An 86287-nucleotide genomic window follows, 5' to 3' on the forward strand; every position below is an offset into this window, starting at 1 on the left:
GTGGGAGGCGTTCGAGCGGGCCGGCATCGACCCGGCGAGCATGCGCGGCAGCCGCACCGGCGTCTTCGCCGGCGTCATGTACAACGACTACGGCAGCCTTCTCCACCGCGCCCCCGAGGGTCTCGAGGGCTACATGGGCACGTCGAGCTCGGGCAGCGTCGTCTCGGGCCGCGTCTCGTACACCTTCGGCCTCGAAGGCCCCGCGGTCACCGTCGACACCGCCTGTTCGTCCTCCCTCGTGACCCTGCACCTGGCCGCTCAGGCCCTGCGCAACGGGGAATGCGACATGGCGCTGGCCGGTGGTGTGACGGTGATGGCCACGCCCGGCACGTTCATCGCGTTCAGCCGGCAGCGCGGCCTGGCCACGGACGGCCGCTGCAAGCCGTTCGCGGCGGCGGCGGACGGCACCGCGTGGGGCGAGGGCGTCGGCATGTTGCTGGTGGAGCGGCTCTCGGATGCCCGCCGCCACGGGCACCCGGTCCTGGCGGTGGTCCGTGGTTCGGCGATCAACCAGGACGGCGCGAGCAACGGCCTGACCGCCCCGAACGGTCCCTCGCAGCAGCGCGTCATCCGCCAGGCCCTCGCCAACGCCGGCCTGTCCGCCGCCGAGGTGGACGTGGTCGAGGCCCACGGCACCGGCACCACCCTCGGTGACCCGATCGAGGCCCAGGCCCTGCTCGCCACCTACGGCCGCGAGCACACCGACGCCAACCCGCTGTGGCTGGGATCGGTGAAGTCCAACTTCGGGCACACGCAGGCCGCGGCCGGTGTCGCGGGCATCATCAAGATGGTCCAGGCCATGCGGCACGGCATCCTGCCGAGGACCCTGCACGTCGACGAGCCCACCCCGCACGTCGACTGGTCGGCCGGAGCGGTCTCCCTCCTCGCATCGGCCACCCCGTGGCCGGAGACCGGCCGCCCGCGCCGCGCCGCCGTCTCCTCCTTCGGCATCAGCGGCACCAACGCCCACACCATCATCGAGCAGGCCCCGACCGCTGCCGAGGACCCGTCCGCGCCGCCGGTGGACACCGAGCCGGTTGTCTCTCCGATGACCGCGCGCGCCCTGCCGTACGTGCTCTCGGCGAAGTCGCAGGACGCGCTGCGCGCCCAGGCCGGCCGCCTGCGGGCCCACCTCCAGGACACTCCCGACCTCGCCCCCACCGACGTGGCCTGGTCGCTGGCCGCCACGCGGGCCGCCTTCGACCAGCGTGCCGTGGTCGTGGCCGGGGATCGGGGCGGGCTGCTGCGCGGCCTGGCCGCACTGGAGACCGGAACGGCTGCGGCCGGACTGGCGCACGGCGCCACGGGCAGCGGCAAGACGGTGTTCGTGTTCCCGGGGCAGGGCTCGCAGTGGGCGGGCATGGCCGCGGAGCTGCTGGAGGCGTCTCCGCTGTTCGCAGCCCGTATCGACGAGTGCGCCCGGGCGTTGGCGCCCTTCACCGACTGGTCGCTCGTCGACGTCCTCCGCGGAGCCGAGGGCGCGCCGCCCCTGGACCGGGTGGACGTCGTCCAGCCCGTCCTGTTCGCGGTGATGGTGTCGCTGGCCGAGGTGTGGCGTGCGTCCGGCGTGCGTCCGGCTGCCGTCATCGGCCACTCCCAGGGCGAGATCGCCGCCGCGTGCGCGGCCGGGATCCTGACCCTGGAGGACGCGGCCCGGGTGGTGGCCCTGCGGAGCCGGGCCATCGGCCGTAGGCTCGCCGGGCAGGGCGGCATGGTGTCCGTCCCGCTGCCGGCCGCCGAGGTCCGGGAGCGGATCGCCGCCTGGGGTGAGGAGCGGATCTCCGTCGCCGCCGTCAACGGACCGGCGTCGGTCGTGGTCTCGGGTGAGACCGGGGCCCTGGACGAGCTGCTGGCCGCCTGCGAGGGCGACGGGGTCCGGGCCAAGCGGATCGCGGTCGACTACGCCTCCCACTCCGCACAGGTCGACCTGCTCCGCGAGGAGCTGGCCGAGCTCCTCGCTCCCGTCCGCCCCCGCCCCGCCGAGGTTCCGTTCCTGTCCACCGTGACCGGGGAGTGGGTCGAGGGCCCGGAGCTGGACTCCGGTTACTGGTTCCGCAACCTGCGGCGGACCGTCGAGCTGGAGGACGCCACCCGCACCCTCCTCGACCAGGGCTTCGGCGTGTTCGTCGAGTCCAGCCCCCACCCGGTCCTGACCGTCGGCATCCAGGAGACCGTGGAGGCCGCCGGCCGCGAGGCCGCCGTCCTCGGATCCCTGCGCCGCAACGAGGGCGGCCCGGAGCGGTTCGGGCTGTCGCTCGGCGAGGCCTGGGTCCGCGGGGTCGACGTGGACTGGGAGGCCGTGTTCGCCGGCACCGGCGCCCGCCGCGTGGACCTGCCCACCTACGCCTTCCAGCGCGACCGCTACTGGATCGAGGTGCCGGACGCCGCGTACGGCGGCGACGTGACCTCCGCCGGTCTGGGACCGGCCGCACACCCCCTGCTGGGTGCGGCCGTCGAACTGCCCGACTCGGAAGGCTTCCTGTTCACGGGCCGCCTCTCGCTCCAGACGCACCCCTGGCTGGCCGATCACCGGGCCGCGGGCGCCGTCCTGCTGCCGGGCACCGCTTTCGTGGAGCTCGCACTGCACGCCGGCCGGCGCGCCGGAACGGTCGTCCTGGAGGAGCTCACCCTGGAGGCCCCGCTGGTGCTCCCCGAGACCGGCGCCCTCCAGCTCCGGGTCTCGGTGGCCGCGCCCGACGACACGGGCCGGCGCACGCTCCAGGTCCACTCGCGCGCCGAGACCGCGGCCGACGACACCGTCCACGGCCAGGACGAGCCGTGGACGCGGCACGCCACCGGCGTGCTCGGCGCGACGGACACACCGGCCGTGACCCCCGCAGCCGGCCCGGAGGCCTGGCCTCCCGCCGGGGCCGAACAGCTCGACGTGGCCGACCTGTACGAGCTGTTCGCCGCCGCCGGCTACGCGTACGGCCCGGCCTTCCGCAACCTGCGGTCCGCCTGGCGGCACGGCGACGAACTGTTCGCCGAACTCGCGCTCGCCGACGGCCCCCAGGCCGACGCCGCGCACTTCGGCGTGCACCCGGCACTGCTGGACGCGGGGCTGCACGGCCTGGCGCTCGGCTCCTTCTTCGCCACGCAGGACGAGGAACCGGGAACGGACGTCCGGATGCGGCTGCCCTTCTCCTTCACCGGCGTCGGCCTGCACGCCGTCGGCGCCGGCGCCCTGCGGGTACGGCTCGCCCCCGCGGGGCCGGGTGCCGTCTCCCTCACGGCCTTCGACGAGCAGGGCGAACCGGTCGTGTCCGTCGAGTCGCTGCTGCTGAGGGAGCTCGACCCGGCCCGGCTGCAGTCGGCCCGGCCCGCCTTCCACGAGTCGCTGTTCCGGCTCGAATGGCCCGCACTCCCCGCCGACTCCGCTGCCCCGGGCGGGCGCTGGGCCCTGGTCGGAACCGACACCCTCGGTCTCGAAGCCCTGCTGCACCAGGCGGGCATCACCGCCGACGTCTACGCCGACCTGGACGCCCTCTCGGGCGTGGTGGTCGCCGGCAAGCCGCTGCCCGGCACCGTGCTCGTCCCGTGCGCCGCCCCGGCCGCGGACGCCGCCGAAGCCGTCGCGGCGGACACCCGGCAGGCCACCCGCGAGGCCCTGGCGGTCGTCCAGGGCTGGCTGGCCGAGGAGACCTTCGCCGAGGCCCGCCTCGCCGTGGTCACCCGCGGCGCGGTCGAGGTGCGGCCGGGCGAGGGCGTCACGGACCTGGCGCACGCCGCGGTGTGGGGTCTGCTGCGGTCCGCCCAGTCGGAGAACCCCGGCCGGTTCCAGATCCTCGACCTCGACGCGGACCAGGAGGGCGAGGGCACCGGGGACGCTCCGGCGGGCCTCGGCACGCTGGTCGCGGCCGCCGCGGCGAGCGGAGAACCGCAGCTCGCCGTCCGCGGCGCAACCCTGCACGCCGCCCGGCTGGCGAAGGTACCCGCGGCCCGCCCCGCGCCGGACGGGACCGCAGGGTCCGACGGCGAGACGGCGGCGGACCGTGCACCGGCCGCGCCCGCGTGGGACCCGGACGGCACCGTCCTCATCACCGGCGGCACCGGCGTGCTCGGCAGCCTGCTCGCCCGCCACCTGGTGACCGAGCACGGCGTCCGGCACCTGCTGCTGACCAGCCGGCGCGGAGCCCGCGCCGCCGGCGCCGCGGAACTCGTCGCGGAACTGGCCGGGCTCGGCGCCGAGGCGGCCGTCGCCGCCTGCGACGCCTCCGACCGGGACGCGCTCGCCGCACTGCTGGCCGGCATCCCGGCCGAACACCCGCTGACCGCCGTCGTCCACACCGCGGGCCACCTCGACGACGGGCTCGTACCGTCCCTGACCCCGGAACGGATCGACACGGTCCTGCGGCCCAAGGCCGACGCGGCCCTGCACCTGCACGACCTGACCCGCGACCTGGACCTCGGCGCGTTCGTGCTGTTCTCCTCGGCCGCCGGCACCCTCGGCAGCCCCGGCCAGGCCAACTACGCGGCGGCCAACGCCTTCCTCGACGCGCTCGCCCAGAGCCGACGGGCGGCCGGCCTGCCCGCCGTGTCGCTGGCCTGGGGACTGTGGGAGCAGCGCAGCGAGATGACCGGCGACCTCACGGACGCCGACGTCCAGCGGATGGCACGGGCCGGACTGGCCCCGCTGTCGTCCGCGGAGGGCCTCGCCCTCTTCGACACGGCGTCCACCCTGACCGCCGACGGCGGCGTGTTCGTCGCCCTGCACCTCGACACCGCGCCGCTGCGGGCCCAGGCGGAAGCCGGCGCCCTGCCGCCGCTCTTCCGCGGACTGGTGCGCGGCGGACTGCGCAAGGCCGCCTCCGGTCCCGCCGACGCGGCGGTGTCCGCCGCCGCACGGCAGCTCCAGGGCCTGTCCGGCCTGCCGGAGGAGGAGCAGGAGCGGGTGCTGCTGGACCTCGTACGGGCCCAGGCCGCCGCAGTGCTCGCCTACCCCTCGCCCGACGCGGTGGGGGAGTCCCAGGAGTTCCTGGAGCTCGGCCTGGACTCGCTGACCGCGGTCGAGCTGCGCAACCAGCTGAACGCCGTCACCGGCCTGCGACTGCCCGCCACCCTGCTCTTCGACCACCCGACCCCGCTGCTGGTCGCCCAGCGACTGCGCATCGAGCTCGCCGGGTCCGCCGGCGGCCCCGCCGGGCCGGACAGCACCGCAGAGCAGGGCGAGGAGGAGACCTCCGGCGTCCTCGGGGCGATGCTCCGGGAAGCCGGAACGCAGGGTGCGTCCGGACAGTTCATGGAACTGCTCATGCAGGCGTCGCGGTTTCGGCCGTCGTTCGCCTCGCCGGCCGAACTGCGCAAGGCCCCCGGCCTGGTACGGCTCTCCCGCGGCGATACGGGTCCCGGCCTGATCTGCTTCTCCTCGATCCTGTCCATCTCCGGCCCGCACCAGTACGCCCGGTTCGCGTCCGCGTTCCGCGGCCGGCGGGACGTCCACGCGATGGCCGCACCCGGCTTCGTCCGCGGCGAGCAACTGCCCTCGACCACCGAGGCGGTCATCGAGGCGAAGGCCGAGGCTGTGCTGCGGCACGCGGACGGGGCGCCGTTCGTGCTCCTCGGACACTCCTCGGGCGGCATCTTCGCCCACGCGGTGGCCGGCAAGCTGGAAGAGGCGGGGGTCTTCCCGGAGGCCGTGGTCCTGATCGACATCTACTCGCACGACGACGACGCCATCCTCGGCATCCAGCCGGGGCTGTCGGCAGGGGTGGACAAGCGGCAGGACACCTACGTCCCGGTCGACGACAACCGGTTGCTGGCGATGGGGGCCTACTTCCGACTGTTCGCCGGCTGGAAGCCGGAAACGGTGAAGACGCCCACCCTGCTGGTCCGGGCCGGGGAGCAGTTCTTCGACTGGACCCGCGCCACGGACGGCGACTGGCGTTCCTACTGGGACCTGGACCACACCGCCGTCGACGTGCCCGGCAACCACTTCACCATGATGGAGCAGCACGCGCAGACGACCGCGCGAGCCGTCGAGGAGTGGCTCGACGCCCGCCGCTGAGGCGGCGGCCGGACCGTGGGAACGGGGCCGGGCCCCCACCCCCCAGGGGGTGGGGGCCCGGCCCCGTTCGTGCGTCTCCTGCCGGCGGGTTCAGACACCCGACGCGGCCGCCCGCCCGGCCCGCGCGGCCCGGGACCGCTCCAGGGCCTGCTTCCGGTCGCGCTCGCGGTCCCGCTTCTTGGGCAGGCCCACCGGGACGACCTCGAAGTTCTCCTTGGTGACGTCCAGCCGGTGGAACAGGTTGTCGGGGCCGGTCACGTACAGCGTGCCCACGCCGAGCCCCTTCAACGACTCCACCATGCTCGGCCAGTGGATCGGCCGGTCGAAGGTGTCCAGCATCATCGCGCGCATGCCGGCGGCGTCGCGGACGACCGAGCCGTCGTGGTCGACGACCACGGGCAGGGCCGGGTCGGTGAGCTCGTACGCGGCGAAGACCTCCTCCTCCGCCTTGCGGCGCAGCGCCGAGAAGGCCGCCGCGTGCACGGGCGGCCGCATCGAGTACATGGAGTAGCCGCCGGCCGCGCTGATCCCGGCCGTGAGCACGTCGAGGTCCCCCTCCCGCACCGACAGCATGTGGAAGCCGGCGTCGAGCCGGCCGGACAGGTCGTACCAGGCGCCGCGGTCGTCGAACCCGGCGAGCATCTCGTCCAGGCGGTCCTGCGGGGTCCGCACGAAGCAGTGCGTGACCACGTCCTCGTACACGCCGGAGAAGTAGTCCTCCTCGCACCGGGCCAGGTCCGCGGTCAGCCGGACGACGTCCGGGAAGGACAGCGACCCGACGAACGCGGCGGTCGCCTTCTGGCCGAAGCTGGGACCCGCGCAGACGGTGGGGGAGACGCCGAGGGTGTCGACGGCCCGGTCCGCCATCGCCATCGACGCCACCAGGAAGACGAGCTGGGAATACACCGAATAGTCGTCCTCGGCGTCACGGAACCGGTCGAACACCGAATATCCGAGGGCCTCGTCCGCCTCTGCGAGGCGCACCCGCCCGTACGGGTCGAGCAGCAGGAACCGGCCGATCTCGGCGAAGGACGCGGGGCCCATGCCGGGAAACACGATCGCGGTTCCGGTCCGGGAACCGGAGGAGTCGGCCGCATTCTCGGCGGGAATCGCAGTGGAAAGAGTCATGGTGCGTGAATGCCTTTGCTTACGGGACGGTGCGGCGCCGGACGGTTGATTCCGGGGCCGTCGACGACCAAAAGACCCCGCACCCGGACGGCGCGGGTGCGCCGGTCCGGGTACGAGGCCGGAAAGGGGGAGCGGGAAGGGGAGGGCGGGGTCGGTCCCGGGCCCTGCGGTGGAAGCCCCGGATGCCGATCGCGCCGAAAAGAACCCACCCCTCAGCAGGACGCCCACCGCCGTCCTCCGCACCGTCCCCGGAGCCGTCCCGGGCGGTAAGGGCGGGAAGGGCGGGTCGTTCCGCCCGGGTGACCGCGTCGATCCCCTCCAGCAGGCGTACGGGGTCCACCGCAGCGGAACCGACCGGCGCCGGCCGGACCGACGACAGCGGAATCCACGGGTGGTTCAGGTTTCATTTGTTCCTGCGAATGGAGTGGGGCGCGAAAACGCCGGTCCGGTGGGTCCGCGCTGGCGGATGGGGACGGGGCATGTCTAGCATGCGGATCCACGCCGCGGCCCGGCCCGGCCCGCTCCTAGGGGGAAGAAGAAAAGGGATAGGGGGGAATAGGGGTGATCATCTATTGCGGCCCCGGCGAACAACCTCATAACATCCCCGGGTGGCCGCGCCGGGGATCATCCCAGCTCGTTCACCATTTCCGCGAGGAGACCACGTGAAAGCACTCGTCCCGTCGGCGGAATCCGGCACCCGACTGCGCCCCCTGCACACCGCCGCCGAGCACCCGCACCCGGCGGCCGACACCGCCGGCGGCCACAGCACGGCACGGACTTGTTTATGAAGGCCCTCCGCTGCGGAGGCGCCGGCCGCATGCCCGACCACGCATCAGAGGGCACCATCCGAGGCGGAGTTCCAGGGGCATGACCCATGCACACAGCCGGCCCGACGGTGGGGAGACCACCCCGGACGAGGTCGGCCTGATCCAGATCCGGCAGCCGTCCCTCCCCAGCAGCTACCGCATGATCTGCTTCCCGAGTTCACGGAACTCCCCGCTGTGCTACCTCGCCATGGCCGAACTGCTGCTGCCCACGGTGGAGCTGCTCATCGTCCAGTACCCGTCGGCCCTGCCGTTCGAGGACGATCCCGACCCGGCGCCCGGAAAGGAACTCATCGACAAGGTGTTCGAGTCGGTGCGGGGCTGGGCCGACCGCCCGTTCGCGCTCTTCGGCCACCGCATGGGCGCCGAACTGGCCTACGAGGTGGGCTGCCGCCTGGAGCGGGAGACCTACGGGGCCGCACCGCTGACCCTGTTCGCCTCCGGGCGGACGGCACCCGGCCACCGAGGCAGCCTCGGCCCGCCCGCCCTCAACTGCCGGGTCGTCGCCCTGACGGCCCGCCACGACCCGCGCGCGACGCTGACCGGCGTCCGCGCCTGGCGGCGCTGCACCTCCGGCCGGTTCGACCTGGAGGTCTTCCCCGGGGCCAGCGGATACCTGAAGTCGTACCGCCGGGAGGTGGTCAACATCGTCCACGACCAGCTGATCTCGCTCGGCGGGCCGGACCCCGACTGAGGGGTGCCCAGGGGGCCGCCAGGGGTACCCGTGCCCCGGCGCGCTGCCTAGCGTGCGGGGGTGGGGGCCCGTGTCCACGGCACGACCGGGCGACGACCGGACGGGCCGCGACCACCGCGACCCACCGGCGGCGCCCGTCCCGCGACACGCCCGACCGCACGGACCACGGGGACGGCAACGGCCGCACCCCCATCCCCTGTGAAGCCCGCGAACCCCGCGATCCACCCCTGAACGGGCCCGACCCACCCGCCGGCCCGGCGCACCTCACGCCGCCCGGCTGCGTCACGGCCCAGAGGAAGGACTTAGTGCGACCGATGACCGCGAAGATATTTGCAGCCGACTCGGTACGGCCCGTCGAAGCATTCGAACAGGACGCCCTCCGGGTCGCCGAGGCGATCCGCGAACGCGGCGTCGGCCTCGGCGACCGGGTCATGCTCAAGGCCGGCAACTCGGCGAGCTACGTGTGCGTGCTGTACGCGCTCATGCACGTCGGCGCCTCGATCGTCCTCGTCGACCAGCAGGAGACCGCGGAGGAGACCCGCCGCATCGCCATCCGCACCGGTGTCAAGGTCACCTTCGTCGACGACGACACCCCCATCTACCCGGACGCCGACCCCGTCCACCTGTACGAACTCATGGTCGCCGTGGCCGACCACGAGCCCACCGCCCCCGCCCTGTCCTTCGACGCCTGGGGCGAACTCCCCGACGGCCTCATCATGTGGACCTCCGGCTCCACCGGCTCGCCCAAGGGCGTGGTCAAGACCGGCCGTTCGTTCCTGCGCAACCTCCAGCGCAACGCCGACCAGGTCGGACACCGCGCCGACGACGTCCTGCTGCCGCTGCTGCCCTTCGCCCACCAGTACGGCCTGTCGATGGTGCTCATCGCCTGGCTCACCCGCTGCTCCCTGGTGATCGCCCCCTACCGCCGTCTCGACCGCGCCCTGCGCATGGCCCGCGACGCCGGGGCCACCGTCATCGATGCGACGCCCTCCAGCTACCGCAGCATCCTCAGCCTGGTCACCCGCAAGCCGGCGCTGCGCGACCACCTCGCCGACACCCGCATGTTCTGCGTCGGCGCGGCCCCCCTCGACGCACCCCTGGTGGCGCAGTACGTGACGGAGTTCGGGCTGCCGCTGCTGGACAGCTACGGCTCCACGGAGCTCGGCAACATCTCCTTCGCCACCCTCGACAACCCGGTCGCCTGCGGCCGCGCCATGGAGGGGATCCGGCTGCGGATCGTCGACGAGGACGGCCACGAACTCCCCGCCGGGGAGACGGGCGAGATCGAGGTCGACACCCCCGACGCCCTCGAAGGGCAGGTGGCCGACGACGGCACCATCGTCCCGGCCCGCGCCACCGGCTGGCAGGCCACCGGCGACCTCGGCCACCTCGACGCGGGGGGCAACCTCCACGTCCTCGGCCGCAAGTTCGCCGTGCACCGCATGGGCTACACCCTGTACCCCGAGCTCATCGAACGGAAGGTGGCCGCGCAGGGCTGCCCCACCCGGATCGTGCCCCTCCCGGACGAACTGCGCGGCTCGCAGCTGGTGTTCTTCGTCGAGGACGAGGAACTGCGCGAGTCCGGCCACTGGCGGGAGCGGCTGTGCGCCCTGCTGCCCGCCTTCGAACAGCCCAACAAGGTCGTGGTCCTGGAGCGGTTCCCGCTCAACCGCAACGGCAAGCCCGACAAGAAGAAGCTGGCGGAGATGGCCGCCGGCCTGGCGTGACCCTGCGGCAACCCGAAGGCGCCCCCGCCGCGGCGGGGGCGCCTTCCTCCCGTGCCCCTTCCGTCAGCCGTCGTAGGGCAGTTCGACGGGAGCCAGCGCCTCGAAGAGGTCGCCGGGGCCGGGGTTGTCCGGGTGGGTGGCACCGCCCAGGTGCTCCACCACGCCCCACACCGCGTTCAACGCCGTCGTCACGGCCCCTTCGGCGAAGCCCGCCGTCCACGACACGTCGTCGCCGCACAGGAAGAAGCCGCGCCGGCCGGCGGGCAGCCCGCGCTGCATGAACTGCGTGAACAGCCGCCGCTGGTAGCGGTACTGGCCCGGCAGGTTCGACTTGAACGCCCCCATGAAATGCGGCTCGGTCTCCCAGGTGACGGTCAGCGGACTGCCGATCACGTGCGACCGGATGTCCAGCCCCGGGTAGATCGCCGCGAGCTTGCCCAGCAACACGTCCAGCCGCTCCCGCGCGCTCAGCGTCGCCATCTTCAGTGAGTCGTCGTTCCACGTGTACGACAGGCACATCACCCCCGGGCGGTCCGGTCCGTCGTCGAACAGGTAGACCCCGCGCGGCATCCGGTCGGTGAGGGTCATGCCCATCACCGGCAGCCCGGTGTCCGGGTCCACGTCGTGCCAGAACGGCCGGTCGGTCAGCACGAACAGCTTGGACGCGCCCATGTAGTGGGTCCGCTCGACGGCCGTCCATTCCGCAGCGCTCAGCAGCCCGGGATCGGCCTCCACGCGGTTGAGCAGCGTCCACACGTGCGGGGTGTACACCACGGCGGGGAACCGGTCCCGGCGCCCGGTCGCGTCGGTGACGGTGAACTCCGAGCCGTCGCGCGTGACGGCACGGACCCCGGGCCGGGCGGTACCGCCGTGCAGCGAGGCCAGTGACGTCCCCGCCGGCCAGTGCGCGCAGCCCTGGGGCCGGTGCTCCCACAGCCCGCGCGGCACCTGCTGGGAGCCGCCGGCGATGGCGACCTGGTCCTCGTCCGCCCCCGTGTAGACCACGCGCAGGATCTCCAGCAGCGAGTTGGGGAAGTCGGTGTCCCAGCCGCCGGTGCCGAACCCCACTTGCCCGAATATCTCCCGGTGGCGGAAGGACCGGAAGGCCGTGCTGGTGGCGAGGAAGCCGTAGAAGGACTGGTCGTCGAACTCCCGCACCAGCCGGTCCCAGACGTGCTTGAGCGTCTCGACGTCACGCCGCTGCACGGCGTCGCGCATCGTGGCCAGCTCGGCCCGCTCCTGCAGGGCCTTCTCCCAGGCGGCGGCCACCTCCTGGTAGACGTCGGGCAGTTGCCCGGTGTGCCGCGCGGTGTGGCGCACCCCGCCCAGGTCGATGAGGGTGCTCGGGGTGTGCTCCGAGAGCGGGTTGGGGAAGGGACGGGTCCGCAGCCCCAGCAGGTCGATGTAGTGGAACAGCGCGCGGGCCGACCGCGGGAAGCGCATCGCGCCCATCTCCGCCACGCAGCCGGAGTCCCCCGGGAAGGGCACCGAGCGCATCCGGCCGCCCAGCCCTTCGGCCTCGTACACGACCGGGCGCAGGCCCAGCCGCATCAGCTCGTAGGCGGCGGTCAGTCCCGCCATCCCGCCGCCCACCACGGCCACGGGTGTCCCGGCGCACCCCGGCGGCAGCGAGCCCAGGCCCGCCGGGTGGCGCAGCCAGCCGTCGTAGGAGAACGGGAAGTCCGGCACGAGCATGGTGGTGGCCGGGCTTGGTGATGTCATCTCGAGTACCTCTCGGGCCGGTGCGGCGTCGCTACCAGGGAGAACCGCCGGACGAGCCGGCCGCAGCCGGGAACGCGGCATCGGAGCGGGCCCGGACGGCGGGAGATCCACGCGCCGTACGCCGTGCACAGCCGGTCCGGTCCCCGCACGCTACGCAGCGGCGCCGGAGCCGGACAACCCCTACCGACCCGGGTGACCGACCCCGCCACCGACCCCGCCTCCCGTGCCGGCCGGCACGGGAGGCCGGCGGGCGGGCACGGTGATCGCGGTGACGACGAGGCCGCGGTGCGCCGTCCAGCGGCCGGCGAACGCCGTCACCGGGTGCCCGTCGGGAGCGGTCCCCGGGCGCAGCACGCGGGCCCGGAAGGTGCCGGTCCGCGCGCCGGCGGCCGGAGCACCACTACCCGGGGTCTCGGCCGCTGCCCCGCCGGTGCCGTCCTCGCGGAAGGAGATGACCGCCTCCTCGAAGTCCAGCTCGGTCCCCACGAGGGGGAACCAGGTTTTGTATACGGCTTCCTTCGCGCTGAACAGCAGTCGGTCCCGGTGGAACGGTGCCCCGCCGACGCTCGGCGTGCGCGCCCAGGCGAGTTCCTCGGGGAGGGCCGTCGCCTCCAGCACGCCGCGGGGCAGCGGCCGGTGCGGTTCGGCGTCGATGCCGACCGCCATCAGGTCGGTGTCCCGGGCGAGGACGGCGGCCCGGTAGCCCGAACAGTGGGTCATGCTCCCCACCACGCCGGCCGGCCACCGGGGCACGTTGCGCTTCCCGGGCAGCACGGGCGCCGGTGGCAGCCCGAGGGCCGCCAGAGCGCGCCGGGCGCAGCCCCGTACGGTGGTGAACTCCTCGCGCCGCTCGTTCAGCGCGCCGGCGACCAGGGCCGCCTCCTCGGGGTACAGCACGGCGGAGCCGTCCGGGCCGAAGGACTCGCTCGCGCTCGCCTCCGCCGGTACCAGCGTCTCGATCACGTCCGGGCCTCCTCGCCGTCGGGACGGCCCGCGTACGGCAGGATCTGCCGCAACAGGCCCTTGGGGTGGCCGCGCCGGCGCCACTCGCGCGGGTAGCCGATCGACACCTCCTCGAAGCGCACCCCGTCGTACCAGGTGGTCCGGGGGATGTGGAGGTGCCCGTAGACCACGGCGGCCGTACGGAACCTGCGGTGCCAGTCCGTGGTGAGCACGGTGCCGCACCACTGGGCGAACTCCGGGTGCCACAGCACGTCCGTGGGCTCGCGGACCAGCGGGAAGTGGTTGACCAGGACGAGCGGAACCGTCGGGTCGTGGGCCTCCAGGCGGCGCCGGGTCAGCTCGACCCGGGCCCGGCACCAGGCGTCCCGGCTCGGGTGGGGGTCGGGGTGCAGGAGGTACTCGTCGGTGCAGACGACACCGGCCTCGTGCGCCCGGGCCAGCGACTCCTCCTTGGTCGCGGTCCCCGCCACCCGGAAGGTGTAGTCGTACAGCAGGAACAGCGGGGCGACGGCCACCGGGCCGCCGGGCCCCCGCCACACGGGCCAGGGATCCTCCGGCGTGACCACGCCGAGCCTGCGGCACAGCTCGACCAGCCACCGGTAGCGTTCCTCGCCGCGCGCCTGGACCGGGTCCTCGCGGGGGGTCCACAGCTCGTGGTTGCCCGGGGCCCACACCACCGTGGCGAAGCGTCCGGCGAGCAGGCGCAGCGCCCACTCGATGTCCTCGGTGAGCTCGCCGACGTCGCCGGCGACGATCAGCCAGTCGTCCGGGTGGGTGGGCCGCAGGGACTCGGTGATGGGCCGGTTGTCGGCCATCCCGATGTGCAGGTCGCTGACCGCGAGCAGCCGGGGTCCTGGCCCGGCCGCGGTTCCGACCGGGGGTCCGCCGGTGGCGGTGCCGGGCGGTGTGGCGGGGTCAGGCCGTGTGTGCGACATCGATGTCCCAACTGACCGGCAGGTCCTGCCGACGCGTGATGTTGATCTTCCGGTAGACCCGGGTCAGGTGCTGTTCGACGGTGCTGACGGTGATGAACAGCTTCGCCCCGATCTCCCGGTTGGTGTACCCGTGCGCGGCCAGCGCCGCCACCCGGCGCTCGGCGTCCGTCAGGCCGGACGCCGCGGCCGACCGCGGCCGTACGGGGCTCGTGGCCGCGCTCGGATCGGGCTCCGCCGGCGCGCCCTGCGGCGGCGGGTCGGACTGGAGGCGGTTCGACAGGCCCCGGGCGCCGCAGGCCTCGGCGATCCGCCAGGCCCTGCGCGTGCAGGTCTTCCCCTGGGCCGCGTCGCCGAGCCGCTCGTGCGCCGTCCCGAGGTCGGTCAGTGCCCGGGCCAGCTCGTGGGAGTCGCCCTCGTCCTGGAGCAGGGCCACGGCCCGGTCCAGCAGGGCCGGCCGCTCGGCCAGCGGGCGGGCGCCCGCCAGGACGCGCAGGGCCATGCCGCGCACCCGCGGTCCGGCGTGCTCGGCCAGCTGCTCCCGGGCGTAGCGCTCCGCCTGCTCGCGACTGCCGAGCGCCAGGGAGGCCTCCGCGACCCCGACCCGCCAGGGCGCCAGCCCCGGCCGGTCCATGTCCCAGTCGCGCATGAGCTTCCCGCAGAGCATGAAGTCCGTCAGCGCCGCGTGGTGCCGGCCGGTGGCGAGCTGGTGCCTGCCACGCGCGTAGACGTAGTGGATGCCGTAGCGCGTCATCAGCATGTGCTCGGGCACCGGATGGTCCACCAGGGCGGCCGCTGCGTCGTGGTCGCCCATGGCGGTCCGCGCCTCGATGAGCGCGGACAGTGGCATGCCGATCCCCACGCCCCAGCCGTGCGGGGGGAGTTGCTCCAACGCCTGCTCGGCGAGGTGCCGGGCCCGGGCCAGTTCGCCGCGGCGCAGCGCCATGTGCGCCCGCATCGCCTGCATGACGGCCGTCCACCCGGGCGCGCTGCGCTCGGCGGCCTCCTCCAGCAGCCGGTCGGTCCACACGGTCGCCGCGCCCAGCCGGTCCGCGTACAGCAGGGCCAGCAGGCAGGCCCGTACGGTGACGTGGCTCTCCTCCGTGAGCCGGGTGCCGGCCAGGATCCGCTCGGCATGCTCGGTGCACTCCGCGTCGGTGCCGGAGCCCGCGCTCAGCACGCCGTGGAGGATCCCCGTCGCGGCGATGACACCGTCTTCGGCAGCGGCCGACGGGCGCTCCGCGCTGTCCCAGGCAGAGCCGAGCACGCCGTCCATCCGGTCCAGCAGGGTGGGGTACGTGGACGCCAGCACGGCCCGTACGCCGCGCAGTTCACCGGCGAGCGTCGGGTCGGGCGTGTCCCGCAGGCCCTCGACGGCGTGCTGGATCGCCGTCGCCGCGTCGTCGATCCAGCCGTTCCACAGCAGGTCGCCGACGAGCCGCAGGGACTCGCTGACCGGCAGCGTGCCGTTGTGCGACGCGGCGTTCAGCGGGTGCAGTTCGTGCGCCCAGGCGGACGGGTTCACCCGCCAGATGAACTTGGCCGTGCTGGCCCGCAGTTGCAGTCTCTCCCGCTCGTCCCGGGAGCACTGCTCGGCCAGCCGCAGGCAGCGCACCGCGAACCCGACCTGCTGGGAGGCGAGCGCCGTGTGCGCGGCGTCGCTCAGCACCGCCGGCACCCACTCCTCGTCGGGAACGCCCGGCCCGTGACCCAGCAGGTGGGTGGCGACCGCCACCGGTGCCGCCCCGGCCTCGTACAGCAGGCGCGCCGCGCGGCGGCGCAGCAGGGCCACGTCCTCGTCGGTGAGGCTCTCCAGCACGGCCGTGCGTATGGCGTCGTGGCGGAAGCGCGCGCCGTGCAGGATGCCCGCGTCGTCGAGGGCGGCCACCACCTGTTCCACGGTGCTCTCCTCGGCTTGCACCAGCCGGGCGAGCAGGGGGACGCGGCCCGCGTCGCCCAGGAGGGCGAGGCCCTGCGCGACCCGCAGGCCGTCGGTGCCGCTGCGGTGGACGCAGATCAGCGCGTTCTGCAGGAACTGCTCGCCGGGGTGGAGCGGGCCGTCGGGCACCTCGCCGGCCCGAAGCCGGGGCAGGTGGTCGTCGAGGATGCTGTGGACCAGCAGGGGGTTGCCGCCGGTGGCCGTGTGCAGGGAGGCGGCCAGCCGGCCGGTGCGCCGGCGGGCGGTGGGGGTTCCGGCCGCGGGGGCGGTGTCATCGGCCCGGTGGGCCAGCAGCTCTGCCACGCCCCGCGGGCTGAGCGGGCCCAACCGGAGGCGGGGTCCCTCGGCTTGGCGGAGGAGTTCTTCCAGGACGCGGGGCGGGGAGGTGCCCGCGTCGGGGCCGTGCGTGACCAGCAGGGCGAGGCCCGCTCCCGCGGTGCGTGCTCGCCCCAGTGCGTACAGGAGGCAGTGCAGGGACTGCGGATCGGCGTACTGGACGTCGTCGATGGCGATCAGGACGGGTCCGCGCGCCGCGAGACCGGCGAGCCGGGCGTGGAAGGCCACGAGGGTTTCGGCGGGGATGAGGCCGTCGCTGCCGGGCCGCGGCCCGTGGAGGGTGAGGGGTCCCGCACCGTCCCGGGTGTCGCGGAGCAGTTCCTCCACCACGCCGAAGGGGATGTCCTGTTCCGAGGCGGAGGTGACGGCGCTGAGGAGCCGGATGTCCGGGTCCGCCGTCCGCTCCAGCACGCGGTGCAGCAGGGCCGTCTTGCCGGACGCGACCGGGCCGCTGATCACGGCCATCCGGCCGGGTCTGGAGGGATCGTCAGAGGCCGTGGCGGGCCCGGCCCCGTTCCTGCTTCCGTGCGTGCCGCCGTGGGGCCGGGCGGCGCCGGACACCCAGGAGGTCAGCTTGCCGAACTGTTCGTCCCGCTCCACCAACATGTCTGCGGAAGCCTCCCCGATGAGATGCGAAATATCGCATGTCGGTTCCATGGCATGACATGGCTATTCATGCGAGTTCCGGCGCGTACAGGAAGGCGGGCCCGTGGAGCGCATGGAATTTCAGCGCTCGCCGCAGGTCAAGCGACGGCCCGGTTCTTCCCGTTCGCAGGTTCGATCGAACTGTACCAACTCTCGACAGGCCGACTAACGAAGCTGCTTTGGAATGACACGTCCTCAAGTCGCGGCCGGTTCAACCAAATCAGCCGGCGCGGGATGTTGAGAAACCTCAAGGAAACCTCAAACGGGGGTGCATTGAACTGTTTCCGCTCTAGGGGTGGCCGGATGGAGATTAGGGGTCGAAGACGGTGGAGGAGCCGTGCCGGGCGCTCGTTTAATGGTGCGGCGCGGGCCTTTGGAGCCCGGCGGGAACCGATGGGCCCCGCCCGTGTCGCGGGGCGGGGGCCGGGGCCGAGAGGGCGGCACATGACGACGAACCTCACCGGGAAGGTGGCCGAGCTGCACTCCCTGCGCGAGCAGGCGCGGCGTGGACCCAGTGACCGGGCGACCGAGGCCCAGCACGCGAAGGGCAAGCTGACGGCGCGCGAGCGCATCGCGCTGCTCCTCGACGAGGGTTCCTTCAAGGAGGTCGAGCAGCTGCGCCGGCACCGGGCGACCGGCTTCGGCCTGGAGGGCAAGAAGCCCTACACCGATGGTGTCATCACCGGTTGGGGCACGGTCGAGGGCCGCACGGTCTTCGTCTACGCGCACGACTTCCGGATCTTCGGCGGTGCGCTGGGCGAGGCCCACGCCACGAAGATCCACAAGATCATGGACATGGCCATCTCGGCCGGTGCCCCGCTGGTCTCCCTCAACGACGGCGCCGGCGCCCGTATCCAGGAGGGCGTCTCCGCGCTCGCCGGTTACGGCGGCATCTTCCAGCGCAACACCAAGGCCTCGGGTGTCATCCCGCAGATCTCGGTGATGCTGGGCCCGTGCGCGGGCGGTGCGGCGTACTCGCCGGCCCTGACGGACTTCGTGTTCATGGTCCGTGACACCTCGCAGATGTTCATCACCGGCCCGGACGTCGTGCGCGCCGTCACCGGTGAGGAGATCAGCCAGAACGGCCTGGGCGGCGCCGACGTGCACGCCGAGACCTCGGGCGTGGCGCACTTCGCGTACGACGACGAGGAGACCTGCATCTCCGAGGTCCGCTACCTCATCTCGATGCTGCCCTCCAACAACCGCGAGAACCCGCCGGTCCACGAGACCTCCGACCCGGCCGACCGCCGCTCGGACGTCCTGCTGGACCTGGTCCCCGCGGACGGCAACCGCCCGTACGACATGCACAAGGTGATCGAGGAGCTCGTCGACGACGGGGACGTCCTGGAGATCCACGAGCGTTGGGCCCGCAACATCATCTGCGCCCTGGCGCGGCTGGACGGGCAGGTCGTCGGCATCGTCGCCAACCAGCCGCAGACGCTGGCCGGCGTCCTGGACATCGAGGCCTCCGAGAAGGCCGCGCGCTTCGTCCAGATGTGCGACGCCTTCAACATCCCGATCATCACCCTGCTGGACGTGCCGGGCTTCCTCCCGGGCGTCGACCAGGAGCACGGCGGCATCATCCGCCACGGCGCCAAGCTGCTGTACGCGTACTGCAACGCCACCGTCCCGCGGATCTCGCTGATCCTGCGCAAGGCCTACGGCGGCGCGTACATCGTCATGGACTCCCAGTCCATCGGCGCGGACCTCACCTACGCCTGGCCGACCAACGAGATCGCGGTCATGGGCGCCGAGGGCGCCGCCAACGTCATCTTCCGCAAGCAGATCGCGGAGGCCGAGGACCCCGAGGCCATGCGGGCGCGCATGGTCAAGGAGTACAAGGCCGAGCTGATGCACCCGTACTACGCGGCCGAACGCGGCCTCGTCGACGACGTCATCGACCCCGCCGAGACCCGCGAGACGCTGATCGGCGCCCTCGCGATGCTCCGCAGCAAGCACGCCGACCTGCCGTCCCGCAAGCACGGCAACCCGCCGCAGTGACCCCTGGAAAGGCACAGATCGCACCATGACCGCCCAGCCCAACGGCGTGACGCCGCCGCTGCCGCCGACCGAGACCGACAGGACGCTGCACTTCGCCGGTCAGGCCACGTTCGGCCGCGTACCCCGCCTCGACCAGGTGGAGAAGGCGGACATCGCCGTGGTCGGCGTCCCGTTCGACGGCGGTGTCACCTACCGCCCCGGGGCCCGGTTCGGCGGCAACGCCATCCGCGAGGCCTCCCGCACCCTGCGTCCCTACAACCCGGCCCAGGACGTCTACCCCTTCCACTACAGCCAGGTCGCGGACGCCGGGGACATCAGCGCCAACCCGTTCAACACGAGTGAGGCGGTGGAGACGATCGAGGCCGCCGCCGACGAACTGCTCGACACCGGGGCGCGCCTGATGACGCTGGGCGGCGACCACACGATCGCGCTGCCGCTGCTGCGCTCCGTGGCCAAGAAGCACGGGCCGGTGGCCGTCCTGCACTTCGACGCCCATCTGGACACCTGGGACGACTACTTCGGCCAGCAGTACACCCACGGGATGCCCTTCCGCCGGGCCGTGGAGGAGGGCGTCATCGACACCTCCGCCCTCTGCCACGTCGGCACCCGCGGCCCGATCTACGGCAAGAAGGACCTCGACGAGGACGCCAAGCTGGGCTTCGGCATCGTCACCTCGGCGGACGTGATGCGGCGCGGGGTCGACGAGATAGCCCAGCAGCTGCGCGAACGGGTCGGCGACCGCCCCCTCTACGTCTCCATCGACATCGACGTCCTGGACCCGGCCCACGCCCCCGGCACGGGCACGCCCGAGGCGGGCGGGATGACCTCCCGCGAACTGCTGGAGATCCTGCGCGGGCTGTCCGACTGCCGGCTGGTCTCCGCCGACATCGTGGAGGTCGCGCCCGCGTACGACCATGCGGGCATCACCTCGATCGCGGCCTCGCACGCCGCCTACGAGCTGATCACGATCATGTCCAAGCAGATCGCCCCGATCCGCTGGGGGATGGGCGGATAGGCCCTGAGCCACCCGTCGAGGGCGCGGCCGGCGCAAGGGTGCCGGCCGCGTCCACGTTTCGTCGAATTCACCGTGCCGAAACCATCAAGGCGCCGTGCACCTGCCCTTCTCGGACATGCTCTTCCTTCGGGAACGGAGGGCGCGTTCGCCACCCCGCCCGTTAAGCAATTTCCGTGCGCGGGGCTTCCGCTCGGCATTCCTCCGCCATGCGTACCTCTCGCGTAAATAAAATGCAGTTAAACAGGCGAGGACTTGTCGTGCCCACAGCGAAAAAGGGCACCCGTGGTACCACTTCGCAGCCGAATTCCAGCCTCACGCCCGGCCCGGAACCGGGCACCGTGGGGGAGAGCCCGGACCACCCGACCCGGACGCGGCCGGCTCCGCACCGCGCGGCCTTTCCGGCGGTGACGTTCCCTCAGACCATGGCCCGGCCGAGGCCCCTGGTCATCCTTTCGTTCATAGAGTTCACGACCCGCCGGCCCCGCAGCGGGTCCGTCAGGCCGCCGCCGTCCGTGAGTCGGGGCGACCGCCGGCCCCGGCCCCGGTTCCGGGTCCGGGTGCAGGGACGTTCGCGGGCGCGATCCGGTAGCGCCGGCACGTCCTGGCGAGCGGGCGCCGGCGCCGGTCGGTGAAGACCCCGTGCACCTCGTAGGTACCGAACGCGGCGTGTCCCATGGGGAGGCGCTCGGGCTGGAGGTGGATCTCGTAGGGACCGCCGGCCCGGAAGCCGCCGAGCGGGGTTTCGTGCGCCTCCTCGACGGTGCCGTCCCGGACCCGGGTCTCGGTGTAGGTGAGCCCGTCCACGTCGCGGCCCAACCGGAAGACGAGGCACAGCGTGACCCATGCCCCTTCGGGCAGTTCGACGGGATCGGGCCGCTCAGGGCCGGGGGTACCGCCCGTGCACCCCGCACCCTCGGTGAGCAGGGCCATCTCCACGAGCTGGAAGTCGGTGGTTGCCCGTGAGTCATCCATGGCCCGCCCCTGCCCCGGACGCCCGCCGGGAAACAGCCCACCCGCCGCGCCCCGATCGTCGCGCGAATGTTCGATATGAGGGGCGGGGGCATCCTCGACCATGACAGGGCGGAGTCCTGCGTACGCGGTGGCCGTCATCCAGGCCTCCCCTTCGGCCGCCCCATGGGCGCCCACGGTCACGTGTCGTGCCGGCGCGTCGCCGGTGTCCGTCCGGGCGCTTGTTCGTTCCGGTTCCGGGCAGGAGCGCCTCTGGATGGCCGGACCGGCCCGACCGGCGTAACGTCGAACACCGCGCTCTCGCGCAGGCCTCGATCCGCCACCGGGGCTCCGGACACGTGAACCGCTGCTGATCGATCGAAGGGCCGCAATGCGATGTCCACCACCACGTCCCCTTGCCGCACGCCGGCAGCCGCCGCTCGGCCGGTCGGCCCGTTGACCCTCGGGGTCGAGGAGGAGTTCCTCCTCGTGGACCGCCGGACCAGAGCCCCCGCAGGCCGCGCGCCGGACGTGCTCGCCGAAGCACGGCACGCCCTCGGGGAACGCGCGCAGGCCGAGTTCTTCACCGTGCAGGTGGAGGCCTGCACCCTGCCCACGACACGCCTGGCCGACCTGCGCGCCGACCTCGCCCGATCGCGTCGGGTGATGGCCGAGGCCGCAGCCGCCCACGGCTGTCTGCTGATAGCCGCCGGCACCTCACCCCTCGCACCGCACACCCCCTTGGTCGTGACGGAGGGTGACCGCTACCGGCGGATCTCCGAGCGCCACGCGCAGATGCTCGCGGACGGACCGACGGCGCTGTGCGGCTGCCACGTGCACGTGGGCGTCGACAGTCGGCGAGAGGCGCTGGCCCTCGCCGGCCACATGGGCCCGTGGCTGCCCGTGATCGCCGCCCTCGCGGCGAACTCGCCCTACCTCGAAGGCCGCGACAGCGGCTACGCCAGCCGGCGTGCCGTGGAGAACACACGATGGCCGACGACCGGTCCCGCACCCGTCCTGGACGAGGCCGGCTACGAACGCACCGTCTCCGACCTGGTACGACGCGGCGTGCTCCTCGACCGCCGGATGCTCTACTGGTACGCCCGCCCGAGCGAGCACGTCCCCACGCTGGAGATCCGCGTCGCGGACTCCAACGCCGAACTGGACACCGTCGTCCTGCTGGCGGCCCTCGTCCGCGGGCTCGCGGCGACCTTCCTGCCCCGGATCGGCGCCGGCTTCCCCGCCCCCCACCCCGACGGCGCGCAGCTGCGGCACGCCTATGACACGGCGGCCCGGTGCGGCCTGACGGAGCCGGTCCCGGCCGCCGCTCAGCCGGAGTGGGCCGGACGCTCCCGACTCGGCCGGCTGCTGGCCCTCACCGCCCCGGCCCTGGCCGCCAACGGCGACCTGGCCTGGTGCACGGCCGCCGTAGCCCGCCTGCTGGCCGAAGGCACCGGTGCCGACGGACAACGGCGCGCGTACCTCACCTGCGGCCGGGACCTGGCCGGCGTCGTGGACCACCTCGCCTCGGCCACGGCCGCCGCCTGACCCCCTTCGGCCCCGGCCGCGCGTGTGGGCCCCGCCGGGGCGGGGCAGACGCGGAAGCCCACGAAGGAGGCCGGCCATGTCAGGCAGCATGCGGGACAAGCGGCAGCGCCCCGGAATCGGCCGCGAGGAGCAGACCCGCGAGGTCCCCGCCGAACGAACCGAACGAACCGAACGAACCGAAGAAACCCGGGCGGGCGGGCCGCAGCCGGAAGGCCCGCCGGACCGGGCGGCGCAGCCCCGGGCGGGCCGGTCGGGCAGCCGCCGGGGCGACGCGGCCGAGCAGCGGCCGCGGAGGTCGTGACGGGTCAGGGGCCGGAGGTCAGGGCGGTGAGCACCCGGTCCGGGGTGAGGGGCAGCGTCCGGATGCGGCGGCCGGTCGCCCGGGCCACGGCATTGCCGATCGCCGCGGCCGTGCCCACGATCCCGATCTCGCCGATGCCCTTGCTGCCCATGGGGTTGAGGTGCTTGTCGTGCTCGTCGAGCCAGGCGACCTCGACGTCCGGTACGTCGGCGTGCACGGGGACGTGGTAGGAGGCCAGGTCGACGGCCGTGAAGTCGCCGAACCCGGGGTCGAGGGCGCTGCCCTCCGTCAACGCCATGCCCAGCCCCATCACCATCCCCCCGACGAGCTGGGAGCGCGCGGTGACCGGGCTGAGGATCCGCCCCGCGGCGAACACGCCGAGCATCCGGGCCACCCGCACCTCGCCGGTCACCGTGTCCACCCGGACCTCGGCGAACTGCGCCCCGAAGGCGTGCCGGGCGTACGGTGACCGCTGCTTCGCCGACGCCGTGGTGTCCGCGGAGGCCGTCAGCCCGCCGTCCGGGACGGCCCCGCCGTGCCGTGCCACCGAGGAGGCCAGGGCGGTGCACGCGTCGTGCACCGCCCACCCCCAGGAGCCCGTGCCCGAGGAGCCCCCGGCCAGCGAGGCGGCCGGCAGCCCCGTGTGCCCGATCGCCACGGCGACCTGCTCCGGGGCCACGCCGAGCGCCTCGGCGGCGATCAGCCCCAGCACCGTTCGGGCGCCCGTGCCGATGTCGGTGGCGTTGACCTCGACCAGATAGGTGCCGTCCGCCCGGGCGTGGGCCCTCGCCGCCGACGCGGCGGCCCACACCGGGTACGTGGACGCGGCGACCCCCGCGCCGATGAGCAGGCTGCCGTCCCGCCGGGGCGCCCGGCACGCGGGCCACCCGAACCGGGCGGCCCCCTCCCGCAGGCACTCCACGAGGCCGCGGCTGCTGAAGGGGCGGCCGCTGTCGGGTTCGACCCGCGGTTCGTTGCGGACGCGCAGTTCTACGGGGTCCATGCCCAGGGCGTCCGCGAGTTCGTCCACGGCCGACTCCAGTGCGTACATGCCCGGTGCCTCTCCGGGTGCCCGCATCCAGGACGGCGTGGGCACGTCCAGCGGGACGACCTGGTGCGCCGTGAGGAGCGCCGGCGCGGCGTACATGACCCGGGTGGGGACGGCAGCCTGCTCGACGAACTCGCGCACCCGGGAGGTGTACGTGGTCACCTCGTGGACCACTGCCGTGAGGGTGCCGTCCTCGCGGGCCCCCAACCGCAGCCGGTGCAGCGTGGCGGCCCGGTGGCCGACGACCGCGGCCAGGTGACGGCGGGGGAGCGCCAGTTTGACGGGGCGCCCGGTGCGCAGGGAGGCCATCACGGCGAGCACGACGTGCGGCCGGGGGGTGCCCTTGGCGCCGAAGCCGCCGCCGACGTGACCGGAGTCGACGGTGATGCGCTCTTCCGGCAGGCCGAACAGGGAGGCCAGGACGGAGCGGACCATCGTCGACCCCTGGCTGGAGTCGTACACGGTCAGGTGCTCGGCGTCCGGGTCCCAATGGGCGGTCGCCGCATGCGGCTCCATGGGATGGTTGTGCAGCGGCGGAACCTCGTACCGGCAGTCCACGCGGACGGGGGCCGTGTCGAACGCGGCGGCCGCGTCGCCGGTCGAGCGGACGGCCGGATAGCCGCCGTTGACCTGGTCGGGCGTGTACGCATCCGGGTGCTGCTCACGCAAGGTGACGTCGAAGCCGGCCGCGGCCCCGTAGTCGACGCGTACGGCATCGGCGCAGGCCTGTGCGGCCTCGGGCTGCTCGGCGACGGCCAGGGCCACGTACCAGCCGCGGTGCGGTACCTGCGGGTCTTGGAGCACCCGCAGCGTCGGGTCGTCGGCGGCTCCCAGACGCGGCGCGTCGAACGGGGTGAGGACGGCGACGGCGCCCGGTACCGCGAGGGCGGGGGAGACGTCGACGGCCCGCACCCGGCACGGGCCGACGGCGGCGGGGACCGGGCAGGCGTAGAGGCATCCCGGCAGCGTGTGGTCGACCGCGTAGCGGGCGCGGCCGGTGACCTTCTCGGGCCCCTCCCGCCGGGCGGCGGGCCGCCCCGTCACGGTGCCCTTCCCGGTGGCGGGGGATTCCGCTTCCATGATCGCTCCCGTCGCTCTGTCCGGCCGGCAGCGCACCACTGCCGGTCATGCGGGCCGGTCGCCGGCGAGGCCCCCGAGGACCTCGCAGGCCAGGTTGAGGGCCAGCTCCACCTTGAACGCGTTGTCGCGCAGCGGACGCGCCCGGCCGAGTTCGGCGTCCACGGCGGTGCGCAGGACCGCCGGCGCGGGTTCCGTGCCCAGCAGCAGCTCCTCCGCCGTCCGGGCCCGCCAGGGCCGGTGGGCGAGCCCCCCGAAGGCCAACGCCACGCGCCGCACCCGCCCGTCCGACAGCTCCAGGACCGCGGCGACCGAGACCAGGGCGAAGGCGTACGAGGCCCGGTCCCGCACCTTGCGGTACCGCGACGGCACGCCGAACGCGCCGGGCGGCAGCAGGACGGCGGTGAGCAGCTCGCCCGGCTCCAGCAGGGTGTCCCGGTCGGGCCGGTCGCCGGGCAGCCGGATGAAGTCCCCGACGGGAACGGTCCGGGTTCCCCGGTCCGCCGGACCGAGGAGCTCCACCTCGGCGTCGAGGGCGGCCAGCGCCACGGCGAGGTCGGAGGGGTGGGTGGCGACGCAGGACGCGGAGTGGCCGAGGACGGCGTGGTCCCGGGTGATGCCGTCGAGGGCCCCGCAGCCGCTTCCGGGGCGGCGTTTGTTGCAGGGCTTGGCGGTGTCCTGGAAGTAGGGGCAGCGCGTGCGCTGGAGCAGGTTGCCGCCCGTGGTCGCCACGTTGCGGATCTGGGCCGAGGCCCCGGACAACAGGGCCTGGGCCACGACGGGGCAGCGGCCGCCGACGAGCGGGTGGGCGGCCAGGTCACTGTTGCGGACCCCGGCGCCGATCCGCACACCCCCGTCGGGCGTCCGCGCCACGCTGCCGTCGAGGAGCCGGCTCACGTCCACGACGGTGTCCGGCTCGGCCACGCCCAGTTTCATCAGGTCCACGAGGTTCGTACCGCCCGCCAGGTAGGCGGAGCCCGGCCGGCCACCGTGCGCCTCGACCGCACCGGCGAGATCGGCGGGGCGTACGTACGCGAACTCCTTCATGCGATCACGTCCCGCACGGCGTCGACGATGCGGGGGTAGGCGCCACAGCGGCACAGGTTGCCGCTCATGCGCTCGGCGATCTCGGCGCGGTCCCACCGCGCGGCCTCCCCGGCGCTCCCGGCATCCCCGGCGCTCCCGGCGTCCTCGGCGTCGCCGGCCTCCCGGGCGGCTTCGGCGAGCAGGCCGACGGCCGAGCACAGCTGTCCCGGCGTGCAGTACCCGCACTGGAGGGCGTCGCGGGCCAGGAACGCCTCCTGCAAGGGGTGAAGGCGTCCGTCGGCGGCCAGCCCCTCCACGGTCGTCACCTCGGCCCCGTCCACGGCGACGGCCAGCAGCAGGCAGCTGTCGACGCGCCTGCCGTCCACCAGGACCGTGCACGCCCCGCACTGCCCGTGGTCGCAGCCCTTCTTCGCCCCGGTGAGCCCGACGTGCTCGCGGAGCGCGTCGAGCAGGGTCACCCGGTGGTCCAGGTGCAAGGCGTGCGTCTCCCCGTTGACGTGGAGGACCACGTCCGAGGCGGAGCCGTCGCGGCCGTCCATACCCGCCCTACCACCGGTACCGCGGGCCGCCGCCGGCCCCGGGCCGGGCCATGAAGAGGAACACAACCATCCGTATCGACCTCCGAGGCCCCGCCTGCCCAGCCCGCCGCCGTGCATGCACACCGGAAGCACATCTTGCACCTGCCCGCCTCCGCTGCGGAAAGCACCGCGCCGGAAAGCACCGCGCCGGAAAGCACCGCGCCGCGGATCACGCAGGGTCGGCCACGCGGGCGTGGATGGTCTTCCCGCCGCCGGGCGCGGGCCGGACCGCCAGCTCCTGCGCCAGCTGGTTGACCAGGATCCAGCCCCACCCGCCCACCCCCTCGACATGGGGCGGGCGCTGGACCGGCGGATCGGGGCTGGTGTCGGCGACATCGATGTCGACGCCGTCCTCGGACCGGGCCAGGCGCAGGGAACAGGGGCCCGCGGTGTGCCGGACTGCGTTGGTGACGAGCTCACTGACCACGAGCAGCGCGATGTCCGCCGTGGTGCGGGCGACCGGCCGGCCCGCCCGGGCGGCGTCCTGGAGGAAGTGGAGCGTGGCGGACCGCGCAGTGGCTGCGGCTTCCGCATCGGCATTCAAGTACAGGCGCTGTTCAAGCTGGAGAGCCATCCCTTCCCTTCCCTCCCGGCATCCGGGTCTCCCACCGGATCACGGCACTGGAGTGCCGCCGGTGGTGTTGGTGATCTCGCCCGTGACGAGGAAGTAGTCCGTGACGACCGCGCCCTTCGTCACGGCGCGGTCGAGCAGGGCAGGCCTCGGCACGGGGTCCATGGCGGTGCTCCTCGGCGGGGACTGCTCCTGCCGGGGGAGGTCCGGCTTTGGACGGGCGGTGGTGGGGCCGGTTGCCGGGTCGTTCACCGTGCTGTCCCTCCTCCGCATGCGGTGCCCTCTTCGCGCCCCTTCCCCTGTCCGGCCCCGGCTACACCCGGGAGGGACGCCGACGCCGCCCGGCCTCGCACGGGCCGCGGGGCGAAATGCGTGGAACGTACCGCTTCCGCAACGCCAGAGCGGGCAGGTGGTCGAGTGCACCGGCCGGTGTGGCACTTCCGGCCCCGCACGATGCCGAAGGGGGCGTCATGGACGAGCCCGGGACGGCCAGGCCGCCCGGCGGCTTCGCGCCCAGGCGGCGGGACTTCACGACGGCGGACGTCGACCGCATGTGCGAGTTCCTCGAGGCGGTGTACGGCACGTGCATCGAGATCCGCGTTCCGGCCCCGGCCCCCGCGCAGTACCGGATGTCCTGCGTCGACACCGCCTCCGTCGGCGTCGGCGAGCTGGAACTCCCGGGCACCCTGGACTTCACCAGCGGTCCGCCGAGACTGTTCGTCGTCGTCACGGTGCGCTCGGGCCACATCGCTCTGGAGGACGGTCGCGAGGACCACTGCTTCGGACCGGGCAGGACCTTCCTCGGTGGTCGTCCGGGCCGGCCCCGGACCGCGCGGACGGAGGACGCCGTCGTGGACGTCCTCGCGCTCCCCTGGGCCGTGGTGCAGGCCACGGCCCGACAGGCCGTCCCCGCATGCCGGCGGCCCGTACGGTTCACCGGCCTCGCCCCGGCCGACGAGGCCCGGGCCATGATGTGGCAGCGCACCGCCGAGTTCGTGCGCCGGTCCCTGCTCAGCCGGGAGGCACCCGTACCCCCGCTCGTCCTCGGCGAGGCCGGACGGCTGCTGGCCGCCACCGCGCTGGCGGTGTTCCCCAACGACGTCGTCGCGCACCCCCTCGACCGGCCGGAAGGCCGCGATTTCACCTCGGACACCCTGCGCCGTGCCGTGGTCTTCATCGAGAACAACGCGGACCGGGACATCGGACTGGCCGACATCGCCGGGTCGGTGCCGGTCACCCCCAGGGCCGTGCAGTACGCCTTCGCGCGGCATGCGAACACCACGCCGCTCGCCTTCCTGCGCCGTGTGCGCCTCGCCCAGGTCCACGCCGAGTTGAGGGCCGCGGCACCGGCCGGCAGCGGCACCACGGTGACGGAGGTCGCCTCGCGATGGGGCTTCACCCACGCCGGCCGGTTCGCGGCGGCCTACCGGGACGCGTACGGCACCTCGCCTTCGCAGACCCTGCGGTCCCCCCTCGCCGGCTGACCGCAGCGCAGAGGGCCGCGTGACGCGGCAGGCGCGGCAGCGGACGCGGCAGGCCCCGAGTGGGTCTGCGGTCACGCCCTTGTGGAACCCACCGTCTGCTGTGGACACCCACCGTCTGCGCCGCGCCCGCGTCACCCGGCGTCTGCCCTCGGGGCGCCGGTTCCCTCGTCCTCGATCCCCTCGATCCCCTCGATCCCCTCGATCTCCTCGATCTCCTCGAGCTCCTCGATCACGTGGACCGCGGCCTCCTCGGCCGCTGCGGCACCCCCGTCGATGCCCACGTCGCTCGCTCGAACGGCGAGCCGCCGCCCCGCATCGGCGTCGTACACGGCAGTCAGGCGGCCTGCCCGCACGGTGCCGGCCTGCGGATCGATCGGTTCGCCGTCGCCGCCCGGCAGGTCTCCGACTCCGTTGTCCTCACCCGGTTGCGTCGGGTCGGGTTCCGGGACCTCCCGGGCCAGGCGGTCGTCCAGGCTCTCCCCGGTGCGCTGCTCGCGCCGGGTCGTGCCGTGGTCGGTGACCGCGTACGGGCGCTCGGGCGGCGACTCGCCGGTGTCGAGCCGCTCGTCGAGTCCGGGCTCGGCGAGGGTGTTCTCCAGGTCCGGCTGCATCTCGCCGGGCTGGTCCGGGTCCGGCAGCTGGTACACGTTGTCGCCTGTCGGATCGGTGTCGCTCATGGTGTGCGCCTTTCACTGGGCGTCCGCTGCTCCCCGCCCCGCCCTGCGGATACCCGCGCTCCACGCCCCGTACCGCCCCTTCCGGAAATCCTGGCGCGACCGGCACCGCATGGGACGGAAGCCGGCAGGGCAGACGCCGGCGGCGAGGGGGACGAGGGGTGGAACCGAGCGGACCCGGACCCGGACCCGACCACGAGGGAGCAGGACGATGAAGGTTGCGGACTACGTGTTGCAGCGGTTGCGGGATTGGCGGGTGAAGCACGTCTTCGCCTACCCGGGCGACGGCATCAACGGTCTCCTCGCGGCCTGGGGACGGGCCGAGGACCGGCCGCGGTTCATCCAGGCGCGGCACGAGGAGATGTCCGCCTTGCAGGCCGTCGGCTACGCCAAGTTCTCCAACCGGACCGGGGTCTGCGTCGCCACCTCCGGACCCGGCGCGATCCACCTCCTGAACGGGCTGTACGACGCGAAGCTCGACCACGTGCCCGTCGTCGCCATCGTCGGGCAGACCGACCGCAGCGCCATGGGAGGCTCCTACCAGCAGGAAGTCGACCTGCTCTCGCTCTACAAGGACGTCGCCTCCGACTACTGCGAGATGGTCACCGTCCCCGAGCAGCTGCCCAACGTCCTCGACCGGGCCATGCGCATCGCCGCCACCCGCCGGGCACCCACCGCGCTGATCATCCCCGCAGACGTGCAGGAACTCGACTACGAGCCGCCCTCCCACGTCTTCAAACAGGTCCCTTCCAGCCTGGGCGTCGGCCACTACGCCCCCGTGCCCGCCGACGATGACCTCGCGCGCGCCGCGGACATACTCAACGCCGGCGCGAAGCCGGCGATCCTCATCGGGCAGGGCGCCCGGCACGCCCGCGCCGAGGTCGAGCAGGTCGCCGACCTCCTCGGCGCGGGCGTCGCCAAGGCGCTGCTCGGCAAGGACGCACTGCCCGACACCCTGCCGTACGTCACCGGCGCGATCGGGCTGCTCGGCACCAGGCCGTCGTACGAGATGATGCGGGACTGCGACACCCTGCTCGTGGTCGGCTCCAGTTTTCCCTACACGCAGTTCCTGCCCGAGTTCGACCAGGCCCGCGCCGTCCAGATCGACATCGAGCCGGCCATGGTCGGCCTGCGCTACCCCTTCGAGCTCAATCTCGTCGGTGACGCGGCCCAGACGCTACGGCGCCTCGTACCGCTGCTGGACCGCAACCCGGACGGCGCCTGGCGCGAGACGATCGAGAAGGGCACCGCACGCTGGTGGGAGGTCATGGAGCGGCGGGCCGAGGTCCCTGCCGAACCCCTCAACCCGGAGTACGTGGTGCACGCGCTGGACGGGCTGCTGCCGGACGACGCGATCATCACCGCGGACTCCGGGTCCGCCGCGAACTGGTACGCGCGGCACCTGCGGATGCGCGACGGCATGCGCGGCTCCCTCTCCGGCACCCTCGCCACCATGGGCCCCGGTGTGCCGTACGCGATCGGCGCGAAGTTCGCCCACCCCGACCGTCCGGTGATCGCACTCGTCGGGGACGGCGCGATGCAGATGAACGGCCTGACCGAACTCCTCACCGCAGCGAAGTACTTCCCTCAGTGGTCCGACCCCCGGCTGGTCGTCGCGGTGCTGAACAACCAGGACCTCAACCAGGTCACCTGGGAGATGCGGGCCCTCCAGGGCGCCCCGCAGTTCGAACCCTCGCAGAGCCTTCCCGACGTCCCCTACGCCGAAGTCGCCGCCCTGTTCGGCCTCGACGGCGAACGGGTCGAGACGCCCGGGACGGTGACACCCGCTTGGCGCCGGGCGCTGGCCGCGGACCGGCCGTACGTGATCGACTTCCGGACGGACCCGGCCGTGCCCCCGATCCCGCCGCACGCCACCTGGGACCAGATCAGGTCCGCCGCCACGTCGGTGCTGCGCGGGGACAGCGACCGTTCCGCCGTGGTCCGGCAGGGGCTCAGGGCCAAGCTCCAGGAGTTCCTGCCGGGTGGTGGCGGAGCGAGCTGACGGTGGCGGGCCACCGCCGGAAATGCTTCGTGTTCCGGCCCGGGGGGCCAAGGGTTTCGTTCTCGGGGCTGCACGACACCGGGAGAGGGGTCATCGTCGTGGTCACGACCAGGTACTCGCCCGCAGTCGGTCGGCGCCACCGAGAGGAGCTCTCCCGTGCGGTCGGCACTCCGTCTCAGCATGCGCTCCGCGGCCCCCGGCGTCCGCGTGCTGGAAGTCGCCGGCCAAGCCGATTTTGAGACCGGCTCGCTGCTGCGCGCCGGACTGGTCCAGGCACTGGCCGAACTGCCCGAGCCCGACGCACTGGTCGCCGACTGCTCGGGGCTGGAATTCTGCTCGGCGGCCTGCCTGAACGAGTTGCTCCGTGCCCGCAAGGCCGCGATGCTGCGCGGGATCGCGTTCCGCCTGACCGGTGTCGGCCGGCAGATGGCCCTGGTCCTGCGTCTGACGGAGACGGACACGGTGTTCGACGTGGGGCCCGCCCGGGAGCCTTGTACGCCACCGGCCCGGGCGACCCGGTGGTACGGCACTGCGTCCGGCCCCCGCGGTCCAACGGTCCCGGGCTGCCCGTCGGGGGAGACTACTTCCGTGCCCTCGTGACACCGTCGCCGAGGTCCGGGCGGGCAGCGGGCGGGGGATCCTGCACGGCAAGGGTCGCCCATACGGTCTTGCCGTCGGCCCGTCGGCTGACGCCCCAGGCGGTGGCGAGGCCGTCGACGATGTGCATGCCGTGCCCGTGGGGTTCGGCAGGCCGGTACGGCCGCAGGAGCGGCACCAGGCTGCTGGGATCGGACACGCCGACGGTGAGCCGGCCGCCATCGAGGTCGAGTTCGAGGTCGATGCCGGTCGGCCCCTTCGTGTGGACGCAGGCGTTGGTGAGCAGTTCGCACGCCACGAGGACGGCGTTCTGAGCCACGTTCCGACCCAGTCGGTCGGCGATCTCCGACAGCCTGCCGCGGACGAAGTCAAGCCCGGCACCGGGCCTGGTGACGGGGGTGTCCCCGAGGTCCCGGTGATAGTGCAGGCGATGTCCGATCATGACTGCTCCCGCTCCGCGCGTGCCCTCACCGCGCCGCAGTAACCCCGTATCGCCGGGCAACCCCCGGTCGTTCGCTCCCCGGCCGCCGGCGCCCGTGGTTTCGCTCCCGGGGCTCCGCGGGACTGCCGGGGCTCGCTTGCGGGCCGTCGTCACGCGGCGCGCAGCCGGTCGGCCGCGCCACGGGTCAGGCCCACGCGCACCAGGCCGTCGGCGAACCGGGCGAAATCGCGCCGAGGGACGAGCTCGGCGAGTCCCCCCGGTGTACGGGGCAGGCCGACGCGGGACGCCGCGTCACGCACCCGCGCATCGGCGAAGGGCCGCAGCTCGGGCCAGACGGCCTGGACCTCACGGCAGAAGATGTCCGCCCCGGCAGGGCCGATCCGCGGTACTTCCTGGAGGAGCTCCCGCACCCGGGCGGGGTCACCGCCGGCCTCGTCGCGGAGGGCGCGCAGGTCGCCGTTCCACCGGTCGAGCAGCAGCTGCGCTCCCTCGTCGAGGGCGGTGGCCGTGCTTTCGTCGTACCTGCGGTAGTGCGCCCGGCCGAGCGCGTCGACGCGGTCCTGCCACTCGGAACCGGCCATCCGCCGGGCCGTGCGGAAGCCGTCCGCGAACAGCTCCCGGGCGGCCGCGACCGCCGTGGCCGCACGGATGGGCGCCGACAGCAGGACGCACAGCACCAGGAGCTGGTAGAGCGGAGCGGGAGTGTCACGCAGCCGGATACCGGCCTCGTGCACGTACGTCTCCCCGTAGTCGCGCAGTATCCGGCGGGCCGTCGCCTTCGTCGAGTTCATCGGGGTGTCCTTGCCGAGTCGTCCTGCGGGCGGACACGCCCGCCCGCCCGTGCCGGGAGGCGCCTGCCCCGCCTCGCGGACCGCATTCCCGTTCCGGGGGAGAGGAAGGTTGGACCGCACGCCCGCGGGGCAGGCGCAGGCGGTCCGGGACACCGGACGCGGACCTCCGGGAGGCACAGCCGTGAAGGGCAACGAAGAGAAGCGGCAGAAGCCGGAGCAGGGCCGTGAGGAGCAGCCGCAGAAGCATCCCGGCCCCGACCCGGTCCACCCCGAGGCCAGCAAGCCGGTCGCCGGCAAGAGCCCCGAGGAACTGAGAAGGCGGCAGGAGCGGCAGATGGCCCGGGGACACGCGGACGACACGGAGTGACCCCCGGCCGCGCGGCGGGGCCTACGGCGGGACCTACGGCGGCCCCTCGTCGTACATGCCCGCCTCGACTTCCAGGGCCAGTTCCTGGAGGACCTCGATCGAGGAGACGTCCGTCCGCCCGCTGTCGTGGGCGATCGCCAGGCTGGTGAACGCCAGGCTGAATCCGGAAACCATCGTGTGCAGGGCGGGGCCGAGCGCTCTGGAGACATGGTGCGCCACCTGCTGCGCAGACGCGTCGGCCGGCACTCTGATCGACGGCAGCATCTCGTTCAGGAGCAGCGTGGCCACACCGTTGCCCGCTGCCGGAACCTCGACGTCCTCACCGGCCTCCGCGGCCATGCGGAGGTCCTGCGCCTCGGTCAGGATGCCGATCACTCGCTTGAGTATCTCTGCACGTTCCATCTTGCGGAGCGTAGCCCCGCGCCCCCCGGCCCGCCGCCGGAGCCGCGGTCCGGCGCGGCAGCGCCGTGGGCACGCGGACGGGGGCCGTCCGTGTCCGTACGGCCACGGACAGGCCGCAGCGCGCTGCGGCGGGCGCGGGTGGATGCTGGAGGAGGACCGAACCCGTTCCGGCTGCAGGGAGGAGCCCGTCATGAGCAGCACGGAGGTGACCGTGGTGGTCAGCGACTGCGCCGAGGAGGACGCCCGCGCCGTCTTCGCGACCCTGGACGCGGCCTTCACGGCGGAGAAGACGACCAGGCCGCGGTCGGGCACGGGGGCGACGGTCTGGACGTCCGCCTACGACGTGGCCGCCCCCGCCGAAGAGAGCCCGGCGGCCCCGGCCCCTCTGGCACACCAGGTCAGCGTCGAGGCCCAGGGCGGTTACCGCGCAGTGGACCAGCTGGTGGCCGTGCTGGACTCGGCCTTCGTGATCGACACCGTGGGGACCGCCGCCGGCGACCAGGAGAAGGACATCCACCTGCGGATCCACGGCCGCGCGAGGGTGTGAAACTCCCGTTCCGGGTCAGGGGGCCCATGAGAACGGCTTCACCGAAGGGCCGCGTGGCGGCACCCCTTCTCCTCGTGCCGCGCGGCCGACGGGCTGGAGGACGTCCCTTCCAGCCCGTCTTCCACGCGCAGGGCGCCCCGGGCCCCGCTACGTCTGCGCGTTCTACCGTTCCGTTCGGGGAAAGGCGAGCGTCGGACGCCCCGGGGCTCACGGCTGGACCGACCGTCGTACGTCGTCGGCACGTCAGGCCCGGGCCCGGGCGCGGCAGGTGGCGAGCAGCGGGTGGTCGGGGGACACGGCCCCCTCCAGGACGGCGACGGAACGGCGTACGAGCGTGAGCGCCTCCGCCCGCAGGCCGCGGTCTTCCAGGACCAGAGCGAGGTTGTTCAGCGTCACGGCCAGCTCCGGGTGGTCCGGGCCGAGGACCGTCTCCTTGACGGCCAGCGCGCGGCGGAAGAGCTGCTCGGCCTCGACGAGGCCGCCGCGCCGGTATGCGAGGGACGCCAGGTTGTGGCACGTGACGGCGGTCTCGTGGTGCCCGGGGCCGAGGACACGGCCGAACACCTCCAGGGCCTCCCGCAGCAGCCCTTCCGCCTCCTCGCGCCTGCCCAGCCCGTCCAGGATCGCCGCCAGGGCGGCGCGGTCGGCGGCCACCGCGGGGTGGTCGGGACCCAGGATCCGCTCGCTCAGGGCCACCGAGCGGCGGGCCAACGGCTCGGCGGCGGCGAAGTCCCCGCGCGCGTGCGCCAGGCCCGCGAGGTTGTGCCAGACGGTGGCCAGCTCCGGATGGGCGGGGCCGCCGGCCTCCACCAGCACCGCCCAGACACGCCGGTAGAGCCGCTCGGCCTCGTCGAACTCGCCGGTGTACTTGCAGGTGACGGCCAGCTCGTTGAGGAGCTCCGCCCGCTCCTCCCGGCCGTCCGGCGCTGCGGCGCCCTCGGCCCGGTCGAGGGCCGTGCGCAACAGGGCCTGGGCCCGCCGGTAGCGGCCCCGCATCCGGTACACGGCGGCGAGCCCGCACTGTGCGCGGGCCACCAGTCGGGCCTGCTCGCCGGACGGCGTCTGCCGTCCGGCCACGGTGAGCGCCCGCCGCAGGACGTGCTGGGCCCGTTCCAGGTCGCCCAGCGCCCGGTGGCGGTCGCCTTCGACGAGCAGGGCCCCGACCAGTGCCGCGTCCTCGATGTCGCCCTTCTGCTCGGTGTCCCTGTGGCCGGTGCGTTCAGTCACGGGTCAGGACGGTTTCGTTGTGGTTCTTGCTCAGCCCTCCGAGCGGTCCTGGAACGCGGACCTCGGGGCTGCTGAGCGTGGTCGGGTGATCGCTCAGGGCCTGGTGGGCCTGGGCGTGCGCCTGGGCGGGGCCGCCCAGCGCCACTGCCGCGCCGCCGGCCAGCGCCAGCGAGGCCATCGCCGTGGCGAGCCGGCGCCCCGCGGCGACTGCGGAATTCCTGTCGGGCCTGGACATCGCCGTCTCCTTTCTCTTCCTCGGGTCACGTGGGGGAGTGCCCTCCAGGAAACGGCGGAGCGGTGAGCGGATCAAGCCACGTGATCCCGTGGCTTGACAGGGCGGACGTGCTCTGCCCGGGCGCAGCGACCCGCCCCCTGCGCGGCGTTGCCTCCCGCACCCGGGCCGAGGCGGACCACTCTGTGCACGCACTGGTCCCCGAGGCACTCGCCGAACTCGACGACGAGTACGACACCCTCCAGTACGGCGACAGGACCGCCGAGGAGATCGCTGCCGAGGTCACTGCGGAGGCCCGTGGTCTCGCGGCGGCGCAGCACCCCCTGACGGCCCGTCGGGCGGGTTCAGCGGCCCAGCGCCCGCAACACCGCCCCGGCCATGGCGCGTTGGCCGGTGGCATTGGGGTGCAGCGGCGCTGCGGGCGAGGTGGGCAGCACGCCCTCGATCCAGGGGGACGCCGAGCAGCTGTCGTGGCCCCTGGTCGGACCGAGGGTGTCGACGTACGTGGCGCCCGCCGCGGTGGCGGCCCCGGCCGTCTTCGCGTTGAGCTCGCCGATGACGGAGCGCAGGAAGCGGAGGTCGCCGGTCGTGACGGGCAGCTTGCCCAGGCACGTCAGCGGATCGTCGGGAAGCACCGACGGGTACCCGACGACGACCACCTGGGCGCGCGGCGCCTTGGCGGACAGCGTGCGCAGACCGTCGGACAGCCGTGCCGCCGCCGAGTCGAGCCGCCTGCTGAGCGTGTCGCCGTAGAAGTCCCGGCAGGGCGACCCGAGGGGATCGGTCAGGGCGAGGCCCGAGCAGACCGCCACGACGTCCACGAAGCCGACGTCGGAGGTGCCCATGTCGTTGCCCCCCAGCGTGACGGTGACCAGGGACGTGTCGGGCGTGACGGCATCGAGCTGCGGGCCGTTGACGACGATCCCGGCGTCCGTCTGCGGCACGGTGAGGGCGCTCACCTTCGCCCCGGTGCAGGTCCTGTCCGTGTACGCGGACGGGGCCAGGGCCGCGGCGACGAGGTGGCCGTAGTTGCGGTCGGAGCGCAGGCACAGGCCGCCGGACTGGGCGGGGACCCCAGCCCCGGCGGCGTAGGAATCCCCGAGGGCCACATACTTCCCCGTGCCGGCGGGCGCCGGGGGCGGGGCCGCGCCCGCGGCCTGCGCGGGGGCAGCGGCGGTGGCCAGGGTGAGCGCGGTGACAAGGAGTGCGGCACCGGCCAGAACGGGCGTACGGCGTGCGGTGCGACGTGCAGCACGCGGTGTTGCGGTGGTGGACACGGTTCCCCCTGAGGAGTGGAGGCGGCACGAGGGAATACGGTTCGATACCGGCCGGTAACGTCCTCGTATCGTGCTGGCCCGGAGCCCGCGCGGGCCATGTGCCGGCACACACACCCGCCCCGCCCCCGTTGTCCCGGGGCACAATGCGCCCCCTGCCGCACGCGGTCGTTTGTAGCCTGCGGGCATGAGCCGCACTCCCGACGCACCCGCCGCGATCGCGCCCGTGGCGGCCGTGCTGCTCACCCGCACCGAGGAACTGGGCACCCGCATGGCCCGCCGCATCCGTGCCGAGGTGGCGTACTATCGGGGCGACGAGCACGTCCCCTTCGCGGAGCTGGCCGCCTCCTGCCGGAGCAACTGCGAGCAGGTGCTCCGGCAGCTCCTCGACGGCGGGTGCGGGGACGGGGCGCCGGCACAGGAGACCGGCCGCCGGCGGGCGCGCCAGGGCGCGCCACTGGCCGAGCTGCTGCACGCCTACCGCGTCGGTTCCGAGGTCCTGTGGTCCGCCATCGCCGCCGAAGCCCGGTCCACCCAGGGCCTCACCACCGAGACGATCATGTCGCTGGCCGCCTGGTGGGTGAACGGGGGCCTCGCGGCGTCGGCGAGCGACGCGTACCGGGAGGAGGCCGCCGAGATGGTGCTGCAGCGCGAACGGGAGCGTTCGGCCATGGTCGAGGCCCTGTTCACCGGCCTGCTCACCGACCGCACCACCCTCTGGGAAGCCGCCGACGTACTCGGCCTGCCGACGGGCGGCCCCTACGTCGTGGTCGTCGCCGAGGTCCCCGGCCCCGGCCGGGAGGCGCTGCCCGGGATCGAGGCGCGCCTCCTCGCCGAACACCTGCGGTCGGCCTGGCGCCTGCTGCCGGACCTCCACGTCGGCGTGGTGGCCGTCCGGCGCCCGGGGGCCGATGACGCGGTCCTGCACGTCCTGCAACGGTCGGCGGCCGTCCGCGTGGGCGTCAGCCCCTCGTACCGCGACCTGCGGGACACGCCGCGGGCGCTCAGGCTCGCCCGCCTGGCGCTCACCGGCGCGCGCGGCCGACCCGCGGGCGTCGCACGCTTCGACGACAGCCCCGCCGCCCTGCTGGTGGCAGCGGCTCCGGACGAGGCCGGACGGATCGCCCGCGCCGTCCTCGAAGGCGTCCTACGCCTGCCGGACGACGAGCAGGACCGCCTGCTGGAGACCCTGGAGTGCTGGTTCGCGGCAGCAGGCTCGACGGCCGACGCGGCGCGGCTCCTGTACTGCCACCGCAACACCGTCCGCTACCGGCTGCACCGGCTGGAGGAGCTCACGGGGCGGTCGCTCCGCGACCCCCGCGCGGTGGCCGACCTCGCCGTGGCGCTCCACGCCCTGCGGCTGATGCCCGAACCCTAGGCTGGCCGCTGGCCGCTGGCCGCTGCGCGCACGGCTCACGGCGCACGCCGCGCCGGGGCGGTGGCCTGATCCGCAGCGGCCGCCGCGGTAGCGTCCACCGCATGGGCCGGGACGCGGAATGGGCCGCCGCCGTGCGCGCATGGCGGTCCCTGCTGGGCGCCGCGCACGTGGTGACCGCAGCCGAGGGACGGGAACGCGCCGTGCGGGGAACCTTCCCCGGCGGCGCGGGAGCCCGGTGCGTGCTGCTCCCCGGGCACCGCGACGAAGTGGCCGCCTGCCTGCGGATCGCGCACCGCCGCCGCCTGCCCGTGCATCCGGTCAGCACGGGTCGCAACTGGGGCTACGGGTCCGTCGGCCCGGGCCCGCGGGAGGTGGCCGTGCTGCGGTTGTCGCGGCTCGACGGGGTACTGGACCTCGACGAGGCACTCGGCACCGTGACCGTGCAGCCCGGGGTGACCTTCGGGAGCCTGGCCCGGCACCTGGCCGGCGCCGGTTCGCGCCGCTGGCCGCCGGCGACGGGCGCGGGCCCGGACACCTCGGTGGTCGGGAACGTCCTCCAGCGGGGCCTGGGTTCCGGCGCCTACCGGGACATGGCGGCGCAGGTGCGGGCACTGGAACTCGTGCTGCCGGACGGGACCCCGGTCCGCACGCGCGCGCCGGGGGCGACCGCGGACTGCGCCGAAGAGGGCCCCGGGCCCTCCGTGAACGGCCTGTTCCTCCAGGGCGGTCCCGCCGTGGTGACCTCGCTGACGCTGGCCCTCCACCCCGCGCCGGAACGGCACCAGCGGGTGCTGTTCCGGCTGCGCGACGGCTGCCTCGCCGCCGTGCTCGACGCGGCACGCGAACTGCTCCAGCGCGTCCCGGCCGGGCTGACGCTCGACGTACGCAACCGGCCCCGGATCACGGCCCAGTGGCCGGCCGACCCGGCAGCCGCTCCACCACCGCTGCCGGCGGCCCTGGACGGCGCGTGGACGGGATGCGCGGAGCTGTGGGCGGACAGCACCGGCCTGCTCGACGCGACGCGGGACCGCGTCCTCGCCCGCATGTCCGCGTACGCCGAGCACTGGCACCTGCAGGCCCCGGCGCCCGGCGCGCCCCCGGCCGGCGGCAGCCGGGGACTGGCCTGCGCCTACCGGCACAAGCCGGCCCGGACGCCGGACGGCCTGCCACCGGACCCCGGCCGGGACCGCTGCGGCGTGCTGTGGTTCGCCCCCGCGCTGCCGATGCGGGGAGCGGACGCGGCCCGGGTGGTGGACGCCGTCGAGCGGGCCATGACCGCGCACGGGATCGAGCCGTGTGTGGCCCTGCGGCTCGGCGCCCGGGTCCTGCACTGTGTCGCGGGCCTGTTCTGGGACCGCGACGACACCGCTGCCGAGTCCCGGGCGCTGGCCTGCCACCGCCGGCTGGCGGCGGACTGCGCCCGGCTGGGGGCGTACCCGTACCGGCCGCTGCTCGCCCGCGTGCCGGAACAGGCCGTGGACGCCTCGGTACGGGAGCTGCTGGCGCGGCTGTGGGGAGCCGTGGATCCCCGCGGGGTGCTGTCCCCTCCCCACGGCCGGCCGGTGCCGTGAACCGGGCGCGGTTCGGCGCGATCGCCGAGACCTCGGAGGTGTCCGCGCTGCGCGGACGGCTCCACCGGCACCTGCTGGGGGCCGCGCAGGGGCTGCCCGCGGCGTGGCGGGCGGCCGTGCTGCGGGAGGTGACCGCGCACGGCCGGTCGGCAAGGGCACCGGACGGCGACTTCTTCGCCCGGTTCCCCCCGCCCGTGTGGTCCTTCCTGCACTGGGTGCCCGCCGCCCGCGGCGCGGCGGACGCCGAGCGGGCCCAGGCCCTGGCCCTGTTCCTGCACCTGTGGGAGGACCACCTGGCCGACGGCCAACTCCCGGCCTCCCCGGGCAACCTGGGGATGCGGGCGCTGGCCTGGCAGGAGTGGGCACGGGCCGTCCACGGCCTGGCCGCGCAGTGGGGGACGCCGGCCCGACCGGCCGCCGTGCACGCGGCCGTGTACCGGCGGTCGGCGGCGCGCCGCTCCGAGCGCAGCAGGGACGGCTACTACCGGACGGCCGCCCGGCAGGCCGCCCTCTGGACACTCGTCCCGGCGATGCTCGCCGAGGGCGGGCGGACCGCGTCCCGGCTCGGCCCCGTCGTGACGGACTTCGCCCTGGCCTGGCGGATCGTGGACGACCTGGCGGACATCGACGAGGACGCGGCGGCCGGCGTGCGCGGTGCGCTCTGGTGGGAACTGCGGCCCCGGCGCCGCCCGGGCCCGGGGCCCGAGCCGGGCAGCGCCGATGTGGGGGAGGCGGAGCGGGCGTTGGGCCGGCGGGCGGCCCGGCTGCTCGACCGCGCCGCCCGCCGTGCCGAGCGTGCCGGGCTGCCGGGCTGGGCGATGGAGGTGCGGACGGCGGCCACCGGGGTGACCGCCGCGGAGCTCACAGCTTTCCGGCCGCCGTCTTCAGGGCGCAGTTCTCGATCTTCTGCCAGATCCCCTTCCCCACCTCCGCGAAAAGAACGTCCGGATTGGCCTTGAGGTACTTCTCGAAGTCCGCCCACGAGGCGACCCCGAAGCCGGCGTTCAGATGGAAGTCGATCGACGCGGGACCGAAGAAGGCCTGGCACTTCGCGTGGAGTGCCGCCGTGCAGCTCGTGGTGGTGACGGCGAGCGTGACGGAGGCGTCCAGGGCGACGCCGATCTTCCCCTTGGGCAGCGGGCCGATCGCCGTGGGCAGGTCGACGACGAAGTTCAACGACAGCCCGGCGGTCGCCGTCAGGCCCTTGTCGTCGAGCGTGCACGACACCGCGGTCTTGAGGACGCTGTGGATGCTCGCCGCGAGCTGGAAGGTCCAGCCGGATGCCCCCAGGTCGATCTTGGCCGCGATGTCGGCGCCCAGCAGCCGGACGCGCGCGTCCAGGTGCAGCAGCGTCTTGCGGGCGGGGGAGCCGTCCGTGATGCTGCGGGTGTCCAGCTGGTACGAGGGGCCCTTGCGGCCGTCCGCACTGGAGATGGTGAGGACGTCGCCCAGGACGATCGGCTTGTCCATCGAGCTGAAGGCGTGGATGCCGGTCGGCGCCACGCTCAGCTCGAAACGCCAGTCGATGCCGAACAGGTTCACATGGCCCTTGGTGGAGAAGCCGGGATCCCAGCTCTCCTTCAGCGGCGGCGGACTCTGCCACGTGGTGCCCTTCGCGACGAACACCACCACGAGCTGGTAGAGGCGGATGCCGTTCAGCAGCGGCTTGAGCCAGTCCGCGTGGTGCGCCTCGGGGGCGAGCTGGACCAGGATCTCCCAGAGGGTGACGCCGCGGTCCTCGTCGCCGGTCGCCGTGTCCAGGGAGAAGCGGAAGACGTCGATGTACGGGGCGCCCTTGAAGCCGCCGTGCGCGTCGAGGGCGAGCCGGGCCCCGCCGAGCCGGATCCGGCCGCCCATGCCGATGCCCAGTCCGCTCTGGGCGCCCACGTCGACCTGCACGTAGAACGCGTCCACGTCCAAGCCCTTGACGCCGAAGGCGTCGTGCCAGGCGGGCGAGGTGGTCGGGGGCTCGCTCAGCGCGACGAGCTCCGCCCCCGCCTGCCGGACGCCCGGCTCGATCAGCCGCCCGTACGTGCTCGGCAGCGCGTAGGAGACGGGGCTGTCGAGGGCGTAGGCCAGCAGTTCCGCGGTGCCGGCGGTGCTCCCGGTGCCGCCCTGGAGGACCAGGAAGAGGGAGAACTCCTGCTTGCCCAGCGACAGCCGGCCCCCGGCGGTGAGGAGGAGCTGGTGGGTGCTTCCGTCGGTGTTCTTGACGGAGAACGTCAACTGCGTGAACAGGGCGGCGGTCAGCTCAGCGGGCTTCAGCGTGAGGGTGAGCGCCCCCATGCCCTGGATGCGGCTCCTGGGTGCTTCGAGCACGAACTCGGACCGGGCGATCTCGCCTGCGAGGTGGGCGCGCAGGGCGAGCCCACCCTTGTCGTCGAAGAGCTCGGCCACCGGTTTCAGTACGCCGGTGAGCCGGACCTCGGTGAAGAGGGTGACGCCCTTGGACAGTTCTTCGGGCAGGGCGGCGGGGAGTTTCTCGCCACCGGGTTTGACGCCGTCGCGGGTGGCGAACGCGAATCCCGCACGGGTGAAGGTGATGCCGGACAGGGCCTCCTTCAGGCCCTCGTTCCAGACGGCCACCTCGGCGGGGGACCAGGGTTTGTCGGTCCACAGGGCGGCGGCGAAGAGGGCCTTGCCCGCGCTGTCCCGCCCGGCACGGCCGATGCAGCGGAACGAGGTGTTCTTGCCGATGACGGCCTTGGCGTCCAGCACCAGGTCGTACGCGGTGGGCGTCCCCGAAGAGCTGGATCCGCCGCCGGCGCCCTTGCCGACGGTCAGTTCTGCCCGCGCCTCCGGCAGGGTGATCTCCGGGAAGCCACCCGGCAGGGGGATGTCGGCCTGCTCGGTGAGCGCGCGCAGCAGCTTGTCGACGGTGAGGTCCTTGAACTCGCCCTTGAGTCCGAAGGTGCCGGGCAGTGCCACCCTGGCATCCAGCGCGACCTCGCCCCGCGACCCGTTGATACCGAGGGTGGCCTTGGCGGTGAGCTCACCGCTGACCTTCCGGCCGCCGTCGGACGGTTCCTTCCCCTGCGGCTTGCCCCGGGCCAGGGACAGCTTCGCCTCGGTGAGCGTCATCCATGCGGGGCCGACCCCGAACTTCCACTCCCCCTCGACCACCGCGTCGAGGGACAGGCCGTCCTTGTCGGCCGTGGCGTCGAGCTTGCTGACCGTCAGCTCGGGCAGGGAGTTGACCTGGGCACCCGGGCAGAGCCGCTCCACGGCCTGCTTGAGCCGGATGGGCTCGTCGTCCGGCAACTTCAGCGTGAACGTGCCGGGCGGGAAGGAAGCTTCCGCGGTGAGGGCCGCGACGTCGTAGAGGTCGAGCCGTGCCGTGCCGCGCGCGGTCGCGTTCCGGGGCGGGTTGGACTTCGCCAGGGGGCGCTCCACGGTGAACTCCGCGCCGACCCGGGAGAGGGTGAGCACGCCGCCGGCCAGCTTCCAGCCGGCGTCGGGCCCCGCGGTCAGCTTCACCCGCAGGGCGCTGACGGCGGCGCCGGGGCCCTTCTTCAGCTCGGCCGGGTCCAGATCGAGCGAGACCTCCGTCAGCCGGACGGTCTTGCCGAGGGCGAAACCCTTGCCGGTGATCCGGCCGGCGGCCTCGCCGGTGCCGTCCCACTTGGCGAGCGAGCCGGCGGTGACCTCTGCGGGCAGGGCGTCGGCGCGGAGCGTCACGGTCTTGGCCAGGCCGTCCGCCGGGGCGCTGAGGACGACTCCGGTACGGGTGTCGATGCGCAGCTCGGCGCCGAGCCGCAGCTCGTAGCGTCCTTCGGGCCGCGAGCCGCCCCACAGGTGGAACGAGGCGCCCAGCGCGCCGAGTTCCCTGCCGGGCGAGCGGAGTTGGATCTGCGGGTCGTCGGCCGTCTTGGCCACCGTGCCGGTGAGCCCGAAGACCGCCCCCGAGATGCCGAGCAGTTCTGCCAGGTCGGTGAGGTGGTGCGGCAGCTTGGTCTGAGGGGAGTGGAAGGTCAGTCCAGGAGCGAGCTTCGGCCGCCCCTGCGTGGCCTGCCGCGGGTGCGAGGTGAGGAAGAGCACCGGTTCGGCCTGCCAGGCCAAGGCGTTCAGCCCGCTGCCGGCCAGTTTGGGGAAGGAAGTCGCCCAGGTCCAGGCGACCGGCAGGGGGAAGGGGAAGAGGAGTGTCGGCGCGCCGTCGGTGATGCCGAACTCCACCCCGGACACGGGGCGGTCGTCCACCTTGAGCAGTCCGGCCCGGCCGGAGATCCGGATCGGGCCGTTCTTCGGGTCCTGGCGGGAGAGGCCGCCGACGGTCAGCGTCCCGTCCCACCAGGTGTGGATCAGGTCGGCGGCCGGTCCCGTCCCGAGCCGGTCGGCAGGCAGGGTGAGCGTGCCGCCCTCGGTGTGTTCGGTGACGATCGCGCGGAGTCGTTCGAGGTGCATGAGGTCCAGGTCCTACCGGGGGAGGGGAGCGGGGCGGGCTCAGGTGAGCTGGGCGGCGATCGTCTTGCGGGCTGCCCGGGTCAATGCCTTGGAGAGGTTGTCCCGTTCCGTGCCGACCCGTTCCTTGACGATGCCGAGGACCATCTCCTTCACCGTGTCGCTGTTCATCAGCGGCCTGATCAGCTTGATCCACTGGCTGTCGCCGACGAGATCGACCCGGACGTCCCCGGTCCGGACGTTGAGATCGACCTTGCCCAGGTGGATGTCCAGCGTGTCGCTGTCCCGACCGGTGAGGCTCAGGACGAGGGCTGCCGCGGCCGTGTCGACGGTCACGGCGAGGCCGAAGTCGCGCTGGGGCCGGGGCCCGTCGCCCTCCCAGTAGAGGTGGACGTCGGCGCTGAGGGTCAGCGGAGGCTTCGGGACGGTGCGCTGCCCGATGCCGCCGTCCTTCTCCCGCATCCGGACCGGGGGTTCGCCATCGATCTTCCCGAGCAGCAGGGCGACGTCCAGGCCCTGCTCGGTCAGGACGATGTCGTCGGCGGGAAGCAGCAGGTTCGCGATGCCGTCCACCCTGGTGTTGCGCAAGAGGATGCCGGTCGGCTCGCCGCCTTCCACCTCGTGCTTGCCGAGGTCCGCCTCGGCCATGGCGAAGGGCTGGAGCGGCGGCTCGTGCACCGACCAGACCACCGACGGCGGGTAGAACCAGGACTTCGCATCGCCCAGCGCGGACCTGGTCCGGTCCAGCAGGTAGCGGTCCACCGCCGATTCCGGCTTGTCACCGGTGCTGGGTGCGGGTGCGGAGGAGCCGAGGATGCCGTCCAGCGCGCGCAGCAGCTGGGTGGACAGCGTGCTCTGGAGGCCGCCCAGGTTACCGGGGGAGTTGAGGGCGCCGGTCAGGCTGCCCGCGAACTGGTCCATCGCCTGACGCGCGGAGAACAGGTCGCATACGGAGTTCCGCCACACCTCGTCCTGGCTCTGCAGCGCCTTGTTCGCCACGACGACCGTGAAGGTGCTCTGGTCGAGCTTGAAGTCGGGCGGCTTGGGGAGCTCGATGCGTTCCAGGACCACGTCCGGACGTCGGGCCGCGCCCTGCCCGGCGACCAGAACCCGGACATGGGCGAGGAACTCCGCGCCGGGTACCTGCAGTTGGAACCTGCCCTGGATGGCCACCCGTTCGACGGGCCAGCTGAGCCCCTCCACTTTCCCCACCTGCTGCTGCGTGGTCGGGTACGGTCGGCGCTTCTTGGGGTCGTCGGGCTGGTCCGCCGCCGCGACGTGCTGGACGAGCTCGTACCCGCCGGAGACGGTCACGTTCTTCGGCAGGCCCGGGCCGTCGTGGGCGCCCAGGGTGACGGGCAGCACGCAGGAGTAGCCCTCCGGCAGGCACCGCAGGTCCCGGACGTCGCCGAGGCTCGCGTTCTCCAGGCCGGTCACCTGGACGCCGTGCACGGTCAGGTGCGGGTCGGGCTTGTCGATCAGCTGGGTCGGCACGCACGCGGCCATGACCTTCTGTTGTTCCTCGCTCGCCCTGGTGGTGATCTCCGCCCACCAGGAGTCGTAGACGAGCGTGGCGAGTTTGCGGCCGGCGTCCTTCCCGACGTCTCCGATCTGCCACGTGTCGGCGGTGACGGGGAGCAGGGGCTTGCCGCCGTCGCGCCTGGCCCGGCGCAGCACCTCGGGCAGGAAGTACGGGCTCTTGGGATGGTTGACCCGCTTGTGCATGGTCCGGTAGACGAACTGGAAGAGGTTCTCACCCATGGTTTCCTCCGGTCGGACGGGCAGGCCGGCTGGGCCGGTCGACCACCTGGAGCGCCAGCTCCTCCAGCGCCCGGCGGTAGCGGTCGGCGGGGAACGGGCGCAGGTATTCGATGGCGTCGAGCGCCTGCTCCCGGGCATCCGCGTAGGCGCGCGCGTACCCGCTGCTGGCCCGCACCTCGGCGGCGGCCCTGTCCAGCTCGGCCGCGCCGAGCTCGGAGCCGTCCTGCTCGCCGCGCAGCACCCGGCTGACGGTGTGGTCCGCGCCGAGCTCCCCCATGGCGTAGATCAGCGGCAGCGAGGCGCGCGAGCGCAGCAGGTCGATCCCGTACGGTTTGCCGGAAACGGCGGGGTCCTGGGCGAGGTCGAAGAGGTCGTCCATCACCTGGAACGCCCGGCCGAGACGGCGGCCGTAGAACCCGGCCCGGCGGGCTTCGGAGGTCCGGCCGTCGGCCAGTGCGACGCCGGACTCGGCTGCCAGGCCGAACAGGGAGGCGGTCTTGCGCTCGGCGGTACGCCAGTACCGGTCGGCCAGGACCTGCGGGTCCCAGCACGGGTCCACCGTCAGCTCGTCGAGCTCGCCGCAGCAGATCTCGAACGCCGTGTCCAGCACCAGCTTCACCAGGGCCATGTCGCTGTCCCGGTCGATGCTGCCGACGAAGCCGCGGATCGCCGCGACGAACTGGAGGTCGCCGACCAGCACCGCCGTCTCGGTGCCGCGTACCGCGTTGACCGACGGAGCGCCGCGGCGCAGCGCGGACCCGTCCACCACGTCGTCGTGGACGAGGGTGGCGACGTGCAGCATCTCCAGAGAGACGGCGCCCTGCAGCGCCTTGGCGGGGAGCGGACCTTCCCCGTGCACCATGCGGGCCGCCAGGAGCATCACCGCCGGACGCAGGCGTTTGCCGCGCCGGTACATGCCGTACTCGGTCTCGGTGAGGTACGGCTGCTGCGGTGCGAGGGCCGTCTCCAGGATCCGCTCGTAGCGCGGGCGGTCCCCGGCGAGCAGGTCCGACCAGATCCGGTCCAGGACGTCGGGGGCCGGGGCGTGCGGGGTGGCGGTCACGTCAGCGGCTCCCGGCCCCGTTCGGGGAGAAGCCCGGGAGCCCGCTGAGGGCCGCGAACCGCACGCTCTCCAGCACCGACTCGCGCAGCAGCTCGGGCAGGAAGGCCATGCTGTTCAGGCGCTCCTCCGCCAGCCGGCCCGCGTCGCCCTCCCAGGCCCCGCGCCCGTCCAGCGTGAGTTCGAGCGGGGGCAGTTCGACGCGGGCATCGGCCAGCCTCGACAGGGCCTCGGCCGGCGCCGCATGGCCGTCGGGGCCGAGGAGCAGGGTGAACACCGGTGCCACGAGCCGTGCCCGGCAGGAGCCCTCGTGCAGCAGGTCCCCGCTGCCGTCGGCCTGGCGCGCTTGCTGCTCGGCCTCGTGCTGGTAGAGGGCGCGCGTCGTCTCGCGGATCACCTCGTAGTCCCGTGCGCCCAGGGGCTCCCAGTAGTCGGGCTCGTCGGCGAGCGGCTCGGTGGTGTGCGGCGAGCCGACGTACCGGTCCGGGACGTCCGACTCCGCGTCGGCGACCGGCATGGCCGCGGTGAGGGGTACGTAGCGCAGGTAGCGTGCGAACTCGGCGTCCTCGACCGACGACGGCGGCGTGCCGTCGTCGTTTCTGACGGCCTGGTAGATCTGGTGCTGGTCCATGGGGACCGTGGAGTTGCGGTCGTTGCCGGTTTTGATGACCTTCTTGGAGAAGGCCGCGGCGGAGTCGAAGGCCGCCCGGTACTTCGCCGCCTGCTCGGTCTTGTTGCCCTGCTTCGCATGCTGCGCCTTGGCGGACAGCGTCGCCTGGAGCACGTGGTGGACCTCGAACGCCTGCCAGTTGTACTTCGTGTGGGAGTCCTTGTGGACCCAGCTGTTGACGGGTGGTGACTGTTCCTGCGCCGGGTCGGTGCACTGGAAGGTGTGCTCGGCCATCTCCCGGGTCAGCCCGGCCCGCTCCTCCTCGCCCCGCCAGACCCGCAGCACCGACGGAAGGCCGAAGAGCTCGTTGTAGACCTCGTTGTGGGCGTTGAACCGGTAGACCAGTTCGCCGCCGTGGGGGGTGCCCATCAGCTTGTCGCGGTGCTCGCGGGCGCGGGCCGTCCACCGCTCGACGTCCTGCCGCGGAGGGGCCTGGGCCTCGGCGGCCGTGCGGGCGGCGAGCGGGACCGTCGGCTGCCGGGCCGCGTCGGAGAGCGGCTCCAGGTTGCCCGCGGTGTCCAGCTCCGGGAGCGCGTCCGGGCGGGCGTCCAGCGCGTAGCGGCCGGACAGCACCAGGGCCGGGATCCGGTACGTGATCCTCGTTCGGTCGCCGTGCGGCTCGCGGGACAGCTCCTCGGGCTCGCCCTCGGGGTGCACCTCCAGCGCACCGAAGCGGATGCTCAGGGCCCCGGTGCGGTACGGGAGCCGCTCGGGCATGGCGACGGTGCGGGCGAGCGGGTAGCCGGGGGTGTCGGCCAGGAGTACCGGGGCCCGGCCGTTGGGGGACGGGGAGGGCGCGGCGGGATTGGGCTCGGTCATGTGGGATCGTCTCTCCTCGGGAGGCGGCGGCGGGTCAGGAGATAGTGAGGTCGCCCGAGATCAGGAGCATGTCGTCGAAGGTCGCGAGCCTGAGGTTGGCGGCCGTCACGCCGACGGTCTCGCCGGCCTTGTCGGGGACCGGAAGCTTGCACGTCAGCGGTCCCGTGACCGGGATCCCGGCGTCCCAGTTGCAGATCGCCTTCTTGACGGCCGGCACGAAGGACGTGGCGAGCTTCGAGCAGGCTTCCTGTGCCGACGGGAGGAACAGCGGCCGGACGAAGATGCTGTGGAGCTCGAACCCCTTGACGGCGACCGCGATCCGTCCGTCCTTGTCCTTCTCCTCACCGGTCCCCTTCTTCCAGTCGGTGATCCCGGTGACCTGTGCGGTCAGCTTCGGGGCGGGCGGATTCAGGAGCACTTCGATGGGCAGCAGCGTCATGTACGGTCCTCCGGTGTCGTGACGTGTGCGCTGGTGGTGGTGCAGGTCAGCCGAGCACGGGGGTGGCGGTGACCTGGAGCATCCCCTGGTACCGGGAGAGCCCGGGGTCCTTGAGGGTGAGGGTGATCTGCTCGCCGCCGATCGTGTGGGTCAGCGGCGGGAGGTGGGCGAGGGTGAAGCCGAGCCCGTTGAGGAGCTGGTGGCCGAGCGGGGGCAGGAGCAGCGCCAGGGTCTGCGCCAGCGGCTCGGCGATACCGGAGAGGATCTCCTCCTCCAGGTTCCCGCCGTCCGGCGTCAGGAGGACGGTGAAGCTGCCGACCTCTTCCAGGACGCCGTCCACCGCTCCGCCGTGCAGGGCGGGGCGGATCGTGACGTCCAGGGGGCTGGGCACGACCTGTGCCGCGTAGCTGATGCCGATGCCCGCGGCTGCGTCGGTAGGGTTCCCTGCTCCGGCTCCGGCTGCGTCCGGCGTGTGGTCGGGGGACGGCATCAGTAGCTCTCCAAGGCTCGTCCGATGGTTTCCCCGGTCCGTTCCAGGGCGTCCTCGATCCCGGCGAACGGCTCCACCGAAGCCCCCGCCCGGGCCCGGACGGTGAGGCGCGCGCGGAACTCCGGCAGCCGATCGGGGTCCACGGTGACGCTGCCGTCGCTGACGCAGATCGCCCCGTGGTACTCGGCGCGGCCGAGGCCGAAGGTCGCGCTGCCGCTGGTGTGCTGCCACTGCCCGCGTACGGCGTCGAGGGCGTTCTGGGCGGCGCGCTGGAGCAGTCGCGGCCCGAGCAGGACGCAGAACGGGGTGTCGGGGTAGTCGGCCGGGACCGGACGCGCGGGCCCTTCCCGGTCGGCGGTGTTGGCGACGGCGACCGCACGGCCCTCCCCGGCGGCCAGCTCGACCGGGCCGAAGGAGACCGACGCCACCTTCAGGTGGGGGAGTACGACGCTGCTCAGCGCGGTGGCGAGCGCGTTGAGGGCAGCGGGTACGACCAGGTGCCGGTAGAAGCGCCCGCCCCCGTCGCCCGAGTCGAGGTCGCCGATGACGCCGAGCGGTGTGATGCCGAGTCTGCCGTCGCTGCCGGTGCACGTGCAGAGCACCTCGGCGCGCTGGCGGACCGTGCCCGAAGTCCCGGAGTCGCTCAGGGACAGATGCGGGAAGAGCACGCTGAACGCCCCCGGCACCTCCTTGGCGGAGCCGCCGGTGCGGTCGACGGCCCGGGCCCACTGCCGCGGCGTGGGTCGGGTGAGGCGGACCTCGGGAAGCTCTTCCACGGCCCAGTCGAAGGTGATCGGTTCGCCGAGGAGGACGCCCTTCACGCTCCCCTGGAAGAGCGTGGCCCGCAGCGGCTGCCGCCCGTACAGGTCGGCGAGCGCACTGTTGAACGTGGACTGCCCGATGACCACGGCGAGGTCGGTGTCCGGCATGTCGGCTCCGCCCCGCTCAGCAGCTGTTGCCGGCCTTGGTGAGCGAGCAGCCTGAGCCCTCGGGACCGAACAGGAAGACTTCCGCGCTGTACGAGAACAGCACGTTCGCGCTGCACGTGGTGAGGTCGGCCGCGTCCAGCACCAGGTTCTTGGCGTTCTCGAACTTGGCCTTCAACCGTACGTTGCAGAGGTCCGGGCCCTTCTGCTCGTTGTAGACCTCGGTGCCTTGGTGCGCGTGCAGCGCGGCGTCGAGGACGCCGGTGACGAAGCCGCGGCTGCCGAGCAGGAAGATGTCCTTGTCGGGCCAGGTGTGACCGGCCAGGCCGGTGGCGGCCGCCTCGCCGACCTCGGCTTTCGCAGCCAGTACCAGGTGGGAGCCGGCGACGTCGACCAGGGCGGGCTCCAGGTCCAGCTTCGTGCCGAAGATCTCGGTGGTGGGGATGTGCAGCCCGGACAGGAGCTTGCCGGCCATGGCCAGGACGGAGGGGACGAGCTGGTGGACGACGATCCGGCGGTCCCTGGCGTCGATGGACTGCTGGTCCAGCCAGGCCGCGAGCGGCTCGATGGCCAGCGCCTTGTCCTTGACGGTCGCGTGGCAGACGACCCGCACCGGGCCGGTGCCGCCCACCTTGTCGCTCTCGTGGCCCTCCGGCCAGGCTTCGGCCTTGAGCTCGGAAAACTCCAGGAGGAGGACGCCGGTTGCGGGCAGCTCCTTGACCTTGGGCGCCTTGATCGACTTCTCCCAGAGCCCGCCCGGCAGCGTGCCGAGGCGCAGCGTGGGCGGCTGCACGAGGTCCCAGGTGGCGACATAGGCGACGTCCCCGTAGTTCTTCTTCTCCGTGCCCTTGAAAACGTCACGGTGGCTGGTGTGGAGCTGGGTGAGCCCCTTGTTGAGGGCGGACGGCGTGAATCCGACCGCGAGGTCGAAGGCCGGTTCGGCTGCTGCTGCCATGCGGTGGTGCCTCCCGACGGGACGGCGGACGGAGGGGGAGGGGGAGCGGGGGCGACGCGTGCGGATGTTCGACGCGTCACCGCTGCGGTCGCATATCCTGCCGCCGAAAAATCGCCGCGGGGCCGGAGAACCGTTGCGCCGACACCCGGACGGACGGTAAGTCGCATGGTGCGTTCAACGCGCCTGAACGATTCGCTTCCCGCGCCGCACGCCACTGCGAGCGCGCGCGTGCTCCCCTTGCGCTCCCGGCGCGCGCGTGCCTCGCCGGGCGGGGCGAACCGACCGGAGCCGACACGAGGGCGGCTCCGGTCGGCGGGCCGGCGGGCACGTCGTTTCACGCGACCGCCGGCCGCAGAGGAGATCGGCTACCCCGGGATCTCCGGTCCGTCCGGTGCGGTTTTGATCTTGAATCCGTGACCGATCTCGTGCTGCAGCTGAGCGAGGGTGAAATCGGTCTTCCCGAACCGGGTCGTGAACTTGTCGGTGGGCTCGGGCAGCTTCTTCGCCGTCTTGACGTGGGCCACGAGGTCATGGGCGACGTGCTGGTAGAACTCTTCCGGTTTCTTGATGTACCTGGTCTCGGCGTGGGGGTCGGGGACGAACCGGTACACGCACTGCAGGACCTGCTGCTCGGTCTTCTTCACCTTCTCGCGCTCGACCTCGACGACGACGGTCAGCTTGATGCCGCGCTGCTTGCTGTTGGCGCCGTCCTTGACCTCCAGATCCTTGATCGTGTTCTTGTACGACACGGGGGTCACCTTGGTGATCGGAGGCTTGGGCGGCGCGGGGACGGTCTCGGCGGGCCCGGCCTGTCGTGTGCTCGATGTGCTCATGCTTGCCTTCCCGTACGGGCGGCCGGGGAGCGGTGGGGTGCCCGTGCACCCGGCCCCGGCGCGCGCGGAGGCCATACCCCTTCCGCCCGACTTCGGCCCCGTAACGGGCCGTACGCGATGTCACCCGGCGCGGTGACTGCCGTATCGGTTCTCCTGATCGATCGGCCGGAACCCGGGTGTCCCTCCCCGCGGGCGGACGCTGTGCCCTGCGGCACCCCGCTCGCCCGGCCGTTTACGTGCGTACGGCGCTCAGCTGCGCCGCGGTTGATGCCATGCGCGTCGGAGGTCGCCAGGTCCACGTGCGGACGGAGTCGAATCCGGCCGCGGCGACCATGTCGGCGAGCGCAGGGAGGCCGGCGGGCGGCCACTTCGCGGGGGCGGAGAGGACCATACGGCCACCCGGTCGCAGGACGCGGTGGAGTTCGGCCAGGGCGGCGGGAACGTCGGGCCAGAGGTGCGGGTTGTTGACGGAGATCACGATGTCGGCGGAGGCGGCGGGTTCACCGGTCCGGGCAGCGGTACCGAGGGTGAGGCGGAGGCGGCCCCGGGCGACCGAATGATCACAAGCGGTCTGTGCCATTCCGCCCCGTTACCCGGCAGTATGTGGCTCGTACGTGTCACGACCAGGGGGATTCTCACATGCGGAAGAGCATTGCCGCGGCGGCTGCCGCCGCCGCACTCGCAGGACTGATCACGACGGCGGGGCCGGCAGGTGCCGCCGGCTGCACACCGGAACTCCGGACGCTGGACGCACTGTCCGCCGACGGGCCGACGCGCAGCGGGACGGTGCACGGCCTGGGGCGCGGCGACCTCGCGGTCGGCACGAGCAACGGCCTGCCGGTCTACTGGATCGGGACCACCGCACACGCCGTGCCGCTGCCCGACGGTTGGACCGGGGGCACGGTCACCTCGGTCAGCGACAACGGGCTGATGGTCGGCACGCTGGTCCGCGACATCGACACCAGGGCCGCGTTCAGCTACCGGCCGGGCGATGCCCGGGTCCGGCTGCTGACCGCCGCGTCCCGTAGCGGCGCGGCCGCGGCGATCAGCGCCACGGGGCGGGTGGTGACCAGCGAGAACGGCGTCGCGAAGGAGTGGGCGAACGGCTCGGTGGCCCGCGAACTCCCGGCGCCCGTCGACGCCTACCCGAACAGCCGGGTGACCGTCAGCTCGATCAACAAGCGCGGGGACGTCCTCGGCAACCTGTCCTCCGAGTACTGGAACCAGGAGACCGACGAGATCATCATGCGGCACCACCCGGTGGTCTGGCCGGCGGGCGGGTACCCGCCGTACAGCCTCCAGGCCTGGAACCAGGAGGCGCAGATGTACTCCACGATCGGCAGCGCCATCGACGAGCGCGGCCGGGTGGTCGGCCACGAGTGGACGGCCTGGCGCGAACTGCAGCACTTCCGGCCGGCGACGTGGAAGAAGCCGTACGACGGACTCCCCACCGAGCCCGGCCGGCTGGCCGGCGAGGAGGAGCTGTCCCTGGAGGCCACCAGCCCCACCAGCGGGGCCGTGGTCGGCGCGGCCGTCTCCATCGAGGAGGGCTGGTGGAAGAGCTCGCAGCCCGCGTACTGGCCCGGGCAGGGCCCCGTGCTGGCCCTTCCCGGCGGTTCCGGCCCGCGCCGAGGCAGTGCCCACGCGGTCACCGACGACGACCGGGTGGGCGGCAGCGTCCTCGACGAGAACGGGATCGGCCGGGCCACGGTGTGGACCTGCGCGAGCAAGCAGGCGTTCCTGCCGAAGGCCTGACGCCCCCACCGGCGTCGGACTCCCCGGACCGCTGCGCCACGGCGGTCCGGCGGCTCCGGGCCGGGGCGCTGACGGTGCGGGGTTGGGCCGGGTGGGCGTGGGTGAATCGTTCCTGCGGGCCCGTAGGAGTGACCTCGGGGCTGATCGGGGTGGTGGGTGGGGAACGGTGCGCGGGACAGCCGCAGCACCGTCCCACGAGAGAGGTGACCGGGCCGTGCCCGTACCCCACACGATCGACCACCACGCCAAGAACTACAGCCTGCCGCTGGCCTACAGCATGGTCCAGGCAGCCGCGCTGGCCTACAAGGACGAAGCCACCATCGAACGCCAGGCACGCGAGTGGGGCTTCGACCGGGTGCGCCATCACCACACCCGGTTCACCCCTCCGTTCCCGCTGGAGGACACCCAGGCGTACACCATCGCCAGCGACCACATGATCATTACGGCGTTCCGCGGCACCGAACCCGGCCAGATCCGCGACTGGCTCTCCGACGCCACCACCCCGCCCCGGCCCGGCCCCGCCAGGACGGGCTACATCCACTACGGCTTCGGCCAGGCCCTCGACTCCGTCTTCCCCGCCGTCCGGGACACCCTCGCAGAGCTGCGCGACAACGGCCAGAGCGTCTGGTTCACCGGGCACAGCCTCGGCGGGGCCCTCGCCATGCTCGCCGGCTGCCGGATGTACCTGGAAGAGCCCCGGCTGCAAGCGGACGGCATCTACACCTTCGGCCAGCCCCGCACCTGCGACCGGCTCCTCGCCGCCGCGTGCAACAAGGGGTTCAAGGACCGCCTGCACCGCTTCGTCAACAACAACGACATCGTTCCCCAGCTGCCGCCCGAGCCGGCGTACACGCACGCCGAGACCCTGCGCTACATCGATTCCACCGGCACGGTCCGCTCGTCCGTGCCCCTGGCCGGAGCGCTCACCGACCGCGTCAAGGGCGCCACCGCCGACCTCCTCGCCCCCGCCGGCGACGCCCTGCGCGACCACCCGATCAAGCAGTACGTCCACGCCCTGGAGAAGAACCTCACCTGAGCTGCTCCTCCGGGTAGGGGAAACCCTACCCCGAAGTGTCCGTCTGGGTGGGCAGACCCGGCGGGGTGGCCGCGGCTGCAATGGGGGGCATGACCTCCTCCCGACCCTCCTGGTGGGCCCTCGGCTGGCTGTGCGCGGCCGCCTGGGCACTGTCGTTCCCGCTGGTGTCCACGCTCGACACGCACCGGCTGTGGGGGTGGTGCGCGGCCGCCGGATACCTCGGCGCCGCCTGCGCCACCGGGTTGCGGCGGCCCCGCGCCGCCCTTCCGCTCGCGCTGGCCGGAGCGGTCGTGGTGCCGCTGCTGTACCTGGTGTGGACCGGGCAGGGCCAGTCGGAGGTCGCCGTCATCGAACGGTCCGGTCGTCTGCTGCTGGAGTCCGGCAGCCCGTACGTCGACCGTCCCGGCCGGGTCGAGGAGTACACCCCGTACCTGCCCGGCATGGCGCTGTTCGGGATACCGCGGGCGGTGCTCGGGGAATCGGGCTGGCTGCCCCGACTGCTCGGGGACGCCAGGATCTGGTGCGCCGCCGCGCTGCTCGGCGGGATGTGCGGCGGGCGACGGTTGCTCGGCGAACGCAGCCCCGGACGTGGCGGGTTGGTGCTGCTGCTGGTCGCCTCTCCGGTGGTGGCGCTGCCGCTCGCGGTGAGCGGGGTGGACCTGCCGCTGGCGGGGCTGTGCTGCCTGGCGCTGGCCGCTGCCGCGAGCGGGCGGCCGGCGCTCGCGGGCGTCGTGCTGGCCGCCGTGTGCGCCGTGAAGTGGACGGCCTGGCCGGCCGTCCCGGTCGCGGTGGCGCTGCTGGCTGCGGCCTACGGGTGGCGTGCGGCCGTGCGGTGCGGGGCGATCGCGGCGGCGGGAACGGCGGTGGCGGTGCTGCCCGCGGCCCTGCTCCAGCCCGCCGAACTGGTCCGGCAGGTGTTCGCGTTCCCGACCGGGCGGGCCGAGGTGGCGACTCCGGCGCGGAGCCCGCTGCCCGGCCGGCTGATCAGCGAACTCGGGCCGTGCGGCTGGTGGGTGACGGTCGCCCTGCTGCTCCTCGGCGGCACGGCGGTGGCCGTGTCCCTGGTGCTGCGGCCGCCGCGGACCGTGGTCGCCGCCGCCGACCGGCTCGCCGTCGGCCTGACGGTGGCGTTCCTGTTCGCCCCCGCCGGGCGGTTCGGCTATCTGGCGTTGCCGGTCGTGCTGGTGCTGTGGGCGCGGTCGGCGGCTCCGGCCGACGCCGTGCCGTTGCCGTCCCGGGTCGTCGCCGGGTCGTCGGTATCGGTGCAGGCGGCGCCGGCGGGACCGTACCGCGCTCCGGCTGGCGGCTGAGCATCCGGCCGGCGGCCCTGCGGGGCGGCCCTGCGGTGGCCCCTCAGCCGGCGGAGCCCCGCAGGTGGGCGAGGACGGCCAGGACCCGCCGGTTGCCCTCCGCCGGATCGAGTTCCAGCTTCATGAAGATGCTGCTCGCGTGCTTCACCACGGCGGCTTCGGTCACGAACAGCCGGGCCGCCACGGCCTGGTTGTTGAGCCCCTCCGCCATCAGCGCCAGCACCTCCCGTTCCCGCGGGGTGAGCCGGCCCAGCGGGTGGTCCGCGGGACGGTGGTTCAGCAGTACGCGGATCACCTCCGGGTCGAGCACCGTCTGCCCGCCGGCCACCCGGTCCAGCGCGTCGAGGAACTCGTCGACCTCGCCGACGCGGTCCTTGAGCAGGTAGCCGAGCCCGCCCGGCGTCCCCGTACGTCCGGTGCCACCCGTACGTCCGGTGCCGCCCGTACGTCCGGTGCCGCCAGTGCCGCCTCCGTCGCCCGCGCTCCCGCCGAACAGCCGCGCCGCGTAGGCCGTCGCCACGTACTGGGACAGCACCAGCACCGGCAACGACGGGTCTGCCGCGCGGAGTTCCAGGACCGCCCGCAGGCCCTCGTCCCGGAAGTCGGGCGGCATCCGTACGTCGGTGACGACCACATCGGGCCGTTCCGCGGCGACGGCCCGCTTCAGCGCGTCCGCGTCGCCGACGGCAGCCGTCACCTCGTGCCCGCTGCGGGACAGGACCTCGGTCAGCCCGGCCCGCAGCAGCACGGAATCCTCGGCCAGGATCAGCCGGAGCACGGCACCTCCACCCGCAGTACGGTCGGCCCGCCCACCGGACTCGACACCACCAGTCTGCCCCGCAGCACGGCCAGCCGGTCCGCCAGCCCCACCAGGCCTGCCCCGGCGGTCGGTTCGGCCCCTCCACGGCCGTCGTCGGTGACCGTGAGGGCCAGCTTCCCGGCCACGATCCCGCCCGCCACCTCCACCCGGCTGGCCCCGCTGTGCTTGGCCGCGTTGGCCAGGGCTTCTGCCACGCAGAAGTAGGCGGTGGCCTCGACCGCGTCGGGTAGCCGCGGCACCCGGTCCAGGTCGGTCGTCACCGGAACCGGGTGCCGCAGTGCGAGCTCCGTGACCGCCGCCGCCAGGCCGTGGTCGGTCAGCACCTGCGGATGGATGCCCCGCACCAGCTCCCGGAGCTGCGCCAGCGCCTGCTTGGCCTCCGCCCGCCCCCGCGCGACCAGTCCGGCCGCGGCCGCCGCCTCGGGCACCCCGCGCAGCTCCCGTTCGGCCAGTCCCAGTGTCATGCTCAGTGCCACCAGCTGCTGCTGGGCGCCGTCGTGCAAGTCCCGTTCGATCCGCCGCCGTTCGGCCTCGAAGGCGTCGACCAGCCGGACCCGGGAGCGGGTCAGCTCCACCACCCGGACGTCTTCCTCGCGCGGCCCGAGCAGGGCCCGTGCCAGCCGCACCTGAGTGCCGGCGACCAGCCCGGCCGCGTACGCTGCCAGCAGCATCCCGAGCAGCCCCGCGGCGGTGCCGCCCAGGGCCTCCAGGGGCCCCGATACCGCGTGCCCGGGGATCAGCATCACCGTTTCCGGGGCCAGGGCCCATACGATCACGGGACTCGCGATCAGCATGACGGAGAAGGCGAGCAGGGCGGTCACCCCGAACCCGGCCGGCCCGAACACCACCGCGAGCAGGGCGGCGTAGCCGAACTCCCGCCAGGTGGCCCGTTCCCGCAGCCGGTTCCGCAGCCGGCTCATCGGCCCGGCCCCGGCCGCCGGGGCGTGCGGGTCCGTGACCCGCCCCGGCTCCACCAGCCGCAGCCGCTGCCGTTCCAGTGCGCCGACGGGTACGGCGGTCAGGACCGCCGCGGTGAGCAGCAACAGCCCGATGCCCAGCCAGGACAACAGCACCCCGGCGACGATCAGCACGGTGAGCACGGCCAGTACCGCCCACCCCACCAGGGCTCCGGAGGCCAGGTGGAGCCAGCAGCGCCACGGCCACGACGAGAGCAGGAACCGTCCGGGTCCGCTCCTCAACACCGTCCCGAGCCGGACGGGCGCGGGGAGTTCGGGCATGTGTACGGTCCTTTGGTGCGGCAGCTGATCCCCTCGTGACCCTACGTCAGGGCACGGCCGCCCAGGGAGCCGCGCAGCAGCGGTGCAGTGCTGGCCCTCCGGACGGGACGAAGCGCCCCAGAGTGCGATCGAGCCACGAAACCGGCCGGAAGTTCACGTCGAACATCAGAGCGGCCGGGTTAGCCTGAAAATGATCTTGCGCGGGCGGAGATCCTGTCGGCGCATCGATGCTTCCTCCAGGGGGACCCATGAAGCTGACCAGGGTTGCACTCGTCCTGACCGCGGGCGCACTGGCTCCGGCCCTGCTCTTCACCACGCCGTCCGTCGCCGCCGAGGCGCCCGCCGGGCCGGCCGCGGTGGCGGCGCCGACCGCGGCCGCGGAGTCGCCGTACGACACCATGTCGGACGACGACCTGCGCGTCGCCGTCGGCCGGATCCTGGCCCGCCCCGGCATCAGCGCCGCCCTGCGTGCGGCGGCCGGCGAGGTCATCGACGGCACTCCGGAGGAGCTGCGGCACTTCGTGACGGTCGGCCAGTACCAGGTCTGACGTCCAAGCGGGGAACCGCACACCGGCGTGACACGGGGACGGGGCCCGCGCCCGAACGGCGCGGGCCCCGTTGCCGCGCGCGCCGACGAACCGTCGTACGGTTCCGGCGGGGAGCAGCAGCCACGCGGCGGCGAGGTCCGTCGCCGGATGTCCCGGAACACGGCTCGCCGAAGCCGAGCAACGGCGGCGATCGTGCCGCGCGAGATGACCACGTCGGCCGGATGAGGGGCACCGTCGAGCCACACCGGGGGACCTCCGGGCCGGACCCCACGCTCCCCTCCCACACGGCGCGCAGACCTCCGCTGCGACGCCGGAGCCGCGGGTCCCGGTCCGGGCGCGTCACTCGGACGGCGCTCACCGGGGGCGGCGCGCCGCGCGGCCGGTCACAGTGTGGGCGCGTCCTGTTTTTTGCTCGGTCGCCGGGAAGGAGCGCGCACGAGCTCCGCCCCGATCGGATGAAAGGAAGACCATCATGCGGAACGACTTCGCCAGCACGGACCAGCCCGAAGAGGCCAGGCGCACCACCCCTCGTCCCGGCCCGGCCGAGAGCGTCCGCCGCAGCACGGAGAACAGGCCGGACCCCTCGGTCGAGGAACACATCGTCCTGGGCGAGGACTGACCCGCCACCGGACGTCCGTTCGGCCGTCCGCCAGACGGCAATGAGCCGTGTCGTCGGGTCTCCTTGATCGTTTGAAGGGGTATGGAGCGCAGCGCTGCCCACATGCGGGCGACCGGACGGACGGCGGCGGGTCTTGTGCTGGCCGTGCTGTGCGCCGCGGGCTGCTCGGCATCACCTCGGCCGGCCCTGCCCGCCTCGGAGCAGGGCCGCAGTGACCTGATCAAAGCCGCCCAGCAGGTACTGGTCGACCGCTGCCTCACCGCGCACGGCGCGGCCGGCCCGCCTCCCCGGGAGGAGGCGCTGTTCGGCACCGACCCTGCCGAACTGTCGATCACACTGGCCACGGGCCACACCGTCCGCACCCACACCGACGGCTGTCTCGCCGAGGCCCACCGCTTCCTCTACGGCGACCAGGCCCGCTGGTTCCGCGCCGAGGTCACCGTCAACAACCTGCGCCCCGAGGCCCAGGCCCGACTCGGCGAGGACCCCGCCTACCGGGAGGCCCTCGCCCGCAGGGCCGCGTGCGAAGACGGGGACACCGACTGCATCCGCAGGACCGGCCTGGAGGAGCTGCGGACCCGACTGGAGCCCGCCCGGCTCGCCCAGGTCCGCGCCGCGCACCGCGAGGAACTCACCACCTACGGCCGGCTGCGTGACCGCGCCCTGCACCGCGCGGCCGACGTGCTGTCCGACCCGTCCACCCCCCACCGGAAAGGCAACGTCTCCTGATGACCCCCAACCCCACGAAGCGCAACAAGCTGCTCACCGCCGCCGCCGCGGCGTTCCTCGTCCTCACCGGCGGCCTGGCGGCCGCCGGTCCGGCCGGGGCGGTGGACTGCCCGAGCGGCGAGTTCTGCGCCTGGGAGCACGCCGACTTCAAGGGGCAGCGCGCCAACTGGAGCGGCGACGACGGCTGGTGGGAGAGCTGGATCGCCGACGAGGACTCCTCCTGGGCCAACCACGGCATCTCCGGTCCCGGCATCAAGGACCACGTGAAGGTGTACTCCCGGGCACATCAGGGCGGGCACATGACCATCTGCCTCACCCCCGGCCAGGAGGTCAACTACAACGGCGCGGCCAACGACAACGGCGACTCGCACACCTGGGCCATGAGCTGCTGAACGCCGTCGCCCCGCTGTCAGTGAGGTCTGGCAGGGTTCGGACATGAGCGGGGGAACACGGGCCGGCAGCGCGTACGTCCTGGAGAAGGCCTACCGCGGCCAGGCCGAGTACAGCGTCCTGTTCGTCTACTCCCGGCGCGATCACGTCCGTGCCCTGCTGCAGGACATGCTCGTCGACAACGATCCGGAGGAGACCGGGCTCCACTTCGACGGCGAGAGCGCCGACTTGTGGCTCGTCGAGCACGGCCACCGCGTGGGGCACGTCGACCTCCACCCGCTGGTCCGGCGCACGGAGGACCGCGAGGTCGTCATCGACTGGGCCGGCTTCGAGGCGGCGGTGCCGGCGGCCCTGTCCGGACCGATGCTGCGCCACGGCGAGGAGCTGGCCCTGCACGACCCGGCCGCGGACTTCCCGTCCGACGGCAGCGATCTGCCCGAGATCTACCCGGACCACGCCATCCGCTACGGAATGCAGGTGTGGGTCGACGGCGAGCTGTCCGACCAGCCCTACGAGGTCTACCGCGACCCGGATCCGGAGCCGCCGGCCGGCTGACTCCCGGGCTCCCGCCGCGCCGGCACTGGCAGCCGTGCGGCAGAGCCACTCCTCCCGGCCGCCGGCGAGTCGGTCGAGCAGTGGCCCGGTCGGCTCCGCTGGCCTACGCCACGCGGCCCGTCCGCCCCGGCCGCGGGTCCGCGGCCAGGAGCGCCCACACGCGCCGCCCGTCCTCACCGACGTCGCTGCCGCAGGTGTGCACGCTCGGCACGGTCGCGAGGTCGCTCAGCAGCTGCTGCTCACCGCGGCCCCCGTCGACGCGGTGGCTGAGCACGAGGACCAGTACGGACCGGTCCTGGTCCGCCAGGTGCACGCTGACCCGCTTCCCGCCGTCCGCGACGACCGCACCGACGAGCAGCCGCATGACCTCGTCCAGGTCGGCCGCGTTCAACTCGCCGTACCCCCAGCCGCGGACCGTGGCCAGGGCCTCCCCGGCAGCCTTCTTCGCCGCCCAGTCGTCCGACCGGTACACCAGCGCGGCCGTCTGCCGGTTCCGCACGGCCAGCCGTGCCCGCTCCCGGGAGGGCGGATTCGGCTGCGTGCCCCGTGGCGGACGCGGCGACTCAACCGGCTGCTCCTGCGGCGGCGGTGACTTCGGCGGCGGTGACTTCGGCGGGTTCGACGGCGGCAGCTTCGGGCCCTTGCCCTCCACGACATCGCTCATGCGGTCACGCTACGCCCCGGGTGCAGGACGTCGAGGCGAAACCAGCGGATTGGACGCCTCCGGGCTACGCTCCGAGCCGGATGCCGTCCACCTGACTCCGCATCACGTACGGCTCGAAGCGCGCTGCGTCGAAAGCCACGACACCCAGGTCGGGCTCCACCCACGGGTCAGTCGTGTGCCTCCTGGAAGATGCGGTCCAGGTGGTGGTGGAGGACGGCGATGGCCGACTCGGGCGTGCGCTGGCCGACGATGATGCTCGTCCCCAGGGTGGCGGTCATGGCGAGCAGGCTGATCGCCTCCGTGCGCGCGTCGATGCCGGGGTCGGCCAGTCCGGATTCCTGCGCCCTGAGGAGCATGCCGGTCACGGCGTCCTCCGCGGCGTTGGGACTGTCGATGAACGGCTGGGCGGCCAGCCCCTCGTCGGTCACCGACAGGATCGCGTACGACGAGTACAGGAGGTGGAAGGTGCGGCTCTCCTCGTCGGTGGGGAGGGAGGCCAGCAGCAGCGCCTCGACGGTCGCGCGCGGCCCCGGGTCGGGGGCGGCGGCGAGGCGCGCGCCGACGCGCGCGGTGTAGCGCTCGGTGAGGTGCTGGAGCCCGTAGAAGAGCAGGTTCTCCTTGGTCTGGAAGTAGTACTGCACGAGCCGCAGTGACACGCCCGCCTCGGCGGCCACGTCGCGCATGCCGACCGCGTGCAGTCCGCGCCGCCCGGCCACGCGGATGAGGGCCTCGGCGATCTGTGCGCGGCGTTCGTCGTGGTCCACGCGTTTCGGCATGTGGTGTCTCCGCCCGTCCTCGGTGCAGCTCGCGCGTCCGGAATCCCCGGAACCCTTTCATGGTACCGCGGTACCAATTTCGTGGTACGGTCGTATTACGAAGAACGGATTCCAGGAGGTACCCCGTGACCGCAACCGCGACGCGACCCCGCGCCCGCCGTGACGTCGGCCGCTACGTCAACGACACCTTGCGCGACCGCTACTTCGCCGCCTCGGACGTCCTCCTCGCGATGGGCGCCCCCATTCGCTCCGAGACGGATGTCGAGACGAGCTTCGGCACCACGCACGTCTACCGGTACGGCCCCGCGGACCCCGCCGCCGAGTCCCGCACCCCGGTGGTCCTGATCCACGGCTCGGGCGGCTGCTCCGCGATGTGGTACCCCAACACCCCCGCGCTCAGCGCCGAACGCCCGGTCTACGCCCTCGACACCCCCGGCGATCCCGGCCGCAGCGTCCACCGCGAGCCGATGTGGCAGCCCGAGCGCGCCGCCCAGTGGCTCGACGAGGCCCTCGACGCGCTCGGCCTCGACCGCGTCCACCTCGTCGGCTCCTCCTACGGCGGCTGGCTCGTCATCAACCAGGCCCACCTCCGGCCCGGCCGGCTCGCCTCGGTCACCGCCCTGGACCCGGGCGGCCTGGAGAAGGTCGGCCTGCGGTTCTTCGTGTGGATCTTCGCCAGCCTCTTCGCCACCTTCGCCCCGAAGGCGCTGCGTCCGGCCCTGGCCGCATGGCTGGAGCAGCCGGTCATCATCGTTCCCGAGCTGCGCTCGTGGATCCACGCGGGCGTGAAGGCCTTCCGGATCCGCCGGCCTGCACCGCTGCCGCTGACCGACGACGAGCTGCGCTCCATACGGACGCCGTTCTATCTGATCATGGGCAAGCGCAGCCTGCTCCTGCGCCCGAAGCGGCAGTTGGAGCGCGTGCCGCGGCTGATCTCCGGCGCCCGCGCCGAGGTCGTCGCGCAGACGGGCCACGGACCGCAGATCGACCACCCCGACGTGATCAACGCCCGGATGCTGAGCTTCATGGAGGACGTCGACTCCCTCGACCCGGCGGCGGCGCGCGGTCCCGTGCAGGCGTAACGGGCAGCGGGCGGGCCTGCGGAGCACGGCGGGCAGCGCCCCGGCCCGTTGGGGTCCCGCGACCCGGAGCCCGCGCCCCGTCCCGGATCGCCGCCGCGGACCCGGCCCTCCCTTCGCAGGCGGGGCACCACCCCAGGCCGTCGCACTCGTGGCAGAGCCCGTGCCCGGCCCGCAGCGTCTCCGGCGTCGTCGACGGTTCGGGCCGCACGTGCGGCCCGGGCCCGCACCGGGCGATGTGCAGGTCCGCCCCTCGTACGGCACCGAGCTCCGATGGGCGGAAACGACAGACGCGGACCCCACGCCCCGCCCCGCAGCACGCCCTTCGCCTCCTGGCCCTCCGCGTCGGGCCCGCTGCCCGCCGGTGTCCTACCGTCGGCGGCGAGCAGGGCGGCCGCACGCACCGCGAGCCCGGGGGGGTACGCGTTCCGCCGTGGCTGCGCCGCGCGGGCCTCCACGCGTGCGATGAACGCGTGGGGGTGGCTGGTGGGGGTCCGTCCCGCCGGCCCCGAACGGGTCGCGGGGCACGGCGAACGCGGGCACCTGCCCTGGCGTCAGCTGCTCGGCGCGCGCCCGCAGGCACCTCCGCACGGCCTCGACCTCCCGTTCGAGCCTCTCCCGCGTGCCCGCGGTCTCTTTCGTGCGGTCCTCCCCGCCGTCTTCGGTCCCTCCGCCCCGTGCTCAGAACGTCGCGACCCCACCGCCCGGTTCCGCCCGGGATCCGCCGGGAGGCCCCCCGGAGGGCGCGCTGATAAAATGATGTTTGTCCCGCTTGGTTCCCGCCCGCGGTTCGGGTCGCCGCGCATGAAGGCTGCGAGGCCGGCATGACGTACTCCCGAAGGGCGGCGCGCACCGTCCGCCGTACGGCTCTCCCCGCCGCCTGCACGGCCCTGCTGATCACGGGCCTCGTCCTGCCGGCGGCCGGCGCCGACCCGGCAGCCCCCTCCGCCGTACCGGCGACGACAGCAGCGGCCACCCCCGACCCCACCCCGTCCGGGCCCGTACTGAAGACCATCGACCCTGCCGCGCTCCGCAACGCCGTGGAAGCCGAGACGGAGAAGATGATGGTTCCCGGTGCCCTCGTCCTGCTCACCACCCCGCAGGGAACCTTCGAGGTGGGCGTCGGCACCACGGAGCTGGACAAGAGCCGGCAGCCCACCGCGGCCGACCACTTCCGGATCGCCTCCAACACCAAGACGATGACCTCGGCGCTGATCCTTCTCCTCGCCCAGGACGGCAAACTCCGGCTGAGCGACCCGGTGTCCGACTACGTCCGGGACGTGCCCAACGGGGAGAACATCACCCTCGCCCAGCTGCTGAAGATGCGCAGCGGGCTGTACAACTACACCGACTCGCCCGAGCTGGCGGCCTCCCTGGACGCCGAACCCGCCGCGGCCCGCACGCCCCGACAGATGCTGGACATCGCCTTCGCCCGGCCCCCGAACTTCCCGCCCGGCACCGCCTACGAGTACAACAACACCAACTACGTGCTCCTGGGCCTGGTCGCCGAGAAGGCGGGCGGCGCCCCGCTGGCCCGGCAGCTACAGGACCGGCTGTACACGCCCCTCGGCCTCGGCCGGACCTCGTTCCCCGCGATCCACGACACGTCCGTCCCCACCCCGTACGGCCACGGCTACATGTACGGCGGAACCACCTACGCCCTCGTCGACCAGCCCTACCCGGCGGACCTCCGGGAAGCAGCCCGCTCGGGAGCGCTGAAGCCGATCGACTACACCCACCAGAACCCCTCCTACGCCGCCGCCCCCGGAGCCGTCATCTCCACCGCGGACGACGCGGCCACCTGGATCCGCTCCCTCACGACCGGCAAGGTCCTCGGCCCCGCGACGCAGCAGCAGTGGCTGGCCAGCCCGCAGCCCGAGGACCCGGCCGCACCCGACGGGCAGAAGTACGGGTACGGCATCGCCCACCAGCGCTTCACCCCGCGGGCCGCGATGTACTACCACGGGGGCGAGCTCCCCGGCTACAACTCCTTCATCGGCCACGACCCGCAGAACGGGGTCACCCTCGTCGTCTGGACGAACCTCACGGTGTCGCTGGACGGCAAGACCACGGCCAACGCCCTGCTGCCCACCATCCTCAACCAGGTCTACACCGGTCTCTCCCTCCCGTCCCCCGGGTGAGGCCGCGGCCCCGAGCCGGCGTCCGGGCGGCGGGGGAGCGGGAAGGCTCCTACAGCGCTTCGTCGGCCGCCCTGTCCATGAACGTCCGCAACGCCTCCAGCTGCCGCCGGACCGCCTCGTCGAACGCGGACCGCGCCCCGCTGCTGCCTGGGCCGCTCGCCGGTCCGGTCGCCCGCCTCGTCCTTCCTCTGCGTCATGACGTACCCGTACCCGCCGGGGTCACGGTTCGATGAGGCCGACGCGGATGGCGTAGCGGGTGAGTTCCAGGCGGTCGTTCAGTCCCAGCTTCTGGAGCATGTTGGCGCGGTGGCGTTCGACCGTTTTCGGGCTGATGACCAGGAGGTCGGCGATCTGCTTGGAGGTGTGGCCCTCGGCGACGAGCTTGAGGACCTCCTCCTCGCGGTCGGTGATCGGCCTGTCGGGCAGCGACGCCCCGGAGCGGGCCCGGTCGAGGTAGCTGCGGATCAGGGCCGACTCCGCGCCCGGGTAGATGAAGGGCTCGTCGCGCAGGGCGGCCCGGCACGCCTCCACCAGGTCGCGGTCGGCGACGGACTTGGGGACGTACCCGTTGGCGCCGACGCGCAGCGCTTCGAAGAAGTACTGCTCGTTGTCGTACATGGTCAGCATCAGGATCCGCAGGCCGGGCCGGATGCGGGCGAGCTCGCGCGCCGCCTGGAGGCCGGTGGTGCGGGGCATGGCGATGTCGAGGACGGCGAGGTCCAGGCCGCAGTCCGCGCGGGCGGCCGCGATGGCCTCCGCGCCGTCACCGGCCTCCGCCACCACCTCCAGGTCGGGTTCGGCGTTCAGGATCAGCCGCACACCGCTCCGTACGAGCGCGTGGTCGTCGACGAGGAGGATCCGGGCAGGCCGGCCGGCGGGTGCAGTCATCGCTCGTTTCCAGGGGTGGGTGCGGGGGCGGGGCCCGCGGGTGGTGTGGTCGGGGCGATGTTCAGGCGGACGCCCGTACCACCGCCGGCAGCGGACTCGATCGCGAGTTCGGCGCCGATGAGCAGGGCGCGTTCCCGCATGCCGCTGATCCCGGCGCCTTCGGGCGCTGTTCCCCGTCCGCGTCCGTCGTCGCGGACGAGCAGGCAGGTTCCGCCGCCCGGCAGCGGCCCCAGCCGCAGCTCCACCCGGGACGCGCCGGCGTGGCGGGCCGCGTTGGTCAGGGCCTCCTGCGCGACCCGGTAGACGACGAGTTCGGTCGCCGGGTCGAGTCCGGGCAGGCCGGGGACGATGTGCACGGCCACCGACAGCCGGTGGGCGGTGAACTCGGAGGCCAGGGAGCGCAGCGCGCTGTGCAGGCCGAGCTCCTCGAGCACGCCGGGCCGCAGCCGCCGCGCGATGCGGCGGATCTCTTCCAGGCTGGCCCGGGTGGTCTCCTGCGCCTGGTGCAGGTCCTCGCGCACGTCCGGCGGTGCGTGTCCGGCGGCGCGCTTGAGCTGCAGGAGGACGGCGGTGAGGGTCTGCCCGATCTCGTCGTGGAGTTCCTGGGCGATGCGCTGCCGTTCGGCCTCCAGAGCGGTCAGGACGCGCCCGCTGCTGGCGGCGCGTTCGGCCTCCAGCCGGTCGAGCATGGCGTTGAAGGTCCCGGTGAGGCGGGCGATCTCGCCCTGCCCGCTGACCCGGGGCCGTTCCCCGGGGTTGAGGAGGTCGGCCGTGGCCATGGCCCGGTTCAGCCTGCCCAGCGGTGCCAGGCCGACGCGGAGCAGGACCGCGTTCAGCACCAGCATCACGACCAGCCCGCAGATCAGGACGATCGCCTCGCCGAAGAGCACCGGCGTGGAGACCGTGACCGGGCCGAACAGCAGGGCGACGCTGAGGACGAGAACGGCCGCGTTCAGCAGGAAGACCCGCCAGTACAGTGACACCGTCCGTCCCCTGCCCTTCCCGGCCTGCCCGATCCTCTTCGGTACCGCTCCCACCTGCGACGGAGCCTGCTGCCCCGCCCCATCCTCGAACGGCCCGGACACCCCTGTCCATCCGTGACGACACCCATATTCCCGCAGCTCACGAGATGGCAGCATGTTCCCGCCGCGGCACGGGATCCTTCCGCAGGACATCCCGCGACACACCGCCGCCGGCATCCTGCACGGAACGAAACGAGGGGGATGGGCTGTGCCTGCTCCACGGATGAGCACCACGCCGCTGCCCGGCATCGGGGTCCAGTACGACCTCACCACCCGCGAACGCCGGCACCTGTCGGTGATCGCCCACCGCGACGGCACCCGCAGCGTGAACGTCTACCGCGCCGACGACCCGGACGACTGCCTGCAGTCCCTCCACCTCACCGCCGGCGAGAGCGCGGCCCTGATCGACGCGCTGATGCCCGCCCACCACAGCCCGAACCTCCTCCACACGACCGAACTGGGTCTGGTCGCCGAGCGCATCGAACTGTCCGGGCAGTCGCACTGGAACGGCCGCGTGCTGGGCGAGACGAGGATGCGGACCGAGACGGGCGTGTCGGTCGTCGCCGTCCTGCGGAGGGCGGAGGCCAGGCCGTCACCGGGGCCGGACTTCCGGCTGGCCGGCGGGGACACCCTGATCGTCATCGGAACCCGCGAGGGCGTCGCCGCGGCCACCGCGATACTCGGACGGGAGTGAGGCGCCCGTGCATTCCGCCCTCTTCCTGATCGAATTCGGTGCGATCCTCCTCGGCCTGGGCCTGCTCGGCCGCGTCGCGGGCCGGCTGCGCTTCTCGCCCGTACCGCTCTACCTGCTGGCCGGCCTGGCCTTCGGCACCGGCGGCCTGCTCCCGCTGGGCGCGAGCGAGGAGTTCGTCGCCATCGGCGCCGAGATAGGCGTCATCCTCCTGCTGCTGATGTTGGGCCTGGAGTACACCGCCAACGACCTCGTGTCGAACCTGCGCACCCAGTACCCGGCCGGCCTCGTCGACTGCGCCCTCAACGCACTGCCCGGCGCCGCCGCCGCGCTGCTGATGGGCTGGGGTCCGGTCGCGGCCGTGGTCCTGGCCGGGGTCACCTGGATCTCCTCGTCCGGTGTCATCGCCAAGGTCCTGGGCGACCTCGGCCGGCTCGGCAACCGTGAAACCCCGGTCATCCTCAGCATCCTGGTCCTCGAGGACCTCGCCATGGCGGTCTACCTGCCGATCATCACCGCGCTCCTGGCCGGGGTCGGCCTCGCCGCGGGCAGCGCCACCCTCGCCATCGCGCTCGGCGTCGCCGGCGCCGTGCTGTTCGTCGCCGTGCGCTACGGGCGGATCATCTCCCGCTTCGTGTCCAGCGACGACCCCGAGAAGCTCCTGCTCGTCGTCCTCGGCCTGACCCTCCTCGTCGCGGGCATCGCCCAGCAGCTCCAGGTCTCCGCGGCCGTCGGGGCCTTCCTCGTCGGCATCGCCCTCTCCGGTGAGGTCGCCGAGGGTACGCACACGCTGCTCAGCCCGCTGCGGGACCTCTTCGCCGCCGTGTTCTTCGTCTTCTTCGGCCTGCACACCGATCCCGCCAGCATTCCGCCGGTGCTCCTGCCCGCACTCGCGCTGGCCGTGGTCACCGCCTGCACGAAGGTCGCGACCGGCTACTGGGCCGCGAAGCGCGCCGGGATCGGGGTCAACGGCCGCTGGCGGGCGGGCGGCACTCTGGTGGCCCGCGGCGAGTTCTCCATCGTCATCGCCGGACTCGCCGTCACCGCCGGCATCGAGCCCGCGCTGGGTCCGCTCGCCACCGCGTACGTCCTCATCCTCGTCGTACTCGGCCCGCTGACGGCCCGCTACACCCAGCCCGTCGCGGTGTGGCTCACCTCCCGCCGGGCCCGTACGTCGTCGGCCCCCGCCGAACCGTCCGCACCGCGGCAGCGGGAGCCCGCCGGGCAGGACGGCTGACAGGCGATCAACTTTCGATGACACGCCCTTCATCCGTTCGGAGTACGTTCGCCACACGAGCGTCCCATAGCGTTGCGGTCATGACAGAGGACAAGGCGAAGCACACCGACGGCTCCACCCCCCTGAAGACGGCGGCCGGGGTTGCCGCCGGCCTTCTCGTCGCCGGCTCCCTCCTCGTCCTCGTGTGGCGGACGGGCTGGCACATCCCCTTCGTGACCGGATGGCTGTCCGTCAAGCTCGGAGCGAAGGCCGGCGCCCTCACGGTGGGCGGCCTCATCGCCTTCGCGGTATGGCGCACCAAGCGGGGCGGCACGTCGTGAGCCGCACGTCGTGAGGCGCACGTCGTGAGCCCGCGTCACCCGCGGCGGCGGACCGGGTGGCCGAAAGGGTCGCTGGTCAGCCAGGATCCGTCGCCGAGGGGCTGGACTTCGTCGGCGTGCAGGGCGTGCGCGGTGAACTCGCCGGCCACCGCGCCCGTCCGCACGTCGACGAGGTGGCAGCGGAACCACTCCTCCCCGTCCTCGTTCTCGCCGGCCACGGTGACGACGGCGGTGTCCGGCATCAGGTAGCCACCGCTCCACTCCACGTAGGCCGCGCCCGGATCGTGTCCGAACGCCTCGACGGACAGGGCGAACAGCACCTCACCGTCCGGATAGCGGTGGAAGGCGACGTCGCGCTGCTCGTGGTGGACGGTCATGAACTGCTCCCCGCCCGGTGCCAGAGAGATCAGGCAGCGGTCCCACCACGGATAGGCGGTGACGACCGGTGCGCCGTCCTCGCCGGGTGCCGCCCGGTGGATGACCGAACCGTCCTGGCCCTCACCGACGTCCAGGAGCACGCTGCCGTCCTGCGGATGCAGGAACTGGCCGCCGCCGTGGCCGACCGTGTCGAGATCCGTACGGGCCACGACCGCACCGGTGCCGGCGTCGAGCGCGACCCACTGGTCCGGCCCGTCCCGGCCGGCCATCGCGTCCGGCCGGTAGACCCACACGGCCCGGCCGTCCAAGGACAGCACACATCCGGGCCAGTGCCCGTGCGGCTGGTCCGAGTGCGGTTCGAGCGCCGACCGCCACAGCGCCTCTCCCGCGGCCGACACGCACACCACCGCGTTCAGGGTCGTGTACACCGCCCGCCGCAGGTCGGCGGAGACGGCGGCCCCGACGGGCTCGTCCCCGGCGCTCGGCCGGAACACGGCGGTCGGCTCCAGCACGCCCAAGGGCTCGGACGCCAGGTCGTAGGCGCATATCCGCCCGTCGACGAGACGCGTGATGATCTGCGGTGATCGAGCTTCGTTCATGGCCGGAGGCTACTGAACCCGGGCCGGCCCGGGCCGGGTGCCGGATCAGGGTCCGGCGGCGTCCGCCGCCTGCTCACGACGCTCGCTGCGGTGGACCAGGCGGAGCCCGTACGCGGCGCCCAGCCCGACCGTCTCGGCAGCGGACACGTCGACCACCGCACGCCCACGCTCCTCGCTGTCCAGGTGCACTCGACCGCCACGACGCGGTACCCGCGGCCCGCCAACGCAGCGGCATCCCGTCGTCGGCGCAGCCGACCTCCTCGTCCTGGACGGCCAACGCGTCCGCCGGCTCCGCATACCCTGCAGCGCCCCTCGGGCGGCCGATCCCGTCCTCGGGTGATCTGAACGATCCGCTCGGGAAGGGGCGGGGCCGACCGGAATCGAACCGGCGTCCTCGCAGTTTTGGAGACCGCGCGCGACGACCTCTGCGCTACGGCTCCGCCCCGGCCGGCAGTATAGGAGGCCGGGCCGGCGGTGGCTCCGCCGGTCCGACGCACAGGGTGCCGGTGTCGGACGGCCCGACGTGCGGGCTCGTGGGGCTCTTCGGGCTCTGCGGGCTCTGTGGGTTCAGACGCAGCCACGCCGACAGCGCGGCCTGCAGATCCGCGACCTCCTGCCGGGTGAGGGCCTCGCCCGCAGGACCCACGTGAAGACGCACCCCATCGGCAGTGATCCGCCAACCGACGCGGCGCCGCGGCGGCGAGGCGATGGCACCTCCGCGGGCGAGGACACGCAGGGCCTGTTCGACACGGGGCGGGAGCGGCCACGGCGCCCGTCCCGGCGGAACGGGATTCCGGGGCTTGGACGGAATGCCGACCGCGGAGTAGAACGCGCGGATCGCCTCGTCGAGCGGCATCGAACCGGCGGGTGCCAGCCCGACGAACTCCTCGACCAGTTCCGGATGCGGCGGCGGCGCGTTCCCCCCGTACGGCTTGGCGTGCAGCGGATGCTCGTCGGTCTCCAGCCGCACGCAGGCGGGCGGGACCAGTACCCGGCTGAAGCCGGCGCCGGTCAGCTCGGCGTGCAGCTTCCGCAGCTTGGCGGCCTGCCGGGGTACGGGGTGGGGGTCCACGGACGCGGGAGCGTCGGGTCGACCGGGCTTCGACGTCGACCCCAGGGGCCCGTTGGAGCGGTGGAGGACACCGGACTCGGTCAGAAGGATGGTTGCCTGCCGGCTCCGCGCATCGCAGCCGAGCCGGAATCCCACCACGGTCGTTGGCACTGGACCTCCACTGGGCGGTGACACGGCCACCGTAGCGGGGCCCGGGACCGCACCGGACCGGAATCCCCATTTCCGCTCCCATGGGCCACTGATGCCACGTCATACGCGGTGCCTGCGACACGCGTTCGACGACAGGTACGGTTTCGGCATGGATGACAACGTGATATCGGATGCCGTGATCAAGGAAGCCGCCCGCCGCCTGCTGCCGCGCCTGGGCGCCGCAGGGCTGTCGCTGGACGCCGTGGCCGGGGACGGCGGCTTCGCCCTTGCCAGTGTGGAGGCCGTCTTCCCGCACCGGGACGACCTGCTGACCGCACTGGTCATCGACGCCTACGACGCGTCCGGCGCGGCGATGGAGCAGGCCGACCGGGCGGCCGCGGAGGCCGGCGCGTCGGCGGGTGCGCGCCTCCTCGCCGTCACCCGTGCCCTGCGACAGTGGTCCTTCGCGCACCCGGGCGAGTTCACGCTGATCTACGGCTCGCCCGTCCCCGGCTACCACGCCCCACAGGACACGGTCCTGCCCGCCTCCCGCACCCCCGCGGTGCTCGCCGGCATCGTGCGGTCGGCGCTGGAGGCGGGCGAGCTCACCCCGCCCCGCCGGGCGCTGCCCGGGACGCCGCTGCTGCTGCCGGCGGCGGTCGAGCTGTTCGGCGGCGTGCCCGAGGCCCCGTTCTCGGACATCATCGAGCGCGGCATCGTCCTGTGGAGCAACCTGATCGGTCTCCTGGTCTTCCAGGTCTTCAGCCGCACCCACGACAGCGTCAAGGACGAGGCCGCGTTCTTCGACTGCGCGGTCGCGGTGGCAGCCGAGAGCATCGGACTCACGGTCCCCTTGGACGGGGACCCCGACGCCTGAGCCGTCCCCGGCGACCGCCCGTCCCCGGCGACCGCCCGTCCCCGGCGACCGCCCGCCCCCGGCGACCGCCCGTCCCCGGCGACCGCCCGTCCCCGGCGACCGCCCGTCCCCGGCGACCGCCCGCCCCCGGCGACCGCCCGCCCCCGGCGAGCGTCGCGCCTGGTGCATCCCCCGGGGGCGTGGGCGGGTCAGGACACCGGGTCCCGACCCGCCCGCAGTCGCTCGGCGAACGCCGCCGCAGCGGCCAGGTCCTGCGCGTGGGGCCGCCCCTTGTTGATGCCGCCGACGAGCTTGAACGGCATCCAGGTGTCGAACGCACGGCACGAGAAGGCCCCGTCCACCTCGAACCCCTTGCCTTCGAGGCGCCGGACCAGCGGGCGGGTGAAGGAGGCCGGCGGTAACTCGGGGAGCCCGCTGGTGGCGAACACGAACGCCCGGCCCCGCCCGGCGGGAAGCGCCTCGACGAACCCGGTCAGGCTGGGGTGGGGCCTGCCGTAGAACACCCCCGAGCCGAAGCCCACGAGGTCGGCGCCGGCCAGCTGCTCCGGGTCGGCCTCCTCGGGGGAGACGACCTTCGCGCCCAGCACCCGGGCCATGGTGTCGGCGACACGGCGCGTATTGCCGTGGGACACGGAGGTGCACACGATGACGGCCTTCATCCTGGTGATCCCTTCTCTCGCTTCCGTCAGCGAAGACAGCGCAGCGGGACCGGATGTGACACCGTGCCGTGTGACGGCAGCCACACCGTGGCCGCAGGGCGGGCGCGCCACGGAGACGTGTTCGCGCCGAACGGGCCGAAAGGCCTCCGAGGGCACCCGTCACCTGACGGAATGTACCGGTGGCGATGGACCGGTGGGCCCGGGTCGCGTTCTGATCGGTGTGCGCCCGGCGCCACAGCACAGCCGCCGGGCGTCTCGCACTACCCCCAGGAGGAAACGTGCCGACGCATTCCGGTATCCCGACGGTGACCGTCTGGTCCGACATCGGCTGCCCGTGGGCGAGTCTCGCCCTGCACACCCTGCACGCCGCCGCCGAACGGCGGCAGCTGCCCCTGCAGATGGACCACCGGGCCTTCCCGCTGGAGCTGTTCAACCGCGAGCCCACCCCGAAGTTCATCGTCGACCCGGAGATCATGGCCATCGCCGCGCACCGGCCCGAGCTGGGCTGGCGGCTGTGGAACGGCCGGACGGAGGACTATCCGGTCACGACGCTGCCCGCCATGGAGGCGGTGCAGGCAGCCAAGGACCCGGCGGTCGGCGGGCTGCGCGGCAGCGACGAACTGGACCGCGCGCTGCGCAAGGCGTTCTACGTCGACAGCAAGTGCATCAGCATCCACGCGGTGATCCTCGACCTCGCCGAGGCCTGCGAGCATGTGGACGCCGAGGCCCTGGCCGACGCGCTGGCCCGGGGCAGCGGCCGCGCCGAGGTCTACGAGCAGTGGCGGACCGCCCAGGGGCCGGAGATCCAGGGGAGCCCGCACCTGTTCGCCGCCGACGGCTACGCCACGCACAACCCCGGAGCGACCTTCGCCTGGACCCGCTCCCCGTACGAGGGCGGCTTCCCGAGGCTGGACGCCTACAGCGCCGACTGGGCCGACGAGCTCCTCGACGCCCTGCACGCGGACGCCCCGGCCGTCCCGGACGCCCCGGCCGTCCCGGCGGCCCGCTAGCCAACGGAACGGGGGTCGGCCGGACGCCCGTGAGCGGCGGCCGGCCCCGGCGCGGCTGCCAAGGTTGCGGCGAGGGCCTGTTGCGAAAGTCGCTGGTCACGGGCCTACAGGCTGTGTTTCCATGCCGCAGTGAAGAGCCAGAGAGTGGACGGCGTGGACGTACCCCCGAGTGCCCGACAGCGGAATGATCGCGACCTCAGTGACTGTGTGCGGGTGCTGGCAGTGGTCCATGAGCACGACGGCTATCCGGTGAACTGGCCCGACCTCCCGGGGGCATGGCTGACGCCGCCCGCGCTCATTGCCTCGTGGGTGGCGGAACCGGACGGCTGCATTGCCGGCCATATTGGCCTGTCCCGGAGCGACGTGGGAGATGCGGCACCTGGGCTGTGGAGCGCTCGTGCGGGGGTGAGCATCGACGCGACCGCCGTGGTCAACCGGCTGTTCGTCGCCCCGTCGGCTCGCGGCCACGGGATCGGTGCCCTGCTGATGGCGCGGGCTGTCGCAGAAGCACAGGATCGCGGCTTGCATCCGGTGCTCGACGTGGTGGGTTCTGACACTGCGGCGGCAGCTTTGTACGAGCGGCTCGGCTGGCAGTTTCTGGCCACAGTCGAACAACAGTGGAGCCCGGAGCAGAAGGTGGCCGTCCGGTGTTATGCGGCGGCAACCTGACGGTGGTTCCCCTGGTCACAGCCACTCGTTGAGCACTGCGACCAGCACGGTCGCCTCGTAGCGGACGGCGAGCTTCTCGTACCGCGTGGGTGCGGCCCGGTGGCGCTTGAGGCGGTTGATACCCAGGCGGGCCGACTGCGCTGCTCTGCCTCGTCCCCTTCGGTGCGGTGGCCGGTGTCGGTGACGGGTGATGTTCTGCGCCTGCAGACCGCGCGGGGACTGGCTGATGTCGAAGACGACCCGCTCGCCTTCGCAGAGTTCGCGCTAGCCGGTGCCGACGATGTCGCGATGGTGGGCGAAGACGTCCGGGCCGTCGCCGTCCTGGGCGATGAATCCGAAGCCCTTCTCCGCGCTGACCCACTTCACGGTGCCCCTGGTCAATCCCGCCACCTCCTGCGCCGGCGCCCGCCGCCTGCATGCGGCCGGGCCTACCGCTCCTACCGCACCACGCGCCTCGGTTTTCCACGCCACACCGTGAACGCGCCTACCTCGCCCGGGCGGCATCCACTCGGTCGGCGACGGGGAACACGCCCAGGGCGCCGGTCAGCTCCGGCAACCGCAGCAGCTCGTTCAAGGATGCGGAGTCGGCGAACCCGACCTCGGAGACGTCCATCACCGCCTTGGCGACCTCGCCGTCGCCCGCCGCGGCTTCGCACGCGGCGGCCAACGGCGCCAGCACGTCCTGGTCGAAGTCCCCCACACACCCAGCGCACGGCCCGTCCGGGGCCGCCCATCCGAGCCGTCCGCCGCGCCATGCGCATTTATGTGGCCAGCCACATTTCTTGTGGTACGTTTACGTGGCTGGCAACGTAAATCTCGTTCCCCCTCAGCCACGGAGTGTCGCCGTGACCTAAGTGCGTGTTAGGTGTACGTCACCGGCCTTCCCATGGCCGCTTGGCACCGCCGATCCAGGAGCTTCCATGTCCGCCGCCGCCCGGCCGCCTGTCCCGTCCACCGCACGATCCGGACGCCTCAGCTACGCGATCTTCACCCTTGCCCGCGCCCACCGCGCCCACGCCGCAGGCATGCTCCGCGAGCTCGGCCTCCACCCTGGCCAGGAGCTGCTGCTGATGCAGCTCTTCGACCGCGACGGCCAATCCCAGTCCGAGCTCCTCGAAAGCGTCGGCCTGGACCACTCGACCGTCTCGAAGTCGGTCAAGCGCATGCAGGAAGCCGGACTGCTGACCCGCACCCCGTCCGAGCACGACCGCCGGGTGATGAACGTGCACCTCACCGACCAAGGGCGGGCTCTCAGACGTCCCATCGAAAGGATGTGGACCGCCCTCGAGGCCACCGCCACCGAGGGACTCGACCCGGCCGCCGTCGAAGCCTTTGTCGCCACGGCCGTGGCCGTCGAACAGTCCATCTGCGGAATCGACCGCGCCGGCACCACCACCGGCACCGGCGACGGCACCGGCGACGGCCGGCCCACCGAACGAACCCACCGACCATGACCCTTCAGGAGCACACCCCATGCGCGCCGTCGTCTTCGACCGCTTCGGCGGACCCGAGGTCCTGCACGAAGCCGAACAGCCCATCCCGTCTCCCGGCCGCGGCCAGATCCGCGTCCGCGTCCGTGCCGCCGGCGTGAACCCGGTGGATGCAAAGATCCGCTCCGGAGCAATGGAGCACATCTTCCCCACCACCCTTCCCTCGGTCCTGGGCTCGGAGTTCGCCGGAACCGTCGACGCCCTCGGCGAGGGCGTCGAGGACGTGGCGGTCGGCGAGGAGGTGCTGGGCTGGGCCGACACCGGCGCCTACGCCGAATTCGCCCTCGCCTCCCGCTACGCCGCCAAGCCCCGCGAGCTGACCTGGCCGGAAGCCGCCTCGCTGCCCGTGGCCGGGGACGCCGCCCGGCGCGTGCTGCGCCGGCTGGCCGTCGCCGAGGGTGAAACCCTGCTCATCCACGGGGCGACCGGCGGGGTGGGCACGATGGCCGTGCAACTCGCCGTCCAACAGGGCGTCCGCGTGATCGGCACCGCCGGAGCCGCCAACCATGACTACCTCGCCTCCCTCGGCGCCACCCCCACCCGGTACGGGCCCGGCCTCGTCGAGCGCGTCCGCGCCCTCGCCCCCGGCGGCCTCCACGCCGTCTTCGACGCCGCCGGGAAGGGCGCCCTGCCCGACTCCGTGACGCTGCTGGGGGCCACCGACCGCATCGTCACCATCGCCGACTTCACCGCCTCGGCACTCGGCGTCGCCTTCGAGACCGGTCCGCAGTTGCGCGACCCCGCCGACCTGGCCGCGCTGGCCAGCCAGGCTGCCTCGGGGAAGCTCACCGTCACCGTCGCCGCCACGTACCCGCTCGAGGACGCCGCCCTGGCCCACGAGGCCGGCGCATCGGGCCACACCCGCGGCAAGCGAGTCCTGACCCTGCCTTGAGACACCGGCCGCAGCGGTCCGCAGGCGTACTGGTTCCGGACGTGCCCCGCCAGGGGCGCAGGCCGCAACGCGATGGGCAACCATGAAAGGACACCCGTGAGCGCGTACATCGTGATCGATCTCGACATCCATGACCCCGACGGCTTCCAGCGCTACGCCGACGCCGTGTTACCGCTGATGCGCGAGGCGGGGGGCCGAAACCTCGTCCTGGACCGGGCTCCCGTCGTGCTGGAAGGCGACTGGCGCCCGTCGACACTCGTCATCCACGAGTTCCCCGACCGGGCCACCGCCCAGGCCTTCTGGGATGCGCCCGCCTACCAGCCGCTCAAAGCCCTCCGGCGCAAGCACTCCTCCGTCCGGGTCGTTGTTGGCGCCGGCTGACCGACTCGGCCGGTACGGGCTGGCGCCGGCCTGTCCGCCGGGGCGCACGGTCCGTCCCCGGAAACGATTCGTCCCCTCCCCCCGATCCAAGGAGCATCACACCATGAAGGTTCTGCGCAACAAGCCGGCAACGACGGCAGCCGCCTTGGGAGCGGCCATCGGCCTACTGGCCGCGGCGGCACCGAGCGCGCAGGCGGCCGGCAGCTACAACATCCGCATCGACGTACGCGAGACGGCGTTCGTCTCCGACTACTGCCTCCTGACGGACACCAGCGGAAACGGCCGGGCCCACTGCAGCGGCAACAAGGGTGCTTTCACTTCCTTCCGCCTGGGCGCGGTCCACAACCCCGGCGACAGGACCTGGGTCGACGTCAACATCGTGGGCGGCAAGGACCGCAAAGGGATAGACCTGCGCGGCAAGCACTACCTGCGGATCTCCGGCAACCTGGCCGCCGTGCAGGTGTGTGGCTGGTCCAGCCTCGCCGCCTACGACAGCGGCCAGGCCGGCGCCTCCCTCCACGGCACCGGCTTCTGCCCCGGCGGCTGAGCCGGCCGTCGGGCCGTGGTCGTCCGGGTGGTCCACCGAAACGGACGCCGACGCGCTCGCCGTTCCGGCAGCCGTTGGCCCACCCCGCCCGGCCCGGGGGTACGGGCCGCGCGGCGGACCCGCCGCTGCTAAGGCGTGTCCGCAAAGCTGAGCGGCGGCGGGGCGCGCCGGCCGCCGCAGATACGGCGGCGGCTCCCACCCGCAGAGGGTGGGGGTCGTCGCCGTACTCGTCGAAGGCACCAGCCGGGCGGCAAGCAGCTCTGGCTGGCTTGCGCGTGTCACCGCTCTTCGGTGGCGGCGTACAGGTGCTGGTCGATCTGTCGTAGAAGGGCCTGCGGCCCACGTCCCACGGAAGGTGATCACCAATGAACAAGATCCACTTTCGCAGCAGACGCTAGGCGTGCGGCGCCTCCTTCTTGCCCTTCTTCTCCTCCGCGCAGTGGCAGTCGTCCGCGCTGCGCTTCTTGATCTTGGTCTGTGCGGTGCCCACGTCGTTGGCCCGGCGGGGGTCGGCGTCGTCACCGAACACCCTGGCGGTGTTCGAGACGACGGTGTCCTTCGGCACTTCGGATGCGGTGCCGGTGACCTTGATGGTCGCACTGCGGCCCGTCGGCAGCGGGCCGCCCGTGCAGGAGAGCACGCTGTCGGTGATCTCGCATCCCTTGGTCGCCGTGGTGGGCGAAAGGACGTCCAACGGGAGGTCGTCGACCAGCGACCAGCCGGAGGAGGCGCCGGCCTTCCCCGTGTTCCTGACGGTGATGCGGTACGTGAAGTCCTGCCCCGCCTTGACGCTCTTGGGGGCGTCCTTGTCCACCGCCAGGTCGGCGGAGGAGTCGAGGAAGCAGGAGGTGGCGTCGAGGTTCGCGGCCGGGGGCGCATCCTGCTCCGACAGGACGGTGAACCGGGGCTCGGGGTCCTTCGCCTTCTGCACCCGTAGCCGGAAGAGTTGTCCGGCGTTGCGGAAGAACCCGAGGTCGCCGTTGCCGTAGGTGAAGACGCCGCCGTAGTCCGCACCCGAGGGGAGCACGCCCGGGAAGAAGTCCACGCTTTCGTCGGCGATGTCGACGCGCGTGATGGCCCCCGATTCGGTCGAGCCCCACAGGAAGCCGTCACGGAACGCGATGTCGAAGACGTCGAGTTCGCGATCGGCGAGCTCCGGAACGTCGATGACGCCCGTCACGGCACGAAGGTCTACGTCGATCTGGTAGATCTCACCCGTGTCGTCGGCCAGGACGTAGTAGTTGCCCGCGGAGTCGAACGTTCCCGAGATGTAGACGGCGGGCGGCAGACCCGCGACGGCGCCGAGGCTGGTGACGGCCCCGGTTCCGTCGAACTGGAGCAGCTCGTTGCCGGTGCCGAACGAGATCCCGTAGAGGAAGCGGTCGAGGGGGTTCACGCCGATCGCGTTGTAGAGGGTCGTCCGCGGGGGCCCCAATCGCTTGAACCGGACCGTGCCGGGGCCTTTGACGGCGGTGGCCAGCTGGTCGTTCGGATCACCGAACGACACGTAGATCTTCCCGTCGCAGGCCACGGGAACCGGGGCGAGCCGCTGGTGCGCGGCGTCCGCCGCCGACGCCGGCATGCCGGAAGCGAGCCCGGCGACGAGCCCGGCCGCGCCCAGCGCCGACAGCGCCCGCAGCCGCCGCCGGCTCCCGGGCCGCCCGAACGATCCTCGCAGCATGGATGTGTCCCTTCCGCCGTCCACCGCAGGCCGGTGGTACGGGACCCAGGCGAACACACGGACCACCGGGCTGCCCGGCACGGCTCGGGCTTCGGCCCCGAGTTCGCTCCAATGCCAGACCGCACGGCTTGCCGGCCATTAATCCGATATCGTAATATCCGAAATCGTGACTCTTGAAACCATGCCGCCCGAACGGTCGGTGCTCCTGGCCCTGCAGCGGGCGACCCACGCCACGCTGCACCTCATCACCACCGAGCTGGCAGACCTCGACCTGACCGCGGCTGAGATCAACGCACTGGCCAATCTGGCTGACGGCCGCGGCCGGACCATCTCCCAGCTCGGTGCTGCCGTCGGCAGTCGTCCCACCACGCTGACCAGCGTGCTGGACCGACTGGAGCGACGCGGTCACATCACCCGCGCCAAGCAGCTCGGTGACCGCCGCTCCGTGCGCATCGAGCTCACCGAGTCCGGGCGCGCGGCAGCATCCGTGATCCGCCGAACGCTGGCCGATCTCGAAAGCCGCGCGCTCGACGGCCTGTCCGCAGAGACCGTCGCCGGCTTCCACACCGTTCTGGACGCGCTGATCGAGGAGAGAACGTGATCGACGAAACCCGGCAGGCAGATGCGGAACCCAAGCCTTTCGCACAGCTCATGGCAGAGGTCATGGCCACCGCCGACCACTTCGGACACCGCCAGCACGTCCACCTGACGTGGCTGGCCGTCCGACGCCACGGAACCACCGCAGCGGTGGACCTGGTCAGCGACGGCATCCAGCGCACCGCCCGCTACGCGGGCAAACCGCAGAAGTACAACGCCACGGTCAGCCGGGCCTGGGTCGAGCTGGTGGGCCACCACGCCGACGGGACGACCGCCCCCGACTTCGACGCCTTCGCCGCCCAGCACCCGGCCCTGCTCGACAAGAAGCTCCTGAACCGCTTCTACAACCCCGCCACGCTGGCCGGCGCGTCGGCCAGGACCGGCTGGGTCGAGCCCGACCGCACCCCCTTCCCCTGGCAGCAGGCCGCCGCCTGAGCCCGAAGCCGGACGTGACCACGGGGCCGTCCCCACGCGTGGGGCCAGTGACCGGCAGCCGCCTTGACCACGGCGACGGTCGTGCCGGTCGTCGCGTCACTGGCACCGGCCACCAGGGCGAGCACGGTTCCCCGTCCGGTGGCGAAGGTCCCGTGCACGAACCGGTGGGCCTGCTGGTCGGCCACGAGTGCGGCCAGCCACAGGCCCACCGAAGCACCGTCCGGTGCGGACGCCGGAGGGAGCGGGTCTCGTCCCGACGCGCCGCCCGCCCCGCGCGGGCTCAAGGGTCCTCGTCACGGGCTCACGCGCCCTCCTCCCCGTCCCCCACCCCCGTCCCCGCCCCCGTCATCGTTTCGGCGTCGCAGGCGCGAAGTGAAGCGTCGGCCACGCCGGGTGCGGGTGTGACGGTCGAGCTCTTCCAGCAGGCGCTCGGAGCGCTTGTCCACGCCCAGTTCGTCGAGCACCCGGTCGATCTCGGCGAGCAGTGCGCCCTGCAGCTGCCACTGGGCCGGGTCCTCCCTGACCCCGGCCAACAGCAGGTCCGCGAGCCGGTCGCGGCTGGCCCGGGCCACGACGAGCTCCCCGGCCAGCCGGGCCTCCGCCGTCTCCGCGTTGGCGCTGACCTGGGCGGTGATCAACTGGGCGAAGCTCTCCACGGCCGTGGCCGTGTGTCCGAGCACCTCCCGCAGCGCGGCCCTGGCCTCGGCCGTGAACAGCGGGCTGTCGGGGCGGGCCTTCGCCAGATCGGTCAGCGTACGGCAGGCCACGCGGAGGACCACCGCGCAGATCTCCAAGGTGTCCAGGCCGGTCCGCAGCACCAGCCGGGAGAGCAGGCCCTCCTTGACCCGGGGGTTGAGGCGGAGGCTGTCCTCGGCCTGCCGGAGGGCGGCGTCCACCTGTGCGATGTCGTTGTCGAGTCGGCGTGCCTCGTGGAGGCGTGCCGCGGCCTCCTCCACCTTGGCGGGTCCGAGGGGCTCCTCGCCGAGGTGGCCCAGCAGTCGGCTCATGCGCGCCGCGAGGTCGGTGATCGCGGCACTTGCCGGGCCGACCCAGACCGGCGGCGCGACCAGGAGGTTGACCAGCATTCCGACGGCTGCGCCGATCAGCGTCTCCAGGACCCGGTCCCATGCGGTGTTCGCGACCTGGGTGACGCCGAGGACCAGCATGGCGCTGATCGCGACCTCGGGGACGAACTCGTCCACCCGCACCAGATGGCCCACGAGCAGGGACGCCAGGATGACCAGGCCCAGGCTCCACCAGGTCAGTCCCACCAGGGCGCTGAAGCCGATGGCGATCAGGACGCCGGCGACCACGGAGTTCACCCTGCGGACGCCCGTGGTCAGCGTGGAGTAGAGGGTGACCTGGACGACGAGCAGTGCGGTCAGCGGCGCCGTCAACGGGGCCGGCTCGCTGCTCAGCCGTAGCGCGATCACGTAGCTGACGACGGCTGCCGCGGTGGAACGCAGGGCCTGGACCGCGACCGGCTCCCGGCGACGGTCGGCGATGCGGGTGATGGTACTGATCATTTCCGGCATACCTGCGCGCATTCCCCGGCCGGAGCCCCGTGACGCAGCCCGAGCTCACCGAATAGCCCATCCGCATGCGGGTCGCCGATCCGTGTCCGCAAGCCTGACCACCACGGCCGGCTGGTCCGCCGCCGCTCGCCCGCGGCCTTCCGCACTCCGCAGGTGAATGTGACGCAGGTCACGCCGTGGCGTCGATGATGTTCCGCTGGCGCCCGGGTCCACCCATCAACGGCACGGAAGTGACCACCATCGAAAACCATCCATCTCGTGAAACGGAGTGCCCCATGACCGACGTGGTGAAGGGTCCCGCCAGCTACTTCCCCTCGATCGCGAAGAAGTACGGCCGCCCGATCGCGGATTGGAAGGACCTCATCCGCTCCTCGCCGCTGACCCGGCACATGGAGCTCGTCTCCTGGCTCAAGTCCGAACACGGCCTGGGGCACGGCCACGCGAACGCCCTGGTCGCCCACACGCTCGCCGAGGGCGGCCGCAAGGACGGATGACCGCGCTTCCCGGGGCGCCGCGCACGGCTGGAGCCGCTCCGGGCGCGCCCGGGAATTGAACGCGTTCAGGCTTGGTGGCAGTATGGCGGCGTGCCGTGTCCTGCGAACAGGCAGCGACGCGCCGCCCGTTCGGCGTGCCTTGAGGGGGGATCGACCGTGGAAGAGAAGCGGTCCTACGGCCGGATACTGCTGGTCTCGGTCCTGGTGGTGTGCCTGGAGGCCGCGCTCGCGGTGGTGGTCGGCGTGCTGTACGCCCTGACGCGGGAACTGCCGCACTTCGACGGCGGCTACACCATGGCCGCGGTGTCCCTCCTGGCCATCGCCCAGCCCGTCGTGGTGGTGGCGTTGGTGCTGTCGCTGGTGGTGCTGCCGGCGGTCGCACTGAGCGACCTCCTCGGGCGCCTGATCGGCGGGCGGGACGCCTGGGGTTGGGTGCCGGTGGCGGTGGGAGCGGTGCTCTCGCCCCTCGCGGGCCTGGCCCTGGTCGGCGGCTGGGAAAGGTCCACCGTGCTCGTGACCTGGTCCGTGTCCACGGCCGTCCTGTCCGTGGCCGCCCTGCTCGGCCGGCCGCGGCGGGCGGGGCTGTTCGGCCTGGTGGCGAAGCGCGGTACGGCGCTCGTGGTGGGGATCGGCCTCCTGGGCTCCTTCCTGCTCTGGACGGAGATCCTGCCCAAGTACCGTCCCCCGTTGATCACCCCGGCCGACGTGGCCGGCACCTGGTCCGACCAGCGGGGCGGGGGATTCACCTTCGAGCCGGACGGCCGGTTGACGGCCACGGGCGTCAGCCAGTTCCGGCCCGGCGACAGCTCCCACGACCTCGTACGGACGTGCTCCGGCCCGGGCACGTGGACCTTCACGCCCGGACGGCGCAACACCTGGGGCCAGCGCGTCGTCACCACGGTGCCGGGCTGCTCGCTGCCCGAGTGGAGGGTGGCCGGCAGGCCCGGGAGCCCGGAGCTGTACCGGCACGTCGGCGATCCGGACACCGGGGACCTGTACGAGCTGAAGAAACGCGGCTGACCCGCCCGCGGGCCCACCTCACCGAGCTGCCCACGTCGCCGGCACGGCAGTCGGTCCGGGGGGTTCAGCCCCGCGGCGGGTGCGTGGCCAGCCAGTGCCGCGCGATCTGTTCCCGCGTGGCGACCCATGCCCCGCCGAGCTGCGCGACGTGCCGCAGGAATCCGTCGAGTACGCGGATGCGGCCGGGCCGGCCGATGATCCGGCCGTGCATGCCGACGCTCATCATCCGGGGGCGGTCGGCGCCCTCGCTGTGGAGTGCGTCGAACGTGTCGACGAGGTACATGAGCATGTCGTCGGCGGTCGTGAAGCCGTGGACGATCAGGAACTTGAAGTCGTTCGCATCCAGGCTGTACGGCACCACCAGGTGCGGGCGGCCGGCGGCCTCGACGTAGAACGGCAGGTCGTCCGAGTAGTCGTCGGAGTCGTAGAGGAAGCCGCCCTCTTCGGCGACGAGGCGCCGCGTGTTCGAGCTGGTCCGGCCCGTGTACCAGCCGACCGGCCGGCGTCCGACGAGCTGCTCGATCGTCGCGACGGAGCGCGCGATGTCGGCGCGCTCGGCTTCCTCGGGCACGTGGCGGTAGTCGATCCAGCGCCAGCCGTGGCTCGCCACCTCCCAGCCGGCGGCGCCCATCGCCCGCGCCGCGACCGGGTTGCGCGCGAGCGCCTGTCCCACGGCGTGGACGGTGAGCGGCGCGCCGTGCGCCGTGAGCGTGCGGTGGACGCGCCAGAACCCGGCGCGCGAACCGTAGGCGAACATCGACTCGGCGTTCAGGTCCCGCCCGCCCACCACGGGCGGCACCCCGACGAGCTCGTGCAGATAGCCCTCGGAGGCGGGGTCGCCGTCGAGGACGTTCTGCTCGCCGCCCTCTTCGTAGTTGAGAACGAGGCTGACGGCGACGCGGGCGCCGCCGGGCCAGGCGGCACGCGGCGGCTCGGCGCCGTACCCGGCGAGGTCGCGCTGATGCTCGGACACGGCCCGCACCCTACCGCCGTACGGCCGCCGCGCCGGACAGGCGGGGCGGCCCGGTCCACGATCGCTCCTCGGACGCCGGCGGGCCACCACCCCGCAGGAAGCCGGCCCACCTCACGACGTTCCGCCTCCTGCGCCAGGACGTCCTGGACGGATACCGCAGGCAAGGACGACGCGGGGAGGACCTTGACCTTGACCTTGGGTCAGGGCCCAGACTTGATCGCACCGCCGCCCCGCACGACGAGCGGGGCGGCACTCCTGTGCAGGGGTTTCGCTTCCTCGCCCACCTGAGGGCGGGGGAAGCCACGAAAGGGATCAGATGACGGGGAAGATGACCGGAGGCGTCACGATCGGCCAGGCGGCGGCATTCGCCGGGGTCACGGTGAAGACCGTACGGCACTACCACCAGCACGGCCTGATCGACGAACCACGACGCGACGCCTCCGGCTACCGACGGTACGGATCGGCCGACCTGCTGCGGCTGATCCAGGTCCGGACCCTGGCTGCCGCCGGCGTACCGCTGGCCGAGGTCGGGCCCCGGGGGGGCGCCCCCCCCCCCCCCGCGGGGGCGCCCCCCCCCCCGCGCCGCCGCAGCACACCACCACCCGACGACACGCCCACGCGCGCGCCCGCGCGCGCGACCCGCC

The 86287-nt window shown here is 73.2% G+C and carries 81 protein-coding genes, 1 tRNA gene and 1 pseudogene; 40 read left to right on the forward strand and 43 right to left on the reverse strand.

All coding sequences use genetic code 11. The features are described from left to right. A partial coding sequence (locus ACFVGY_RS15560) for a type I polyketide synthase (protein WP_385676686.1) occupies positions 1–6004 on the forward strand: 6004 nt, incomplete at its 5' end. 90 nt (positions 6005–6094) lie between these two features. Here ACFVGY_RS15560 and ACFVGY_RS15565 read toward each other — a convergent pair. After that, positions 6095–7132: an ACP S-malonyltransferase gene (locus tag ACFVGY_RS15565; RefSeq protein WP_385676689.1), complete on the reverse strand. Its 1038-nt coding sequence runs from the start codon at positions 7130–7132 to the stop codon at positions 6095–6097. Positions 7133–7999: 867 nt separating this feature from the next. On the opposite strand from ACFVGY_RS15565, the gene ACFVGY_RS15570 reads away from it, so the two are divergent. After that, the gene (locus ACFVGY_RS15570) at positions 8000–8650 is read left to right on the forward strand and encodes a thioesterase II family protein (RefSeq protein ID WP_385676692.1); all 651 of its coding nucleotides are present in this window, start codon (positions 8000–8002) and stop codon (positions 8648–8650) included. Positions 8651–8964: 314 nt separating this feature from the next. Next, positions 8965–10377, forward strand: a complete 1413-nt coding sequence (locus ACFVGY_RS15575) for a class I adenylate-forming enzyme family protein (RefSeq protein WP_385676695.1) — start codon at positions 8965–8967, stop codon at positions 10375–10377. A gap of 63 nt (positions 10378–10440) precedes the next feature. Here the strand turns inward: ACFVGY_RS15575 and ACFVGY_RS15580 are convergent, their stop codons facing one another. From ACFVGY_RS15580 to ACFVGY_RS15595, 4 genes are all read right to left on the reverse strand, one after another. Then, positions 10441–12099, reverse strand: coding sequence for a flavin monoamine oxidase family protein (locus ACFVGY_RS15580; protein WP_385676697.1), 1659 nt, complete (start codon positions 12097–12099; stop codon positions 10441–10443). A 180-nt stretch (positions 12100–12279) separates the two neighbouring features. Next, a complete protein-coding gene (locus ACFVGY_RS15585; RefSeq protein WP_385676700.1) occupies positions 12280–13062 on the reverse strand; it encodes a 4'-phosphopantetheinyl transferase in 783 nt (260 codons plus the stop codon). Further along, a complete protein-coding gene (locus tag ACFVGY_RS15590) occupies positions 13059–13997 on the reverse strand; it encodes a metallophosphoesterase family protein (protein ID WP_385676703.1) in 939 nt (312 codons plus the stop codon). Before ACFVGY_RS15590 ends, ACFVGY_RS15585 begins: the two co-directional genes overlap by 4 nt. Continuing rightward, entirely contained in the window at positions 13978–16875 is a 2898-nt protein-coding gene (locus ACFVGY_RS15595; protein ID WP_385676706.1) for a LuxR C-terminal-related transcriptional regulator, read from the reverse strand. Before ACFVGY_RS15595 ends, ACFVGY_RS15590 begins: the two co-directional genes overlap by 20 nt. Positions 16876–17358: 483 nt before the next feature. Here ACFVGY_RS15595 and ACFVGY_RS15600 point away from each other — a divergent pair, with 483 nt between their 5' ends. Together ACFVGY_RS15600 and speB are read left to right on the forward strand one after the other, a co-directional pair. After that, on the forward strand, positions 17359–18915 hold the full coding sequence (locus tag ACFVGY_RS15600) for an acyl-CoA carboxylase subunit beta (RefSeq protein WP_385676708.1): 1557 nt from the start codon (positions 17359–17361) through the stop codon (positions 18913–18915). Between the two features lie 25 nt (positions 18916–18940). Beyond that, the gene (gene speB / locus ACFVGY_RS15605) at positions 18941–19930 is read left to right on the forward strand and encodes an agmatinase (RefSeq protein WP_385676711.1); all 990 of its coding nucleotides are present in this window, start codon (positions 18941–18943) and stop codon (positions 19928–19930) included. A gap of 495 nt (positions 19931–20425) precedes the next feature. On the opposite strand, the gene ACFVGY_RS15610 is transcribed toward speB, so the two are convergent. Continuing rightward, positions 20426–20902, reverse strand: a complete 477-nt coding sequence (locus ACFVGY_RS15610; protein WP_385676714.1) for a hypothetical protein — start codon at positions 20900–20902, stop codon at positions 20426–20428. Positions 20903–21274: 372 nt separating this feature from the next. Between ACFVGY_RS15610 and ACFVGY_RS15615 the strand changes: the two genes are divergently transcribed. Both ACFVGY_RS15615 and ACFVGY_RS15620 read left to right on the forward strand, forming a co-directional pair. Continuing rightward, positions 21275–22426 (forward strand): YbdK family carboxylate-amine ligase, encoded by a 1152-nt coding sequence (locus ACFVGY_RS15615; protein ID WP_385676717.1) that lies wholly within the window; start codon positions 21275–21277, stop codon positions 22424–22426. Between the two features lie 76 nt (positions 22427–22502). Then, positions 22503–22727 (forward strand): hypothetical protein, encoded by a 225-nt coding sequence (locus tag ACFVGY_RS15620; protein WP_385676720.1) that lies wholly within the window; start codon positions 22503–22505, stop codon positions 22725–22727. Positions 22728–22731: 4 nt separating this feature from the next. On the opposite strand, the gene ACFVGY_RS15625 is transcribed toward ACFVGY_RS15620, so the two are convergent. From ACFVGY_RS15625 to ACFVGY_RS15645, 5 genes are all read right to left on the reverse strand, one after another. Further along, positions 22732–24855, reverse strand: a complete 2124-nt coding sequence (locus ACFVGY_RS15625) for a xanthine dehydrogenase family protein molybdopterin-binding subunit (protein WP_385676723.1) — start codon at positions 24853–24855, stop codon at positions 22732–22734. Between the two features lie 45 nt (positions 24856–24900). Next, positions 24901–25899, reverse strand: coding sequence for an FAD binding domain-containing protein (locus ACFVGY_RS15630; RefSeq protein ID WP_385676725.1), 999 nt, complete (start codon positions 25897–25899; stop codon positions 24901–24903). After that, positions 25896–26438: a (2Fe-2S)-binding protein gene (locus ACFVGY_RS15635; protein WP_385676728.1), complete on the reverse strand. Its 543-nt coding sequence runs from the start codon at positions 26436–26438 to the stop codon at positions 25896–25898. The genes ACFVGY_RS15630 and ACFVGY_RS15635 overlap by 4 nt, the downstream gene beginning before the upstream one ends. A 208-nt stretch (positions 26439–26646) precedes the next feature. Beyond that, a complete protein-coding gene (locus ACFVGY_RS15640; RefSeq protein WP_385676730.1) occupies positions 26647–27051 on the reverse strand; it encodes an ATP-binding protein in 405 nt (134 codons plus the stop codon). Positions 27052–27090: 39 nt separating this feature from the next. Continuing rightward, positions 27091–27300: a hypothetical protein gene (locus ACFVGY_RS15645; protein WP_385676733.1), complete on the reverse strand. Its 210-nt coding sequence runs from the start codon at positions 27298–27300 to the stop codon at positions 27091–27093. A 218-nt stretch (positions 27301–27518) separates the two neighbouring features. Between ACFVGY_RS15645 and ACFVGY_RS15650 the strand changes: the two genes are divergently transcribed. After that, the gene (locus ACFVGY_RS15650; RefSeq protein ID WP_385676736.1) at positions 27519–28532 is read left to right on the forward strand and encodes a helix-turn-helix transcriptional regulator; all 1014 of its coding nucleotides are present in this window, start codon (positions 27519–27521) and stop codon (positions 28530–28532) included. A 131-nt stretch (positions 28533–28663) separates the two neighbouring features. Here ACFVGY_RS15650 and ACFVGY_RS15655 read toward each other — a convergent pair whose 3' ends face one another. Beyond that, positions 28664–29209 carry a DUF5709 domain-containing protein gene (locus ACFVGY_RS15655; protein WP_385676739.1) on the reverse strand — a complete coding sequence of 182 codons (546 nt, stop codon included), beginning with the start codon at positions 29207–29209 and terminating at the stop codon, positions 28664–28666. Positions 29210–29417: 208 nt separating this feature from the next. Between ACFVGY_RS15655 and ACFVGY_RS15660 the strand changes: the two genes are divergently transcribed. Both ACFVGY_RS15660 and ACFVGY_RS15665 read left to right on the forward strand, forming a co-directional pair. Continuing rightward, positions 29418–31208, forward strand: coding sequence for a thiamine pyrophosphate-requiring protein (locus ACFVGY_RS15660; RefSeq protein ID WP_385676742.1), 1791 nt, complete (start codon positions 29418–29420; stop codon positions 31206–31208). A 156-nt stretch (positions 31209–31364) separates the two neighbouring features. Continuing rightward, the gene (locus ACFVGY_RS15665; protein ID WP_385676745.1) at positions 31365–31808 is read left to right on the forward strand and encodes an STAS domain-containing protein; all 444 of its coding nucleotides are present in this window, start codon (positions 31365–31367) and stop codon (positions 31806–31808) included. Here the strand turns inward: ACFVGY_RS15665 and ACFVGY_RS15670 are convergent. Continuing rightward, positions 31789–32247: an ATP-binding protein gene (locus ACFVGY_RS15670; RefSeq protein WP_385676748.1), complete on the reverse strand. Its 459-nt coding sequence runs from the start codon at positions 32245–32247 to the stop codon at positions 31789–31791. The genes ACFVGY_RS15665 and ACFVGY_RS15670 overlap by 20 nt on opposite strands. 149 nt (positions 32248–32396) lie before the next feature. Then, entirely contained in the window at positions 32397–33038 is a 642-nt protein-coding gene (locus ACFVGY_RS15675; protein ID WP_385676750.1) for an endonuclease, read from the reverse strand. A 181-nt stretch (positions 33039–33219) separates the two neighbouring features. Between ACFVGY_RS15675 and ACFVGY_RS15680 the strand changes: the two genes are divergently transcribed. Continuing rightward, positions 33220–33405, forward strand: coding sequence for a hypothetical protein (locus tag ACFVGY_RS15680; RefSeq protein ID WP_385676753.1), 186 nt, complete (start codon positions 33220–33222; stop codon positions 33403–33405). A gap of 33 nt (positions 33406–33438) precedes the next feature. On the opposite strand, the gene ACFVGY_RS15685 is transcribed toward ACFVGY_RS15680, so the two are convergent. Continuing rightward, entirely contained in the window at positions 33439–33807 is a 369-nt protein-coding gene (locus ACFVGY_RS15685; RefSeq protein ID WP_385676756.1) for a hypothetical protein, read from the reverse strand. A gap of 190 nt (positions 33808–33997) precedes the next feature. On the opposite strand from ACFVGY_RS15685, the gene ACFVGY_RS15690 reads away from it, so the two are divergent. Then, a complete protein-coding gene (locus tag ACFVGY_RS15690) occupies positions 33998–34354 on the forward strand; it encodes a hypothetical protein (protein ID WP_385676759.1) in 357 nt (118 codons plus the stop codon). 243 nt (positions 34355–34597) lie between these two features. On the opposite strand, the gene ACFVGY_RS15695 is transcribed toward ACFVGY_RS15690, so the two are convergent. The 3 genes from ACFVGY_RS15695 to ACFVGY_RS15705 form a co-directional block, all read right to left on the reverse strand. Beyond that, entirely contained in the window at positions 34598–35581 is a 984-nt protein-coding gene (locus ACFVGY_RS15695) for a tetratricopeptide repeat protein (RefSeq protein WP_385676762.1), read from the reverse strand. Continuing rightward, complete coding sequence (locus tag ACFVGY_RS15700; RefSeq protein WP_385676764.1) at positions 35574–35816, reverse strand: hypothetical protein; 243 nt, start codon at positions 35814–35816, stop codon at positions 35574–35576. The genes ACFVGY_RS15695 and ACFVGY_RS15700 overlap by 8 nt, the downstream gene beginning before the upstream one ends. A 341-nt stretch (positions 35817–36157) precedes the next feature. Beyond that, on the reverse strand, positions 36158–37090 hold the full coding sequence (locus tag ACFVGY_RS15705; protein WP_385676767.1) for an SGNH/GDSL hydrolase family protein: 933 nt from the start codon (positions 37088–37090) through the stop codon (positions 36158–36160). A 184-nt stretch (positions 37091–37274) separates the two neighbouring features. Between ACFVGY_RS15705 and ACFVGY_RS15710 the strand changes: the two genes are divergently transcribed. The 3 genes from ACFVGY_RS15710 (at position 37275) to ACFVGY_RS15720 (ending at position 40995) form a co-directional block, all read left to right on the forward strand. Next, positions 37275–38465: a PucR family transcriptional regulator gene (locus ACFVGY_RS15710; RefSeq protein ID WP_385676770.1), complete on the forward strand. Its 1191-nt coding sequence runs from the start codon at positions 37275–37277 to the stop codon at positions 38463–38465. Positions 38466–38566: 101 nt separating this feature from the next. Beyond that, the gene (locus tag ACFVGY_RS15715; RefSeq protein WP_385676772.1) at positions 38567–40036 is read left to right on the forward strand and encodes an FAD-binding oxidoreductase; all 1470 of its coding nucleotides are present in this window, start codon (positions 38567–38569) and stop codon (positions 40034–40036) included. Next, entirely contained in the window at positions 40033–40995 is a 963-nt protein-coding gene (locus ACFVGY_RS15720; RefSeq protein ID WP_385676775.1) for a hypothetical protein, read from the forward strand. Before ACFVGY_RS15715 ends, ACFVGY_RS15720 begins: the two co-directional genes overlap by 4 nt. Here the strand turns inward: ACFVGY_RS15720 and ACFVGY_RS15725 are convergent. The 10 genes from ACFVGY_RS15725 to ACFVGY_RS15770 all read right to left on the reverse strand — a co-directional run bounded on the left by ACFVGY_RS15725 (position 40898) and on the right by ACFVGY_RS15770 (position 52967). Next, positions 40898–44437 carry a hypothetical protein gene (locus tag ACFVGY_RS15725; protein WP_385676778.1) on the reverse strand — a complete coding sequence of 1180 codons (3540 nt, stop codon included), beginning with the start codon at positions 44435–44437 and terminating at the stop codon, positions 40898–40900. The two genes, ACFVGY_RS15720 and ACFVGY_RS15725, sit on opposite strands and share 98 nt — an antisense overlap. A gap of 39 nt (positions 44438–44476) precedes the next feature. Continuing rightward, entirely contained in the window at positions 44477–46195 is a 1719-nt protein-coding gene (locus ACFVGY_RS15730) for a hypothetical protein (RefSeq protein WP_385676781.1), read from the reverse strand. Continuing rightward, entirely contained in the window at positions 46188–47258 is a 1071-nt protein-coding gene (locus tag ACFVGY_RS15735) for a polyprenyl synthetase family protein (RefSeq protein WP_385676784.1), read from the reverse strand. The genes ACFVGY_RS15730 and ACFVGY_RS15735 overlap by 8 nt, the downstream gene beginning before the upstream one ends. 1 nt (position 47259) lies before the next feature. Then, entirely contained in the window at positions 47260–48744 is a 1485-nt protein-coding gene (locus tag ACFVGY_RS15740; protein WP_385676787.1) for a hypothetical protein, read from the reverse strand. Between the two features lie 34 nt (positions 48745–48778). Beyond that, positions 48779–49183: a hypothetical protein gene (locus ACFVGY_RS15745; RefSeq protein ID WP_385676790.1), complete on the reverse strand. Its 405-nt coding sequence runs from the start codon at positions 49181–49183 to the stop codon at positions 48779–48781. A gap of 46 nt (positions 49184–49229) precedes the next feature. Beyond that, a complete protein-coding gene (locus tag ACFVGY_RS15750; protein WP_385676792.1) occupies positions 49230–49673 on the reverse strand; it encodes a hypothetical protein in 444 nt (147 codons plus the stop codon). Then, a complete protein-coding gene (locus ACFVGY_RS15755) occupies positions 49673–50602 on the reverse strand; it encodes a hypothetical protein (protein ID WP_385676795.1) in 930 nt (309 codons plus the stop codon). The genes ACFVGY_RS15750 and ACFVGY_RS15755 overlap by 1 nt, the downstream gene beginning before the upstream one ends. A 16-nt stretch (positions 50603–50618) precedes the next feature. Beyond that, entirely contained in the window at positions 50619–51554 is a 936-nt protein-coding gene (locus ACFVGY_RS15760) for a hypothetical protein (RefSeq protein WP_385676798.1), read from the reverse strand. Positions 51555–51919: 365 nt separating this feature from the next. Further along, positions 51920–52387 carry a hypothetical protein gene (locus ACFVGY_RS15765; protein WP_385676801.1) on the reverse strand — a complete coding sequence of 156 codons (468 nt, stop codon included), beginning with the start codon at positions 52385–52387 and terminating at the stop codon, positions 51920–51922. A gap of 232 nt (positions 52388–52619) precedes the next feature. After that, on the reverse strand, positions 52620–52967 hold the full coding sequence (locus ACFVGY_RS15770) for a class I SAM-dependent methyltransferase (RefSeq protein WP_385676804.1): 348 nt from the start codon (positions 52965–52967) through the stop codon (positions 52620–52622). A gap of 59 nt (positions 52968–53026) precedes the next feature. On the opposite strand from ACFVGY_RS15770, the gene ACFVGY_RS15775 reads away from it, so the two are divergent. The 3 genes from ACFVGY_RS15775 (at position 53027) to ACFVGY_RS15785 (ending at position 56488) form a co-directional block, all read left to right on the forward strand. Further along, on the forward strand, positions 53027–54142 hold the full coding sequence (locus ACFVGY_RS15775) for a hypothetical protein (protein WP_385676807.1): 1116 nt from the start codon (positions 53027–53029) through the stop codon (positions 54140–54142). 214 nt (positions 54143–54356) lie between these two features. Continuing rightward, a complete protein-coding gene (locus ACFVGY_RS15780) occupies positions 54357–55178 on the forward strand; it encodes a lipase family protein (RefSeq protein ID WP_385676810.1) in 822 nt (273 codons plus the stop codon). Positions 55179–55267: 89 nt separating this feature from the next. Next, positions 55268–56488: a glycosyltransferase 87 family protein gene (locus ACFVGY_RS15785; RefSeq protein ID WP_385676812.1), complete on the forward strand. Its 1221-nt coding sequence runs from the start codon at positions 55268–55270 to the stop codon at positions 56486–56488. Positions 56489–56531: 43 nt separating this feature from the next. On the opposite strand, the gene ACFVGY_RS15790 is transcribed toward ACFVGY_RS15785, so the two are convergent. Further along, entirely contained in the window at positions 56532–57266 is a 735-nt protein-coding gene (locus tag ACFVGY_RS15790; protein ID WP_385676815.1) for a DNA-binding response regulator, read from the reverse strand. After that, positions 57254–58546, reverse strand: coding sequence for a sensor histidine kinase (locus ACFVGY_RS15795; RefSeq protein WP_385676818.1), 1293 nt, complete (start codon positions 58544–58546; stop codon positions 57254–57256). Before ACFVGY_RS15795 ends, ACFVGY_RS15790 begins: the two co-directional genes overlap by 13 nt. A 248-nt stretch (positions 58547–58794) precedes the next feature. Between ACFVGY_RS15795 and ACFVGY_RS15800 the strand changes: the two genes are divergently transcribed. The 5 genes from ACFVGY_RS15800 (at position 58795) to ACFVGY_RS15820 (ending at position 61387) form a co-directional block, all read left to right on the forward strand. Then, a complete protein-coding gene (locus ACFVGY_RS15800) occupies positions 58795–59094 on the forward strand; it encodes an ALF repeat-containing protein (RefSeq protein ID WP_385676821.1) in 300 nt (99 codons plus the stop codon). Between the two features lie 472 nt (positions 59095–59566). Then, entirely contained in the window at positions 59567–59713 is a 147-nt protein-coding gene (locus ACFVGY_RS15805) for a hypothetical protein (RefSeq protein ID WP_385676823.1), read from the forward strand. Between the two features lie 81 nt (positions 59714–59794). After that, positions 59795–60442: a hypothetical protein gene (locus ACFVGY_RS15810; protein ID WP_385676825.1), complete on the forward strand. Its 648-nt coding sequence runs from the start codon at positions 59795–59797 to the stop codon at positions 60440–60442. After that, complete coding sequence (locus ACFVGY_RS15815) at positions 60442–60834, forward strand: peptidase inhibitor family I36 protein (RefSeq protein ID WP_385676828.1); 393 nt, start codon at positions 60442–60444, stop codon at positions 60832–60834. The genes ACFVGY_RS15810 and ACFVGY_RS15815 overlap by 1 nt, the downstream gene beginning before the upstream one ends. A gap of 43 nt (positions 60835–60877) precedes the next feature. Further along, entirely contained in the window at positions 60878–61387 is a 510-nt protein-coding gene (locus tag ACFVGY_RS15820; protein WP_385676830.1) for a hypothetical protein, read from the forward strand. 103 nt (positions 61388–61490) lie between these two features. On the opposite strand, the gene ACFVGY_RS15825 is transcribed toward ACFVGY_RS15820, so the two are convergent. Beyond that, positions 61491–62051, reverse strand: a complete 561-nt coding sequence (locus ACFVGY_RS15825) for a hypothetical protein (protein WP_385676833.1) — start codon at positions 62049–62051, stop codon at positions 61491–61493. Between the two features lie 167 nt (positions 62052–62218). Continuing rightward, on the reverse strand, positions 62219–62827 hold the full coding sequence (locus tag ACFVGY_RS15830) for a TetR/AcrR family transcriptional regulator (RefSeq protein WP_385676836.1): 609 nt from the start codon (positions 62825–62827) through the stop codon (positions 62219–62221). Between the two features lie 125 nt (positions 62828–62952). Here ACFVGY_RS15830 and ACFVGY_RS15835 point away from each other — a divergent pair, with 125 nt between their 5' ends. Both ACFVGY_RS15835 and ACFVGY_RS15840 read left to right on the forward strand, forming a co-directional pair. Further along, entirely contained in the window at positions 62953–63909 is a 957-nt protein-coding gene (locus ACFVGY_RS15835) for an alpha/beta fold hydrolase (protein ID WP_385676839.1), read from the forward strand. An 821-nt stretch (positions 63910–64730) separates the two neighbouring features. After that, entirely contained in the window at positions 64731–66047 is a 1317-nt protein-coding gene (locus tag ACFVGY_RS15840) for a serine hydrolase domain-containing protein (protein ID WP_385676842.1), read from the forward strand. Between the two features lie 219 nt (positions 66048–66266). On the opposite strand, the gene ACFVGY_RS15845 is transcribed toward ACFVGY_RS15840, so the two are convergent. Together ACFVGY_RS15845 and ACFVGY_RS15850 are read right to left on the reverse strand one after the other, a co-directional pair. Further along, positions 66267–66935 (reverse strand): response regulator, encoded by a 669-nt coding sequence (locus tag ACFVGY_RS15845; RefSeq protein ID WP_385676845.1) that lies wholly within the window; start codon positions 66933–66935, stop codon positions 66267–66269. Continuing rightward, a complete protein-coding gene (locus ACFVGY_RS15850) occupies positions 66932–67918 on the reverse strand; it encodes a HAMP domain-containing sensor histidine kinase (protein ID WP_385676847.1) in 987 nt (328 codons plus the stop codon). Before ACFVGY_RS15850 ends, ACFVGY_RS15845 begins: the two co-directional genes overlap by 4 nt. Positions 67919–68180: 262 nt before the next feature. On the opposite strand from ACFVGY_RS15850, the gene ACFVGY_RS15855 reads away from it, so the two are divergent. The 3 genes from ACFVGY_RS15855 to ACFVGY_RS15865 all read left to right on the forward strand — a co-directional run bounded on the left by ACFVGY_RS15855 (position 68181) and on the right by ACFVGY_RS15865 (position 70205). Continuing rightward, positions 68181–68651, forward strand: coding sequence for a cation:proton antiporter regulatory subunit (locus ACFVGY_RS15855; RefSeq protein WP_385676849.1), 471 nt, complete (start codon positions 68181–68183; stop codon positions 68649–68651). 7 nt (positions 68652–68658) lie between these two features. Then, positions 68659–69885, forward strand: coding sequence for a cation:proton antiporter (locus ACFVGY_RS15860; RefSeq protein WP_385676852.1), 1227 nt, complete (start codon positions 68659–68661; stop codon positions 69883–69885). Positions 69886–69965: 80 nt separating this feature from the next. Then, positions 69966–70205: a hypothetical protein gene (locus ACFVGY_RS15865; protein ID WP_385676854.1), complete on the forward strand. Its 240-nt coding sequence runs from the start codon at positions 69966–69968 to the stop codon at positions 70203–70205. A gap of 35 nt (positions 70206–70240) precedes the next feature. On the opposite strand, the gene ACFVGY_RS15870 is transcribed toward ACFVGY_RS15865, so the two are convergent. The 3 genes from ACFVGY_RS15870 to ACFVGY_RS15880 all read right to left on the reverse strand — a co-directional run bounded on the left by ACFVGY_RS15870 (position 70241) and on the right by ACFVGY_RS15880 (position 72254). Then, positions 70241–71182 carry a hypothetical protein gene (locus ACFVGY_RS15870; protein ID WP_385676857.1) on the reverse strand — a complete coding sequence of 314 codons (942 nt, stop codon included), beginning with the start codon at positions 71180–71182 and terminating at the stop codon, positions 70241–70243. Between the two features lie 365 nt (positions 71183–71547). Continuing rightward, positions 71548–71622, reverse strand: a tRNA-Trp gene (locus ACFVGY_RS15875). Next, the gene (locus ACFVGY_RS15880; RefSeq protein WP_385676860.1) at positions 71613–72254 is read right to left on the reverse strand and encodes a hypothetical protein; all 642 of its coding nucleotides are present in this window, start codon (positions 72252–72254) and stop codon (positions 71613–71615) included. Before ACFVGY_RS15880 ends, ACFVGY_RS15875 begins: the two co-directional genes overlap by 10 nt. Positions 72255–72552: 298 nt before the next feature. Here ACFVGY_RS15880 and ACFVGY_RS15885 point away from each other — a divergent pair, with 298 nt between their 5' ends. Beyond that, the gene (locus tag ACFVGY_RS15885) at positions 72553–73260 is read left to right on the forward strand and encodes a WHG domain-containing protein (RefSeq protein ID WP_385676863.1); all 708 of its coding nucleotides are present in this window, start codon (positions 72553–72555) and stop codon (positions 73258–73260) included. Positions 73261–73448: 188 nt separating this feature from the next. On the opposite strand, the gene ACFVGY_RS15890 is transcribed toward ACFVGY_RS15885, so the two are convergent. Beyond that, positions 73449–73919: a flavodoxin family protein gene (locus ACFVGY_RS15890; protein WP_385676866.1), complete on the reverse strand. Its 471-nt coding sequence runs from the start codon at positions 73917–73919 to the stop codon at positions 73449–73451. A gap of 278 nt (positions 73920–74197) precedes the next feature. On the opposite strand from ACFVGY_RS15890, the gene ACFVGY_RS15895 reads away from it, so the two are divergent. Both ACFVGY_RS15895 and ACFVGY_RS15900 read left to right on the forward strand, forming a co-directional pair. After that, a complete protein-coding gene (locus ACFVGY_RS15895; RefSeq protein ID WP_385676869.1) occupies positions 74198–74929 on the forward strand; it encodes a DsbA family protein in 732 nt (243 codons plus the stop codon). A 213-nt stretch (positions 74930–75142) separates the two neighbouring features. Then, positions 75143–75598 carry a GNAT family N-acetyltransferase gene (locus tag ACFVGY_RS15900; protein WP_385676871.1) on the forward strand — a complete coding sequence of 152 codons (456 nt, stop codon included), beginning with the start codon at positions 75143–75145 and terminating at the stop codon, positions 75596–75598. A gap of 186 nt (positions 75599–75784) precedes the next feature. On the opposite strand, the pseudogene ACFVGY_RS15905 reads toward ACFVGY_RS15900, so the two are convergent. After that, a pseudogene (locus ACFVGY_RS15905) lies at positions 75785–75979 on the reverse strand (cold-shock protein); the annotation flags it as partial. Positions 75980–76082: 103 nt separating this feature from the next. Beyond that, positions 76083–76298 carry a hypothetical protein gene (locus tag ACFVGY_RS15910; protein WP_385676873.1) on the reverse strand — a complete coding sequence of 72 codons (216 nt, stop codon included), beginning with the start codon at positions 76296–76298 and terminating at the stop codon, positions 76083–76085. 220 nt (positions 76299–76518) lie between these two features. On the opposite strand from ACFVGY_RS15910, the gene ACFVGY_RS15915 reads away from it, so the two are divergent. The 4 genes from ACFVGY_RS15915 (at position 76519) to ACFVGY_RS15930 (ending at position 78908) form a co-directional block, all read left to right on the forward strand. Next, positions 76519–77052, forward strand: coding sequence for a MarR family winged helix-turn-helix transcriptional regulator (locus ACFVGY_RS15915; RefSeq protein WP_385676876.1), 534 nt, complete (start codon positions 76519–76521; stop codon positions 77050–77052). A gap of 19 nt (positions 77053–77071) precedes the next feature. Next, a complete protein-coding gene (locus ACFVGY_RS15920; RefSeq protein WP_385676878.1) occupies positions 77072–77980 on the forward strand; it encodes an NADP-dependent oxidoreductase in 909 nt (302 codons plus the stop codon). A 96-nt stretch (positions 77981–78076) separates the two neighbouring features. Further along, positions 78077–78361 carry a DUF1330 domain-containing protein gene (locus tag ACFVGY_RS15925; RefSeq protein WP_385676881.1) on the forward strand — a complete coding sequence of 95 codons (285 nt, stop codon included), beginning with the start codon at positions 78077–78079 and terminating at the stop codon, positions 78359–78361. A 103-nt stretch (positions 78362–78464) separates the two neighbouring features. Continuing rightward, the gene (locus tag ACFVGY_RS15930) at positions 78465–78908 is read left to right on the forward strand and encodes a hypothetical protein (RefSeq protein ID WP_385676883.1); all 444 of its coding nucleotides are present in this window, start codon (positions 78465–78467) and stop codon (positions 78906–78908) included. Between the two features lie 394 nt (positions 78909–79302). Here the strand turns inward: ACFVGY_RS15930 and ACFVGY_RS15935 are convergent, their stop codons facing one another. Further along, positions 79303–80589, reverse strand: coding sequence for a DUF6923 family protein (locus ACFVGY_RS15935; RefSeq protein ID WP_385676886.1), 1287 nt, complete (start codon positions 80587–80589; stop codon positions 79303–79305). Positions 80590–80755: 166 nt separating this feature from the next. On the opposite strand from ACFVGY_RS15935, the gene ACFVGY_RS15940 reads away from it, so the two are divergent. Next, positions 80756–81190, forward strand: coding sequence for a MarR family winged helix-turn-helix transcriptional regulator (locus tag ACFVGY_RS15940; protein WP_385676888.1), 435 nt, complete (start codon positions 80756–80758; stop codon positions 81188–81190). Continuing rightward, complete coding sequence (locus tag ACFVGY_RS15945) at positions 81187–81621, forward strand: hypothetical protein (protein ID WP_385676891.1); 435 nt, start codon at positions 81187–81189, stop codon at positions 81619–81621. The genes ACFVGY_RS15940 and ACFVGY_RS15945 overlap by 4 nt, the downstream gene beginning before the upstream one ends. A 293-nt stretch (positions 81622–81914) precedes the next feature. On the opposite strand, the gene ACFVGY_RS15950 is transcribed toward ACFVGY_RS15945, so the two are convergent. Further along, a complete protein-coding gene (locus ACFVGY_RS15950; RefSeq protein WP_385676894.1) occupies positions 81915–83156 on the reverse strand; it encodes an aromatic acid exporter family protein in 1242 nt (413 codons plus the stop codon). A 275-nt stretch (positions 83157–83431) separates the two neighbouring features. On the opposite strand from ACFVGY_RS15950, the gene ACFVGY_RS15955 reads away from it, so the two are divergent. Both ACFVGY_RS15955 and ACFVGY_RS15960 read left to right on the forward strand, forming a co-directional pair. Further along, the gene (locus ACFVGY_RS15955) at positions 83432–83650 is read left to right on the forward strand and encodes a DUF4287 domain-containing protein (protein WP_385676897.1); all 219 of its coding nucleotides are present in this window, start codon (positions 83432–83434) and stop codon (positions 83648–83650) included. 156 nt (positions 83651–83806) lie between these two features. After that, the gene (locus tag ACFVGY_RS15960) at positions 83807–84670 is read left to right on the forward strand and encodes a hypothetical protein (protein ID WP_385676900.1); all 864 of its coding nucleotides are present in this window, start codon (positions 83807–83809) and stop codon (positions 84668–84670) included. Between the two features lie 64 nt (positions 84671–84734). Here ACFVGY_RS15960 and puuE read toward each other — a convergent pair whose 3' ends face one another. Continuing rightward, positions 84735–85643 (reverse strand): allantoinase PuuE, encoded by a 909-nt coding sequence (gene puuE / locus ACFVGY_RS15965; protein WP_385676903.1) that lies wholly within the window; start codon positions 85641–85643, stop codon positions 84735–84737. 328 nt (positions 85644–85971) lie between these two features. Between puuE and ACFVGY_RS15970 the strand changes: the two genes are divergently transcribed. After that, the coding region (locus tag ACFVGY_RS15970) for a MerR family transcriptional regulator (RefSeq protein WP_385676906.1) at positions 85972–86287 on the forward strand (316 nt) is incomplete at its 3' end.

Source organism: Streptomyces sp. NPDC127106 (genome assembly GCF_042677605.1).
GTDB lineage: Bacteria > Actinomycetota > Actinomycetes > Streptomycetales > Streptomycetaceae > Streptomyces.

What these genes read in the sequence shown, in the direction of transcription:
- ACFVGY_RS15565 (WP_385676689.1), bottom strand. Translation starts at nt 7,132, where the DNA reads ATGACTCTTTCCACTGCGATTCCCGCCGAGAATGCGGCCGACTCCTCC.
- ACFVGY_RS15570 (WP_385676692.1), top strand. Translation starts at nt 8,000, where the DNA reads ATGACCCATGCACACAGCCGGCCCGACGGTGGGGAGACCACCCCGGAC.
- ACFVGY_RS15575 (WP_385676695.1), top strand. Translation starts at nt 8,965, where the DNA reads ATGACCGCGAAGATATTTGCAGCCGACTCGGTACGGCCCGTCGAAGCA.
- ACFVGY_RS15580 (WP_385676697.1), bottom strand. Translation starts at nt 12,099, where the DNA reads ATGACATCACCAAGCCCGGCCACCACCATGCTCGTGCCGGACTTCCCG.
- ACFVGY_RS15590 (WP_385676703.1), bottom strand. Translation starts at nt 13,997, where the DNA reads ATGTCGCACACACGGCCTGACCCCGCCACACCGCCCGGCACCGCCACC.
- ACFVGY_RS15595 (WP_385676706.1), bottom strand. Translation starts at nt 16,875, where the DNA reads ATGTTGGTGGAGCGGGACGAACAGTTCGGCAAGCTGACCTCCTGGGTG.
- ACFVGY_RS15600 (WP_385676708.1), top strand. Translation starts at nt 17,359, where the DNA reads ATGACGACGAACCTCACCGGGAAGGTGGCCGAGCTGCACTCCCTGCGC.
- speB (WP_385676711.1), top strand. Translation starts at nt 18,941, where the DNA reads ATGACCGCCCAGCCCAACGGCGTGACGCCGCCGCTGCCGCCGACCGAG.
- ACFVGY_RS15610 (WP_385676714.1), bottom strand. Translation starts at nt 20,902, where the DNA reads ATGGATGACTCACGGGCAACCACCGACTTCCAGCTCGTGGAGATGGCC.
- ACFVGY_RS15615 (WP_385676717.1), top strand. Translation starts at nt 21,275, where the DNA reads ATGTCCACCACCACGTCCCCTTGCCGCACGCCGGCAGCCGCCGCTCGG.
- ACFVGY_RS15620 (WP_385676720.1), top strand. Translation starts at nt 22,503, where the DNA reads ATGTCAGGCAGCATGCGGGACAAGCGGCAGCGCCCCGGAATCGGCCGC.
- ACFVGY_RS15625 (WP_385676723.1), bottom strand. Translation starts at nt 24,855, where the DNA reads ATGGAAGCGGAATCCCCCGCCACCGGGAAGGGCACCGTGACGGGGCGG.
- ACFVGY_RS15630 (WP_385676725.1), bottom strand. Translation starts at nt 25,899, where the DNA reads ATGAAGGAGTTCGCGTACGTACGCCCCGCCGATCTCGCCGGTGCGGTC.
- ACFVGY_RS15635 (WP_385676728.1), bottom strand. Translation starts at nt 26,438, where the DNA reads ATGGACGGCCGCGACGGCTCCGCCTCGGACGTGGTCCTCCACGTCAAC.
- ACFVGY_RS15640 (WP_385676730.1), bottom strand. Translation starts at nt 27,051, where the DNA reads ATGGCTCTCCAGCTTGAACAGCGCCTGTACTTGAATGCCGATGCGGAA.
- ACFVGY_RS15650 (WP_385676736.1), top strand. Translation starts at nt 27,519, where the DNA reads ATGGACGAGCCCGGGACGGCCAGGCCGCCCGGCGGCTTCGCGCCCAGG.
- ACFVGY_RS15655 (WP_385676739.1), bottom strand. Translation starts at nt 29,209, where the DNA reads ATGAGCGACACCGATCCGACAGGCGACAACGTGTACCAGCTGCCGGAC.
- ACFVGY_RS15660 (WP_385676742.1), top strand. Translation starts at nt 29,418, where the DNA reads ATGAAGGTTGCGGACTACGTGTTGCAGCGGTTGCGGGATTGGCGGGTG.
- ACFVGY_RS15670 (WP_385676748.1), bottom strand. Translation starts at nt 32,247, where the DNA reads ATGATCGGACATCGCCTGCACTATCACCGGGACCTCGGGGACACCCCC.
- ACFVGY_RS15675 (WP_385676750.1), bottom strand. Translation starts at nt 33,038, where the DNA reads ATGAACTCGACGAAGGCGACGGCCCGCCGGATACTGCGCGACTACGGG.
- ACFVGY_RS15685 (WP_385676756.1), bottom strand. Translation starts at nt 33,807, where the DNA reads ATGGAACGTGCAGAGATACTCAAGCGAGTGATCGGCATCCTGACCGAG.
- ACFVGY_RS15690 (WP_385676759.1), top strand. Translation starts at nt 33,998, where the DNA reads ATGAGCAGCACGGAGGTGACCGTGGTGGTCAGCGACTGCGCCGAGGAG.
- ACFVGY_RS15700 (WP_385676764.1), bottom strand. Translation starts at nt 35,816, where the DNA reads ATGTCCAGGCCCGACAGGAATTCCGCAGTCGCCGCGGGGCGCCGGCTC.
- ACFVGY_RS15710 (WP_385676770.1), top strand. Translation starts at nt 37,275, where the DNA reads ATGAGCCGCACTCCCGACGCACCCGCCGCGATCGCGCCCGTGGCGGCC.
- ACFVGY_RS15715 (WP_385676772.1), top strand. Translation starts at nt 38,567, where the DNA reads ATGGGCCGGGACGCGGAATGGGCCGCCGCCGTGCGCGCATGGCGGTCC.
- ACFVGY_RS15725 (WP_385676778.1), bottom strand. Translation starts at nt 44,437, where the DNA reads ATGCACCTCGAACGACTCCGCGCGATCGTCACCGAACACACCGAGGGC.
- ACFVGY_RS15730 (WP_385676781.1), bottom strand. Translation starts at nt 46,195, where the DNA reads ATGGGTGAGAACCTCTTCCAGTTCGTCTACCGGACCATGCACAAGCGG.
- ACFVGY_RS15740 (WP_385676787.1), bottom strand. Translation starts at nt 48,744, where the DNA reads ATGACCGAGCCCAATCCCGCCGCGCCCTCCCCGTCCCCCAACGGCCGG.
- ACFVGY_RS15745 (WP_385676790.1), bottom strand. Translation starts at nt 49,183, where the DNA reads ATGACGCTGCTGCCCATCGAAGTGCTCCTGAATCCGCCCGCCCCGAAG.
- ACFVGY_RS15750 (WP_385676792.1), bottom strand. Translation starts at nt 49,673, where the DNA reads ATGCCGTCCCCCGACCACACGCCGGACGCAGCCGGAGCCGGAGCAGGG.
- ACFVGY_RS15755 (WP_385676795.1), bottom strand. Translation starts at nt 50,602, where the DNA reads ATGCCGGACACCGACCTCGCCGTGGTCATCGGGCAGTCCACGTTCAAC.
- ACFVGY_RS15760 (WP_385676798.1), bottom strand. Translation starts at nt 51,554, where the DNA reads ATGGCAGCAGCAGCCGAACCGGCCTTCGACCTCGCGGTCGGATTCACG.
- ACFVGY_RS15765 (WP_385676801.1), bottom strand. Translation starts at nt 52,387, where the DNA reads ATGAGCACATCGAGCACACGACAGGCCGGGCCCGCCGAGACCGTCCCC.
- ACFVGY_RS15770 (WP_385676804.1), bottom strand. Translation starts at nt 52,967, where the DNA reads ATGGCACAGACCGCTTGTGATCATTCGGTCGCCCGGGGCCGCCTCCGC.
- ACFVGY_RS15775 (WP_385676807.1), top strand. Translation starts at nt 53,027, where the DNA reads ATGCGGAAGAGCATTGCCGCGGCGGCTGCCGCCGCCGCACTCGCAGGA.
- ACFVGY_RS15785 (WP_385676812.1), top strand. Translation starts at nt 55,268, where the DNA reads ATGACCTCCTCCCGACCCTCCTGGTGGGCCCTCGGCTGGCTGTGCGCG.
- ACFVGY_RS15795 (WP_385676818.1), bottom strand. Translation starts at nt 58,546, where the DNA reads ATGCCCGAACTCCCCGCGCCCGTCCGGCTCGGGACGGTGTTGAGGAGC.
- ACFVGY_RS15800 (WP_385676821.1), top strand. Translation starts at nt 58,795, where the DNA reads ATGAAGCTGACCAGGGTTGCACTCGTCCTGACCGCGGGCGCACTGGCT.
- ACFVGY_RS15805 (WP_385676823.1), top strand. Translation starts at nt 59,567, where the DNA reads ATGCGGAACGACTTCGCCAGCACGGACCAGCCCGAAGAGGCCAGGCGC.
- ACFVGY_RS15810 (WP_385676825.1), top strand. Translation starts at nt 59,795, where the DNA reads ATGGAGCGCAGCGCTGCCCACATGCGGGCGACCGGACGGACGGCGGCG.
- ACFVGY_RS15815 (WP_385676828.1), top strand. Translation starts at nt 60,442, where the DNA reads ATGACCCCCAACCCCACGAAGCGCAACAAGCTGCTCACCGCCGCCGCC.
- ACFVGY_RS15820 (WP_385676830.1), top strand. Translation starts at nt 60,878, where the DNA reads ATGAGCGGGGGAACACGGGCCGGCAGCGCGTACGTCCTGGAGAAGGCC.
- ACFVGY_RS15825 (WP_385676833.1), bottom strand. Translation starts at nt 62,051, where the DNA reads ATGAGCGATGTCGTGGAGGGCAAGGGCCCGAAGCTGCCGCCGTCGAAC.
- ACFVGY_RS15830 (WP_385676836.1), bottom strand. Translation starts at nt 62,827, where the DNA reads ATGCCGAAACGCGTGGACCACGACGAACGCCGCGCACAGATCGCCGAG.
- ACFVGY_RS15840 (WP_385676842.1), top strand. Translation starts at nt 64,731, where the DNA reads ATGACGTACTCCCGAAGGGCGGCGCGCACCGTCCGCCGTACGGCTCTC.
- ACFVGY_RS15845 (WP_385676845.1), bottom strand. Translation starts at nt 66,935, where the DNA reads ATGACTGCACCCGCCGGCCGGCCTGCCCGGATCCTCCTCGTCGACGAC.
- ACFVGY_RS15855 (WP_385676849.1), top strand. Translation starts at nt 68,181, where the DNA reads ATGAGCACCACGCCGCTGCCCGGCATCGGGGTCCAGTACGACCTCACC.
- ACFVGY_RS15865 (WP_385676854.1), top strand. Translation starts at nt 69,966, where the DNA reads ATGACAGAGGACAAGGCGAAGCACACCGACGGCTCCACCCCCCTGAAG.
- ACFVGY_RS15870 (WP_385676857.1), bottom strand. Translation starts at nt 71,182, where the DNA reads ATGAACGAAGCTCGATCACCGCAGATCATCACGCGTCTCGTCGACGGG.
- ACFVGY_RS15885 (WP_385676863.1), top strand. Translation starts at nt 72,553, where the DNA reads ATGGATGACAACGTGATATCGGATGCCGTGATCAAGGAAGCCGCCCGC.
- ACFVGY_RS15890 (WP_385676866.1), bottom strand. Translation starts at nt 73,919, where the DNA reads ATGAAGGCCGTCATCGTGTGCACCTCCGTGTCCCACGGCAATACGCGC.
- ACFVGY_RS15915 (WP_385676876.1), top strand. Translation starts at nt 76,519, where the DNA reads ATGTCCGCCGCCGCCCGGCCGCCTGTCCCGTCCACCGCACGATCCGGA.
- ACFVGY_RS15920 (WP_385676878.1), top strand. Translation starts at nt 77,072, where the DNA reads ATGCGCGCCGTCGTCTTCGACCGCTTCGGCGGACCCGAGGTCCTGCAC.
- ACFVGY_RS15930 (WP_385676883.1), top strand. Translation starts at nt 78,465, where the DNA reads ATGAAGGTTCTGCGCAACAAGCCGGCAACGACGGCAGCCGCCTTGGGA.
- ACFVGY_RS15935 (WP_385676886.1), bottom strand. Translation starts at nt 80,589, where the DNA reads ATGCTGCGAGGATCGTTCGGGCGGCCCGGGAGCCGGCGGCGGCTGCGG.
- ACFVGY_RS15950 (WP_385676894.1), bottom strand. Translation starts at nt 83,156, where the DNA reads ATGCCGGAAATGATCAGTACCATCACCCGCATCGCCGACCGTCGCCGG.
- ACFVGY_RS15955 (WP_385676897.1), top strand. Translation starts at nt 83,432, where the DNA reads ATGACCGACGTGGTGAAGGGTCCCGCCAGCTACTTCCCCTCGATCGCG.